The sequence below is a fragment of the Litorimonas cladophorae genome (assembly GCF_014652455.1).
Taxonomy (GTDB): Bacteria; Pseudomonadota; Alphaproteobacteria; order Caulobacterales; family Maricaulaceae; genus Litorimonas; species Litorimonas cladophorae.
The window spans coordinates 228,249-343,591 of the sequence record NZ_BMYV01000002.1 but is presented as its reverse complement, the minus strand read 5'-3'; the positions used below and the strand labels follow the sequence as shown (position 1 = coordinate 343,591).

Sequence of the window (115,343 nt, the reverse complement as noted above, 5' to 3'; positions counted from 1 at the left end):
ATTGATTGTGTTTGAAGAAAGTGAACCTCTTTCTCTATAAAGTTTTGCAAATTTCACCAAATTTGCACTTAGAGCACTTATATCGATAGGTCTGCTTTTTTCTAAGAATATGTAAGACCCGATGAACAACGGATAGAAGTGAACTTGCGATTTAAAAAATTTTACAATATCATCATTCGTAGAAAATATCTTATCTATAAATTCTAGTGTATTGTTGCATTTTTCAATGTCGGAGTTCTTTTGCGAATATTTGTCATTAAACTGATCATATAGTCCATTGATTGCTTTTTGGGTAATTTCTCCTTGAAGGCCCACTCTGAAGAAGGCCAAGAATTGACTGCATATGGTTACGTCTGTCATTCGTCTAATTATTGCGGGAGTAAATACCGACCATTTTTTCCAAAAATCATTGTCTGCTACAGCGATTGCAGCTTGAATGAACTTTCCGTTGAATTTTGCGTTTCTTAATTCTTGAGGATTCAGAGACTTATCTGTCTCATTAAGGCGCAAAAAGAGGCGAATTATTTCGTCTCTTGTGACGGTGTAAGGAATAACTCTAACGTTTAAGCGGTAGTTCCATATTTTATTCTTATCCTCAGATTTCAAGTCAGAAAATAGTTTTCCAACAAACTCTTCACTTTGATTTTGCCTGTCCAACGCGGATTTGGTTAGCTTGAATTCATTGGTAATGTACTCAGTAATTGCTCTGATACGTTGCTGGCCATCGACTATGCTCAATGTAATTTTTCCGGTTGTAGGTTCCGGCTCACCTTGCCAAAAGTAGACTTCCGGCATTGGGTAACCGGTCAACACACTTTCCAATAGTCGAATTTTATTTTTTTCAACCCAAACGCTTCTTCGTTGATAATCATCATCAACGAAAATTTCACCATCAGAAAATTTTGCTGAAATAGCCGAAATAGTCATACGTTCCGGTTGAAGCTCATTGTTTAAAATCATTTTAAATGTCCTTCCTCAAGTCAGTTATCCCCTTGGTGTGATATAACTTTACGGCGGCCCAACTTTGATAAATTCTATAATTTACGCTGTTTGATATGGAAAAGTGAGTAAAAAATTCACTTTGAATTCCACCCAGCTCTTCATTCCAAACTTTTATGTCTTTCGAAAGGTGCTTTGAATTAAATGGTTTGAATGACACAAACTTTCGGAATACATTGGTCATGTGCTGATTACTGACGTGTTTTCCCTCTGCGTGGTAGTCTTGGAGTAAGATTTCCCAAAATACGTCAAATAGTTTTTGGGAGACTACAACTAAGTCAATATCAGATTTTTCGTTGTCGAACTTACGATAGTTTTTATCAGGCGTTAGTGAGAACCCGGTTTTTGAACTTCCAACAATAGCTATTTCATTGGGGTCGGTTTTCAAACTTCTTCCAAAAAATCTCTTCAGTTCGTCGTATTTGTCGAAGCAATGTTCTCCAAAACGTTGTTCCAACAACCAGACTTTGGAATTAAAAATGTGTGTGTCACAGATGTCTTCACTAGGCATCTCGGATCTTAGGTCTCTTTTGAAGACACCTAACAGCTCACTCACTTCTAAGCTTCCAGTCAGAGTAGTCTACACCCCCGTTCCATCGAAATGCGATCTTTCCACAGACCAAACAGTTAAAGCTGCCTCTTTCTCGCACGGGTAGGTTAAATTGAGTTACTGTATGGGTTGCCCCACACTCCATACAATTTCGTTCAACTTGAGATTTGGTCCACGTCGCCATTCGAACCACATAGCAAGTCAACTAGAAATTAATAGCTTTTTTAAATGTAAAGCCACAGGTAGATATTACAGATTATCCGTATACTGATCACTTTGTGTATCATTTAGAATAAGGTCCCTTGAAACTCGACCATGAAAAACTCTCTCCTCGTTTAAAAACATCTGTAGTTCCCATAAAACCACAGTTTCAAAAACACGCTCCCCGCCCCTCCATTTACGCCTATGTTTAAACTCGTTCCTCACATTGGGACAGGTAGGACGTCACCTGCTGTTGTGAGGACGGTGTGCTTATTGATGTGTGCGTGACTGCGCGTGTTGAGGGGCCGAGTAGCGCGTGCCTGACCCTCTGGAACGGGGGCAATCAAGTGAGGCCGTTATTCGAGAAACACCGCCGCGCAGTGTCAATTGCGTAAACATTAGTATTAAATTCTGGCAGCCATCGCGGTTGCCGCTGCGCGGGCTGTCCTTTTTTACAAGGGCTTTGCCCTTGATCTGCGGGTTGCCGCCCGCCAACCCAACCCGCGTGTCGGGTAACAACGGCAGAGCTGACCCCTCGATGGGCGGTGAACAATGCTCTATGTCTTAAACATGGTCGCATCGCCGCTCAGTTGATTTGGCCTCAGGGCCAATTCAACGGCTTCGCGGCAGACCCTATCTATTGATCCTCTCTATGATTCTGGATGGATCAACTAGACCTCGTCGATGACCCGATTCACATGTCCCATTTTTCGGCCTTTTCGGATATCGCTTTTCCCGTAGAGGTGGATGCGGGTTCCGGGTTCGGCGGCGAGTGTGGCCCAAGCGTTGACATCATCGCCAATTAAATTGGTCATAACGACCCGGCGGCTCGGCGTGGCATCGCCCAAGGGCCAACCCGCAACGGCGCGGACATGTTGTTCGAATTGATCGGTACAGCCGCCATCTTGGGTCCAATGTCCCGAATTATGCACGCGGGGGGCAATCTCATTCACGATCAGGCGGCCGTCTGGCATTTGGAAAAACTCAACGCCCATGACGCCGACATAATCCAGATGTTCCAGAATTTGCGCGGCGATCTTGGCGGCGCTTCCATCATCTTGGGCGGCGGGCGCGGTGCTGGTATGAAGGATGTGATTAAGGTGCACATTTTCCGTCAGCGGATAGGCTTTGATCTGACCGTCCAAACCACGCGCGGCGACGACAGAGACTTCGCGCGCAAAGGGGATGAAGGCCTCAAGAATACAAGGCGCAGGGGCGAGCGTGTTCCACGCCGCGTCTATCTCTTCTGCCGCGCGAATAATGACTTGGCCCTTGCCGTCATAGCCCAGTCGGCGTGTTTTCAACACACAGGGCAAGCCTAAACGTTTCACGGCGCGTTTGAGATCATAGACGCTGCCCACGTCTTCGAAACCCGCCACATCTACGCCGACTTGGGCGCGGAGGAAGGATTTCTCGACCAGACGGTCTTGGCTGACATCCAGCGCGCGCGCACCGGGCCGCAGCGGGCTGACAGAGGCCGCGCCTTTAGCCGACATGGCGGGGACGTTTTCAAACTCATAGGTGACCGCGTCACAGGTTTTGGCGAAATCAATAATGGCTTCGACATCGTCAAAGGCACCAATGCTCAGCGTTTCCGCTACAGAGGCGGCCGGGCAATCTGAGCTGGGCGAATAAATATGGACGTGTAGACCCAGGCGCGAGGCGGCAACCGCCAACATGCGGCCCAATTGTCCGCCGCCCAAAATACCAAGCGTTGCGCCGGGGGCTAACACCGTTTGTGCGCCACGCGGAGACTCGGCGTTCATTTTGTCCCTCGCGGATCGGTTCCGACGGAATCGGTCTGGGCAGCGCGCCACGCGCGCAGGCGCTCTGCCAAATCGGGATCGTTCAGCGCCAAAATCGCGGCTGCCATCAGGCCTGCGTTCTTCGCGCCCGCTTTCCCAATCGCCAAAGTGCCGACAGGAATGCCGCCCGGCATTTGCGCAATCGAGAGCAAGCTATCCATGCCCGAAAGCGCTGCGCTCTCGACAGGGACGCCTAAAACTGGGAGCTGGGTCATTGCGGCACACATGCCCGGCAAATGCGCCGCGCCGCCTGCGCCCGCAATAACAACGTGAAAGCCCGCCGCCTCTGCGCCTTTGGAAAATTCGACCAATCGGTCGGGCGTGCGATGGGCGGAAATCACCGTCGCGTCATAGGCCACATCCAGCGCGTCCAAGACGTCAGCAGCATGCTGCATGGTCGGCCAGTCACTGGTCGAACCCATAATAATTGCGATCTTTGGTGCGGTCATCATCGACTCCCCGTCCTTGGCCCATCTGCTGGGGCCACCCCATTGGAAGCGCGTCACTCTACCCACGCCACTGCGTGCGTCAAATGCCCATTGGCGAAATCTTAACATCACGCGGGTTAAGATTGGGGAGAAAATGAAAAATTCTATCCAATGAGTACGCAATCCATGAGTTCTGTCCGCCTGACACGGGTTATGCAAGATGCCGCGACGCCCCTTCACCAGCGGAGTGGGGATGCTGACGCCGCCTTAGTTGAGGCCAATGAGTCCCTCTCCGGCGAAGTCGCGCGGTTAAGATTGCGGATTTTGGAATTGGAACATGCCGCGGATACGGATCCGCTTGTACCGGTCTATAATCGACGTGCGTTCCTGCGCGAAATCTCGCGCGCGCAAACGGTCATGGCGCGCTATGACATGCTTTCGACTGTATTATTCTTCGACCTAAACGGGTTCAAATCCATCAATGACCGCTTTGGCCACGGCGTTGGGGACGATTTGCTCAAAAAGATCGGAGGCGTGCTCCAGAGCGGTGTCCGCGATTGCGACATGGTTGCGCGTTTGGGCGGCGACGAATTTGGCATCCTATTGTTCAAAACCGATGTCAAAGTCGCCAGAGCCAAAGCCCATGCTTTGTCCTGTCGTATTGCCGAACAAAAGGTCCACATGCCAACTGGCGACATTAGCGTCAGCGCCGCGTGGGGTGTCGCGCCTTGCGAACCTGGCGACACGGTCGAACAAGTCCTGGCCCGTGCTGATCGTGCGATGTATATGGCGAAACGCGCGCGTAGCTAGACGCGAAGTCGCCCCTACCCATAAAGAAAACGGCCTTAATCTTACCTTAATTGACTCGGAACCTGCGGGTTAGACAGACGTTGTCTATCTAACAGGAGGTAAGATTATGCATAAGTTTATTCTAACAGCCGCAGTCTTAACAGCGGCTACGCTTGTTCCCACCGTGACGCATAGCGCCAGTGAGGCAGCCCCTTTACCCACTGCGACAATCGCAGTTCAGATTGAAAACCCGACCGCTTCAGATGAAGGGTATAATATTGCCTTGGAGAGGGCTGCCGAAGAAACCCGCGCCGTGAATGGCGATTGGTTCACCGTCACTTACAGAAGCGACGTGACCGAACCCGTTGTCCGAAACGTCAATACCAGCGCTGAAACGCGTTATATCCGAAGTGAGGCAGATCTGATGGAGATAGGTGTACCCTTCACCCAGCGCCTCGTACAAACGCTGACGCTTGAGTTTAATATCGGAACAGGACCGATGCCGGATAGAGATCACACCTATACCGCGCTCGAGATGCCATTCGCTATTGGCTAATCGTTTTTCTGTGACCGACGACAACTTAGTCGGCTCTTGATACTCAACATCTCATGCGGCACTCCCTGCCGCATGACCTACACTTTATACGCTGCACCCGTGAGCCTATTTTCTGGGAAGGCGCGCGCCTATCTTCGATGGAAAGGCGTAGATTTCAACGAAATTTCACCCTCCACTGAGATCATGAAAACGGTCCTGCTACCCAATATCGGATGGCCCGTCATACCTGTCCTACAAACACCCAATAAGGCGTTTGTCCAAGATACGGGTGACATCATCAGCTATATTGAGGCGAACGAGACTGGCACATCGGTTTATCCGGCGGGTCCAGTTCAGCGCTTTATCACCGAACTTCTACACACATTTGCTGATCAATGGCTGACCTTGCCCGCAATGCATTATCGTTGGACCTACAACGAAGCGTGGGTGCTGGAGGAATTCGGAAAATTGGCTGCGCCAGAGGCGGATCGAAACACTCAGATTGAAATCGGTACGAAGCGCGGTGCGATGTTCAAAGGCATGGTTCCTATGCTGGGCATCACCAACGAAACGGCACCAGCTATAGAGGCGAGTTACCTCACCTTTCTGACCGATCTGTCCGCCCATTTTGACGAGCATGACTTCCTGTTTGGCGGGCAACCCAGTCTCGCCGATTTCGCGCTTTACGGACCCCTTTATGCGCATCTTTACCGCGACCCGGTCAGCGGCGATATTATGCGGCACCATGCACCGAATGTGGCTCGCTGGGTCGAACGTCTTCGCGATGGCGATTATGGCGATGGCGCACGTCTGGAAAATCATGTGGTTCCAGAAACGCTTTGGCCGCTTCTGGCGCGACACAATACGGAGCATTTGCCGGTCCTGCAGGCCATAAATGAACGGCTGGCAAAATTTGAGGGTACGGACTTACCTCGCGCCCTCGGCATGGTTCCATTTACTGTTGAGGGCGTAACAGGGCAGACCCTCGCTCGACCCTTCTCGCTATTTCGACTTCAAGCGGCATTGGATGAATATGCCCAACTGAATTCGGAACAAAAAACAGCCGCGGATAAAATATTGGATGGAACCCAAGGCCAGTTGATAAAAGATTTCGTCGTGGCAAAGCGGTTAAGTCGTCATAATTACAAGTTGGGCCTCGCCTAAACCAGACTGTTAGGTCGGTGAATTCTTTGGTCTACAATCGGAAAGTCAGACAATGAAACTCTATACGATGAAGGGCACATGCGCCCTCGCCGCCAATATCGCCATTGCATGGGAAGACGCGCCGATTGAGGTTATCTGTCTGGAGCGAAGCGAACTGAGAGAAGAGGCCTATCTTGCCGTCAATCCGAAGGGCCAAGTTCCAGCGCTTGTCTTCGAGGATGGTGACGTGCTGACGGAGACTGTCGCCATACTGACTTATATTGGTGCGGCCCACAGTGGCGCTGCCCATGAGGCCTATACGCGGGATAAAAAACTGGGTCGCAAGGAGGCCGAAGCCCTCGCCTTCCTCAGCTCGGAAGTCCACGCGGCTTTCAAAGTCCACTTCCATCCGAACCTGTTTGCAAACGCGCCCAAGACCGAAAAAGCGGCCCGACACAAAACATATTGGCGTTTAGATAAATATTTCGAGCAACTAAATGCAAAAATTACTGAGACCAAAGGCCCGTGGCTCCTCAGCCAAAAATCTTATGCAGATGCTTATCTCTACATCATTGGACGTTGGGTAGAGACAACACCTATGGAATTGGAGGATTACCCGAATCTCTTGGCACATCAGCAGATGATGGAAAAAGACGAATCCGTTCTGCTCGCGCTATCAAGACAGAACATGACCCCGCGACTCTATTTTGTTGAAGACGAAGTGCGGGACGAAGAGGAGTAGCCTGCGCGACTTCGGCTTAATCGATTTTTTTGGCTATAAAAAAGGCCGCAAATTCTGAAATTTGCGGCCTTAAAATAGTTAAATAGCGAGAAGCAGCGCTAGAGCGCCTTGATGATTTCTTCGACCATTTTCTTGGCGTCGGAGAGCAACATCATTGTGTTGTCGCGGTAGAACAGATCATTGTCGATCCCAGCGTAACCCGGAGACAGCGAACGCTTGACGAAGAGAACTGTGTTCGCCTTCTCAACATCCAAAATCGGCATGCCCGCAATTGGACTCGTCGGATCGGTCTTGGCCGCTGGGTTGGTCACATCATTCGCACCAATTACAAAGGCGACATCAGCGTTTGAAAATTCGGAGTTGATATCTTCCAGCTCAAAGACTTCGTCATAAGGAACATTCGCTTCGGCAAGCAAGACGTTCATATGCCCCGGCATACGGCCCGCAACGGGATGGATCGCATATACAACTTCGACACCTTCTTCTTTGAGCGCGTCAGCCATTTCGCGGGTCGCGTGTTGAGCCTGCGCCACAGCCAAGCCGTAACCTGGCACGATGATGACTTTGGAAGCGTTTTTCATAATAAAGGCCGCATCGGCAGCAGAGCCGCGTTTGATGGGACGTTGCTCTTTATTGCCTGTGTCGGCGGCCGCAGCGTCCGCGCCAAAGCCACCAAGAATGACGGAGATAAAGCTACGGTTCATCGCTTTACACATAATGTAAGAGAGGATTGCCCCCGACGAGCCAACCAATGCGCCCGTAATAATCAAAGCCAAGTTACCCAGCGTGAAGCCCAAAGCCGCAGCGGCCCAACCTGAGTAAGAGTTCAGCATGGATACAACAACCGGCATGTCTGCACCGCCAATTGGGACGATCAAGAGGAAACCGATAAGGAAGGTCGCAGCCAGCAAAGCCCACATGATCCAAGGTTCAGTCCCGCCAGATTTCATCAACATACCAATAAGGACAGCAATGCCGAGACCCAAGGCCAAGTTAATCAAGTGACGTGCAGGCAGAAGGATCGGAGAACCGCTCATATTTCCGTTCAATTTCGCAAAAGCGATAACCGAGCCAGAGAATGTGATCGCACCAATCGCTGCGCCCAAACCAAGTTCGAGAAGCGACCCTGGCTTAATGCGGCCTTCAGACAGGATACCGAAGTCGCCAGGGCTGAAGAAAGCACCAACCGCCACGAGAACCGCCGCAAGGCCAACCAAAGAGTGAAAGGCCGCCACGAGTTGCGGCATATCGGTCATTGGGATTTTCTTGGCGATAAATGCGCCAATCGCGCCGCCAATTGCCAATCCGCCAGCCGCGAGCAACAAGCCCGTTCCGCCCAGATTGGACACAAACAAGGTCGTGGCAATCGCGATCGCAATACCAATCATGCCAAATGTATTACCACGGCGGGAGGTCTCTGGAGAGGACAAGCCGCGTAGCGCGAGAATAAAGAGAACAGCAGAAACCGTATAGAGGACAGCCGCCATATCAGGGGTGACAAAAGACATTTTACTTCGCCTTCTTCTTATACATCGCGAGCATACGCTGCGTCACAAGGAAACCACCGAAAATGTTCACGGCACAAAGTGCGACTGCGGCAAATCCAGTCCATGTTGTAATTCCAGATCCGCCCTTCAAGCCCGCGGCAACCGCCACAAGCGCGCCAACGATAATCACCGAGGAAATAGCGTTAGTCACGGCCATGAGAGGCGTGTGCAATGCAGGTGTGACGGACCAAACGACGTAATAGCCGACGAAAATCGCCATGATAAAAATCGCGAGTTGAAACACGAGGGGCGAAACAGCTGCGCCGCCCGCCATGATGAGCATGCCTGTCATGATGTCAGCCTTTCATGGACAACTTCGCCGTCTTTTGTCAGGGCGCAGCCTTTGATGATTTCGTCGTCCCAGTCTGGGGCGTATGCGCCGTCCTCTGCTGTGACCAATGGTAGAAAATTTTTGATATTGCGTGCGAACATGTTGGACGCATCTGCCGCCATACGTGAGGGCCAGTTTAAGTGACCCACAATGTGAACACCATTGTCCGTCGTCACGATCTCGCCTGGCTTCGCACCTTCGACGTTTCCGCCGCGTTCGACCGCAAGATCAATGAGAACCGATCCCGGACGCATGTTACCCAACATAGCTTTCGTCACAAGCACAGGTGCCGCGCGACCCGGGATGAGGGCCGTCGTGATAACAATGTCCTGTTTAGCAATATGTTTAGCCGTTAACTCGGCTTGCAGCGCTTGATATTCCGCGCTCATTTGTTTCGCGTAGCCACCGGCTGTTTCTGCAGCTTTAAATTCTTCATTCTCCACGGCGATAAATTTTGCCCCCAGAGACGCGACTTGTTCTTTCGTGGCAGGGCGAACATCTGTTGCTGTTGTGACAGCGCCCAAGCGTCGAGCTGTGGCAATGGCCTGAAGACCCGCAACACCAACGCCCATAATAAAGACTTTCGCTGGCGCAATCGTACCCGCAGCGGTCATCATCATCGGGAAAGCCCGGCCATAAATGCCACCCGCTTCCACGACCGAACGATAGCCCGAAAGGTTAGATTGGCTGGACAGAACATCCATCGCCTGCGCGCGCGAGATGCGAGGGATATAGTCCAGCGCATAGGCTGTGACACCCGCTTTGGCACAAGCCGCCGCATATTTTGGGTTATCTGTCGGAGACAAGACGCCCGTGATGCCCGCGCCTGATTTCAGACTAGCGAGGAGTTTTTCGGTCCCGCCGTTGACGGATAGAACCAAGTCAGCATCCTTAACAGCCGTCAGGTTTGTCGTGGCGATCTTTGCGCCCGCTGCTTTATAGAGGTCGTCGGAATAGTCAGCCCGCGCGCCCGCGCCTTTGGCAACAGTTACGACGTGACCGTCTTTCACATAACCCGCAACGGTTTCCGGGGTTGCAGCGACACGCGCCTCCGCGCCGCCTTTTTTCTGTAAGGCAACGTCATTCAGAACAGAGATTTTCACGTGGGATCAGCCTTTTAAAACGTATCAGACAGGTGGGAATTAAGCGATGAGCGAGATGAGGGCTGAAACGATTGCCGTGAAAATCGCGGCTCCAACAAGACCGACATACCACGCGCCTTTGAATTTCATCGCGGCACCCAGAATAAATCCAAAAATAACGGTAGCCACCAACGCAGGCGGCCAAGCCATGTTCACAGCAAAAACAAGTGTCGGCATTAAAACGATGAGGGCGATAGCTGCACCGCCATATTTTGTTCCACCCATAAATCCAGAAAATGTACCGGATTGCGCCTCTACTTCCATAGAGCCGCGATTGTAGTTTGAGGTTCCGCCTGCCATGTGCTGCCTGCCTTTATTCTTCGTCAATTGAATAAGGCGGCCTGCTATCACGGTAAATCGGTATAGACAAGTGGTAGACCACCTACGAAATCGTCTTATTTGCTATAAAACGCAAAATTATGCCTACAAGACAGGCGCTCAAGACGCCAGAACAATTCATTCTTTCTTCACCATAGTTTCAAACCTGAAATTCACCTCCCTGCGTCATGTTCTGGGAAGCGAGAGTGACGGACCAACCGCCACCGCCGCCAAATGGGTGAATTTTATGGGCAAGACTGTTTTGATCGTCGATGATGATCCAACGCAACGTCGTCTTTTACAGGCCGTTGTCGAAAAATCAGGATTCTCCACCCTTCAAGCTGGTGACGGCGACGCGGCGTTGAACATTGCTCTTGGCCCAGATCAAGACAATGTGCATGTCATGCTGCTTGACCTCGTAATGCCGGGTCGCGACGGGATGGAAACGCTCGTGGAGCTCGCACAAAAGCGTCCAGACCTCCCGGTCATTGTTCTGACCGGGAAAGGCTCCATCGACGCCGTTGTCAAAGCCATGAAGGCGGGCGCCCGTGATTTCGTTGTCAAACCGGCGGCACCCGAACGGATCATTGTTTCGATCCGCAATGCGCTGGATATGAAAACGCTTGTCGGCGAAGTTAAACGTCTGAAGAAAACCACGGAAGGCGGGCTATCCTTTGATGACTTGATCGGCAATGCCTCTTCTATGCGTTCGGTTGTCGCCATGGGCGAGCGCGGCGCAAAAGCCAATATTCCTATCCTGATCACGGGCGAGTCAGGTGTCGGTAAAGAAGTCATTGCGCGCGCCATTCAAAGTGCGTCAGAACGTTCCGATAAACCCTTTATTACCGTAAACTGCGGCGCGATTTCCGAGAACCTTGTCGAGTCTATCTTATTCGGTCACGAAAAAGGCGCTTTCACAGGCGCAAATTCGAAGCATTTAGGTAAATTTCAAGAAGCCCACACAGGCACATTGTTTTTGGATGAGGTCGGCGAGCTGCCCTTAGAAATGCAAGTCAAATTGCTGCGCGTCCTTCAAGAGGGCGAAGTCGATCCGGTTGGCTCCAAACGGACGGTGCCTGTTGATGTGCGCATTATCAGTGCAACGAACCGCGATCTCGCTATGGCCGTCAAAGATGGTCGTTTCCGCGAAGACCTTTATTATCGCCTCAACGTTTTTCCGATAGCGGTTCCACCGCTGCGCGATCGCCGGGAAGATATTCCCGCCCTTGTCGAGCATTTCGTCAAACGCATTAACGCTCAGGAGCGCTTAAACGTTTCAGGGGTCACCTCCGATACGCTCGAATTATTGAAATCCCATGAGTGGAAGGGAAACGTTCGCCAATTAGAGAACACAGTTTTCCGCGCTATGATTTTATCTGATGGGCACAAATTGCGCCCTCAAGATTTTCCACAAATTTCGGGGTTGATGCCGGGCCTATTGCAGGCGCCGTCCGCAGATTCCAACCCGATTGAAAGTCTTGTCCCTGCGGAATTACGCGCAGAGCCGACAACGCCTGAAACAGCGGTTTCAGTCATGGACCGTGAAGGTCACTTACGCACATTGGGCGACATTGAGCGCGATCTCATCGCTTTCGCAATTAATAATTATTCTGGTCACATGTCCGAAGTCGCGCGTCGCCTCGGCATCGGACGGTCTACGCTTTATCGCAAAGTCCGGGAACACGAGCTGGACGTCGACGACGTTCGGTCTGCTTAATTTTAGAAGGTTGTGGGGACTTGATCCAATGAAACATCGTATTCTTTTAGGAAGCGCGGCATCGCTCGCGCTGTTAATCGCCGTACCTGTTGCCGCAACGCACCAAAGCCAAGGCTTGCGCGGGGCCTTCACAGGGCAAAGCCCGAGCGTTCAAAACTATGTCCCAGCGGGTTCCTGGCAACAGCAGCGGCTTCAATCGCAGATCAACGCGGTTCACGGATATGACTCCAGCGCCGCCTACGCCACAGACTATCAAATGGCCCAGTCCGTTCAGGGTTACACATCCGCGCCTCAATATATTCGGGTCGCACATTCAGAGACACAAACCTCAAATTTCGCAGGATTACGTGGTTTATCTGCGCCACGCAGCGTGTCTTATGACCCAAAGGCGGCGTCCAGCTTCACCCGAAGCCACGACATTGGCGGCATTACCGTTCGCACAAACGCTTTACACACGCGGGATATGTTGGACTGGCAAGAAAACACGACGGGAAAAACGCTGACGCTTTTGGCCAATCGCGCCAATGGGACGCTACAGCCAAATTCAGTCTATTTAGGCGCGGGCTTCCAAGGTGGATTGAAATGGCAAAAGACAGAGGTCGACGGACAATTCCCGATCCTCTCCCGCTTTCCTTTCTTCTCGGATCGCACCGACGATAGCGCAGGCGTCTTTGCCATTGATCATGCTGCCCTGTCCTTCACTTCCACATTCGGCGATTGGACCACGCTTTATCTTCAACCTGAATATTCGGAGACAGAGTATGGCCGTGATCAAGACGAATTTCAGCTCCGCAAAGCCTATGTCGTCTTCGGTAATTTAGAGAAGTCACCTTTCTACGCCGCCTTCGGTCGCAAGACGATCGATTTCGGCAACTTCGACAGCTATAACGCCTTCACACATAATGAAGGCGCGCATTATTTCTGGGCTGTCAGTGACCAGCCTGTTTTGGAGGTTGGCCTTTATTCAAATGGGTTCAAGATTACAGGTTCAGCTTTTTCAGCAGGACGCCAACTTCGCGTTGGTTTGGCCGGCGAAGAAAACAATATCGGCAATTATGCCTTCAACGCGGAGAAAGAGTTCAGGTTCGGCGAAGACAAACGCAAGGCCTTCACCGTTGGCGGTGGTTATCTTCACGACTCGATCTATCGAGACAATTGGACGGCACACACTTTCCAAGGGCGTGAAGACGGTACGCCGCCTGCAAATTTGATCGAATACCGCAATAGCCTCGTAAACGGTTTCGCAGAGTATAATTCACCATTCTTTGACGCCATGGTCGAATATACGACAACATTAAAGCCATGGGGCGCGGCCATTCCACAATCAATTGATGGAACGCCTTTACCGCAATTCCTCATCGATCCCGCGGGGTCGACAACGGATATCGACAATATCAATTTTGATGAAAAGCTCTCAACCTTGGTTGCGCAAGCCCGCATCAAGCCGTGGGTCTATGGCCGCCGCATGAACATCGCCGCGGTTGGCAGCTGGGGTAATATTAGTGACGACACGGGCAACATCAGTGCGCGCGGCAACCCGACCAGCTTCCAAAGCAATCAGCAGCACGCCCTGTCGGTTGAGTATCCGGTCAATGACTACCTCGAATTTGGCGCTGAATATGTCTATAATAAAGGCTTCATACCTTTCGTCGCGCCACAGCAAGTGTCCAATGATCAGACCGAAGCCCATGCGATAAATATCGGGTTCAAAGCCCGCTTCTAAGCGCGCTATCTCATAAGGGGCTCCCTTACCCCCTACTCCCGCGTGCAGCTTTATGCTCCCGCAGGATCAAGGCCACACATTCGGGGGAATGTGTGGCCTTGCTTTGTTTGGGGCTGAACTCATCTAAGCGCCAACCTCCCATCAATTTTTGCGGAAATAGATGAGCTGTGATTTGACGTTCCCAAAAATCCCAGTTACCACTTATGACAACGCTGTCATGAAAGTCTCAAAAGAAGACCGGTGACGAGATAAATAAGGGGAATATAATGCGGATGTTTACAGCACGTGACAGGTTAAAACTCTTAGCTGGCGGCGCGGCCCTCTCCCTAACAGGGTGTGGCGGTGGCGGAGGTGGAACAACTACGCCGACAACACCGCCTGTTGTTGTCACACCCCCTGCGCCAACCCCCACTATTTTTACACCAACAGACGGACAATTCCGAAACGCCTTCACAAATAATTTCTTGGTGGGCGCAGCCGCGAAGACTGAACAGCTAAGCTCTGGCTCTCTAGATGCCGCGATCCTCAGTGGGCAATTCAACTCCCTGACAGCCGAGTATCAAATGAAACCCGACATCATTGCGCCCGCTGAAGGTCAATATAACTGGACCGCAGCAGATGAGCTGATGGCGTTTGCGGAAAACAATGGATTACAACTACGCGGACACACTTTGTTATGGCATCGGACAGCCCCGAATTGGATGTTGAGTGGATCCCCTGCCGAAGTCAAAACCAAGCTGCAGACCTATGTCACAGATGTTGTCACGCGTTATAAAGGCCGCATTTATGCGTGGGACGTCGTCAACGAGGTCATCACGGACGATGCGAGCTTGGGAGATTCATACCGGCGCTCTAATTGGTGGACCGCCTCGGGCGGCAATGCTGACTATATCGATTGGGCGTTCGAAGCCGCCCGCGCGGCTGACCCCGACTGCAAGCTCTACATTAACGACTATAGCACGGAATTCGATGACAAGCGCGACCGTCTCATTACAGTCGTCCAAGACCTTCTAGCCCGCAACATCCCTGTCGACGGTATCGGACATCAGATGCATATCAGCGTATCTATGCCCGCCGCTCAAGTTTTTCGAGCCGTTGACGCAATCGATAATCAATTCATGGGACTTGAACAGCATATCACAGAACTTGATATCTCTGTTTATAGCGACCCTGCGAGCTGTTTCGCCGATATGACAGGCTGCCAAACCGACTATGGCGATGCGATCCCCGACACCGTTCTTCGCGATCAGGCGCTTCTCTACCGCGAACTTTTCAACGGTTTTACAGCGCGAAGCAGTCTGAGTTCGGTAACGGTTTGGGGCATTTCCGATGCAGAATCGTGGCTGGCAGACTGGCCTGTGACACGGACCAATGCGCCGCTGCTTTGGGATGGGGACCGCAACGCTAAATCTGCGCTTCAGGCCATTCTGGATTCGAGCTTCACACCTTAATATCAGTGACGTCGACCTGACGGGATTGTAAGGCTTTGCCCGATTTTGGGCATAATCGCGCCGCAATCACATGGTGTCCTTTGGGTTCATATCGAACCAACCCAAAGGAGAATGATATGAAGTCTATTAAAACAACATTGAAAATTGCGGGGTCGACGATCGCCCTATCCGCCCTTGTAAACACCGCTTTCGCCGCTGACTTTGGCGCGCTGGATGCAAATTCCGACGGTCAGGTTACCTTTGCTGAATATAAAGCGGTTGCCTTGACGGAGGGCAAGACTGTCACCCTTCTGGCACAGGAGTTCACTCGCATGACCCAAGGTGACGCGGTGTTGACGGAGGATGAGTTCTGGCTCTCGATCGCAAGTCGCGACGAACCCTACACGTCGGAACAGATGCCATATGAGCCGATCGAAACCGTGACAGAGGTTGAGACCTTTGAAGACAACCCCGACTCCGTGGAACCCATTGACCCGCCTGTCATCCAAGACGTTGTTCCGAACGCTGGCGCTGAGGAAATCAATCCCGTCATCGTGGAGACACCCCTAGAGATCGCGCCTGCCGTTGCGGGCGAAACTGAGCGTTCAAACGAGATAGCGTCTGAAGACTGGCTGTCACAAGATATGATCGAGGAAACCCCGGTCGAAGAAGGTGAGATGGATTCACCCGCAGAGGAAACACCCGAAACCGAAATTGACGAATTAGGCGTTGAAACAAGCGAGATCTATTAGCTCTGTTTCACACGCTTAAACCATACCTTTGAACGGGGCCCGTTACTTAATCGTGACGGGCCTCGCTTTAAGTCTCCTGCCTCATTTAATCTTTCGGGACGATCCGTAAAAAAGGGCGTTTGGCGACTGTTGGCTTAGGCTTAGCCGTCTTAGTCTCGGGCCGCACATATTCTGGAATATAAGGTGCGGGTCGAGTGCCTGAAGGCGCCGATGTGACGATAGGATTCAAAGGTGGCTTAGACCGTCTAACTTGCGGCACCGCGGTGACGCTGGCCAAAACAGGCGGCGCTGGATTGACGGGACGCGGTGCAGGTTCATCTTCGAAAACTTCATCTTCAATATTGCGCACACGCGGCGTGAATTTCGGCTTTCGTTTAGATTTGAAACTGCTTGTTTTGTGGTCGTCTGTTTTCCAGCGGTCCGCCGTGCGGACATAATCTGCATCTGGATCGGGCTCTACGCCTTCTCCTGCTTTCTGTTTCGCTTTTAGCTCTTTGACCTTGCGATTCATGCGAGCGACAACTTGTTTCTGCGCCATCGAAAGCGCGTCACCGGCACGCCCCTTTTCCAAATCATGAAATGCAGAGCCGAATTTATCTAAGCGCTCTAAGACACTTTCGCCAAACTCATCTTCAAAATCGGAAATATGCCCCAGCTCTGTCAGCTTAGCATGAAGGCGCGCAACTTTGCGTTTGGCATTGGCGGCAGAGCGCTCTCGCGCTTTTGCCATTTTATCGCGGTAAGCCGTCTCGACCTGCTCACGCGCGGTCTGCTCAGCTTGCCATTGCTCTCGATCGTAATCCGACATGCGGGTGACTTAGCACGCGAAGAACGAAAAGCGAACAAAATTTCGAAGAGCGGGCTAGACGCCTTCGGTTGCCTCAAGATATAGCTCTAGCAAGGCTTCCATTTCGGCGCGCTCATTTGCGTCCTGCTTGCGAAGCGCGATGACTTTGCGAATAACCTTTGTATCCAGGCCAAAGGTTTTCATTTCACCATAAACATCACGAATATCGGAAGCCAACTCAGCTTTTTCAGCCTCAAGACGCTCGATACGCGCAATGAATTGACGCAATTTCTCGCGTGTCGCTTGGCCCATTTGATCGGCGCGGTCGGAATCACTCATCATGGTCGGAACTCTTTATCGGACTAAAACTGGACTCAGGGACATAGCCCTCCAGAACGGCACAAGACAGTGCGTTGCGCAGGGAAAATTGTGGATGGTCTGGTGTGACAGCTAAAAAGTAGCAGCAAACTTTTGATGATTTACCATCGAACCCGGCCGACAAGCGTATATAAGAGCGCAAACTATAACACGAAAGCCTCTCCATGCTTACTGTCCTTTATATTCTAACTGGCCTCGCCTTCCTCTGTGTCGTCATCACACTTGTCATGGGGACCGTCGCCATGAGCAGGAAGAGCGAAGAGAACCGCAAAAAATCAAATGACTGGATGTGGCGTCGAATCTACGCGCAAGTCGCCGCAATCGGCCTCTTAGCCTTGACCGTCTATATGCGAAACAAAGGCGTCTAGCGCGGACCCACATGGTAAAACTGAACAAAATTTATACGCGCACAGGCGATGACGGATCGACGGGTTTAGTCGACGGATCGCGCCTGTCTAAACATGATTTGCGGGTTCGCGCTTATGGAGATGTTGACGAAACCAATAGTGTCATCGGCCTCGTTCGTCTTCATCTGGAGAACCGTCAGCTGGATGACATGTTGTCCCGCATTCAAAATGATCTCTTCGATTTAGGGGCAGATCTGGCCACACCTCTGCCTGCTACAGGCGAAGCCGATAGCGAATATGCATTGCGCATGGTCGCTGAACAAACCACACGATTGGAAGCTGAACTCGACCGTCTTAATGGAGACCTTGAACCATTAAATTCATTTGTGCTGCCGGGCGGGCATCCGCCTGCGGCCTACCTACACCAGGCGCGCACAGTTTGCCGCCGTGCAGAACGGGTTTGCGTCGCTTTGGCCGCGGAGCAGGACATCAACATCCATGCGCTAAGCTACCTCAATCGCCTGTCTGACTTTTTATTCGTCGCCTCGCGGTGGTGCAATGATCAAGGGGCCGCCGACGTCAAATGGGTACCCGGCGCAAATCGATAGCGCCCATAGCCGCTTACTTCTGAGACTGCATCAGTTCCTGACGGACGCGCACGGCTATGTCTTGGGGCGTTGATCGTGCCGAGAAGAAATCGACGAATTCACCCTCTGCATCCATGAAATAGATAATATCTGAATGATCGACGGTATAGTCCATCGAACCCGCTTGGACGGCATCGCCATCTGTCGAGACTTTCTGCGCGACGACTTTATAAACGGCCTTGGCAGCTTCGACCTGCTCGACCGTGCCTGTGAACCCCCGCAATCCTGTTGGGAACGGTTCAAAAGCCACATATTCAGCGAGTTTTTCAGGGGTGTCGCGTTCAGGGTCCACACTGAACAGCACGTATCCCACATCGTCGCCCGCATCTCCCATGAGCGTTTGCGCGGCTCCGAGCTTCTGCATGGCCGTCGGGCAAACATCGGGACAAAATGCAAAACCGAAATATACCAAATGCGGCTTGCCCAAAAGGTCGGCTTCAGTGACAGTGTTTCCAGTTGTATCCACAAGGGTGAAGGGCCCACCAATATCTGCAGTCCCCGTGCTACGAACTGTTTTACCAGACACACCAGCCCGATTAGGGTCTTCGGCCTGACAAGCGTTGAGAGTGACCGCGGCTAACGCTGCAATCAGAAAATTCGTCACAATTCTCATGCTATAGTGCTCCGTTCAAACGTAGTAGAGATAGCGAACCTATAATTGAAAGGGCAGAATGTGAAAGCGCTTAACGCCGCAGTACCTAATGCGCCTGCCCTGAGGGGGTTCGGCGCCGCAGCCGCAGTCACCGGGGAATCGCCCGTCGCGACCTTGGGTTCTTTGCGCCGACAAACGCTGGTCACCTTGCGATGGGGCGCCGTTGTCGGTCAGGCCCTAGCTTTAATTATCGTCAGTCAGCTGCTGGGCTTTGATTACCCATTAATTGCCTGCGGCTTGGCAATCTTAGCCTCCGCTGCCGTCAATATTGCTGTCACGCTCACCATGCCGTTGGACCGTCGCGTCTCAGACTTTGAAGCCTATATGCAGCTCGGCTTTGATCTCTGGCAGTTGGCGGGTTTGCTCTGGCTTACGGGCGGAATCACCAACCCCTTTGCCATCTTATTCCTGGCGCCTGTTGTCACAGCGGCGACGACATTATCGCGCTGGGTTGTTGTCGCGCTTGGTACAATGGCGATGACGTTGTCATTCTCCCTTGTGTTTTTATATCAACCTTTGCCGTGGTCACCTGCGGGCAGCTTTGATCTGCCAATGGTCTTTAAGCTCGGCATTTGGATGGCCATTTTTGTTGGCTCGACCTTCACATCGCTCTATGCGTGGCGGACCACCAAAGAGAGCCGCAAGATGGCATTTGCCCTCGCCACTACCGAAGCCATGCTCGCCCATGAGCAAAAACTGAGTGCGCTGGGCGGACTGGCAGCCGCCGCCGCGCATGAATTGGGCACACCTTTGGCGACCATTCAAGTCGTCGCCAAAGAAATGAGCCGTGAAGTAGAGGCGGGTTCGCCGTTGGCCGAAGACGCGGCCTTGATCTTGTCGCAATCATTAAGATGTCGGGAAATCCTGGAGCAACTCTCTCAACGGGGTGATGAGGGCGATATGATGCATGATGCCCTTTCGCCCGAAGATTTATTGGAAGAGGCCGCAGAACCCTTCATCGGGCGCGGCAAGGATATTTCGGTTAGCAGCGAAGGCCACGAGGTAGACCCAGTCTTACAACGCCAACCCGAGCTTTTGTATGCGCTTAAAAATTACGTTGATAATGCTGTCGATTTCGCAAAATCGCGCGTCGAACTCTCTGCAGAATGGAACGCTGACACGCTGACAATTAACGTCGATGATGATGGGCCTGGGTTTGAGACCGCGCTTTTAGGTCGTTTGGGCCAACCCTATGCCAGTACACGCGGGCGCACACGAACGGCGGGCGGATTGGGCTTAGGCGTGTTTATTTCTGGAACCCTCATCGAGCGTACAGGCGGTACCGTCAGCTATGCTCGGTCCCCTATGGGAGGCGCGCGCGTTCAGGCCACCTGGCCCCGCGACAGATTGTCCATAACCGCAAACCCCTAAGTGCAGTCCCTTTGACGAGACTAGACCGTATACAGTATAAGAAACAAGGAGTGCGAGAATGACTGAATATACCTTGCCTGCCGATGCCTCATTGATGATCTTGGACGATGATGGTCCATTTCGAATTCGTTTGGGTCGTGCATTAGAACAACGTGGATTTAAAGTAGATGCCGTCGAAACGGTTTCGGAAGCCAAATCCAAGGTGCGCGCCAATCCGCCCGCCTTTGCCGTTTTGGATATGCGTCTAGAAGATGGAAATGGCATGGACGTCATTGATCTTCTGCATGAACAACGACCCGATGCGAAAATGGTAATGCTCACGGGCTACGGCAATCTTGCGACAGCAGTTTCAGCTGTCAAACGTGGAGCTGTTGATTATCTTGCCAAGCCTGCTGACGCGGACGATGTCTGCAAAGCATTACTGGCGGAAAAAGACGAAGCACCAGAGCCGCCAGAAAACCCCATGAGTGCAGATCGGGTGCGTTGGGAACATATCCAACGCGTTTACGAACTCTGCGGGAAAAACGTGTCGGAGACCGCGCGTCGTTTGAACATGCATCGCCGAACGCTTCAAAGAATACTGGCCAAGCGCGCGCCGCGCTAGCGAGTTTGTTCTGGCTCATTGCGCCCCATAAGCCAGAATGAAAACGCCGCCTCAGTTTTGAGGCGGCGTTTTTCGTTCAAATTTTAAGGACTGACTATTCAGCGGCGATGGCGTCCATAAACATGCCATTTAAACGCGCCCCGAAACTATCTGTCGGGTCCAGAGTTTCGCCTTCGATCTCCATCGCAAATACAGCCATATTTTCTGCCAATTCTTCCAACAAACCGACTGGCAATTCTTCATAGGCCATACGCCAGTTATGAAATGCGCGACCTGAAATTTCACCCGAGTGTAAAAGCTCAATTTGACCATGACGCGGATCGGCCTGAATTGTGCCGAACAGGCTCTGCACATTTTCTGGTTTGCCTTCCAAAATCTGAATGTAGCGCGCGCCATCAAACAGCAGCAAGCCTGTCACATTGGTAGCGACATTGTTTCGCTCTGAAGATTGAAGAATGTCCTTCACATCTTTCATGACGCCCGGCTGACGCGCGAGGCTAGTATAAATCAGTTCTTTGAGGGCCATATCGGAGTGTCTCACGTCTTGAATGCTATGTATTCTATGTTGATCACTTTCCTTACGTCACAGGGGCGCGCAAGGATTTTGACATGATTGAGGCGTTACGCCACAAGTACAGTATATTGGGGAGAATATAATGCACAAGAACTTATGGGCCTATAGTGCCCTGGTCATGGTTGTGGCCGCCTGTCAGCCAGCAGAGACAGCAATAGAAACGGCACTCGAAACACCCGCGCTAGCCGAAAAATCTGACGTCCGAACACCAGGCTATAGCGCAAGTCGCAATGTTTATTTCGGCGATCTCCATATCCACACCAAGAACAGCTTTGACGCCTATATTTTCAACGTCCGCAGCACACCCGCCGACGTTTATCGCTTTGCGCTAGGTGAAACACTTGTACATCCCGCGGGCTTTAAAATGGCCTTGCAAGGCCCGCCGCTGGATTTCGTCGCCGCAACTGATCATGGCGCCTACATGGGCATATTGCCTGCTATGGATAATCCAGACAGTCCGCTATCCGACCTCGAGCTCTCTAGAAAAATGTTCGACGCAAAAGATCAAGACGCCATCATTCGGAATTTTCAATCAATCGGCTCATCGGTTCGCAAAGGCGAACCCATTCCGGAAATATATGACCGCGATCTTATTGACCGCACGTGGCAAGACGCTGTCGCAACCGCGGATGAATATTATCGCCCGGGCGAGCTGACGACTTTTGCGGCGTATGAATATACCGCCGTGACCTCGCGGTCTGACAGCGGAGACACATTTGGTGGCGGCAATCTGCACCGCAATGTCGTATTTGAAAGCGCGGCTCCGCAGCGCCTGTTCAGCGTGCTGGACTCCAATAATCCTGAAGACCTTTGGGATTGGATGGATGACGAGCGCAGCGCAGGGCGCGACGTCTTGGCAATCCCTCACAACTCTAACGTTTCCGACGGCCAAATGTTTGACCTTGTCAAATTTGAAGGCGGCAAAATCGATGCGGATTACACGTCACAGCGTTTACGCAATGAACCGATCATCGAAATGTCACAGGTGAAAGGCACATCTGAAACTCATCCTGCCTTATCACCAAATGATGAGTTTGCTGACTTTGAAATCTACGAGCTTCTTCTGGCCTCCACATCGGTCAGTAAAATCAATGGGTCTTACCTGCGTGAAGCTTTAGCCCGAGGTCTTGCCCTTGAAGAGGCCACAGGGACTAATCCGTATGAATTTGGGCTTATTGGCAGTTCAGATTCCCACGTCGCGGGTGGTGCCTATGACGAGAATGACTATTGGAGCAAGGTCGGCATCGTTGATGGCTCCGCTGCGGAACGTGGATCAGTCCCGCCAGGCGGCGCGAAAACATGGGAGGGCATCGACCGCGATCCTAATGCAGAGAATTGGTTCTCAAAATGGGGTGCGGCGGGCTATGCAGCGGTCTGGGCCGAAGAAAATACGCGTGAATCAATCTTCGACGGTATGCGTCGCCGCGAAACCTATGCCACCTCGGGTCCACGCATTCGCCTGCGTTTCTTTGGCGGCGACGTCGCCGCCGATATGCTGGATGCTGCAGATATGGTTGAACAGGGCTATAGCGCTGGGGTTCCCATGGGCGGAAAACTAAGCGTCGATGGCGCACCCAGCTTTATGGCATGGGCGGCCCGCGATCCCCGCGGCGCACCCCTAGAGCGCCTGCAAATCATCAAAAGCTGGAGCACTGCCGAAGGCCCACAAGAAGCCATTTATGACATGGCTTGTTCCGATGGCGCGACACCCGACTCGCAGACCAATCGTTGTCCAGACAATGGTGCCAGCGTCGAGCTGACGACTTGCCAGCCCAGTACAGGTCAAGGCGACCCAGAGCTGAAAGCTGTTTGGACCGACCCTGATTATGAGGCAGGTATCAACGCGGCCTATTATGTGCGGGTATTGGAAAACCCAACCTGCCGTTGGTCCACATATGATGCATTAAGGGCTGGCGTGGAGCGTAATCCTGATCTCCCCGCGACCCTTCGCGAACGCGCTTGGTCATCGCCCATTTGGACGTCGCACTCAAATTAATCTCAAAGGTCGGAAAAAGACCCCGAATTCGCCGAAGCGAATTCGGAAACGGAGCCCAATTTTAAATGCGTAAATTTTTAAGTGAACCTTTCGTTCATTTTGTGATTCTGGGTAGCTTGCTCTTCGCGGGCCATTCGCTTTGGCAACGCCATGTCACGAAAATAGATAGAACGATTTTTGTCAGTCCCGCAGAAATGGAACGACAGGCACAAATCTTTGCCACAGAAAATCGTCGTCAACCCACCGATGAAGATATAGAAGCTTTGCTCTTCTCTCATGTGGAAGAACAGGTTTTGATGCGCGAGGCACAACGTTTGGGGCTTGATGAGGACGATACAATTATCCGTCGACGCTTAGCCCAGAAAATGCGCTTTATGATCGATGATATTGGCGCGCCCCCTCTCCCGTCACGCGACGAATTACGCGCTTGGTACGACGCAAATACGAGCCGATTCGTTCGCCCCGAAACCCGGAGTTTCGAACATATCTATCTTTCCCCAAAAGGTCGCGCCGATACCGTGGTCTCGGAAGCGGAAGCCTTGCTCGCCGCAGGTATTCCATCAGAATGGGAAACGCAAGGCGACGCCTTTATGACGGGGCGTCGTTTTACGACCTTAGCGCCACCCGCCGTACAGCGCGATTTCGGGACCCGCTTTGCGAACGCCCTGTTCGATTTGCCCGATACACGAGACTGGCAAGGTCCCATTAATTCTGCCTTTGGCGTCCATCTTGTGCGTCTCACAAATGTTACGGCGCAAACATTGCCGGCCTTTGAAGACATCTTGCCCGAAGTCGAAGCTGTCTGGTCAGAAGACGCGAAGCGCGCTGAGAATACGGAGGCCCTCAAACGCCTGATCCTTAAATATAAGGTTGAGGTCGGAGAATGAGATCTCAGGTGAGCTTAACCGCTGCCCTCCGCCTATTCATTGCGGGATTGGTGTGGAGCTGGGTCTTTTGGACGACAGCCCCCGCTGCCTACGCTCATGAAGTCCGGCCCGCTTTTCTGCGGATAACCGAGGTTAGCCCTGAAAGTTTCCAAGTGATCTGGAAGCAACCCATTATTTCGGGACGGCGTTTGCGGATCGATCCCAAGTTCCCAGAAAGTTGCACTCAAACCGACCCGACCCTAGATCGTGCAGGCAGCACCATCGCGGAGCGGTTCACCGTCAATTGCGATCTTCAACAGGGCGAAATCTCACTGCCCGGGTTGGAAAACACGCTGACCGATGTGTTTGTTCAAATCAGCTATTTAGAGGCAGAGCCACGTTCTGCCCTTCTTAAACCCGCAGCTCCTGTCCTGCCCCTCAGCGGACCGGCAGCGAGCCCCGCCAAAGACTATCTAGGCATTGGGGTCGAACATATTATTTTTGGTTGGGACCACCTTTTATTTGTTATTGGTTTGGCCCTACTTGTTGGCGGACGCAAAGTTTGGGGCGTGGCGACGGCGTTTACTCTGGCTCACTCTATCACGCTGGCGGCGACAGCTTTGGGCGGCGTTTCCTTGCCCTCCCGTCCGGTCGAAATTTTGATCGCGGGGTCCATTGTTTTGCTCGGCGTTGAGATTTTACGAAAACGCGCAGGACGAGAGACCCTGGGCTCCCGCCGCCCCTATATAATTGCGTTTGCTGTGGGGCTCATTCATGGTTTTGGATTTGCGGGAGCTTTGGCCGAGATCGGCTTGCCCGAAGGCACTGAACTTCTCGCCCTATTCTTATTTAACATCGGTGTTGAGTTGGGACAATTCGCAGTCATTTTCGCCGCTCTTGTGACCCTTTGGGGTCTTTCGAAAATGGGACGTTATTGGCGCAGGAGCGCGGAATGGATGCTGAGTTATGGCATCGCCAGCGTCGCAATGTTTTGGGTCATCCAACGCGTGGTGCCCTATTTCGGCGGCGTATAGGCCGTCGGGCTATCGGTCGAGGTTTATGGAGGAATTGGCACTGGCGCCTTAATCGTCCCAAAACAATCCTGACGACGTAAATATTTTTTCTATTGGCATCAGTCTGTTATGACTTGGTTTGAGAGAATGATCCCCGCTTTCAAAACCTGTGACATACTACACGGGTTCTTTCGGACACGGGACAGGTAGGAGCTCACCTGCCGTATCGAGAGACGGTGGGGTTGAGCGTCCGCGTGTGAGAGCGTGGAGTGTGCCGGACCTTTTGAAGTGAGAGCCGATGCCTGGGGCCAGAGTTGCCCTAACTGGTAGGACAAACGGGCCGCTTGATCAAAAACCGCTGCCGCAGGATTTTCACTTGCGTAAAACAATAATTTTAATTTCGGTGTTCCATCGTGAGTTCCGATCCTGCGGACTGTCCCGCTTATAATTAGATTATGCGGTCACTCGATGGGCCGTGGGCGATGACGGCTGCGCCCGACTTGAACCAGACGTTTCTTAAGAGGGTCAATCGACAGATAACTTTACAGTTGAGATCACATGTTCAGCAACATCTCGACCGAGCTTCAATCCCGCCTGGTTTGAAAATTCGAAATGAATTCCGCCAAAGATACGACTACGCCCGGCTTCTTGTGCGGCGGCTTCAAAACCTTCATAGCAACGTTCGAGGTCAGACAACTCAGGCGCGACGACGCAAAAATCAACATTTCCTAAATAGTGTTGAAGGACGGTTGAAGCCGCACCGCTGAATGCAGAGTGACCCGAAACATATTCGGGATGAAAAGGCGGCTGCATCATTGGCTCCCAATCCGCATATTCGGGGTCACTGGCCGTAATCGCCGTCTGGGGTCGCCAATATTGATAGTGGTATTTTGCATCCCACGCGGCAATGCCAACATCATATAAGGCGATATTTAGCACTAACATGATTTCAGTCCGCGTCTCTGGCGGAAGGTGAGATGTCACATTCAAGCCTATTAAGTTCCACTGTCCTGGTGACGTGCCCGTCCCCGGACCATTCGCCCAAAAAGCAGATATCAAAGACTGGTCGGGCGTCCGAACTTCGCTGTGCAAATCCCCATAGATGAGAACATCATTCAACGCGGCGTCATAACCCGCATCGCCCATCCTCAGCGGTGGGGATGGGCGAAAACGATCAGGGCGGTCAAATGTGAAGGGCGTGTTCAGCCCCCAATTCGGCGACACGATGGGATAGCCATTCGGCTGCCAAGTATAATTGACCTCGGAAGTCCAAGGTTGGATTTCCCCAGGTTCCGATGACTTGGGCCACAATAGCTTCCGGTCAGACAGCACGCTCGCATTATAGCGTGTTATCCAATGTTCGAGATAAAGGCGCGACGCTTCGGGGGCGTTCAACAAATGCGTTTCAACATGTGAAAGGGGCACCTGAAAGGCCGTGTCCAATGGGTCCGTGGTTAGCGGCGAAAACAAGTGGGTACCTTGCGCGAATGCAGGAGAGGCCAGAACTATCGCGCCCAGTACAAAGATATTTCTCAAAAGCCCCCACATGACTGAACGTCCCACAAAAACGACGGAGAGTGAAGCCTCTTGTAAAACAGCGCAAGGCGCGCCGAACAAATTGACTTTGAAAGGCTTGCCCCTCAAACGAGTGGGAAGGAAAGACGTCATGATCATTGCACAGATTACGGATTTGCATATTGGCTTTGGCGGTCCGAACCAAACGTGCGAAAATACGAACCGCCTGAAAGCTGTCATTGCGGAGCTAAATTCCCTGATCGCCCAGCCCGACCTCGTCCTAATCACGGGCGATTTGGTCGAAGGTGGAGAGCTTTGGGCGTATAAAAATTTAAAATCAGAACTCGAGCATTTGAACGCTCCATATTATTTGGCCTTAGGCAATCATGACCAGAGAGCCGCGTTCCAAGCTACATTTGAAGACATTCCCTTCACAGACGGGTTTCTCCAATACACTATCGAAAACTGGCCCCTTCGAATTGTCGTTTTAGATAGTTTGCATGAGGGACGTCATGGCGGCGCGTTTTGTGAGCGGCGCGCAAAATGGCTGAAAGAAACACTTGCACAGGACCGTGATCGCCCGACGCTTATTGCCCTTCATCACCCGCCCATTGAGACAGGCATCGCCTGGATGACTGCGTCTAAAGAAGACACATGGGCTCAGCGCCTTGAGGGGATCATCTCCGAACACAATAATATCGTACAGATTATTAGCGGACATATTCACCGGACGATCTTCAAACGTTTCGCCGGCACCCTAGTCTCCGTCACCCAAGCTGTAGCGCCACAGGTGAAGTTAGAGCTCGCCGACATTGACCCGGACAAACCCGACAATCGCGTGTTACTGAACGACGGACGCGCGGCATATAGTTTGCATCATTGGCAGGACGGGGCGCTGACCACCCATCATGCGGCGGCACCAGAAGGCCGGACGATTGTTCGATATGATGAGGCACATGCCTCTGTCGTTCGGAAGACTTTGGATCTTTCGTAGATTAAAGATTCGACGGTTCTAACGAGCTGGGTGTAGAATATAGAAAATTTAACGGCTTAGGGGCATAGGCGCGTGGTTGTAGATAAGCATATAAAGTTTAGGCGATTAATTCCGATCATTTGGAAACGCATTGCCCTGATGACGATTCTGTCGTCCATCTTCGTTGTTCCGATCGTGTATTTTGGGCTGGACCAATTCACCATCGGCATGACAGCCCCCTCTATTTTGGGTACCGCGATTTCTATTTTCTTGGGCTTCCGAACAAACTCGGCCTATGAACGCTGGTTCCAAGCCAGAGGGTATTGGGGCGAAATCGGCGCAGCCACGCGCAATTTGGCGTTACTCTGCGGACGTTCCGATCAAAAATATAAAAATTACAAAACGAACCGCCTCTCCAAGGCCGCTGCCCCAATTATGCGGCGGATGGCCAAACGGGGGGTCGCGTTAATGTGGGTTCTCAGTCGAGAGCTAAAAGACTTGCCGCCGCTTCAAGATGAAAGTGTGAAAGATTTATTAGAGCCCGCTGAGCTGAAGCAACTAGAAAGCGTTCATAACGCGTCGCTCAAATTATTATTCAATCAAAACCAAGACTTTCGAGCCGCAGTTGATGAAGGGCAATTCCCCGATGGTGAGCATTTCGAATTCATTTTAATTCAGCGTCAGCTGGCCGCCTTAATGACGCAATGTTTTAGCCTGAAAAACACAGGCTTCCCGACGCATTATACCTATTTCACGGATCTCTTTGTTTGGTTACTTGTCGTACTCCTGTCGATGTCTTTGCCAGGACAAGAAAATCTTGGCTATTTTGCGATCCCGATTGCTGTTCTCATCGGGTGGATTTTTTCTATGATCGAAGGCATCGGGAGTTACATGGATTACCCGTGGGCGAATAACCGGAACGTCATTCCCACCGACTTCCTTACACGCTCGCATGAGCGCGATATTCGGGCCTTTGCGCTTGGGGAAACCGAACTACCGCCAATGCTGACGGAAAAGGATGGGGCACTTTATTAAGAGGCTCTATTTATTCTGAGCAACGTAAATGCCTTTCCAGTCGCCTTCAGGGGGCGTTTTGGAAAAACTTGTGATCCGTTCGCTCATCACATCATAATATCGAAATATTTTGTAAGTCTTTGACAGATCATGGAGCGTTTCGCAGAGCGCCTTGGCTCGGCTCCATTCGCTGTTTCGATAAGCCTTCAAAAACTCGTTGTGTGTATCACGGAGATTTTTAAAGTCAGGCTCTCTGGCAACATGCTCATCACCAACTAGCATAAATATGGTTTCGGGTTGGACCCGCCCGACGACCGAAACAATATCAGCCTCCAGAACCGCGAAGCCATTCAGCTCTTTCGCAGTATTGTATCCGATCAGGTTTGAAAGGCCATATTGCTTTGTCAGACCTTCAATACGTGACGCCAAATTTGCCGCGTCTCCGATCATGGAGTAGGAGAACCGTTGTTCTGATCCAAGATTACCGACGCAACAAACGCCCGTGTTAATGCCAATTCCCATCCTTACAGTATCGGGCCAGCGGAACTCATTTTGATTTCTATATTTAGCGTTCAAATCAGCCAGTTTTGCCTGCATTTCCAACACAGCGCGTGCAGCATTCCTCTGATGTAAGGGGTCATCTAATGGGGCATTCCAGAAGGCAACAATGGCGTCCCCAATATATTTATCAATCGTCGCTTCGTGCGATTGCAAAATATTTGTCATGGGCGTCAGGAACCTATTTAGAAACTCCGTGATTTCATTTGGACGCATAGTTTCAGAAATTTTGGAGAAAGCACGAACGTCAAGAAATAGGATAGAGATTTCCCTTTCCTCACCGCCCAAGGTCAGCAATTCGGGGTTTTCACTAACCTGCCTCACCATTTCTGGGGAGAGATAGAGTGAAAAAGCCCCGCGAATACGCGATCGCTCGGACTCCGTCATATAAAAGGCCGTCAGCGTAATCAGAATGTAAGAGACAATGATTGACAGCAATGGATATACAGGGTCCAGCAAATAGGCGTATTTTGTGAAAGCGAAATAAGAAGAGAAATAGATCGCATTCCCCATCACCAAAATAAGGATAATACCGCGAGCCGCTTTTAAATGCGGCAAAAGAAGCGCCAAAATAGCGCCGAAAATCAATATGCTGACCGTCTCCACAGAGTGGGTCCAATACGGTTTGGAAATGTAATCGCCCTGAATAATTTGTTCCGCGATTTGGGCGTGCACGACCACTCCAGGTCTTTCCCCGCCCTTGATGGGGGTTGTCACTAAGTCTTTTAGCCCTTCAGCACCCGTTCCAATGAAAACGATGTGACCAGCGATTTTATCAATCCAATCCAAATCGTTTGGGTCGGACGACATGATTTTCCAAGCGGGAATATATCTGGCCTCTTGCGGTGTTGTATAGTGGACCCGTATCTTCCCATCGCTTGTTGTGGGGACTTCGAAAGACCCAATTCTCATCATAGACATATGCGGTGTTTTATTTTTCGTAATATCCCACTCGCCAGACGCATTAGCGCTTTTGATGGCAAAGGACGGCACGTCTTGGACAACTCGCAAGGCCTCCGCTGAAAGGGATGGAAATAGCCTGCCTCCGACCCGACCAACGAGAGGGGCAGTGCGAACGACCCCATCCCCATCGGGGATAAAGGAAACATGGCCTGCACCGCTCGCGGCATTATATAACTCTGGAATGGCGAAGAGCGCACCCTGATAGCTTTCCAAGTGAGCTGCGGGACTATCGCCGATTAGACTAAAACCTTGCCGAGGCGGGGGGAGGTCTGCGGTGGCATTTCCCAATAGAAAAAAACCGGTTACAACGCGGGTTTCCTTAAAACTTTCGGCCAAAATCGAGTCATGGCTTTTTAAATTTAATATTTCAGGAAATTTGCCTTGGGCATTTGGATTACTTTCCAAGACCTGCAACATATTCTCAGGCGATGTTCTGTCCGCCTCAGAAAAAATAATATCATAAGCAATAACGGCGGCACCCGCGTCGCCCAAACGAGAGTTTAATTTTGCGACTGTATTTCGCGGCCAAGGCCACTGCCCGATGCGCCGGATTGACTCATCGTCAATATCTATAATTCGAACAGGCGTGTCGGGATTATACTCTCTAGGACTTTGGTTTTGGATTTGGTCGAAAAATAGATCGCTCAAACGCTGAATGGACTGCGGTTTGACCATATAGGCCAGCAAAAACAAAATCGTAACGACCACGCCCACAATTGTGGGCGCCAACCATTGCCTTTTTCGCGACATGGCACTGAAATTCAGGGCGGAAAGCTTCATACGGTCAAAGGGATCAGAGTTTTGTCATGCAAAGTAAATTGGAGGGAGCACTGTAGTTGACGGCACTCACTCATTCTTCCGGGCTAAGGAAGTCGCCCTCAAACTCGTTTCCATTTTGAGAAGGCCAATCTTCATCTTCAATGGAGTCCATAGGCGTAAATAACTCTGACTCCTCGGTCACCGGAACAGGAATTGGCGTAAACCAGTCGTCATTTATCTCGAAAGGTTGAAAGTTGCCTTCTCTTTTTGGCTGAGTGCGCAATCGACGACTGAAATAATTAAAGAGAACGTCAGAAACTACAAATGGTTCAGATGGCTTTTGATCGGCATTGGAGACCAAGACGCCCGTCCCGCTTTCGGTCAGCCGAACCTCTTGCCCTCCCGATTCCACCACGACCTCGCCTTTTCGGTTTCTTGAGGTTGTGTTGGGACCAGGTCCTCGTAAAATGATAAGTGTCGCGCCCGCATGATCCATCCGGATATCACCGGCAAGTAGACCTTCTTTCTTGGCGCATAAGAACGCTTCAGGCCCAACAAGAACCTCGACCATCGTTCCGCGAATACCCATCGTCGCTGTCGGAGTTGTTATTTTTATATTATCGGGATTTGTTTTCGACACCTTTCCGGACGTGAAGCGAAACATACCCTTTTTAACTTTTGCAGACAGGGAATTATTATCTGTTTTTGGGTCATATACGAATTCATCGATAACCATGTCGCATTGAGGACCAACAGTGAACGTGCTGTTGTCCTTCAACAGGACCTGCAAACTCGATCCGATCTTCGAGGAAACCTTGTCTCCCAGAAAAACGGGTTCTTTAACAACAGCCTGCCGCGCTTGAAGCTGTTCTTGGCTTAAAATTTGGACGGTGCCTTTTACTGCGGCGTTGCGGCCGACCTCAGAAGCATCGGTCGCAATGACAGAACTCGGCAATAGAATACACACCCCCGCAATTGCGATAAATTTAACAAAATTCAGATGTGTCATAGCGCGCCCTATCCGTTCATTAGAAACTGAACTTTAATTTTACATCGACACCCGAGTTGCCGAAATCATTTGAGTTGAAATTAGAAAGACGTTCGTTGTGATTAAATCCAAACTCTAAATCGACGTTTTCAAGGTTCGCGCTTGGCGCAATCTTGCTCAAAGGTAGTCCAATTGACTGTCGGAAAGATACGCGGGTATCCTTCCGAGCTTCGCCGCTGCTATCTAAATTTCCGCGAAAATTTAATTGGCGGACACGAAGTTGAGTTTTCAAGTAAGTTTTTGACTCAAAACTATGCTCATAGCTCACTGACGCGTGCGGTCCCGAATAAGCAAAGGCCACGATTTCAGCTGTCTTGGTATCATGCCCTGCGGAAACGGTGAGTTTGCGATTATCACTCAGTTTGGTTTGCATGCCCAACTGGAATCGCGTTTTTATGCCATCTCGTTCATCTTCGAGACTGGCGTTTGGTAGAACACTGTAGTTTTGACTATATGCTGAAAGACTGACAACGACGCGCGTGTTGTCCGAAATATTTTCACCATATGTTATGCGTGGGCCGATTTGTTCGAGATATTTCTCGCCACTCACATTGACACGACGTCCATCGATATCAAAAGAAAGACGCCCCTTGCCCGTGGGTCGTGCGCTGACGCCAGCCTGAAGGTCAATCACATCATAGTCGGCTTCGTTGAAAGTCTCATGGCGACGAATTTGTCCCCCTATCGTTGCGCGCGCGGTGATGGTTTCATCAGCAGATATTGGTTTCACGAGCCTTAGGCGACCTTGGGCATGTAAGGAGACATCGCCCCGGTTACTGAATCCGAATCCCTCGTCAGTTAACGCATTCCCAGCATTATTATCCCCTCGAAGTCCGAGGGCAAAGTTTCCAGAGATTGGTTTGACAGGGTTCAACCCACCATTTGTTCCAGCTCCTGCAGCCATGCCAAAGCCTATCGTCTTGACGATCGGCGTCTGAAACTCGCTCAGATAACGTGTATATGTCTCGGTTTGTTGAGGATTGAGATCTCGTCCTTTTAGGAGGGAGAGCTCTCGCATTGCAGCTTTCGGGTCATCTAACCTGTATAAAACCGCGGCATATAAAAGGCGCGATGAGTGCCAGTTCGGATTGGCATAGAGCATGCGTTCCAGAGCGGAGGCTGCGTTCAACATTTCGCCGCGACGTATCTCCTGCTTAGCGTAATTGAGGTTTAGCTCGTGATCATCAGGGTTTTCATAAATGTCCTGGGCTGAAATTCTGCTCGAAGTTTGCGCGAAACTGGGTGTTAATACCGCGAACAGCAGTGAGGTTAGAACTCCAAAAAATAGGAACGCCCTATACACCTTCGGCTTCAATTGTCTAAGATACACGCCCATATTTGCCCCACTTGTGGCAAATATAGCAATAAATTCTCTATACTGGCCCCACAGTATCTAAACAGACGATATTTAAGATATCAATACTGTAATTGATTTTTTGACTCTCCTGTTAGGTGAATCCAATCAAACTGAAGAGGGACGACCAAGCGCACTGGACCTAAACTTATTCGAAATGGGGAGACGCGTTAGTTCCCATGCCTCTCGCATTTGCCAATTTGGACAAAGAGATGATATCGAGAATGGTAGTGGGAGAGAGACTTGAACTCTCGACCTCAGGATTATGAGTCCTGCGCTCTAACCAGCTGAGCTACCCCACCGTTCGTCGAATGAGCGGGCGTATAGGACAGCCACGCCGCACTGCCAAGCGTAAATATCGGTCAATTTCACGCTTAGTGATAAATGACAATGCGACCGCCTAAATTACAAACATACTGGTCGGGTCTTCAATGCGAGCTTTCAGATCTTGCATCATTTTCGCGGCGTCATAGCCATCAATCACGCGATGGTCGCAGGAAACTGAAAAGTTCATCACTTTGCGGGCAATCACGTCTTTGCCGTCCAAGACAAGTTTCTCTCGAATTTTATTTGGACCAAAGATCGCGACTTCAGGACGATTGATCACCGGTGTCGTCACAATGCCGCCCAAAGGCCCAAGTGATGTAAGTGTCGTCGTCGCATTAGAGAGATCCTCCGTCGAAAGCTGGTTGGTTCTCGCGGCCTCGGCCAAACGACCGATTTCCACCGCGAGCGCCCAAACCGACTTATCCTGCGCCGCTTTGAGAACAGGCACGATCAATCCACCGTCTGTTTGTGTGGCAATTCCAAGGTTTAAGTTCGTAAAGCGAGCGACATATCCCCCTTCAAGGCCAGAGGAGCCATCCATATAGCGCGCATTAAATTGCGGCCAATCCACCAGAGTCACGGCGAGCGCCCGAATAATCAAAGGTAAGACGGTCAGCTTCGGCTTGTCTTCGCTGCGACGCGCATTCATCCGCGTTCGCATCTCCTCAAGAGCTGTTACGTCCATTTCTTCAACATAGGTGAAGTGTGGAATATTGCGTTTGGCCTCTGCCATGCGGGTCGCGATCACGCGTCGTAGACCAATGACTTTTTGACGTGTCTCGCCAGGCAATAAAGGTGTCTCCTGCGTTTCACCAGCCTTTGGGGGGAGGGTCGCAGGAGACGGTGTCATCGGGGGGGATGACACAACAGGGATAGCAGAAGCGGAAACACCCTTGATCAGAAACGCATCTAAATCGGCATGGGTCACGCGTTTCCCAGTCGTGGGGACAGACCCTAAATCTATATTCAAGCGCGTCGCGCGTGCGCGAACAGCCGGAGACGCCAGAACTTTTCCACCAGAGACTGACCGGGTGGGTTCAGACAGCTCAGAGCTGTCTTGGGTCACTTTGGCTGGTGGTAAGGTTTTTTCCGCAGATTGATCAACAACTGGGGCGGTTTCGGGAGCCGCTTTAGTCTCTATAGGTTGGCTCCCCTCGCCTTCAATTTCTATTTCAACAAGCACTGCACCAACAGCAAGGATATCGCCTTCTTCGCAGGCAATCGATTTAATCACGCCGTCAACAGGCGCCGTCAATTCGATGGTTGCTTTGTCCGTCATTGCATCAGCGATCGGATCCTCTTCGGAGACCGCATCGCCAACTTGGACATGCCATGCCGTAATTTCGGCCTCAACAACACCTTCGCCAATATCCGGCAACTTATATAGATGAATGCCCATCTTACGCCTCCATCACAGTGCGCAGCGCGTTCCCTACGCGTTTTGGACCCGGGAAATAAGCCCATTCCTGAGCGTGGGGGTAAGGTGTATCCCAACCCGTGACACGTAGAATTGGGGCTTCCAAAGCATAGAAACAACGCTCTTGGACTTGCGCTGCAAGTTCTGCTCCAAATCCTGAGGTGCGTGTGGCTTCATGCAATATAACACAGCGGCCCGTTTTATTGACCGACTTTTCAATCATCTCAATATCCAACGGTAAAAGCGAGCGAAGATCGATAATGTCCGCGTCAATGCCCAAATCCTGAGCAACCTTTTGAGCCACCCAAACCATGGTGCCATAGGCTAGAACGGTCACGTCCACCCCCTTTTGGAGTTTGCGAGCTTCGCCGATCTCGACGCGGTAGTGTCCTGCGGGAACATCGCCCAATTTATGGCCACGCCAGGCTTTAGCTGGCGCATGGGGATCCCCATCAAAGGGGCCATTGTAAAGGCGCTTTGGCTCCAAGAAAAGTACAGGGTCATTGTCTTCAATCGCGGCGATCAAGAGACCCTTGGCGTCATATGGATTGGACGGAATGACAGTTTTTAAACCCGCAATATGGGTGAACAAAGCTTCCGGCGATTGACTATGGGTCGTTCCGCCATAAATGCCGCCACCCACAGGCGTTCGGATCGTTAAGGGGGCAGTGAAGTCACCATTGGACCGATAACGCAAACGCGCGGCCTCAGATGCGATTTGGTCATAGGCCGGGTAGATGTAATCTGCGAATTGGATTTCTGCGACAGGACGCAAGCCATTGGCCGCCATCCCAATTGCGATCCCAACAATACCACCCTCAGAAATTGGCGTGTCGAAACAACGGTGCAAGCCATGCTTCTCCTGCAAGCCAGCTGTCGCGCGAAACACGCCGCCGAAATACCCAACATCTTCGCCAAAGACCAAAACATCAGGGTCTTGGCTCATCTTTACATCCATCGCATCACGAATGGCTTCGATCATATTCATTTCTGGCATGAGCTTAATCCCGCTCTGCGGCGAACATACGTTTTTGCTCATCCAGATGCGGCAAAGACCGCTCATAGACTTGCTCAAACATGGTGAAGTCATTCACCTTTGTCTCACCAGATAAATTACCCATGGCTTCCGCGGATTTATAGATCTCGCGGATTTCCAATTTCACCTCGGCCAGAAGACGAGTGTGCTGCTCTTCGTCCCATTCGCCGATGAAAATCAGATGATTTTTCAGCCGCTCTAGCGGGTCGCCAAAGGGCCAAACATCAGGCTCATTCTCAGGACGATATTTCGTGGGATCATCCGACGTCGAATGGCCAGATTTACGATAGGTGAAATGCTCAATCAGGGTCGCGCCACCCCCGCGCCTTGCGCGCTCGGCCGCCCACTTCGTCGCCGCATAAACAGCGAGAATATCATTGCCATCGACGCGTAAGGTCGCAAGACCATAACCAATCCCACGCGCGGCAAAGGTTTCACCTTCACCCGCTGCAATCCCCTGAAACGAACTAATCGCCCATTGGTTATTGACCACATTAATTAAGCACGGCGCACGGTAGGTAGAGGCAAAGTTAAGTGCGTAATGGAAATCACCTTCGGCCGTTGCGCCTTCGCCCGTAAAGACTGACGCAATACCATCACTGTCTTTATAGGCATTCGCCATCGCCCAACCGACCCCTTGGATGAGTTGGGTTCCTAAATTGCCAGAGATCGAGAAGAACCCATGTTTTTTGAAAGAATATAAAACAGGAATAGATTTGCCGTCCAATGGATCGCCAGAGTTTGACAGGCACTGGCACATCATTTCTTTAATGGACGCGCCGCGATGAATGAGAATGCCTTGCTGACGGTAAGTCGGGAAAACCATATCGGTATCGCGCAGCGCCATTGCATGCCCAATGCTGACAGCCTCTTCCCCCGCCGACTTCATATAGAAGCTCATTTTTCCTTGGCGCTGCATGTTAAACATACGGTCGTCCATGGCCCGCGTCAGCGCCAAGTCTCGCAGGGCCCGCCGCAGTGTGTCAGGTGAAATTTTTGGTATCCAGTCGCCCGCTGCCTCTCCGGAAAAGCGCAAAACACGAATAAGGCGGGTTGCATGCTCAGACGTTTCATGTGCAGGGCACAGCGGGTCGGGACGAGAAGGCGCATGGCCAACAGGCACAGAGATATGGGAGTAGTCTGGTGTATCCCCAGGACGGAATTGCGGTTCAGGCACGTAAAGCCGTGACGTATTCGATTTTTTCTGTTTCGACATATCGGCCTCAATGATCACGCCGTATGAAATGCAGCGTTAGGGGACAGGATTTGCACTCTCGAGACAGCGGGATTGCAAACCCTCAGTCATTTTTACCCCTTTAAAGCAAGTATACGAAATATTCATTGAACAATTTTCCCGTTTCTATAGTAGGAAATTCCAACAAACCTTACTCTGGTGGTAAAAACCGCCACTTAACCAGGAATTTTGACCATGGTCGGCAAAGCCAACGAAAAGCTCGACAATATCGACGCGAAAATTCTGCATTTGATTCAATCGGATGCCAGCCTCTCCGTGTCTGACATCTCTGATCAGGTCGGGCTCTCCTCCTCCCCGTGCTGGCGGCGGATTAAGCGCATGGAAGAGCTGGGAATCATCAAAGGCCGTGTCACACTGCTGGACAGAAAGACATTAGGTTTAGACTTCGAAGTTTTCGTCGCCGTCAAACTAGCCCTTCCCAACCGCACCAATATGGAAAAGTTTGAGCAGTCAGTTTCGCGGATGCCAGAAGTCGTACAGTGCGCCGTCGTCACTGGCGCGGTCGATTTTATGTTGCGGGTCGTGACAACAGATATGCACGCCTATGAAAGTTTTCTGCGCGAAGTCCTGCTGTCCATTGATCTGGTTTCAGACGTCCAAAGCCGCATCGTTATGCGTCAAAGCAAAGATACCACGGCAGTGCCATTGAACCTGATCAGTAACGCAGTTCCGCGTTATTAGAGCGGTGGGCGCTAGAAGTCCTTCTTGAACTTAAGCGCCAAGCTTTGTGAGCTGTCGGCCTGAACTTTGGACCGAAGATAGATGTTTTTTCGGATTTCCCAATCAATAACAGCGCCTGTCGATTCGGGGCCTGCGCCTCGGAAGACTTGCAGGTACACATCTTTTGCCAAATAACGCCCGCCCGAAATTAAGGCTTGGCCGTCTTCGCCAACACCGATGGACAATTGGCCAACACCCAGCGCGTCGCGGAGGCCACCCATCAAGTCAAATCCACCTCCTTTGCCCGAGAACTGCGCCAAAGCCCCCGCAAGTTGAGCGGCTTCAATAGTAGACAGTTCTGTCATGGATCGCCCAAACAATAAGGCCGACAATATTTCATCCTGAGGCCGCTCAGGTTTGGAGCTCAAGGTGATTTCTGGGGCGCCAACCGTACCCGTGATGCTAATAAAGGCGTTGATGTTTTGCGTGTCTGTCTCGGCTTGCAAATCGACTTTAGCTTCTGGAAGCGCGCCGTTAAATGTGACCGTGCCTTCGGTAAAATCCAGTGTTTTCCCAGCGATCTTATACCCGCCACGCACAATACTGGCTGTGCCACTCAAAAGAGGTTCCGCGAGCGTCGCGGTCAATTTAATATCCGTTTCCAACTCAACATCTAAACCGCGCGTACGGACGAAAATACGGCGTGGCGCCCTAATCCGTAAATCGAGGTAAATAGGCACTGCCGGCGCGCGGGCTTCAACCTCAATATCTTCCATTTGGCCATTGATTTCCTCTACCTCGATCTGAACGACCGTTGCACGACCTTGAACAAATTGTTTCAGTTCGGCGCGCTTAATCACCACGTCCCCGCCCAAGGTCGAAGTTTTGGCCTCACTCTTGAAAAAGAGTGTGCCAGAAACGCTCCCTTCAAGGTCTTTTCGATCCAGACCTCGAAAGCTTTTCGCCTTCACATCTAGGCGGCCCAAAGGGCGCCCAAATTCACCAAGTTTGAACTGCCCAGCACCCTCAAGGGTTCCGTCCTTTGAATCTCGAATATAAACGTCACTGACCGCAATTGTATCATTGGTAAAGTCAGCTTTGAATCGGCCGTCTCGGAACTGTGTGCCCAATTCGGGGACCTCCAAACGGAGGGCCGTTCCGCTAATTTGCCCTTCGACTTGGGGGGCGGCTAACGTGCCTGATATATCAAGTTTAGCATTCAGCGTCCCATCGGGTTCCGCATCTTTAACGGTCAAAAGGCCCAATATTGGCTTGGCTGACCCAGATAATGTCAGCTTCCCAATCAACGCTCGCCCCATGTCCGGTCGCAGCGCGGTTAAACGACCTCCGGTTATTAGGGGCACCTGCCCTTCACCTGACAATATGAATGGAGCCTTTTGCGCATTTTCGAGGCGCCAGATCACGTCTCTGGCTCGTAAATCAAGCGTAGCGGTCGTGGTGAACCCATTGCCCGCGTCCACGGCAAGCCCACGCCAATCTGAAACATTTACAACAGCCTGCCCAGATAGCTCCGCAACGTCCGATTGTCGCGCATTTAGATTGATAGATAATTGTCCTTTTGATTCACTCAATCGGCCTGGCAATGGCAGAAGGCCCATCGATAAATTTCGTGCGCGGATGCGGAAACTTTCCGAGGTTTCATCCCGCATGTAGTTCACAGATACGGGCGTCCCATTCAATGTCAAAGGCGCCGCAATTGATATTTGGCCTGCGTTATACTCTATCGTCAAAGGCTCACTATGCCCGATTTTATATCGGCCATAATCCGCTTCTGGACTAAAAGTTAAAAGATAGCCCGCATCAGTCGATCGGGTAAGTTGAAGGGGGGTCTCGAACCCGAACTCACGTGTCAGCGCGCTGTCTGTCCGCCGTCCGTCTACAAAAACCTCACCCGATAATGCGGCTAATGTGCCTGCGACATTTGCGGATACGGATTTAAAAGCAAATGTCTCATAGGCGACGTTTTTCGCTTCAGCACGCAGTTTGATGCCCTGCTCACCAGCCATATTGTCGAGTTCAACGAAGGCGCGAGCAAAACGGTCTCCATCCTGCGGAAGATCAAGCGTCAAACGTCCTGTCGCAATATTCTGTCGATCCAAAGACAGGTCGCCCTGTGCGGTCACCTTTGCCAGCGCAACATTTAGATCGCTGAACGCGTAGCCCGCATCCGTGGAGGTTAAGCGGCCTTCCAGATCTAGTAGCCCGTAGGACGTATCAGCGGTTAAACGCACTGGTCCTTTTGGCGCTGTGATCAAATCTGTGAGTTCTGTGCGGAGACGCAGGTCAGCGAAAGTTTGGTCGGCCAAAGTGGCGGATTGTAATGACCCATCTAATCGTAGGTTTGGATCATTTCGCGGACCTGTGAGGGTGGCCGAAAATTGACTCGGGGCTTCAATTTTCAAAGCAGAAATCTCGACACGGCGGGTGAGCGCAATCTCACTTTCGATATCCAAAGTATCTGTTACCCGACCCGCAATCGCCAATCGGAGCCCGCCACTCTCGATCAGTCCCTCCTGAATTCGAACACCACCCGAAATTGGCACCATTTTTATATCATATGCGACGACGTCCTCTAAGATCCCAGCCAGGGGCGCCGAAAAGGCAGACTTAGCGGTAAAGATGCCATTGGCGGACACGGCTAAATCTGAATTTTTTGATTTGCGGAGACGATATCGGGTCTCAACCGCGCCCTGTGGCAAGGCGCCGATAGAATTTAAATTTAAATTTGCCTGTCCAGACACATCCAAAGTTTGACCATTTAAAGTTAAACTTCCTTTTGCAGTCGTTTGGTTCCCACCCGATTTGAGGGTCGCATCAAGGTTTGTAAGGCGGCGCGTGGTCAAGTTTGCCAAACCTTTGGCAGTTACAGTCGCCTTTGGACCCAGATCAAATGGCAAAGAGGTCATCGTCGTCACAGGCTTTTCCGCGCTCAATTTCGTCTCGAATTGGTAAGAGCCGCCGATTTGTGAAATCGAGATCGGACCTGACAAATTAGCCAGCGTGCCATAGGGCGAAACCACATTGTTTACATCAATCATTGCATTGGCGGAGCGTTCATCGCCAAAAACAAACGTACCTTCCGCGCGACCTTGACCCAATTTATATTCAGCGGGCAGGGGTAAAATTGCCCCGAGTTGCGCGGTTTGAATTTTGAATGCGACCTGTTTGGGTAGACCCAACTCGGCGCCCAACTCGCCGGAAATATTGGCCTCTAAATTCTCGGCGGACGCTGACGCTTTAAATGGACGAGAGGTTTGCTGGCGATCTATTTGTACGGAAATGTCGAGATTATTTCCGATAGCTTGGTGTGCGGAGTCAAATGCGGGCCAGCCGCTGGTGTTTAAACGGGCTTTCAACTCTGCCTGTGCCGCTTGCCAAGTTACTGTCGCATCAACTGCGTCTGTCTCACCAAAGGCAATGATCGCTTGCCCTTCGCCTGCATTGGACGTGCCTTGTATTCTGCCCTCGCCCGTTACGCCGCTGTTTTCGGGCGCGCGAAGTAACGTTGCAACTGTGCCATTCGGCACGCCCATTAGGGCAAAAGTTCCGTCCAAATCGCCACTTGTCGCTCGTTTAAAATCAAGGGAAATTTTATCTCCGGCAGCATCTGTACGGATGATGTCTAGCTTCGCAGATACTGTGCCATTCTCAATAAGCTGCCCGCCACCAGACACTTTAAGTACTGCGGATTGCCCAATAACAGGCTCCCTTAGAACAAGAGCGGCAATGTCGGCCTTATCAATCTGTGCTGTGAAGGGCTTACTGGGTTCTTTATTCGTGCCATCAGTTGCCAAATCTGGGCGGCGGGACAAATCTAATTCTTTGAGGTCAAAGCGTTGAATGTGAAGATGGCGTTTGGGCAACGCCCATGGCGACCAAACCATTCCTAGATCTTTTAAAGTCGCAAAATGCCCCGCTGCATCGTATAATTTGATCTCTCCGACGGTAAAGTCAGACAGAGGATCGCCAGAGAGAGCCTCGATTTCGATTCTTTGAAGGGGACCAAAGCTACGGCTCTCAATTTGCGCTTCGATAAAACGTGCGCCGCCATCCGTCGTGATCCACCATCTTGTGCCGAATCCGAGCAAAGCGAGTCCAACTACAATCAAACCAATTGCGATGAATATGCGACGACGCCAACTTGGTCGCTTACTAGGTTCGACTGTAGTTTCGGACACTAAAACGCCTGCCCAATAGAGATATACAATTGGAAATCGGCATCCCCACTACGCGGGTTCAACGGGATCGCAATATCTGCGCGCAAAGGGGCAAAATTTGTATAGTAGCGAACGCCAACGCCTGCCCCAACGCGAATATCATCAAAACTTGGGTCATAACTTCGGGACACTGAACCTGCATCGACAAAGCCGACATACCCGATCGGACCATCACCTTTGTATCGCACTTCCGCGCTACCTTCGAGTAAAGTGCGCCCGCCAATGCGTTCCTCACTGATCACAGTTTCTCCTGCGTCATTAAGTGAAATTGAATCTCGAAGCGGGGAAACGGATTGATATTCATACCCACGCACGGACCCGCCGCCACCGGCATAGAATCGGCGGTTTTGAGGCACAGTTGCGAAATCATCCGAGATGATCGTTCCGCCTGATAAACGCCCGGCCAAAACAAATTTATCCGAGACCCGACGATAGGTAGATCCACCTATGCTTAGCGTCGCGAACGATCCATCTTCTTCGCCGAAGTTATAGGTAGGCATCACCTTAGCCTCAAGATTGACCCCTTTGACGGGGTTCAACACATTATCTCGCGTATCATAAACAGCGCGACCTAGGCCGTCGACCAAATACGCTGTAACCTCTTCACCGTTTTGATCGAAACGCGAAGCCTCTAGACCAACGCCGAGACCAACTCTGAATTTTGAAGACATTTTCTGCGTGACCAAAGCATTCGCGCGTGCCCGATCTCCGTCCAGAGCTTGAGTGTCTAAACGCGCAATATCTGCGGAAAGATCCAGTTCCCGGTCCTCGCGCCATGCATAGGGAATGTTGTAGCTTAGCCCCGCACTGATCTCATTCGTTCTAGCGGTCGCATTTAACTTTAACGTCTGTGCAAAACCGATGAAGTTTCGACGCTCATAAACCAAATCCACCCCCGAGCCGTCCGACGTCGACACTCCAATTTCGCCAGAAACTGTATTAATCGCGCCTTGTTCAACATCTAAAATAACGTCGCGCGTGACTGTACCGTCAGCATTCTCGACGAAATCATCTGACAGTGTTGCGGTTGTGGCATCAAAAACGCCAGTCCCAATGACACGGGCCGCCAAACGATTAATTTCACCCGCAGAGTACAAATCGCCCCGCTCAAAAGGCGAAATCATCTTGGGCCAGCTCTCACGTAAATAGGCTGTGCCCGTTTGTTTAATATCGCCAAAGCGAGTTCGGCGGCCCGTGAAAATGTTATATGTCACATTCATTTGTCGAGTGGCGTGGTCAACCACCACAGCTCTGGGCTGGGCTTTCGCTTCTGGATACCCTTTAGATTGAAGATATTTTACAAGACGAATTTCGGCGGCAACCACTTTTGCTGAATCGGCAAACACGCCACTTTCAAATCCAATAATTGAATTCAGTTCACCGTCGATGTCTGGCGCAGAATTCGTAAAGCGCACATCAACATCGCCAAATTTAAAACGCTCCCCTGATGTGATCCGCAGGATAGCTTGGGGTGGACGCCGAACCGCTACGCCATCATTCGACGCGGGCCCTGTTTTCGTCTCGACGACTTCGGCTTCAATTACAGCATCATAATAACCCAAACTGCGCAAAACCGTACGGGCCGACTCAGCGGCTTTTTCGACCCGACGACGGGCTTGCGCGAGGCTGCGTGCAGGGGCCTCGACTTCGCCCAATACCGAACGAAGGAGGTCTTCCTCATCAGCTTTCATATTTGTTTCAATGAGAACAATCGGTTCCGCCGCCAGCACTGGTACGGACATCAACGCCATGACCGCGACGGGGCCAAGGATATACGCGCCGAGCATTTCACGTAAATTTTGTCTCATGAGTTTTGATCGCGACCTTAATTATGACTATAACAACGGTCCGGACCGAGCTTGGTTCCCGCTATACAGCTTTGAAATCACCTGACATAACTCTGAACATAAACAAGTGAAGACATCACACCAAGGACATTCCCAGATGCAGATAAATATCGGAGAGACCCTCACCCGCCGCACACGCCGTATGCCGAACCGAGAGGCACTGGTCGAAACCGATAGTGGTCGCCGATTTACCTATAGTGACATAAATGCGCGCACCAATCGTTTGGCAAATGGGCTTCGCGATATGGGCGTCATCGCCGGCGATCGCGTAGGCATATTACTGATGAATTGCTCCGAATTCGTCGAGACATTCTTCGCCGTTGCAAAGTTGGGAGCAACGCTGGTGCCGCTTAATTGGCGACTGACCTCCGATGAGCTGGAATTCATCCTTAAGGACAGCGGCAGCACCACTCTTGTTTTTGGCCCCGAATTTTCGGACCAAGTCGCTGAAATCAAATCGCGAGGGTATAAGACTGACCTGACACGCTATGTCCAACTCGGCGGTGTCCAACTTGATTTTTCTACAGACTTTACGGCACTCACAGCAAACAACCCCGAAACAGAACCGGAAATCAAAGGCGGGAACGATGATTTGCTTTTCATCATGTACACGTCAGGGACAACAGGACTGCCCAAAGGCGTCATGCATAGTCATAATACAGTCTTTGCCGCGATCACGAATATGATGGCGACGAATGAAACTGGCATTGACGAAACAACCTTGCTGTCTCTACCACTTTTCCATGTCGGAGCCTTAACCCCAGCCTTCCAAAGTATTTATTCTGCAGCGCGTTTAGTAATTACCCGTAGCTTCGACCCTCTCAAAAGTTGGGAAATCATCCAGCAAGAGAAGGCGACAAATACGCTTCTTGTCCCCGCCATGCTGCAAGCGATGAAAGCCGTCTTTGACCCCGCAAAACATGACCCATCGTCTATGCGTTCTATGGTTTCAGGCGCGGCGCCTGTACCAGTGTCGATGATCGAAGATTTCGCGAAAATGGGCATTTCAATCAATCAGGTTTACGGCATGACTGAAACTTGCGGACCTGGGTGTTTGATCTTAGGCGAAGATGCCGCCGCGCGACCTGGGTCCACGGGCAAAGGATATTTCTATACGGATATCCGCATCACCGATCCCGAAGGAAATGAATGCCCACCGGGCGTGTCGGGCGAAGTTTGTATGCGCGCGCCGAACAATATGGTCGGCTATTGGAACCGTCCCGAAGCCACTGCGGAAACTTTAATTGATGGCTGGCTACATTCTGGCGATGTCGGTGTGGCAGATGCCGATGGCTTCGTCACAATCGTTGAGCGATTGAAGGATATGCTAATTTCGGGCGGTGAAAACGTCTATCCAGCCGAGATCGAAAACGTGTTGCATACACATGCGGGCGTTGCCGATGTCGCCGTTATTGGCATCCCGAGCGCAAAATGGGGAGAAAGCGCTATGGCTGTTGTCGTCAAAACCCCGGGCAGCGACGTCACAGAAGACGAGCTGATCGCATTGACCAAAGCCAAATTGGCAGGCTTCAAATGTATTCGCGCTGTGCGCTTTACCGATATTATTCCGCGCAATGCCTCTGGCAAAATTCTGAAACGCGCGCTGCGCGAAAGATATGCCGATGTGCATGCGCCTGAATAAGGTCATCTAAATCTGAAACAAAAAAAGCCCGCTTCCAAGTTTGACTTCGAAGGCGGGCTTTTTAATTAAATCTCAAATTAAGTTCAGAGTATACGCTTACGGCTTGTTGGCTGAGGGCCAAGAGCTTTTGTATTAGAGCTGGCACCGCGACGACGTGACGGCTGATACGCCACACGACTGTGAGCGACGCAATATGGCTCCTCTGGGTCTGTCTTACGACCACAGAAACGGAAGTTATCTTGCCCCGGGTCACCAATTGGGAATTTACACATGTGGTCCGTGATCGTCAGGATAGTGGCGTATTCGCCATTCGCCATGAGCTTTGCATCAATAGGTGGTGGTGGCGGAGTCGGCGCCACAGCGATTGTACGGGGCGTACGTGGCGCAGATGGCGCACGCACAGTTTTAGGCTTTGCCTTTGGCGTGGCGGTCGCCGCGGGTCGCGCCCCACGCGCCGCCGCTGTCTTGACCGCTGCAGCTTTGCGCGCTGGTGAAGAAGGCTTCGCACGACCAGAAAGGCCTAGGCGATGGACTTTACCGATGACGGCATTGCGGGTCACGCCACCCAGTTGTTTTGCGATTTGGGACGCTGACAAACCGTCGGCCCAAAGTTTCGTAAGCGTCGCAACGCGATCTTCAGTCCAAGCCATAATGTCACCTTTTTATCTCTGTGGGGTGGCGCAATCCCGATGGAAACGCCAATCCAATGCTATTTTTCGACGGAAGCTAACTCTCGCTTCCCACACCACATATCGTAAGCCGCGCATTTCTTCCCACAAGATGAAGTGTCAGGTTCTCCACAGCAAATGCAGCAAAGTGATTCGATTTGCTGTGGAGAAGTTCAAAATCGGGTACTCGCTTGCCGCTCCACAGACAGTTGCATAAGAAGGCAACATGATATCACGTTGTATTTGGCTCTTCGCTTTTCTGTTCCTCTGTTTCGGAGCGGGGCGAGCGGGCGCACAGAACACACCTGTAGAGAACGCACCAGATATTTCGTTGCGTAGCGATACAGAGCTTGGCGCATTTGAAGCCGGCGCATCATCAAACTCTCTAGTCTTGGAAGAATTACGCGTCGCCGTGGATGTACACGCCGGGGTAGCGCAAGTCTCACTTTGGGCGACCCTACGAAATGAAACCAGTGACGACGTAGAAGCGAGCTTTGCCTACCCTCTTCCAGAAGGCGCCGTCATCAATGGGTACGCTTTAGATATTGAGGGGAATTTGGTTGATGGCGTGCTGATGCCAAAAGAGCGCGCTGAAGCGCTTTACACGGATCGGGTGACGCAATCGATTGACCCGGGCATTGCGGCCCGCACAGCAGACAACCGCTATCGTACGCGCATCTATCCTATTGCAGCAGATGGGGGACGACGCAGCATTCGTTTAGATTTTGCTGCGCCCGTGCCAACGTCAGGTTTGCGCCTTCCGCTCACCCAAACTCAAATCACCGAGCGGGTCAGAATTGAAATTTCCGGTGACGGCGCTGAAATGGCGCGCTCTCCCACAGAGGGAGCGGCTGCTGAGAACGTCACGCTCTCAGGCGACATTTATATACCTGCCGCCCCAAGCGCAGGAAGTTTAACAACTCATGCAGGACAGAAATTTTTGACCCTGCCTTTGGACACGCAAAAATCGGCTCCCGCTGTCAAGATAAATTCTGTTGCAATTATTTGGGACACCTCTTTGTCACGCGACGCCAACACTCTCGTCACCGAACAACGCTTTGTCAGCGATGTCTTGGCCCGCCTGTCACCAAAGACTCAAAGCTTAGTTCATGGCGCGGATCAGGTCGATTTTGCAGCGCCTTATGCAAGCGCATCGGACCTGAACGCGGCCATTAAACGATTGAATTATGACGGGGCAACCAACCTCGCCAAACTTCTAAACGCGGAAAACCTGACGGCATCAGATATCTGCATCGTGGTCACAGACGGAAAATCGACACTCGGCGCAGGGGTTGTTCCGAACCTGCCGTGCCGCGCGTTCACCTTTTCCGCCCAAGAAAATCCCAATGCAGATTGGCTTGCAATTTTCGCCGCCAAAAACGGTGGAGCAAACCTGTCTAACTTGGGCGCGTCTGAGGCGGCTCGACGTATCAGCAATGGCGGCAGCCCACAATTGGCTTTCGGGCAAGTGGGCGAAATCTTCAAAGCAGGTCAACGCCAATGGCTCATACTGCCAGTCGAGAAGACTTCGAAGACAATTGATGTCGTCTTTACCTCAGAAACAAAAACGATAAAATTACGAGATCTAGAAACCCGTGATCATGCCGCCGCGGGGTCCATATGGGCTCAGCGTCGACTCGCCGAATTGCGGACGCAGGGACCGCAAGCCTTTGACGCCCTCGTGAAGACATCTAGACGCTGGCATGTTCAAACCCAGGAAACCGCCTTTCTGGTGCTGGAAGAGGTAAGTGATTATTTAGACGCCAAGATTGATCCTCCTGACAGCTTTCCTGCTGAACAGATGGTCAATTACAAAGAAGCCCTCGCCGAAAGTCGCGCAGAAGAGGCTGAGGCGCGCGCGGAGCACTTTGATGACCTGCGCGAGCTATGGGATGAACAGGTTGCGTGGTGGAATGGGGATTGGGCAAAACTGAGTCCTCCGCAGGTCGCGGTTGAATATAGCGTTGCGCCTGTTGAGGGCGAGGTTGTTCAATCACCACCGCCACCATCTATCGTCCGCCCTGCGGAGGATCAATTGGACGTGGAGCTCGACGTCATTGTAACAACGGGGAGCCGTGTTAGCGATGAAGAAATCATTGTGACGGGTTCGCGCAGAATTAATCCTGCCGGCTCCTTACCCGCCGAAATAAGCGTCACATCCCGCCCGTGGTCACCTGATAGACCTTATTTGACTGCACTCGCAAACCTAGACGGCGCGGCTTTTGAAACCGCTTACCGGCAACAACGTCGAGACTATGGGGATCGCCCATCTTTCTATCTAGAGATCGCAGACCGACTGCACCGCAAGGGGCAATCCGACCGCGCTGCTCGCATGGCGGCAACAGCTTTGGAATTAGACAACGCGACCCTCATCACCCGCACAAATGTAGCGGATCGCTTACTGATGTTTGGACGCACCCCGGACGCGATTGCCCTTTACCGCGATGTGCTTCCTGCCTCACAAGATCGACCCCAGCCCTTTTACAATCTCGCCCTCGCGCTGATCCAAGCCGGCGACAAAGCCACAGGGCCTGAACGGGATGCCCTCTATGGCGAGGCGTTCGAGCATCTCGTCCACGTCATCAATTCCCCCTGGGAAGATGATTATGAGGGCATCCACCTGATCGCGCTGCAAGATCTCAACCGAACCTTAGCGCGTCTGCCCAAACGCAAACGTCGAAAATTCGAAAAAGCCCTCGGGTTGGACAAAGCCTATTACCAAAACCTCCCCGTTGATATTCGCGTGTTGATTGATTGGACGGCTGATGATGCTGATCTTGATATTCATGTTATCGAACGCGTCGGCGCAGAGGACGAGGAAGAAGCCTATTACAGCAATCCCGCCACCGAACGTGGTGGCCGTGTTAGCAATGACATGACGGAAGGGTATGGCCCCGAAGAATATATGATCCGCCGCGCCCCAGATGGGTTGTATCGCGTTGAGTCCGATTACTATGCGCAGGATGATTATGCCGAAGATGGCGCGCTGAAACTACGCGCCCGTTTGTGGCGAAATTTCGGGCGCAAGACCGAAAGCTTTGAGACCGTCATTATAGAAATGCTGGAAAAAAAAGAAGACGCCTATGTGTTAGGGGAAATCCAAGTAGGTCCGAAAGCGGCCCCAGCCATTGCGGCGGAGCCAGAGTCGGAATAAGGCCGCGATATGACTACTGAACCTACATCTAATCCTTCACTCGCTCTGGATGCGGCCGCGCCACAGCGGCGGACCTATGGCCTTCTGAATTGGATGGGGCTGCGCACGCTTTACATTAAAGAAGTGCGACGCTTTATGAAGGTTGCCCCGCAGACAATTCTTGCGCCGATCATTTCAAATCTCTTGTTCATGACCGTATTCGTCCTTGCCTTTGCCCAGACCCGTGGGATTGGCGAAGGCGCCGCGACGGATAGTTTTATTGTCTTCCTTGCGCCGGGTCTGGTGATGCTTGGCATTTTGAACAATGCGTCGGCCAATTCGTCCTCGTCGATTATGACGGGCAAGATGATGGGGTCGATCAATGATGTGTTGATGACGCCGCTGTCCTATATCGAACTCGCGCTCGGCTATATTGGTGGAGCGGCCACGCGCGGGATCTTAGTCGCCGTTGTCACCGCCATTGCCATCTCAGTCTTCTTCACACCACTTTGGCCCGCCCAACTTTGGGCCGTGCTCTATTTCGGGGTCAGCGCTGCGGTCATGCTTGGCATGATTGGTGTTCTCTCTGGCATTTGGGCCGAGAAATTTGACCAGCTCGCCGTGGTAAACCAATTTATCATCCTGCCCCTCTCCTATCTATCAGGCACATTTTATAAGATCGAAATCCTGCCACCGATTTTTCAAAAGATCAGCCTGTGCAATCCGCTCTTCTATCTTATCGATGGGTTCCGCTACGGCTTCTTGGGCGAGGCCGATGGCAATGTCATGATCGGCGTTGGCTTGACGGCCGTTATCAACATTGCACTCTTCATCGCGGTCTTATCCGTGTTGAAACGCGGTTGGCGCATTAAGAGCTAATGAGAATTAGAAGATAGAATTGGAAAGGATTTAATATGTTTAGTCATCTCATGATCGGGGCGAATGATGTCGCCGCCTCCAAGACGTTTTACGACGCAGCCCTTGGGGCTCTGGGCGTCCGCGCCAGTATGGTCGACCCAAAAGGCCGCGCAATATACATTCATGACGACAGTATTTTCATGCTGACGAAGCCCATTAATGGTCAAGAGGCCTGCGGGGCAAATGGCGGGACAATCGGATTTGCGGCCGCCACCCCAGAAGATGCAGACGCGTTCCACAAAGCCGGCGTTGCAGCCGGTGGAACAGCCATTGAAGACGCTCCAGGATGGCGCGAAGGCAATGGCATGCGCCTTTATCTCGCCTATCTGCAGGACCCATCTGGCAATAAAATCTGCGCGATGTGTCGCGGCTAGAGGTCGGGGCCAATTCGAATTCCCTTTACTATTGGCTGATCTTTCAGATTTCCGAAGCAACACCACTCCCGAACATCTTCGGGGGTGTTTTTTATATCTTTAACACGACAATGCGCCCTTTCAGCTTAGGTTAATGATAATTCTCCTTAAAGGCGCTCTCTCGCATTTCTCCTGCCATGTGCTAGGGGCGTAGGAGAGTGCATATCGATTAAGGGGAAACATCATGACCGATAAGAAAACAGACGCAGACAGTCCTGCGCCAGACGCTGACATCACAAATGCCTGGCACGCGTCGCAAGACCAAAAATCCAAAGCCAAGAAACTCCGCCTTTTTGCCTCGGGCTCTTGGATCGTCGCGATCGGTACAGAAATTGCCGCGATTGTTTTGCTCCTGAAGAATACCTTCGATTCTGGCAATTTGGTTCTGCTGATCGCACTCTTAGTCGTCATCGCCGTCTTCGCCATCGCGGGTAGCTTGCTTTGGAAAGCGGCCAATAAACATGACCCGGCCAGCAAGACCGATAAGGTCAAATTTTTCGTCCAGAACCAATTGGGTGTCATCATCACCCTCATCGCTTTTGTTCCACTGCTCGCCTTGATCTTCATGGACAAAGACATGGATCCGAAGAACAAGAAAATCGCGGGCGGCGTGGGCGCGGCCCTGTTGGTCATCGCGGCGATGTTCGGCGTGAGCCTCGACCCACCGTCGACGGAGCAATATTCGCAGGACATGAATGAATGCGCCGCGCAGATCAAAGCCAAGGTTCCAACCACCGCCTGTTCGCCTGCCGTCGCCGCGCAAGCGCAAGAGATTGTTGATGACACGGAAGCCGTTGCCGAAGCCACGAAGAGCGACGCCAATCCAAACGGCCTCGACGTCGTCTATTGGATTGCGCCGAAAGATGGCGCGACCAAATCAGACTCAAAACTCGTCTTCCATCTTTGCGAAGACGTCAGCACCCTACGGGGTAAAGTGGTGAATTCAGGCTCAGTCACAGAAGCCTACGCCCAAAACGCGGTGCGCTTAACCAAGCAAATTGCAATGGAACAACGCCAATGTGGCTTCGCCCCTGCGGAGTAGGTCTCTTTCTGATTAAATTACCGTCTCGCCGAATTGGCGGGATGGATGGGAGGATCTCGAAAGTTGATCCTTGATTTCGGAAAAATAATTTTATTGTTTTCCAAGGCCGTAAATCTATTTCCAAGAGACCGATCCCCGCTCCCGATTTTACCCGTATGTTTAAATGGTTCTTCCGGACGTAGGACAGGTGAGACGTTACTTGCTGGTCTGGAGGACGGTGTGCTTATTTGTGCGGGGTAACGTCTGCACAGGGGAGCCTGATGGTGTGAGTTGAACTGTCTGGAACGACAGGAAATAAATTCCGGCCGCCATCTGAGAGCACCGCCGCAGGATTATCACTTGCGTAAAACATTTTTCTACTTCGGTACTCCGTCGTGAGTGCTGATCCTGCGGGCAGTCCTATTTCTTAGGCATCGCATCTCGACAGCTACTCGATGAGCTGTGAGCGCAAACGCTTGTTATATTTTCATTCGTTGCTACATTTAAACTATAAGTCGCAAATTGATGGGAGGCAAAGAGAGGCGTTCCAATATGAAATATTTTCGTATTTTCTCTTTCTCACTCCTCGGCCTCGCACTCATCGCAATGGTCTTGGTGGCCATTCAACCGCGTTATAGTTTCGACCCATCAAAAAAAGTGAACTATACTGCGGGTATTACGACGACGCCTCCACCTTCATCTATACAAATGATTGATGGGCAAATTCTACTATCGACCTATCATCGGCCTTATTCTGAAAAAGAAACATATACAGGAGAAAACACAAAGACGCTCTGCGAAATCGAGAGATTTGACCCAGAACTCACTGACGCGCCCGCCCATCTGAAAAGTATGAAAACATCAACAAATCTCAGGACCTTCATTTATTATGATGAGCCCAGTTGGGGTGGAAGCTGGGGATCATTTAATGGTGTTCACGGTACGATATTTGGAAAAAGCGAACAGGTTTTTATCAAAACCGAAAACGACGCGCTTCTTGTTTCTGCAAAAACAGACTTCGGAGCTAACCTCTATTACGACAGCGGCGAACTCGCGTGTTACCCGACATCCCAAGCATCAATATCTAAATACTTTGGACCCGTTACAAGTTTTCACCATAGGGCCAGCGATGCAAACTCCGAAATTCTCTTCATCAGGGGACAAATGACTCAAGGGTGCTTCACACTTCTCGATAAACGCGGTGATCTTCACCTCGCTGTTTTTCCATCTCAACTGGATACAGGCATAGCGTATACGCTCCTCGCACATAGCCCCAAAGAATACCTTTCTGAAACAAGCGTCATTTGGCTTAACACCCCACTCTTTTTTGCCGCCGAAGGCACTATCATGGCTCTCTCCGAATCTGTTATAGAATGCGGAGGCGTCTCGAGCGCGATACTTTTGCGAAACAGTCCAAAAAGATTGGACTGGGATGGATATCCTTTCCCCTCACCATAAATCTTAAATTCCTATTGCCACCTGCGCGAACCCTCATATGTTAGCGCTCTACCCGATGTGTTGATGCTTTGCGCAGACCATCGGATCGTCTCGACTCCAAGGACAGTTCAAATGGCTGCCAACAACAACATCTATGATTGCTATCGTCCACCTGCGCAGGAATTTGTGCGTGGTGAAGGCCCCTATCTTTACACCAAAGAGGGCGACAAATATCTCGACTTTATCGCGGGTATCGCCGTGGCTGGATTTGGCCACGCGCATCCGAAACTTGTCGAAGCCCTAACCAGCCAAGCTGCCAACCTTTGGCATTTATCCAACATGTTCAAAAACCCCGGCCAAGCCGAACTGGCCAAGCGGTATTGCGATCAGTTGGAGTGGGCCGACAAAATCTTCTTCACCAATTCTGGCGCGGAGGCCGTCGAGTGCGCGATGAAAACGGCGCGTCGCTATCAATATGACAGCGGCCATCCCGAACGTGTCGACATTATTACCTTCAGCGGCGCGTTCCACGGACGCACTATGTCCACCGTCACCGCAGGCGGAAACCCGAAATATATGGAGGGCTTTGGTCCTGCCATTCCCGGATTTATCAATCTGGAATTTGGCGATCATGAAGCCCTGAAAGCCGCGATCTCCGACACAACGGCGGCGATTCTTGTTGAGCCAGTTCAGGGTGAAGGCGGCCTGCGTCCGCTACCGCCTGAATGCCTACGCGGATTACGCGCAATGTGTGACGAACATGGCTTGATGCTGATCTATGATGAAGTCCAATGCGGCGCGGGTCGCACGGGCAAGCTCTTCGCCCATCAATGGGTTGAAGGGGGGCATCCCGACATTATGGCCGCCGCCAAAGGCATGGGCGGCGGTTATCCTCTGGGCGCCTGTATCGCCAGCGCCGAAGCCGCACAATATATGGTTCCCGGCACGCATGGGTCGACCTATGGCGGCGGCCCCATGGCAATGGCCGTGGGTCACGCGGCGCTCGACCTGATGGAAGAAGACGGCTTCATGGAAAATGTGATTCAGGTTTCAAACTTCCTGAAGCAACAATTCGAAGGTCTGAAGGATGAGTTCCCAGACATGATCGAAGAGCTACGCGGTAAAGGCCTTTTGATGGGGCTGAAGCTGAAAGTGCCGAACGTCGATGTGCGTATGAAAGCTATGGAACACGGGTTGTTGGTCGGGACAGCCGGCGACAATGTGCTGCGCATGGCGCCACCGCTGATCATCACCGAGGACCATGTCCGCGAGGCGATTGAGGCTCTGCGCAAAGCCCTCACCGACGTGAAAAATAAAGCTTAGGACGTCGGCTGTTATGACACTGATCATCAATGCCCATATTCATGCAGTGCCAGAACAGCGTGACGCTCTTAAAGCTGAACTCGAGAAACTGCTTCCGCCCACGCGCGCGGAAGCAGGCTGTCATTTTTATGAGCTACATGTCGATCATGCCGACGAAAATCATTTCATGTTCCATGAGTCTTGGGTCAGCAAAGACGCACTGAATACTCACATGGCCAGTGACCATATCAAGGCGTTTGGCGCGGCAACCAAAGGCATGGTCGCGTCCTTCAAAATGTATGAAATGGAGAAATTAGGGTAGGCTTATTGTGCAGGCAAAAGAAGGTCTGCCATGGTTTCGCCCTGCCACAGAACTTCACTGGGGCCGCACAATTCCGCCCATTTCAACCGAAGCTTCAAAAAGTTTTGCGAGGGCGTAACGTCTTGCGCCGCTTCCATCACCCCATGAGAGGGCCATTGCGCATAAGCATAAAAGGCGCCGTCTTCTCCATAATGCAGGCGAGATCCCAGCGCCCCACATTCATCGCGAAAGAACGCGGTGAACCCAGACCAGACGTCGATGAATTGACGACGAGTCTCGGAATTATTTGAGAGCAGTTCGAAACGGTAAGACACGCAATACATTTAGATCACGCAGACTTTGGCATCGAAGTCATAGCTGCCACCCGCGTCTAAACAGCGGTCAACTTTAGCATTCGAATAAAAATGCTGGAACGATGCACCCGCTACTAAAACGATCATCAAAACCAAATAGAGCAGAAGTTTTTGTTTGCGCGCAGATGTCATGGCTTACTTACGATTGGCGTCAATTTAGGGACGGTAAATACCAATATGGCCAGAGCGATAAAAGCAGAATAATCACCCAGGCGTTGCCAGGCTCCGCGCCAGTCAGACTGTTCGGGTGATAACATCATGACGAACCCAAGCGCCATCGCAGCACCCGCAAAAATTGTGATCGCTTTCAACTTACGATGCGGTAGGGACGATCCGAGGAGGATCAAACCCAGCGACCCTAATGGATAAGCAAAAAGTCCAAACAGGTTATGCATGGCTTGCCGTGCACTCCCCTCAACGGGGCAACCTAAATCACAGGGAAAGAACACCGCGCCGAGATAGCCAACAGGAATGCCAATTCCGATCAAAACTAGAGCCGTAGAGATAAGTGACGTTCGGCCCAAAGCCTGCCACAAAAATTTCAAAACTACGAGACAGGCCAGAGCGACAGGTAGAAACCCGAAATAAGTGGCCAAGGTATGGGTGGACGTTCCGACCGCGCCCAACTCGCTCAAATAATTTGAAACGGGCGAATATCCTGCGCGAAAAAACCCTAAAACTTCCGGTAAGATAATGCCCGAAAGAATTAAATATATGACGCCCAAACCTGCCCAAATCGGAGGCTTCGTTGCCACTAGCCAGCTTCCATTTGCGCAAGTCGTGAGGCCTGATCCTCTGAAATGAGCGCGTTCACAATATCAGACAGCGCGTCTCCCGCGACGATTTTGTCAAGATTATAAAGGGTCAGATTAATACGATGATCGGTCACACGGCCCTGCGGATAGTTATAGGTCCGAATACGTTCCGATCGATCGCCGCTACCAATTTGGCCCGCGCGCTCTTCCGCTCGGTCCGCATCCACGCGCTGCTTCTCCATATCATAGAGTTTCATTTTCAGCAGGCGCTCCGCATTGGCGCGGTTCATATGCTGGGATTTTGCATCACAGACGACGACCACACCCGTCGGGACATGGGTCATACGCACGGCAGAGTCGGTCTTGTTAACATGCTGTCCGCCCGCACCCGATGCCCGCATCGTATCTACACGCACGTCACCCATTGAAAAACCAATATCAATGTCTTCAGGCTCCGGCAGAACTGCAACAGTCGCCGCAGACGTGTGAATGCGGCCTTGGGTTTCGGTCACAGGCACGCGTTGGACACGGTGAACACCAGACTCAAATTTCATCATGCCGTAAGCACCAGCGCCCGAGATTGACGCGACGATTTCCTTATAACCGCCCATATCGGCTTCGTTCTCATTCTCGATTTCGACTTTCCACCCCTGCAGGCTCGCATAACGGGAATACATGGCAAACAAATCACCTGCAAAAATTGCGGCCTCATCGCCACCCGTACCTGCGCGAATTTCGAGCACGATAGACGCGTTGTCATCCTTGTCCTTTGGCAAGAGCAGAAGAGACACTTCCTTCTCAAGTGCAGGCAAAGACTCTTTAAGATTCTGGATTTCCTCTTTGGCCATTGGTCCCATTTCTGGATCGTCCAACATGGCTTCGAGGTCTGCCATTTCAGCGCGGACATCCATCAGCTTTTTAACGCCCTCGGCAACAGGACGAAGCTCAGCATAGTCTTTGCCCAATTGGACAATTTCATCGGTATCGCTGGTCGCGCCCATGCGGGCCGTGATCTGGTCAAAGCGGTCAACGACCTGTGCAAGTTTTATGTCAGGAATATTCATGTGCGCGACCTAGGTTAATCTAGCGAGAGCGTCAAACCCGCAAACAGCGTTCGAGGCCGTCCTGGGAAGAAACGCTCATTGCCAAAGGCGAAATCAGCGCGGTCCGCATAACGCGTATCAAACAGATTATCGACCCGTAACGAGACCGTAATGGCATCCGTCACGTCGACGTGACCGCCTGCCGTGAAAATATCATGTCCCGCATATATGTTGGTGTTGCCAGGGTTCGTAAAATACTCACCGACATGGGTCCACCGCAGGTAAGCGCCGAATTCAGATCCCGCATAGCGCAACACCAGATTTCCTAAAGTGTCAGGCGCGCTGTCTACACGATCACCTTCGGTAATATTATTGGCTGCGCTGCCCACGGTTTCAGTGAAGTCATATGTATGGCGAGCGAGTGTACCTGCGCCCTCAAGAGAAAAACCGCTGCCAAGGGCCACGTTTAAATTGGCCTCAACGCCTGCATGTCGTGTTTTTCCATTGACCACGTTAAAGCCGTTTGCATTGCGGAAGAAGAAGTTGTCTTTCCACATCTGAAACCCCGTAAATTCAAAACTTACGCGGTCTGACAGGTCGCCCCGCAGGCCCGCCTCCACACTATCCAGCGTTTCAACATCGGCCTGCCCCGGAACTTGGTTCTGCTGCGCAGAGTAGAGATCAGACGTTTGGGGCGCACGAGATCCCCGCGCGGCGCGAGCGAACAGCGTGACATCATCGAGAGCATAGGTCAGGCCAAATTTTGGCGTGAGGGTGAAGAAATCATCGGTGCGATCCGCCGCCCGAATAAAACGTCCCGAGACACCCGCATTGGCCTGATTATCATAATCATAGGACGTGTACTCGCCGCGTGCTCCCAAATGCAGCGTTGCCCTGTCACTCAACACGAAATCTTTTGTCGCAAAGCCTGCTAGAACGACTGCTTTCACGTCATAGTCAAAATGAAGACCTTGCACGAAACTAAATCGAGAGGGGTTGGCCTGAAATTCATATTGGAAGCCAGAGGTGTATTCGGCGTCCACACCTGCGCTCCATCCATCACCATAGAGACCCGTTTTGACCCCGAATGACGTATGCCCGTTTTTATCCAAAGCTTGACCCGGGACAAAATGGCGAAGAAACCGTTGTTGGGTACGACGCGCATAAGGCTGGACGATCAATGTTCCCAAGTCCGTTTCCCGCGTCGCTTTAATCTGCCCACGAAGGGCTTGCGTGTCGCGGAAAGCTTCGGGATTAGCGTTAGTTTCGATCAGGTCTCGGTCAAGATAGACGTCATCACCTTGCAAAAAACCAGCCGTTTCCTGATTTAAGTTATTCAGTGCGATGAGCGTTGAAATGTTCCACACACCGATATCCGTAGTGTGTTGGATCGCTAATTTCTGCTGATCAAATCCGCTGGCATCGCGAAACCCGCTATCATGGGATAGGTCAGCAGATAGACGCAAATTATCAGTAAGAGTTGTGACAGCTGTAGCGTTCAAAAAGCCGCGGCTGCTACCCTGCAGGCTAATAATATCATTACTGGCCTGGGGGGCATCCAAAACGACGTTAATCAAACCGTGGACCGCATTGGACCCATAATCCGCTGGACCAGGGCCTTTGAAAACCTCGATACGGTTTGCGAACTCTGTTGGCGCTTCGAGCAAGCCATTCACATTTGCAAAGCCCGCAGCGCGCAAAGGCACGCCATCTAATGTGTAAAGAAAACTCCCTGCGCCGGCGCCGCCTGTCAGGACAGGCGAGCGAATAGCGGTCAAATGTTCTTGCCCCGACCCGCGATGAATATTCACGCTCGCAACCGTATTCAAAATTTCGGCGGGATGCGCAAGCGTCAAGCCTTCTGGGGCGGTCGGCAGAATAATATCGATCGTTTCAGGCTGATCTTCAGCCAAACGCTGAACCCCTTTTGCGACCACAATATCCATTTGATTGGGAGAGCCGCCATAGCATTCAACTTGGCCTTCCTCATTATCAACGCAGATTGTCGCGAATGCATTAAATGGCACAGCCGAAAGCAACGCGGCTACGCTGACAAGTAAAAAACGTTTCATGTGGTCTACCTAGTTTTCGACTTCCGAGCCCTTGGGACCAGCCGATGGCTTTTCCCTTGATTTGGGATTGGCGTTCGACTGAGCTCGCGACAAAATTTCCAGCGGAATTTCTTGACTGACAATATTCAAATCACGCTGTGGGAATGGAATCGAAATACCAGCTTTAGCCAGCGTCTTATTGATTTCCGTATGAAGCGCATGGCGCATTGGAACACGATCTTCAAAATTGCGCAGATATACGCGAATTTCAAAATCAAGAGAAGAATCGCCAAAGCCCATAAACAGGACTTGCGGCGCGGGGGTTTCTAAGACCTTGGCTTGGGCTCTTACAGTTTCAAGCATGAGGTCACGCGCACGATCCGTATCCGACCCGTAAGCGATCCCAACGCGGACGATAAGACGCGTGATAGAGTTAGACAAAGTCCAATTCGTAACCCGTTCGGAAATCAACGCCTCGTTTGGAATTAAGATTTCCAAATTGTCGAGATCATTCAGCGTCGTCGCACGAATTCGAATTTTGGATACGACGCCCGATTGCTCGCCAATTGTAACGTAATCGCCAATACGAATTGGACGCTCAAAGAGGATGATGAGGCCCGAGACGAAGTTCGCAATAATCTTCTGCAAGCCAAAGCCGATGCCAACAGATAGTCCCGTCGCAATCCATCGCAATTGCGACCATTGCAGACCCAACTGATTAAAACCGATGATAATGCCGGCCGCAACGATGATGTAGCCGAGGATGGTTGTCACAGCATAACGGGTTCCGGGGTCGACACCCAGTCGGTTCAGGACAAAAATTTCCAAAAACCCAGGGAGATTTCGCGCCGCGATGAATGTCAATATAATGATCACGAGCGATTGCAAAACATCCCAGAGCGACACGGCCACCGAGATAGGTTTATTATCAATATCAATTTCACCCGTCTTATAAGACCAAACTTCAAAGCCATCAAAGATGGACAGCGCGGGCACAAGAGATGACCAAATCATCCAAAGCAAGACTGCGAAGGCTAGTAATATCGCAGTTTGTAGGAGCTTTGACGTTTGCCGCGTAATGGTCGTGACATCGATTTCGGCCGTATCGACAGGCGGTGGCGGCATCTCTTCGCCCCGTTGCTCAGCGGCTTCTTTTTCACGACGCGCTTTAAGTTCGGATTCGCGTTTTTCTAATGCCTGACGGTATTTAATTTGGCGTTGCGCCACAACGATCGCCCGACGGATAGCGCCATAAATGACATAGGTCAGCAACACCAAAGCCCCCGTCAAGAACATCCGAATGTTCAGCTGGTTCGCGCTTTCATAATAGCCTGCAAATGCCAGCCCTATGGTCACAAGCGGCATGCCTATAACGACGGCGGCAATAGGGCCACGGAAGCGCGAAAGAATTGATTCATCTCGTCCAAATTCCGAAGCCTTGACAAGTTTTGCCCAGATGATGCGAGCCGAAAACACGACTATGGACAGACCTGTCAGTATAAACACGAAGACAGAAAAACCTTCGGCAATATTCGTATCGGTCAAGTCTTTCGTAATCGCGAGAAGTGTCGAGAAGGTTCCCATAACGGGAACGAACCACCGCAAATTCACCCCGATGGTCCGCCGCAATCCAGACGACAATTTGAAATGCGCGTCGAATAGACCCTTTTCTCTGTCCCAACGTATCCATGCGCCAAAAAGCAAAGAGAAGAGGCTTAGGTAGAGGAAACCATCGGCTAAGCCCTCGATCAATCGATCTGGGTTTGGAGACGCCCCATAAAGCAAACCAAGAAGTAAGAAGAACAAAGACAGCGGCAATGAGTTAATGATGCCAATCGCGATGACCGCAGGCGTATGCCATGCGCTATCTTGTTTGACCCGCCCAACTAATTTCGCGCGACGATCTACCTCAGCGCGCAACCGGGGTCTGAGGCGAACGATCAGACCAATGATTACCAGAAATCCGAACACAACAAGGCCAAACGACCGCGACATCAAAATCAGTTCGCTGAGTGCCAACGACAGGTTTTTAGGAGAGAATAATTTTATCGCGCCTAGACCAACTTTTTGAGGGAACGAAAAATCGACGGACGGTACTGAGCGAACCCAGAGCAAGTTTCCATCTAACAATGTCTGAAGGCTTTCCGTTTTCTCTAACAGTGCGCCTTGCGCGACTAGAAGATCTCCAACCTCTCCGATCCGCGCTGTTGATTGCTTGGAAATCTGTTGCAACAGAGAACGGCGAGTATTCAAAATATCCGTAAGAGCCGCCTGTTCGGCTTCGGTCAAATCTGGAACGTTGGGGGCATCGCGTCGTGCCGACGTCAAAGCCGCGGTAAAATCAACGGGACCAACGGGCAAATCACGAAGGTCTTCTTGCGCAATTATCCGTTGACGCGCGGCAGCCGATTGTTTGTCTTGGGCCGAATTAATATCGACACGGATAGAATCAGGCGTTTGTAACTGGTTGCCTAACCGACGAAGTATGGCACCAGCTTCTCTGTCCAATCGGCCTTGTTTGACGAGACTCGTTGCCGCGGTGAGATCATTTTCCACTTCGACAACACGTCCGCGCACAGAGGCCGTCGCCTGAGAGATTTCAGGGGCTCCCGATGCTAGTTTAGCAATTTGATCAGCAAGGCCCAGATTATCGCTGGCAAAACTTGCCAACAATGGATGCCCATCTTCAAGCGCCGCCGTCTCAGCCGCAATAGAATCGCGTAAGGCCCGCGCTTCGTTCACGCGCTTTTGCCCCGTGCGAGAACTCAATCGCGCCACGTCTTTGCGTAATATTTGAGCTCTAATATCTGCCACTGCGCGACGGGCGGTAAGTAACTCCTGGCGTTCCGGCAGTGTCTCTATTTCCTGCTCCAACGCACGGATCTGATTGCGTCGGTACCAGACACGGGCTCGGGCTTCTATGCGACGCGCGTCAGAAACATCTTCTAGACCACTGCCGCCCAACGCGTTTAAGCGTGTTTGTAAATCGCTGAGGGCAACGCGCGCCTCGGCGAGTTCTTTTGGCGCATTTATCTGCCGAGCAGCCAATACATTTAGCGTATCCTGCAACCCCTGCAGCCGTGTCTCGATTTCGCCTAAGTCTGACTGTTTTGCATTGAGGTCCTGTTCTAATTCGAAAAGGGCATCATCGCCGATCATCTCGGCCATTGGCTTTGCCTCGGCGGCCAGAGTCTCTTGCGCCGCCTTCAGCTCTAGATCTAATTCCGCTTGGAACGCATCTGCATTTTCGACCGCTGTGACAAATTGAAGACGCCGTTCAGATTGCCGGGTTGCGTCCGCAAGGCGGTCAACAGCCGCTTGCAAAGAGGTTCGAATTTGATCTTTTTGCTCATCCGATAAGTCAGCATTTCCATCCAACGCTTTAATACGAGCCTCTAACGTTTGCGCCGTGAAGTCTGGCGCAACGTCAGAATTGGGTTCTTGAGCTTGCGCCACTGTAAAGGTGAAGACACAAAGAAGAAAAACGAAAGTGAACCGTAAAAAAGTCATAGGCGCGTTGAACGCGAAAGGGGGCAAAAAGTAAAGCGCAGCGGACTTCAAACGCAGCGGGTCGGCATTAAAAAACCGCCAGATTATTCAATCTGGCGGTTTGCTATTTCAGTAATTTTAAATTGCCCTATTTTCCGTCTTTAAGTTTCTGCATCAAATACACATGTTGCAGCGCCAGACGGTTGGCGGTTTCCTTCAAATTCGCAGCGGCTGAATGCCCCCCATCAATATTTTCATAGTAGAAGAAATCATGTCCTTGATCTTCCATACGCTTGGCAAATTTACGCGCATGGGCGGGATGTACGCGGTCATCCTTGGTTGAAGTAATCAAGAATACTTCAGGGTAATCTCCATTTGGATCAAGATTATGATAGGGCGAAATTTGGCGCAGGAATTTCCCTTCGACAGCATCCTCTGGGTTTCCATATTCACCCATCCATGACGCACCCGCCAGTAGCACGTGGAATCGCTGCATATCCAAAAGCGGGACAGCAATAATAGCCGCGTTAAACAGGTCTGGACGTTGGGTTGTCATAACACCGGTTAGCAAACCGCCATTTGATCCGCCTTCGACACCCAAATGCGCAGGTGATGTAATTTTCTTGGCGATTAAGCTTTCGGCCACGGCGATGAAATCATCGTAAATGCGTTGACGATCAGTCTTCAATCCCGACTGATGCCAGCTTGGGCCATATTCTCCACCCCCACGAATATTGGCCAGCACATAAACGCCGCCATTCTCCAACCAAAGTTTCCCGCGCGTTGCGGAGTAAGATGGATTGAGCGAAATTTCAAAACCGCCATAGCCATAGAGCAAGGTCGGATTCGTACCGTCCATTTGCGTGTCTTTGGCGCGAACGACGAAATATGGAACTTTTGTGCCATCCTTCGACGTGGCGAAAAATTGCTCGCTGACCATGTTTGAGGCATCGAACCAATCTGGCAAAGACTTTGCTTTTGCCTTTTTCTCCGTGGCTGTGTTGTAGGTCCAGAGCGTGTCTGGGGTCAGGAAACTTTCAGTGCTGACAAAGGCCACATCCTCTTTGTCATTGGTTGCGCCGATCGCGACCGTACCATTAGCGGGGAAATCAAGTTTTTTCGACGTCCACGCCTTTCCGTCCCAATCAAAAGCGTAAGCCGCGCTTTTGACATCGGTAGAGATGGACATCAGCAGTTTTGATTTGGTCGTACCATATCCATTCATGGAGGATTTAGCGTCGGGACGGTAAACAAGATTTACGGTTTCAATTTCACCATTTTCTGCGAAATCATCAAATGCGAAACTAACGAGATCGCCTGATTTAAACTCACGCCAATCTTCGTTCAGCGACAGCAGAACCTGCCCCTTAAACTCAGAGCCCAAATTAGATTTCATCGGAATAGGGAATTTACGTTTGGTTGCCACAGATCCATCGGCATTGCGCGGGAAATGAAAAACCTCTGAGTTATAGAAATCAACAGAGCGAGACACGACGATTTCGCGGCGCCCGTCCGACAGCTCAAACGTGCCGCCCCAATACCCGACATCTGTCTTCTCGCCACGGCCGATTTCGACAGCCGATGACAAAGGAGTTCCCCGCTTCCAAATTTTGGACAACATGGGGTAACCCGAATCCGTCATTGTACCGTCGCCAAAATCGACTCCGATTACGACAGTATTTTCATCGACCCAATCCATCGTGCCTTTGGATTCGGGCGTGATGAAACCGTCTTCAACAAATGTCTTGGTTTTCGTGTTAAACTCACGACGGACAACGGCGTCTTTACCGCCGTCGGACAAATTCACCATGCAGTGCTCATATGTCGGGGCTAGGCAGGTGTTACCTTTATAGACCCAGTTTTTTTCCTCATCTTTAGCAAGCTTATCAATGTCGAGAACGGTCTCCCAGACAGGCGCATCAGAGAGATAAGAATCTAGCGTTGATTTTCGCCAAATCCCGCGAACATGGGTTTCGTCCTGCCAGAAATTATGAACCTCATTATTGCGATAGGACACATATGGAATTTTATCTTTGGATTGTAGAATCTCCAGCGCATCCGCATAAAAAGTCGCGTAGCGCGGATCGGCCTTTAAGGTGTCCAGCGAACGCTTATTCCAAGTCTTAACTTGGTTCAGCGCTTTTTCGCTTTCGACCTCTTCTAGCCAGAGATGGTCAGCATCTGTTTCACCCGCGGTGTCATAAGAAATCATTTTATAGGAGCCTGTTTGTGCCAGTTCCGCTGTTTCAGTACTTGGCTTTGATGTGTTTGAATCTGCGCATGCCATTAAGAATGCAGATGCACTCCAGAACAGGGCAGCTTTGGAAAATCGTGTAAAGGTCATAAGTCTCGTCCCTTATATTACGGCCTTAGGAAAGGCTTTGGCTTGATAAAGCGGAATTTGCGCCACAGGGCAAGGCGACTTAAGAGGTCTGCCAGATGTTCAACAGACGCGAAACATTATTAGGCGCTCTTGCCATTGGGATGGGAATTGGCCTGACAGCCTGCGCCAAATCCAGACCCCCCGCGCATCCCCAGCCGGGACGAGGTTGGGCCGTGTCAAAGTCGGGCAAAATCATCGCGTCCGACGTCACGGGCCAGTCAGTTATTGGAGCGACGGACGATTTTACCGTAAACGCTCCGTTTCGGATCGCCTCTATCACCAAATTGATAGTCGCCATGGCAATTCAGGATTGGGCGGATGCGGGGCGTTTAAATTTAACCGCAACCGTCGATGACATCCTGACCAACACACCGAACGGGTTAACGCTAAAACACCTATTATTACACGTTTCGGGACTAAGAGATCCGGATGTCTATTGGGCGGATATTCAGACAAATATTCAATCGCTTTACACAATTGCCGATTTCACCCACCCCGTTGGGACATATTTTCGATATTCAAACCTCAATTACGGTCTCGCAGCGACAATTGTCGAAACCCAGTTAGGAGAAAGATTTGATCGTTTGATTTGGAATTGGGTAACGCGGCATGGATTGGACGCAGGTTTGAACTGGTCGGGTGTCTCGCCGCGAAAACGCGAACTGGCCGCCGCCCTTTACCGACAGGATGAAATCGGAGAGTGGGGGGCCACAGTTGACTTACCTGCTGAAATTCCCTTGGCGAGCCCCATTTACCTAGGGCGTGGCATACAAGGCTTAGGAAACTACAAAATTGGAACAAATGGCACACTTTTCTCACCCCAAGGGGGAATGCGAATGAGCTTGTCTGATTTACTACGCATTGCGGATTTGCTGCAGTCGCGGACAAATTTTCATTCGCCGTCTTGGATATTCGACGGCAGGAACGGGGCGACCGAGAACAATCATTTCCTTAGCTTTGGGCCTGGCAGCTATGTCTATTCTGCCGATCAATCGCCAATTAAAGGCGTTCAACTCGCGGGGCATCTTGGCGAAGCCTATGGCGCATATACAGGTGCGTTTTGCGTCCCGGGAACAGAGTTGAGCTTTGCTTTTGCTCAGCTTGGAACTGCGCACGAGGGTTTTACCCTGACGGGAACGACACCTAATCACTCTGTCGAGCACCAAGCCTTGTTCGACGCGCTTGCGCCCGTGGTCCGCGCACATATATGAGCCCCATATGAAGTTCCTGATTATGAATGGCGCGGGTAACCGTTTTGGCGTCTTTGACGCGCGGCAAACGCCGGGTTTTACCTTGTCTGATGCACAAACGATTGAGATTGCAAAACCGGGTGGCAAGATGATGGGCGAGAAAGGCGCGGATCAAATTGTGATCCTACGCGCGCCAAAGTCGCCAGACGCCGATATTTTTATGGAAATCCGCAATCAAAAGGGCTTCGAGGTTGATGCCTGCGGAAATGCGACCCGAACAACAGCTTGGCTGCATATGCGCGACGCAAAGACCGACACCTGCGTTGTCGAGACCAACGACGGATTGCTCTATTGCACCCGCGCAGGCGAATTTGAAATCTCGGTCGACATGGGCCCGCCAAAACTTGACTGGGCACAAATCCCCCTTGAGGAGCCGATGCACACCCATCACATTGATGTAAAACTTGGCCCGATCGATAATCCCGTCCTGTCCAACCCAGGCGCGGTTAGCATGGGCAACCCGCATTGCGTCTTTTTCGTAGAGGACTTTGAGCAGGTCAAACCCCATCTGGCAGGACCAATGATCGAGTTTCACCCGCTTTTCCCTGAGCAAGTCAATGTTGGTTTTGCGCGGGTCGACGCGGATGATCGCATCCGTTTGAAGGTCTGGGAACGTGGCGTTGGCATGACGCTGGCTTGCGGCACGGGCGCTTGCGCCGCGGTCGTGGCAGCCCATCGTCAGAAACGCACAGGCCGTGACGTCACCGTTGAGGTCGACGGCGGCACCCTCCACATCTATTGGCGCGAAAGTGATGACCATGTCATCATGACAGGCCCGGTCGAGTTGGAAAGCGAAGGGTCCGTTTAACTGGCGCCTGCCTGCCTGACTTGACCCTTCACGCTATCTCCACCACATGCTCGCTATGGCTGATGCCCCTGACATAACTTCCGCGAAAAGCGCCACGAAGGTGATCACCTTGGGCTGTCGCTTGAACGCCTATGAGTCTGACGTCATGGCACAAAATGCGCGGGATGTTGGCGATCAGGGCGCCGTTGTTATAAATACTTGTGCCGTCACAAATGACGCCGTCGCCGAAAGCCGTCGCCAAGTGCGCAAGGCCAAGCGCGATAATCCCGATGCCCGTATCATCGTCACGGGCTGCGCGGCGCAAATCAACCCGACTATGTTCGCCGATATGACCGAGGTCGATCAGGTGTTAGGCAACCATGAAAAAATGAGCCCGCTCTCATTTGGGCCTGATGCACCCACCGAACGTATTCGCGTAAATGACATAATGAGCGTGCGCGAAACCGCGCCGCAATTTATGGGCAGTGATAATGCGCCGGCCATTAAATCGCAAAATCGAAGCCGCGCTTTTCTACAGGTTCAGAATGGCTGCGACCACCGCTGCACATTTTGTATCATCCCCTATGGTCGAGGTAATTCACGGTCCGTTCCGGCGGGTGAAATCGTCGGGTCTATTAAATCCCTCGTCAAACAAGGTTATAACGAAGTCGTTCTCACGGGTGTGGACCTGTCAAGCTGGGGCACAGACTTACCGGGCACGCCGCCGCTGGGCGATCTGGTGCGCCGCATTTTGAAGCTCGTGCCTGATCTACCTCGCCTGCGGATGTCGTCTATTGACCCTGCGGAAGTCGACGACGTTCTATTTAATCTGCTGGTCAGCGAACCACGCATGAGCCCCTATCTGCATCTATCCCTGCAAGCAGGGGATGATATGATTTTAAAACGGATGAAGCGCCGTCACCTGCGTGCCGATGCCGTTGATTTGTGCGAACGCTTGCGCGCAGCCCGGCCTGAATTTACATTTGGCGCTGACATCATCGCGGGTTTCCCAACCGAAAACGACGCGATGTTTGAAAATTCTTTGAGCGTTGTTTCAGAGATCGGCATTCCGTGGCTGCATGTCTTTCCGTTTTCGCCTCGTGAAGGTACCCCAGCTGCCAAAATACCACCCGTAAATGGCAATATTGTCAAAGCTCGCGCCAAGCGTCTGCGCGACGCAGGTGACGTTGTAAAAGCCACACACTTGCAGACCCGTATTGGCGATGAGGACGAAGCTTTGTTCGAAGAAACAGGCTTAGGACGTCTCCCCGATTTTTCACTCATAGCCGTAGACAATCCCGCCGCAGCAGGTAGCTTGGCGCGTGTTCGGATTACGGGCGCAACAGATACACAATTAATTGGAACCTTGATTTAAATATGGCTGAGAAGAAAAAAGGGTTCCTGTCGAAATTAGGCTTTAAGTCCAAAGCGGATAAGCTAGCAGAAGAGGCGGCAGCCAAAGCCGCGGCCCAGCAGCGCGTCGATGAAAAAATGGCCGCGCGTATGGCGGCGATTAACGCGGCCGCCCTCGCCTCTGCGCGAAAACAAGACGAAGCTTCGCAGGGTATGTCGGCAGAAGAAACGGCCGCACGGGAACTGGAAGAAAAACGCCTCGCTGAAATCCAAGCGGCACGCGATGTGGCACGTGCCAAACAGCTTGCCGAAGAAAACGCCCGTAAAGCCCAAGACGAATTAGATGAGAAAGCCCGCCTTGAGGCCGAATCTCAGAAACGTGCCGAAGTCGAGGCTGCGCGCAAAGCTGCAGAACAACGGCTTGCCGCTGAGGCCAAAAACAAACGCGCCGCAGAGGAGAAAGCTCGACAAGAGGCTGAAGCGCTTGAGGCTGCGCGTATCAAGGCCGAAGCGGAAGCCGCGCTCGCCAAAGCAAAATCCGAGGCCGAGGCGGCCGCGCTAAAAGCGACGCAAGCGTTCGAAGCCAAAGCGCGCGAAGAGGCTCGCATTAAAGCCGAAGTCCAACGCCAAGCTGAGGAATCCGCCCGCCTGGAGGCTGAACGCGCTGAACGCGAACGCATTGAGGCGGCGCGCATTGAGGCCGAGCGCCTTGCCGAAGAAAAGATCAAAGCGGCCCGCCTTAAGAAAGAAGCCGAGGAAGCCGATCGCCGCGCTCGTGTCGCAGAAGAACGCGCAGCCCGCGAAATCGCGGAACGCGAAGCGGCAGACGCCGCAAACGCCAAACGCGCAGCCGACCGCGCTGCGGCTGGACTGCCCGAGATTAAACCCGAAGCTGAACCGCTTGCCGAAGGCGGCTTCATGGGCCGCATTAGTGCAGGCTTGCGCAAATCCACCACGCGCATGTCAGACCAAGTCGGCGCAGCTTTCACGAAGCGCAAGCTGGATGATGAAGCGATAGAGGAATTAGAAGATATCCTCGTGATGTCTGACTTGGGTTATGGTGTTGCGTCGAAAGTGACGGACCGCCTGCGAGAAGATAAATTTGATAAACAGGTCACCGATCTCGAAATCAAAATCGCGCTCGCAGATGTTATTTCAGACATTCTGACCCCGCTGGAGCGGCCCATTGTGTTTGGCATGGCCAAGCCGCAAATCATGCTATTTGTCGGTGTGAATGGGTCGGGCAAAACGACGACTTTAGGCAAAATTGCCAATCAATATACGAAGCAAGGCAAGAAAGTTCTGATCGTCGCTGGCGACACATTCCGCGCCGCAGCCGTTGAACAATTAACTGTTTGGGGCGACCGTGCAGGGGCACCTGTCATGAGCGGGTCGCAAAATTCAGACGCGGCAGGACTCGTTTTTGATGCCATCAAACGGGCGCAAGCCGAAGATGTTGACATTCTGATGATCGACACGGCCGGCCGTTTACAAAACCGCACAGAGCTCATGGAGGAGCTCTCCAAAATCATTCGCGTCATTCGTAAGCAAGACCCAACAGCGCCACATCACTCCATCTTGGTGCTGGACGCAACCGTCGGTCAAAATGCGTTGATGCAAACCGAAGCCTTTAAGGATACGGCGGATGTGACAGGCCTGATTATGACGAAATTGGACGGCACAGCCAAAGGTGGCGTGCTGGTCGCATTATCGGATAAATACGGATTGCCGATCCATCATATCGGAATTGGCGAAGGCATTGAAGATTTAGAAAACTTCAGCGCTCCCGTCTTCGCGGCAGCCCTGTCCGGTGTTGCCGATAGTTTGGGTGAGTAACGGCGGACGGCCTGTGCGCGTTCAATATCCGGTGGCACAAACATCACACCCGCGCCCATGGACGATGATCTCGCCCGAAAGAGCTCTCTGCCCAACTCGGGAGGCCCAACGTCAACGGAGCGTGCCAACCCAAATGCGTGTTGACCCTTTGTGTGCTGCAAATTTCCTAACGGCGTTTGCGTTGCGGGACACGTCTTTGTGGTTCAGACCGTTCGGAATTCGACTGATTGTGATAGGCAGGATAATCTTCTGTACCGTAGTAGCCAGTGCGAGGTTGAGGCGTCTCAGTCTCTGATGTGACAATAGGCTCAGCCATTCTGCCCGAACCGTAATATCCCAAGCTATCGCTGTAACTCTGGCCTGCGGTATAGCCATTCCTGTACGTCGTGGGCGAAACATAGGCGCCTGACGAAACCGTATGGGTGCCAGAATAGTCATCTGTGTTAGACCCACTGTTTTGGGAACCACTATACTGAGAGCCTGCGCCACTATAGGTCGTCCCTGCGACGGAGCCTCCTTCGGTCAGGGTTCCAGAAACAGTGCCCGACCCAGATCCAGGTCGGCATAAAACACGACGCCATTCATAGCGCTCAGGACTGACGAGTTCCTTGGTCGTAACGTCGCCGAATTCTGCGGGAACTGTGACTTCATAAGCTTCTGCGGGACGCACCAAATCATCGATAGCGATAGTGCTATATTCGGCGGGAATAGGCACTTCTTTTACAAACCCTGGCTCGGCCACGACCTGCCGCGTAACTGTACGATATTGCGGCGAAACCGGCGTGCGGATTACACGGGAAGGCGCGCTCATGACACGGCGTGTTGTGGTGACTGACGTGCCTGGTTCTTCGACCAAGCACCAAATTTCACAACCCGGTCCACAGCTATCACCGCCGCTTTGGGTCGAGGCATAGCTGCCTCCGGTATAACCTGAAGAACTGCGCAGTCGTCCGTCGGCGGTAGAATGAATAACATATCCTTGGCGGCGTAGCTCGCCGGGGTTGCCGCGTTTCCAAACCAAATGTGGAGCGCTCGTTTGCAGGCGCTCTGTCACCGTTGAAAATTGAGGGGCAGACACAGACAGGCGGTCGTGTCCTGGGCGGGTCAAAACACGCTCGCTCACACTCCGATAAGTCGGCTGGCGCACTTCATATCTGACACTTGGTTCCTTGATCATAACCGTTTCATCTCGGCGCTGAAATTCTGGCTCTGTGACTTTAAGTTTTGCATAGGAGTCGGCAGTTTGGACCCGCTGGGATCCGCTTGCATATTGCGCAGGAATTTTGACCTGCGCGTAACACTCACCCGGATTCGAAACCGGTGGCAGCGCCGATGGAAATTGCGACGGCCCCGCCGCAAAGGCGGATCCCGCTACACCAAGGAGTAATGCAGCCGTTAAGGGGAAAGTCAGTTGGCGCATAATGGCCTCCGTCTTAGCGTTGATAACGTGTCCATAAGAAATGGAAAATAAGAAGAGCGCAGGCCGCGCCACCGAGATTGGCGACCGTGTCGGCGATCGATCCGGTTCGGCCCAGCGCCATTGTGTGTTGTGCAATTTCTATCGCAATTCCGAAAACCGCCAATCCGAGAAAAATCCAGCCGCCCCAAATTCGTAACCAGCCGAGCCGCGCGAGACCCGCCAGAAAGCCATAGGCCCCAAAGTGCAGAACTTTGTCCATGTTCGGAACGCCCCCCACCGCGAGCGAAGGACGTAGGCTCATATATGCCACTGTCAGGAGGGCTGCTGCCGTCAGCAATCGGAAAATCCATTTCATATGTCCGCCTATAGGATAGGGGATGAGGCAAGGCGACGACCAAGATAAGGTCTTTTCGCGGCAAATGCGTTATAGATGTTATCCCAAGTTCAGCCATTTATGGTAAACAGACCCTTAATTGTGGCACGAATGTGGCCGATCACATATTTTGCCTGAATGGGGCCTTAATATGAAATAGGATTGCCAGACTTTTGAGTTTCTCTCAAAGACAGCCCTTGGCAAAAGGCGCTCAAGCGGTCAGAAGCCCATCATCCGGGCGGGTGGACAGAGTGAATAGGATTTCTCATGACAGTTATGAACCCAAAAGATGTTGCAAAAGATTTGGACGGATGGACAGGCGGCGATGACTTTATCACGAAGGTTTTCAAATTTGACGATTTCGTCGAGGCCTTTTCTTTCATGACTCATATCGCAATTATCGCGGAAAAAATGGACCATCACCCCGAGTGGTTCAACGTCTATAACCGTGTCGATGTAACGTTGACGACGCATGATGCGGGTGGGGTCACGGAAAAAGATGTCGCGCTTGCCAAAGCTATGGAAAAGGCGGCTTCATAATGCGGCGCCTCCTCCCTATTCTACTCCTGAGCGCGGCCCTGCCGTTTCAAGCGCATGGACAACAAACTCAAAGCCAAATTCTACCGATCTGCCCTGGTGGTGAGGTCATAGAACTAGATGGAGAGTTTGCTTGTAAACAGGACGACACGCTGGCGCTTCTCATTGCGGATTTTGAAGCCGCCGAACTTGATGGCGATATTTACCGACGCGGGCAAGAAGGCGACCGCGAAGCCCTGAAACAGCTTCCTGATATTTCTCCTGAAGCCGACGCCGCCGCGAATGAAAAAACGATGGGCTTTTTGGCCCGCCATGCGGCGCTTTCCAAACTGCCCATGACCGATGATGATCGTTTGAACCACACATTGCTCGGTTTTGTACTTACGCAGCGTCAACGTCTTGCGCCATTTGATTCAGCGCGAGTCCCGTTCACCAATGATAGTGGGTTTTTCAACGAACTTGGCTTTATCGTGCGGCGCACCGATTTTGACACAATCGCGGATTACGAAGCCTATGCGGCGCGCCTGACCCGACTGCCGCGCTATTTCGCGCAAGCGAAAGAAAATATGCGCCGTGGAATCCGCACCAAATTCACCGCGAGCGCAGAAATTCTTCCTGGTATTCAAGAGATGATTGATGCCATGGCCGAAACATCTGCGACTGCACATCCCTTATTTGCGCCATTTAAAGACTTCCCAGAGAGCATTTCCGTCGAGGATCAAACGCGTCTACGGGGCTTAGGAAAAGCCGCGCTCGAATCTGCCGCTATTCCTGCCTATCGCGATCTTTCGAAATTCATGCGTGACGAATATGCGTCTGCGGCGCGTCAAACGGCTGGCCTGGGAAATAGTGAAGAGGAGCGTGAATATTACCGCGCCTTGACCCGCTATTTCACGACATTGGATATGGGACCCGATGAAGTTCACGCCTTAGGCTTGTCCGAGGTCGTACGCATCCGCCGCGAAATGGACGCTGTTATCGCCGAAGTCGAATTTAAGGGTAGCTTTGCGGAGTTTTTAGAGTTTTTGCGCACGGACCCGCAATTTTACGCGACAACCCGCGAAGAACTTCTGATGCATGCAAGCTTTATTGCGAAGAAGCTTGATGGCAAAATGCCCGAATATTTCGAAACCCTGCCGCGTTTGTCCTATGGCGTCATTCCCGTGCCGCGGGAAATCGAAAAATCATATACAACGGGGCGTTATTTTTCAGGGGACCCTGATCGTGGACAGGCCGGGAATTATGTCGTCAATACGTATAATCTGCCCAATCGTCCGCTCTACAATTTGCCCGCCTTGACCGCACATGAAGGTGTTCCAGGTCACCATATGCAGATCGCAATCGGACAAGAATTAAAAGGTCTGCCGAAATTTAGAAAAAGCCTTTATCCAAACGCATTCGGCGAAGGCTGGGGACTCTATGCGGAAAAATTAGCGGGCGAGATGGGAATTTACACAACGCCCTATGAGCGCTTTGGTCAACTGTCCTATGAAATGTGGCGCGCCTGCCGTTTGGTTGTCGATACGGGTTTGCACTGGAAAGGCTGGACCCGCGAAGAAGCTGAAGCCTGTTTCTTAGAAAATTCAGCCCTTGCCCCGCACAATATTAAAACAGAGGTGCAGCGTTACATCTCTTGGCCGGGTCAAGCTCTCGCCTATAAAGTTGGAGAGCTGAAAATTCTCGAACTTCGGGCGAAAACGGAAGATGCCTTGGGCGATGATTTTGACATTCGTCGTTTTCATGATGCCGTCTTGTCGGGTGGTGGAATACCGCTCGACATCCTCGAAACCCGTATTGATCGCTTTATTTTTGACGAACGCCGCCGGTTAAATCAGCTCGAAATTGAAGCCGCGCGTGAAGCCCAGCGCCAAGACGCACCTGCATCAGCGCAACAAACCTCGGGTAAATAGGCAACGCCCTCGATTGGCAGTTCGACATGAAAAACCCGCCGAGACCAAGCCGCAAAAATGCAACTGGTTCGGCGGGCTTGTGCCCCTACCCTAAGGTACGGTGATTAGAAGCGGTAACGACCACGCAATGTGACGGGGATCGAAACGCGACCAGAATTGTTGTTCAAACCGCTCAATGTTGAGCCTGGCGTGATCACGCTATTGTCTGATTTCAGTCCACCTTGATAACGCACGCCTGTTTCCAAACCGATGGTTGAGTAGCGTGTTAGAGGTGTTTCAACACCTACAAGACCAGCGGCCGTCCCGACCCAGCTATCTTTGTAGAGCGGAACTTCAGCGGCGCTAAAGACGGCTCCACCCAATTGTGTGCCAACGACGCCGATGTCGTCAACTTTAGAGACACCTGCACGACCTTCGACGTAAGGGCGAATGCTGTTGAAGATGATGCCATTTGTTGGCTTGAAATATTGACGAAGGCCGAGCTCCCCGCCGAACGCTTTATAATCTGTCAATCCGCCTGTCAGTTGCTGACCGCCGATTGTGCCCCAGTTGCGGTCTTGATTAGCTTCGGCTTTCTCGTAATGGCCGAGCAAAGACACTTTTGTGTTGGGTGCCAAAGCATAGGACCCGCCAAGCTCGACACGAACGCCTGGATCGTAAGCTTTTTCAAAAGAGATAGAGTTGAAGTCTTGGCCTGCAATATCGTGCGCTTTACTAGCCGTGATGATATTCTTGCCACCTTCAAGTACAGTGCCAACGCCGCCTTCAAGGTTCCAACGGGCAAGGCAGTTGCCGGAGTGACAGCTTTTGTTCGAAACGGGTGTCGCGGCATGTTGGCCGTAATATCCAGTTTGCTGATTGTAATGTGTATTTGTTTTCTTGTCGCCGAGGCCAAGAAAGGAGCAGCCGGAAAGTGCTATTGCGGCGGTGCCGAGCATGATTAATCGCATGGTTTTCACCCTTAGTGTTCCGGATTGGCACAATCGCCGTTTCTATCCGTCATCGTGGGTGAAGACCTTGCAATGCAGAGGCCAATTCAATCAGTCTTAAACGAGAAAACCCGACCCCAGAGGTGAATCTGAGATCGGGTTTTGATTTTTTCTAGTGAGTTACCGCGCCTTAGAAAGCGAGGCGACCGCGCAATTTTACAGGGATAGAGATGCGATCTTCACCGCCTGAATTCGCTTTCAAGTTATCGCGCCAGCGAACCCCTGTCTCGACACCAATCGCACCGCGTGGGCCGACAGCCATTTCGGCACCAACAACACCAGAGGCAGTTGGACGCCAGCCGCTATCGATGAATTGTTGCTGATTAAAGAGTGTGCCATCGTCACCATATGTCTGTGTGAGATCGACGCTCTTGTTGTAACCCATACCTGCCGTCGCACCGACATATGGGCGCAGACCAACATTGTGTCCGACATATTGGCGAACGCCGCCTTCAATCGTATATTGTTCCAAGTCGCCAAATTTACCTTCAAGTCCGCGCTCGCTAGATCCCGCATCTGCAATAAAGGCCCCTGTGACTGGGTCATGCACACCTGGTTGGAAAGACCCAGTCGAAACCGTACGGCCCTCGTGTTTGGAATAAGCTGCCGAAGCCAACAAAGTCGTGTTGCGGGACAGGTCATATGTCGTTGCGCCGCCGATCGTGTAGCCTTCTGCGAATGCATCGGAGTAATCGAAAGCATCAATTGCGCCCGCTTGTCCGCCACCGCCATCAGATGGACCAGCACCTTTGCCGCCAAATAATTCCCCGCCTACGCCGATTTCAGTTCCGCCAAAGACTTCAAAGCCAAATGGCATCGCCGCGCCAACGCCGCGCAATTGTGGTACACCGTAAGGTGCCGCATAAGGCTGTGGCACATAGATCGGCGCACCGACAACATTTTGAACGTAAGCGCCATTTACATATTGTCCGTTCGTCATTTGCGTACCGACAACATTTGTACCGTAAGCAGCTGCACCATAAGGGGCTGCAGCGCCGAGCGTTGTTACGCCAGAACCATATGTTGTTGATCCATATCCATAGGATTCGCCGCCAACGCCTTGAGCTGCGAGGCCAGCACCAACAACGGGACCACCTGTGACGCCACCGCCATATCCGCCGCCTGTGAAGGATGCGCTGTTAAACTGCTGACCCTGAGCGCCTTGTCCGTATGCGCCTTGCCCATAAGCACCTTGGCCGTATGCGCCTTGTCCATAAGCAGCTTGGCCATATCCGCCTTGGCCGTAACCTTGTGCATGAGCGAAACCGCCATTCGCACCGTGACCAACGCCATATGCGCCGCCACCACATGCCGCCTGTGCGCCATAGGCGCCGGCTTGATATCCCTGAGCCTGATATCCTTGAGCTTGCTGACCGTAATAGGCTTGTTGACCGTATTCAGCTCCTTGGGACACGGCACAATTCGAGCCATATACCCCAGAGGATGTTCCGTAGCTATGATTGTTCCCGCCGAGACCCAACCAAGAGCAACCCGACAATAATACCGCTGATAGTGCGCAAGCTGCAAGCCGCATATCGGCCTCCTTTAAATCGAACATTTCGTCTTCTGTTCTATCTTAGAACAGAAGATACTTAAAAAACTGTTCCCAAAGCGGAAACAAAACCTTAACGAATCCAGCGCTTTGGCTGGTTAACGCCACTCACCTAGAAATTAAACGACCCACGTAATGTGACAGGAATTGAGATATCCGTATCTGAACGTTCGCCATTTGAATATTTACGGCCACCTTGGACCCGTACACCCGTTTCAAACGCCAATGCGGTTTTGGGTGTCACTTGCCATTCAGCACCAACATTGACCTGACCAGCAGGAACCCACTGATCCTCGAAAATAGTCACCGTGGTTGCGGGATCGGTAATGTCATAAAATTGCTGGGAATCCGTATCCGTTGCTTGCGCACCGTTCAGGTCAAATCCACGCTCGTAAAACCGCTGACGCTGGGTGACTTTAACGTCCACCTTTTGATGATGAGAGGCCCCAGCCGATGCGCCCACGAATGGGGTGACAGTGCGGTAGCCTTCAGATTTCACAATCGGCTTGAAGTAATGTCTGGCACCCGCTTCGAGATCGATCCGGCGCATATCTGAGAAATCATAGATGAATTGCGCGATTTCTTGGTTTGGAACAAATGACGCCGATGAGATTGTATCCGTGCGAATATATTGTTCTGGTACGGCAGCAACAGCGGGCGTGTCATTCGTCCCGGCTGTCGCGGGGACCCCTGGAGTTATAAGTTCGCCCGTAAGTGGATTTACGAGAGCCGGGATTTCGGGTGTGCCGGGCGTACCCGCGATAAAGGGTTGAGCCGCGACGGCTGGAATATAATCATATGTTCCTGCCTGTGTGACTCGATACAGGGTCGCATCAACACTGGCTGATACCCCATCATTGCCCTCTGAGTGCGTATAACCTGCGTTCGCGAATACGGTCGTGCGCCCGCCGACCATATATTCCAACCCGCCCTTAATGCCCGCGGGCGTTGCCCAAGCGTCATCAAAGGAAACGTTAGGTCTGGAAATGGCTTCATATTCGCCATCTACGAAATACGCACCTTCCGTTGGTCGATTTGCAAAGACTGAAGGGCGGATCAAATTCGAAAGATTTCCTGGTAGATCATTCGCTGTATAAGTCGTGCGGACTTCATCACCCGTTGCATCGGAACCCACTTGGGTGCCTTCATTATAAAGCTGCGGGTTATAAGCACCGACCGCATCGATTGAGAATCTGTCATAATCTATCAGATCACCCGAAACGCTACGTTCCAGACCTAAAGAGAGAGCCCCCCGGAGTTTCGGCTTACGCTTACTGGATCGAGACGTGTGGTGGGCTAACGCGGCCGTTTGGCCGACGGCTGATCCATATGCGCCGCTTGTATATTCTGGTTGAGAGTAGTCTGGCGAACCGTAATTCGGCTCTTGCGGAAAACCGCCATATCCAGCTCGTCCCCCTTGGGGGCCGCGCAGTTGTCCGTGTGCAGGACCAACAGATAATGTCACCTGTTCAGGCCGGCAACCCCGCGGAATAGGTTGATTGGGTGAGGATATCTGGCAGCGTTGCGCCCCATAACCCTGCTGTCCTTGCGTATGACGGTCTGCGCCATATTGTCCGTGCTGTGCCGATTTCTGTTTGGCAAACGGGTTCTTATACGTCCCGGGTTGCCCGCCAATAAAGGAGCAGCCTGAAAGTAAAGCGGCCGACAAAGTCGCCGATAATGTTAAAGTCCCCAGACGCATATCGTCCCCCGCAATCAAGACATGGGAGACGCGTGTCATCCCATCATGGTTAACTCAGGAATGAAGGAGTTTGCTTAACAAGGGGTTTAGGCGATGCGCTTTCGCTGGGAAAAAGCGTCAAAGAAGCGGTTTTACAGCCTCTGGTGGGCGCCCAATGATCGCCCGTCGCCCATCTGTAACGATGGGGCGTTCGATCAAAATGGGAAATCTCGCCATCATTTCGATCAATTTTTTCGGATCGGTCACACCTTTAAGGCCCTCGTCTTTGTAAATCGCCTCACCCTTGCGCATAAATGCGCGCGGGTCATCAAAGCCCAATAGATCCATCATATCCTTGATATCATATTCAGAGGGTGTGTCCTTTAGATACAGGCGAACGTCGACCTCTTTCCCTGACTCTTCGAGAAGCGCCAAAGTCTGGCGGGATTTTGTACAGCGAGGATTGTGCCAAATTGTGAGCATGGGAGCCTTCCGATTTTTTGACGCTTTTATTGCGTTACAGGCAACTTAGCGCCAAAGCAGAGGCGTGACCACGCCCATCCCAAAAACACTTGTTATCAGCTCCACCGTTGCCAGCTCACGGGTGGGGGCAAGCGCCGCCAGCTTTTGCCTGCAACGGTTGGGCATCGAAACTGTTGTCCTCCCGACAACTCTTATGGGACGGCATCCTGGATGGGGCGCTCCCGGTGGCGGAGCCGTAGATGCGGCGCGTCTGCGCGATGTCTGGGAGGGCGTAAAAGCCCAAGACCTGCATTTTGATGCGGTGCTCACAGGATATATGGGCGACACTGAGCATGTGGCTCTCTGCGAAGAGATCATCGGGCATGTGTTTGCAAAGAACCCAGACGCCATCATCGCCGTCGATCCTGTCATGGGCGATCATGGCCGTCTCTATATTCCAGAAGCCCGCGCAGCCGCCATTATTGAACGCCTTGTGCCGCTTGCAAATTTCATCACGCCAAACCTGTGGGAACGCGATTACATTCAAAATCACCGCGACGTCCTGCCCGCGCGCTTGATCACCTCCTATCCGAATGGTGAGGATATTGGCGCGCGCTGGGAAGAGCCCGTTGGCGATGGGATAACTGCTTTCCAAGTTAGCCACCCCAAGTTCACCTCCGTCCCGCATGGTGGTGGCGACAGTCTCGCGGCGCTGTTTCTGGGCCGTCGCCTTCTTGGGCAATCGCCTCGGCAAGCTCTGGCAGCTTCTGTGTCGTCAGTTTATGAAATCATGCGCGCCGCAGATGCGCTCGACGCAGGTGAATTGCCGCTGATCAGAATGCAGGCCTTTATTACTGACGCACTTCCCTTACATGTGACCTCATGACCGATTTTCCATTCTACGGCCTTTTGCCCACGCGATTTGCTTCCCTCAAAGATGTGATCGCTGAAAATTTCGCCTCTCATGAGGAGTTGGGATTTCAATTCTGCGTCCAGCAACATGGCGAAACCCTGATCGATATTCGCGCGGGCTGGGCTGATCGAAAGAAAGCAGCCGAAGTCGCAGATGACTCGCTGTTTGCAGTGTTTTCCTCTGGCAAAGCCATGGCCGCACTGGTCATCGCTTGGCTCGTTGAGGAAGATCACATTGGATATAACCAGCCCATCGACACGATCTGGCCTGAATTTGCGCAAGCGGGTAAATCCGGCTTGACTGTCGCCCAAATCATGAGCCACCAAGCGGGTCTGTCAGGGATAACCAATCCCGACTGGACCGCCCAAGACTGGTTCGATTGGGACAAGACCATCCACCAGCTGGAACAACAGACGCCGATTTTTGAGCCGGGCAGCGCCAGTGGCTATCACCCCGTGACCTATGGATTTCTAGCCGGCGAAATCGCGCGCCGCGCCGATCCCGAAGGCCGAACATTAGGCACAATTCTGCGCGAAGAGCTCTGCATTCACAAGAATGCCGATGTTTGGATTGGCCTGCCGCCATCAGAGCATGATCGCTGCGCACAGATGCAAAAGCCCAAAGCTTTGGCCAATATGGGTGAGATTACGGAGGCGACACGCTGGGCCTTTATGAAACCGTGGTCGTCCCCAGGCGGCAAGGGCACGGCGGCGTGGCGCGAAGCCGAATTGGCGGGTTCAAATTGCCACGCCACGGCACGCGGGTTGGCGACATTAATGCAAATCGGCGTCGATGGCGGAGTTGGCGACAGCGCAATTCTGTCCGAGGACAGCCTCGCCGGATTATCGCAATCTCGTATCAAGGGTCAGAACCTTGTTCTGCCGTTCAACATTGATTTTGCCGCGGGCATCATGCGCAATGATCCAAATTATTTCTACGGCCCGAATGCCGCGACACTCGGCCATAGCGGCTGGGGTGGGTCCTGCGTTTTTGCAGATCCTGTAACAGGGCTACACGGCGCCTATACCATGAACCGCCAGCGCAATACGCTGCTGGGGGATGTGCGTCCACGCGCCCTCATTGATGCCGTTTACGCGGCTTTGTGAAGGAACCGACAGCATGAGCGCCTTTATTGAAAAATTATGGGAAATGGGTCCCGTCATGGTCGGCGGCGTTCCGCACGCCAATGAAATCGGCATGAAATTTGTCGCTATCGACAAAGGCCGTGGGACGCTCTCCTTACCCTATAATACGGCCCTAATTGGCGATCCGCGCTCTCGGGTGATTTCTGGTGGCGCGGTCACGACATTGCTGGATCAAGCCTGTGGCATGGCAGCGATGGCGGCCTTTGACGAACTTATGCCTATCGCGACATTATCCCTACGGATTGATTATCAACGCGCTGCAACCCCGGGCGAAACCGTCATTGCGGAAGCGATTTGTTACAAAACCACGCGTCACGTCGCCTTTATTCGCGCCGTCGCGCATGATGGCGATCCCGATAATCCCGTCGCCACGGCGCAAGCCTGCTTTATGATCACGGGTCCCGCATATGGCACATCAAAAGCCAAAGAAACTGATGCCAAAAAGTCGGGAGAGAACTCATGACTCAACGCCTGGCCGAAGACCTGATCGCCTCTATTCCCTATGCGAAAACCTTAGGGATTGAAGCGCGCCTGATGGGAGAGGATTTCTTCCTCGTCCTACCCTATTTGCGGTCCAATATTGGCAATCCGTCATTGCCCGCGCTGCATGGCGGCGCGGTGGGCGGATTCATGGAAGTCTGCGCCATGGCGGAATTACGCCGTCATAATCCAGACTTGCCCTTTTCCAAGCCGATTGGAATCAATATTGATTATTTGCGACGCGGAAAACCCGTCGAAACTTTTGCACGGGCCGAGATCATTAAAGAAGGTCGCCGCGTCGCCAATGTGCGCGTTCGGGCTTGGCAGGAAAGCGTAGATAAACCCATTGCGGCGCTATCGGGACATTTTCTCCTCCCCACCCCAACGTGAGCAACCCTAAAGACACCTGCAGCTTTGAACGCTGGACCGCGCTGTGTGATCGAATGGACCTGAACGTTGACGGGAAAACCTATAACACCTTGATCCGGGCCCACGCCGAACCCCATCGTTTCTATCATACCTTAGACCACATTGCCGCGTGCCTCCGCCGTTTGGACAGCGTGCGCGACATCACCGAACGTCCCGATGAAATAGAAATGGCGCTTTGGTTCCACGATGCGGTTTACGCGCCCTTCTCGGCCACCAATGAGGAAGACAGCGCCGAATGGGCCGCCGACTGGCTGCAAGCGTGCGGCGCAGAGAAACCCGTCTTCTCACGCATTGCCGATCTGATCTTAGCCACGAAAAGTCACAAGGCCCCAGAGGGAACAGACGGGCAATTCATGCTCGATATCGACCTCTCAATCCTCGGCACGCCATCCGATATTTATGATGAATTTGAACTCAATATCCGCCGCGAATATAAACGCGTGCCGGGGTTCATATTTCGCAAAAAACGCAAAGCCATTCTCCAAGGCTTCCTCGATCGCGACCGCCTTTACAATACGGGTTATTTCTTCGACAAATTAGAATCCAACGCGCGAATTAATTTAATCCGCACGATTTCAAATTTGGGGTGAGAGAATTTTCGCGCATGCGATCATCAAAGTAGCTGTTTACTGAGTGTCTTACTTGAGGCGATTTTAAGCCGCTCAATTTCTCATCCCCTCGAGACAAATTTTAAAATGAAACCTATCTACTCTACAGTTTCTTTCCCATTTAAGAGCACTCTAGATCCTCAAGATTAGGGTAATAAACATTTCCAGTCATAATTTTAAAGGTCTCAATCTCCGCGCCACCCTTACGACAAGCTTCTCTTAAATCATTAAAAATACTGGAATGCCCACCTGAAAGATGAAAATAGCTCACAAGTTCAGGGCTGTTTTGGTCTAAAAACTTAGCAAATAAATCGTGTGATAATTTTCTGTCCTTCTGGACACCAATGCCATTCTCATAAAAGAAACCTAAATTAAATTGAGCGTCTTCTTCGCCAAGGTCAGCGGCTTTCTGATATTGATGAATAGCTTTTGATAGCCATTCATTAGACAGCGCTTCATCCTTTGTAGGCGGCACTACCTCTTTATAGGCATTCCCTATTCTTTGGGATTGATATCGTCCTGAATATATGGCCGCAAGATTATACATTGCCTTTTCATTATCTTGGGCAGCTTGTTTCTCATATCCGGCAATGGCGACGCTTTCCCATTTTTCGATGCATTTCAAATCAGCCTTACATTCATAGGCTAATGCGTCAGCATAATCTGGGTCGCCCTCTATCGCACTTCTCTTCATACGACTTGAAACGGTTTGAAACCAATCTTCAGCATGCCTGTCGTTATAAAAGGCTTCACGTGCAAATACCTTCACATGCCTAAGACTCAAACTGTGATTAAACCTTAGCTGTTTTTTAGGATAATATCTGGGGAGGTTTTGACAATATCTGAATTCGCTTACAATGTGATCGCGAAGTTCAAGGGCAACGTCACACATTAGAGCATCGTCCTCCAAATACCCCTTAAGACCGACATCCTTAAGGCGATCTTTGATCTTCCCATCCGACAACCGATTATTTTTTTTAATTTTTTCTTCGCCGCGCAATTGCTGAACAAATCTGATAGGGTTAGTGTGCATAGGATCATATGAGCCAAGTCCCAGTTCAATAGATTTTTCATACCAAAACAGAGCTTTTTTTCGATCACGTTGTCGGTTGTCTGCAAAATTAAACCAGTGCCCCAGAGACCATGCGGCGCGAGAATGCCCAGCCTCAGCAGCTTGTATGATCCAATAAAGGTACGCATCGTCACTTTGTTCTACCCCGTAGCCATTGTAATATTTATTTGCGACAAACATCATCGCAGCGGTATCCCCACCTTGAGCCCTTTTAGTGATTTCAAAAAGAGCCGGTTTGTAGGACTCTATTTTTCGACGTACGGACTTTTCGCCTGTTTTGGTTTCCCAGAAGCCACCCCAAAGCTCTTCAAAACCTTTAACTCGACGATTTAGGTCTTCGAAATTCTCTTTATCCAGTGCAGCCCTCTCCAGCCACTCATAGGCTTTGGACGGATTAGGTTCTCCAAAGGAGCCCAACTCATAACTTTCGGCCAAAAAGTTTGAAGCATCAGGATAAGATTGTTCTGCTGCTGCGACGCACCAATCTTCTGCGAAAGGTTTCCAATCCACCGGTACTCTATCATTCAAGGCCTCTTGGCATAAGCCAAATAGTCCCTGCCCATCGCCCTCCAATGCTGCATAGGCGTTCTGGCGATTTGAAAATGAAAATTCATTGTCCTCGTTAAAGTTGGTTGTTTCGAGTGACTGCCTTACCGTTTTTTCCCAAATAGGTTCATTTGAAGGGGAAACGGGTGACTGGGTTTGGGGATCACCACAGCTCCACAGAGGAGTTAGACAAAGTCCAAAAATGGCAGCTCTTCCAAAATTTTTAGGACTTTTAACCATCTTAGAACGATAGGTTAGGTTACCAAGCAAGGTCAATATTGGAAACTTGCTGAGCGTCCTTCTTTGGGCGGTCTAAATCACTGAGTTCATGCCTACTTTGCGCCTGAATACACATCCCTCCCGTCTTTGAAGCCACGCAATCCGCCATAAAACTGTAGTTTCAAAGAGAATGATCCCCGCCCCCCATTTTACCCCTATGTTTAAATGGTTCTTTCGGACACGGGACAGGCAAGTGATCATTGACTGTGTAGTGTTTGTAAAAACATCGCACTGGTGCATTTTACCTTCGGTAAATTGCACTAGCTCGTCCGAAAGACGGTGTGCCTAGCTGCATTTGGTAATGCATGTGCAGAGGGGCCGAGTAGCGCGTGCCTGACCCCCTGGAACGGGGGCAATCCAGTGAGGCCGCTACCCGAGAAACACTGCCGCGTGGTCCTGCAATTAAGCGTCAGCTTGAATGCAGTGTGTGTTCGCCTAGCAAGCGCATACACATCGATACTTGCGTAAAACATTTTTCCATTTCGGTACTCCGTCGCGAGTATTGGCCACGCGGACGTCCCACCTTATCGGGTAACGCATTTGGGCAGCCACCAATATTGAAACAGAAGTTTCAATGGGGTCTGTAAGCGATAGCCCATGCCTAATTATATGGGCCTGATTATAAGTGCCCAATTCTAAGGGCCTAACTCGCTTTCACAATCCTTGGCTTCCACCTGCGTCTAGGCGGGACTTTGCGGTCATATGGGATGACAAGGGGGTCATGCGGACCTAAGCCATTTGCCATGACACCTTCAAAACCAATCCTCTCACGCGGGCAGGTCTTTCGCCAATCTTGGCCGATCATGTTGGCCAATGGCGCAGCGCCAATTGTCGGGCTTGTCGACACCCTCATGGTCGGGCGATTTGTCGGGACGCAAGCTCTGGCGGGGATCGGGTTGGGCGCCGTTGTCTACAGCATCGCTTATTGGGGATTTGGATTCTTGCGCATGTCAACGGCGGGCCTTGCCGCGCAAAGTGACGGGGCGGGCGCAGAGCACGAAGTTCAAGCCCATATCATGCGGGCGATTCCCTTGGGCGTCTTAATTGGGTTGTTGATTTTCATATTCCAAGTCCCCTTGCTCGCAGGGGCGTTTACGGTTTTCACGGCCAGCGCGGAGATCGAAAACAGCGCCCGTGATTATATTGGCGCGCGACTCTGGGGCTTGCCCGCAACGCTCGGGACGATCGCCCTCATGGGCTGGTTCGTCGGCATCAGTCGCGCAGGATTAGCGCTGGGTTTGCAGATCGTCTTAAACATTGTGAACATCATCCTCTCGCCAATCTTCGTGATCGTCTTGGGCGGTGGGTTGATCGGTGTCGGCCTGGCGAGCGCCGCCGCAGAATGGGCCGGGTTCGCGACAGGTATGTTCCTCATGATCCGCGAGGTCAAACGACGCGGCGGTTGGCGGCCCGGGGCGTTTACGCGCAAAGTTCTACTGGCGCGCGATGCGCTGTCAAAACTCGGCGTCGCAAATGGCAATATCTTTATCCGAACGATGGCACTGACCCTCGGCTTTAGCTTTTTTGGCAATGCCGCCGCCAGCGAAGGCGAAACATTTTTGGCCGGCTATCACGTCCTGATGCAATTTATCACCATGTCGGCGCTCGTCCTCGACGGCTTCGCCCATACCGCCGAGGCCGTTACGGGCGCCGCTTATGGCGCAAAAGATCGAAAGCGATTTGATCGTGCCGTCAGATTAACGAGTGAATTCTCGGTGGGGTTTGCGCTCTTAATCAGCGGGTGTATTTATTTTGGCGGACCGCTGCTGATCCCCGTTCTGACAACAGATCCCGCTGTGATCGAAAGCGCACTGACCTATCTGCCCTATTGCGCTCTGGTTCCTATTGCGGGCTTTGCGGCGTTTCAAATGGACGGCATTTTTATTGGAACGACGCGAACGGCCGCGATGCGCAACGCCGGGATCGCCGCCGTGATTATCTATATTGGCGCGCATTATATGATCTATCCCATCATAGGCGCGGCTGGTATTTGGGTGGCGTTTTTGGTCTATTACGTCATGCGAGCCGCAACCCTCGCGGTTGCCTATCCGGCAATCCGAAAAGCGATGGAGGTCGTTGATGCAGATTAGCTTAGCCGATTTCGAAGCGGAAGACGTTCAGGACTTAATCCAAACCTATTTGGCCTTTGCCTCACAGGACGCCTGTTCGCACGCGCTCGGCCTTTCAGCGTTACAAGCCCCTGACGTTCAGATGTTTGTGGCTCGCAATTCTGCAGGTGAATTGATGGGATGCGCCGCATTGAAAACGCTCGACAAGGGAAGTGGCGAAATCAAATCGGTCTGCACGCATGATCAACACCTCCGAAAAGGGGTGAGTCGGGCATTGATAACATATCTGGAGACCGTCGCAGACCGATCCGGGCTGAAATATCTTTATCTAGAGACGCACAACACGCCGCCTTATGCAGCGGCATGCCGTCTCTATGAAAATTTGGGTTTCGCATATTGCGGGCCATTTGGGGACTATGTCCAAAATCCCCGCAATGTTTTTATGATGAAAGACATCAGATCATGACGCCTATACCCGACGATTATGCACCGCATTTCAGGAAATCGGCGTTCACCGACCCTTGGGAACCGCTTTATTCGCGCGTATCGCAAGACGAAATCAGCCTGGGGACGCTATTACGAGTGGCGCATTGTAACTCACGCGGACTTGTCCACGGCGGCTTCATCAGCGCAATCGCCGACAACGCGATGGGCTTGTCCTGCGTTCAGATCATGAAAGCCAAAGGCCGCGAGGTCAAAAGCCTTGTGACCGTCAATCTCAGCGTCGATTTCACTGGCATGGCCAAAGTCGGAGACTGGATCGCAACCCATAGCGAAGTCGTGAAACTGGGTGGCAGTCTCGGCTTTGTGCAATGCCAATTGCGAACGCCCAGCGCCATCGTTGCGCGAGCGAATGCGACTTTTAAATTGGGCTAAGTCAGATCTGCCCCGACGGCCTGACCAATCGTCTTAAATCCGTCAGCCTTGGCACGGGCCTCAAGATCGGCACAAATTTGCGCGACGAGTTGCGGGCCATGATAAACGAGTGCGGAATAGAGCTGAACGGCTTTCGCACCAGCGCGAATTTTCGCATAGGCCTGCGCACCGCTGCCAATCCCGCCAACCCCGATGAGGTCAATGCTGCCGTCCGCTGCATCTGCAAATTCAGACAAAACCCGCGTCGATTTCTCAAAAAGCGGTTGCCCGGACAAACCGCCGCCTTCGCCGTGATGCGCGCTTTGCAAACTTTCAGGTCGGTCAAGCGTCGTATTAGACACAATGATTGCGTTCATTCCATATGTTCGCGCCTGTTCAACAATACGTCCGATTTGTCCGCTATCCACATCGGGGGCGACTTTGAGGAAAATCGGAACACTTGGCTCATTCCCCGTGAGGGCGGCGCGGGTTTCCGCGATACGACCCAATAAATCTTCCATTTCATCTGCGCCTTGAAGCTGGCGGAGACCGGGCGTGTTTGGCGAACTAATATTTATCGTGAAATAATCGGCGTGACCCCATAGGCGGCTCAGCCCCGCAACATAATCGGCAGGCCGATCATCACTGTCTTTATTGGCGCCAAGATTTGCACCAACGATGCCTGCATTGCCCTTGCGGGCCCGCAGGCGTTCAGAGAAATGATCGAGCCCACGGTTGTTAAACCCCATGCGATTGATGACCGCTTCGTCCTCAACCAACCGAAACAAGCGTGGCTGCGGATTTCCAATTTGCGGGCGCGGGGTGACCGTTCCGCATTCAACAAAACCAAACCCCGCGTTGAGCATCGCATCGGGCACGTCACAATCTTTATCAAAACCAGCGGCCAGGCCCACGGGGTTGGGTAAATTCAGCCCACCTACAGTGGTTTTCAAAATGTCAGATGTGATCTCACCCGTTTTCGGACCCAAACCAGCGCGTAATAGCTTCACCGTCGTCACATGCGCACGTTCAGCAGGGAGGCGACGCAGCAGCGCTGTGCCGGATTTATATAAAAGGCTCATGATATTGGCTCAGGTCGCTTCGGATAGAATTTAGTTAGCTGTCACGTCTATGGGTAGGCTATAGACCCCATCTTCGGGCGAGACCAGCCAGACATGTTTTACGGCCTCAATCGGCATGTCGGCAAAAAGGTGAGGAAATTCCGCCCCGCCGCGCGAGATTTCATATTTTAGATTCGCCTCTATTGCAGCCGCTTCGACTTTCAACAGCGCGACTTCGTCTTGGTCCGCATAATATTTGTCCATCGTTTCCTTCAACTCCGGCACACAAGACATGTGAATATATCCATCGGACAGGTCGACTGGCGACCCTTTGAAATTGAACTCGGTTTGGAAGGCTTCCCACTGATCGAGGGTGAGGATTTTATAGATGAAAGCGTCGCGGGTGGCTTTGGTCATATCTGGCTCCTGATTCTTGCGCGCACATCCATAGGGCATTCTTTATGGGAAGGCGCACAGAAAATGCGCGTCGACGCAGACTCCCGCACACATGTCGGTCCCAGACTCCCCCGCCCCTGAGGTGCCGTGCAAAGCGGTCTCACGAAATTTTATCGGAGGGAACATCCAAATGCGCAAGTTTGCAAAAATCATAGGGGGTGCCGCTTTATTGGCCGCTGTCCCTACACTGGGTTGGGCGCAAGACGCACCAACACTTGAAAGCCTGGCGGCTAATGACGCCTTCGTCTTCAATACGCTGCTATTTTTGATCGGTGGCTTCCTGGTTATGTGGATGGCGGCAGGCTTTGCCATGCTGGAAGCGGGCTTTGTTCGCACCAAAAACGTCTCTATGCAGTGTTTGAAAAACATCACGCTCTATTCTGTTGCGGGCCTTATGTTCTGGGTCGTCGGATACCAACTTATGTATGGCGGCGGCGACTATTTTGGTAAGTTCGCGCTCATGAGTTTTACCCCTGAAGATGTGGACACAGGCTACTCGTCCTATTCTGACTGGTTCTTCCAGATGGTATTCTGCGCCACGACCGCGTCAATTGTGTCCGGCACAGTCGCTGAACGGATCAAATTTTGGCCCTTCGTTATTTTCGTCGTTTTCCTGACAGGTTTCATTTACCCGATCGTTGGTAGCTGGGAATGGGGCGGTGGTTTCTTAAACACTGACTCTTTCATCGCGACATTCGGATCCGAGTTCTCTGACTTCGCTGGATCAACTCTTGTTCACTCAACAGGCGGTTGGGCCGCTTTGACAGGCGCCCTGATCTTGGGTGCACGTAAAGGCAAATATGTTGATGGAAAGGTCAATCCAATTCCAGGTTCAAACATGACATTGGCGACTTTGGGTGTGTTTATCCTTTGGTTGGGTTGGTTTGGCTTTAACGGCGCATCACAGCTCGCAATGGGCACAATCAATGATGCGGACTCGATTGCCAAAGTCTTCGTGAACACGAATATGGCTGCCGCTGCAGGCGTGATCGCTGCCGTGATCTACACACAACTGCGCTATGGCAAAATTGACCTAACACTCGCGTTGAATGGTGCCTTGGCTGGCTTAGTCGCCATCACCGCAGGTCCACTAGACCCGAGCGTTCCCGCTGCCTTGTTGATTGGCGCAATTGGCTCACTGCTCGCCTGTCTGACAGTGCCGCTTTTAGACAAGTTGAAAATCGATGATGTTGTTGGCGCCATCCCTGTTCACTTGGTTGCCGGTATTTTCGGGACTTTGGTTGTCTGCCTGACAACGCCCGAAATTACCTTCATGGCGCAACTCATGGGCGTCTTAGCGGTAGCTATCTTCGTCTCAGTCGTCTCCTCCATCATCTGGTTTGTGATGAAGGTCACTATCGGCATTCGGGTTAGTGAAGAGGACGAGTATCTTGGTCTTGACCAAGCTGAGATCGGGGTTCCGGCCTATCCGGAATTTGTCTCCAACTAAAGCGAGGTTAGGCCAAATGACCAGAAATGCGAATTTGGCCTAATCCATAAACCCTCATCGCGATCGTATTTGATACGGGGCGCGCGCGACATAAGACCAGCCTTCGCACCAAAACTGTGCGTAGCTGGTCTTTTTTTGTCTAAAAATTGAGCGCACTCTGTTTACACACATCGATTCATAGGTGGCGCGCAGGCACGGCGCATCTGACCGCCTAATTATCCGCGAAATAAAAAATGAGGGAAAACACGTGTTACCTAGACTAAAAACTGCCGGTTTAATATTCGCGGCATCGCTAACGCCGTCACTTGCTATGGCGCAAGACAGCGCCATGAGCTCGGGCGATACGGCGTGGATTCTCACAGCCACTGCCCTCGTGCTCTTTATGAGCCTTCCCGGTTTGGCACTTTTCTATGGCGGACTTGTTCGCGCGAAAAACTATCTGTCAGTCCTGATGAAGGTTTACGCGATCGCCGCTGTCGCCTCTATTGTCTGGGTCATCGCAGGATATTCTATCGCTTTCGGAGATGCGAACGGAATTTGGGGTGGATTAGATAACCTTTTCCTCAAAAACCTTACGGTGGACGGCTTAAGAGACGGTCTAACCATCCCTGAAAACACGTTCTTAGCCTTCCAAATGACCTTCGCCATTATTACCCCTGCTTTGATTGTGGGTGCCTTTGTTGAGCGCGTGAAGTTCCTACCCGTCTTGATCTTCACCGCGCTTTGGTTGCTCGTCGTGTACTCGCCTGTCGCTCATTGGATCTGGGGCGGGGGCTGGTTGTCAACTTATGGCGGCGGTGTTTTTGACTTCGCGGGCGGGCTTGTCGTCCACGCGACGGCAGGTATCTCCGCGCTTGTGTATGTCTTCATGTTGGGGGCTCGAAAAGGCTTTCCAACTGAAGCCGCAATCCCGCATCGCCCCGGCATCGTCATGATTGGTGCGTCAATGCTTTGGGTTGGATGGTTTGGCTTTAATGGCGGATCACAACTCGCAGCAGATGGCGGCGCCGGTATGGCGCTCTTGGTGACACATATCTCAGCCTCCGTTGCGACCCTTGTTTGGGTTGGCATCGAAGCGATGACAAATAAGAAACCTACTTTGGTGGGCGCCGCTACGGGTACAATTGCGGGTCTTGCAACTGTTACGCCGGCCGCAGGTGTGATTGGTCCGGGTGGCGCATTATTGATTGGCCTCGCAGGCGGTCTGGTATGTTACTTTGCGGTCCACCTCATTCGCGTGAAGCTAAAAGTTGACGATAGTTTGGACGTCTTTGCCGTTCATGGCGTCGGCGGTATTTTGGGCATTCTTATTTTGCCATTTTTATCGTCCACAGCCCTTGGTGGAACAGGCGACGGAATCTTCATGACCCAGCTGGTGGGGACTTTAGTCGTAATCGGATGGTCGGCATTGGTGAGCTTCATTATCCTCTTGGGATTGAAACTTACCATCGGACTGCGCGTCACCGAGGAGCAAGAGTTTGAAGGCCTTGATGTCAGTTTGCATGGCGAGAGTGCATACAACTCTTAGGCAGGTCTACCCGTAAGGAACCGATCTGAAATTCACCCGCAGCTTCATCATATTTTGATGGGGGTGCGGGCTTTCTATTTGACCCTATAGGGATTTAGTCCTATTCCAGACTATGCTTTCACATGCCGAAATCTGGGGCGCTCTTGACCGCCTCGCGACAAAACAGTCCATTTCGCCATCACGCCTAGCGCGTGATGCTGGATTGGATGCGACAAGCTTTAATAAATCCAAACGTATCACATCTTCGGGAAAGCCGCGATGGCCTTCGACCGAGTCGATTTCCAAGGTCCTACGAACCGTGGGAATGGATTTTGAAGATTTCGCCTCTATGGCCAAGAATAAAGGCGCCACTGGCCCCGCAATTCCCGTGATCGGGCTGGCTCAAGCTGGTGATGAGGGATATTTTGATGATGCTGGGTTTCCCTGTGGGGGATCATGGGAAGATGTGCGTATTCCGGGCGAACTAGACGACAATGTCTACGCCCTGGAAATCGCAGGAGATTCGATGGACCCCGTTTTTCGCGCTGGTGACAAGGTGCTGGTTGCGCCGAATGCGACAGTCCGCCGAGGCGACCGTGTCGTCGTCAAAACCAATGCAGGCGAAGTCATGGCGAAAGAATTGCGCAAATTGACTGAGGCTGTCGTTGAACTTGTTTCCCTCAATACTGAATATGAGGATCGTACGCTGGCCCGTCAGGACATCCAATGGATTGGCCGCATCATTTGGGTGTCACAATAGAGGCAGCGCTTCGATTTACATCGGAACTTCACCGTCCAAAAACAGACCAACATAATCTCGCGCCGCATCGCGGTCATCTAAACGCAATAGCGCTTCGCGCGCATATCCCAATATCTCAGCGGTCAGGTAATCAGTTGGGTTCAAACCTATTATGTGTTCAAGAATTGCCCTCGCCTCCTCCGTATTATCTAAGTCCTTGTCTTTAAGGGCAATTAGAGCAAATGCATAACTCACGCCGATAACAAGATCGTTCGGCTCACGAGCACGCGACTTTAGAAATAGCGCACGACCATCCTCAATATTGGCGTCGAACCAAGACTGCCCGTCCTTGCTTCCTGTTTTGCGAATAATGGCTAAGTGCCAAGCGCCCAATAGGGCGTCGCCGCGTGGATCCTCTGGATAGTCTGAACGATAGGCTTGGATGATGTCATAGGTTTTTTGAGGCAGTTTTTTAAGCCAAGCTGAGACATCGCCTGTCTCGCGCGTGATGAAGCCGTCTGCGATCGCGTATTGTAACCGAGCGTTTTGGTTCGTCGGATCCAACTCAAGCGCCGCTTCCGCATAGGCTCGCGCGCGTTTAGATTGCTTCTTATTTTTTTCGGCGCGACCTAATATAACTTCGGACAGTAGGGCCTCAGCCGCCAAACCATAACCTTCGGCCGTCTCCAGAGCTTTGGCCTCTTCATAGGCGACAGAATATTCTCCGCCAGAGAGTTGGGATCTGATCGTCAGCGCGTCGGCGGCAAAAGCCTCCGAACTCATGCCGAAAACGATACCGAGCGTCAAAAGAAGCTGAACACACCTGATCATGCGACTACCATTCCACATATTGTGGAATAACGTAAATGAATTACGTCAGGTGAGGTGATCGCAGATTGTCTGGCTGGTAATCAGGCTCTTGCGCCAGAGAGGGCCATATCAATCAAATCAGCCGTCTCAGCGGGGCCGTAAATCGCAACGAATGATCCAAAACGCGGACCTTGGCTTTGCCCTAAACACACTTCGTAAATGGCTTTGAACCAATCACGTAAATTTTCGAAATTATGGTCCTTGCCGACCGAAAAAATCATAGTTTGAAGAGCTTCTCCGTCAGTAGCCTCCTCTGTAGAAACGCTTCGAAAACGGGTGACAAGATCACTCAATGCTGCACGCTCTTGGTCTGTGGGTGCGCGGTAGGCCTTATTCGGTTTTACGAAATCCTCGTAATACCTAACAGCATATTCCGTCATCCGATCCAGCCCAGGATTGCTTTCTGGCGTTGCATCTGGGGCATATTTGCGAATGAAGCCCCATAGGGTTTCTTTGTCAGACGCATTGGCAGCGCTGACCAAGTTCAGCAGGAGTGCAAATGTTAGCGGCGGGTCTTCCGCTGGCGGTTGTCCATTGTGGATATGCCAAACTGGATTAGCTGCGCGCTGCGCCTCATCTTGACGCCCATAGGCAGAGAGATGCTGGTAATATTCATCGACAGTCTTTGGTATAACGTCGAAATAGAGCTTCTTCGCCGCACGTGGTTTCGCGAAATTAAAGAGCGACAGGCTTTCTGGCGGCGCATATTTCAACCAATCCTCGACAGAAATTCCGTTCCCTTTGGTTTTAGAAATTTTCTCGCCTTTTTCGTCGAGAAATAGCTCATAAACGAATTGGACCGGAGGTTCGCCACCGAGAATTTTACAAATCCGAGAGTAGAGCGGCGCATTATCCTGATGATCTTTGCCGAACATCTCAAAGTCGACGCCGAGTGCCGCCCACCGCATGCCGAAGTCAGGCTTCCATTGCAGTTTCACGTTTCCGCCCGTGACGGGGAGCGTGACTTCTGTTCCATCCTCATCGTCAAAAGTGATTGTACCCGCTTCGGCATCTATAGACTTCATCGGCACATAGAGAACGCGACCCGTCGACGGACTGATCGGTAAGAATGGAGAATACGTCGCGCGCCGCTCTTCGCCGAGCGTTGGCAACATGACTTTCATAATATCGTCAAATTTCGCCAGTGCCTTCAGCAGATACGCGTCATAGGCCCCAGTTCGGTATAGCTCCGTTGCCGACATAAATTCATATTCGAATCCAAAACCATCTAAGAAAGCCCGCAGGCGCGCGTTCATATGCGCTCCATAACTATCATGCGTCCCGAATGGGTCCGGTACATCGGTCAGGGGCTTTTGCATAAATTGCTCAAGATCTTCGGGATTCGGGACCGTACTCGGAACTTTCCGCATGCCATCCATATCATCGGAAACGCAGATGAGACGGGTTTCGATTTTGCCTTCGGTCAACGCTATGAATGCGTTTCTGACCATTGTTGTCCGAACGACCTCTCCGAATGTCCCAATATGCGGTAAGCCCGACGGGCCATATCCCGTTTCGAACACTACGGGACGGCCCGCCCGATCAATCCCGCGTTTCTTTTCGATATCCAACCGACGTAAAATCGCGCGTGCCTGATCGAAGGGCCAAGCTTTGGAGGTCATATATACTTCATGTGTCATAGCGCGCGGATAAGCCTTGGGTGGGACAGCGTCAACATAGGACGGAAGAAGCAGCCCTGTTTACGAATATTAAATTATACCACCTATGATAGCGTCATGAGTATTGCTCGACAAATCATCTGGCTTTTTTGCCTTTCAATTTTCGGTTTACCGACGCTGACCGCGGCCCAAACCAACGTCATGGTACTTGATACATTCATTGAGACACATCGAGTTCCGTCTGTAGGTGTGAGCTGGAAGACGGTTACATTGGCAAATGATTATGTCGCACCCGTTGTCAGCTGTACCTATGTCCTTGCCTCCAGCAGCAATAATGAAGCCCATACGCGTGTCCGAAATGTAGGGCCCTTAAGTTTTGAAGTACGTGCCCAGAGATTTGAAGACCCCGCAAGTCTCTCCGCATCCGATGTGCACTGCCTTGTAGTTGAAACTGGGGCTCATACTTTAGCCGATGGACGAAAGATTGAGGCGAGAACGGTTCAATCTACGAATGTGAGCGGCAAAAATGTAGGTTGGTCCAACACAACAACCGAAAATGTCACGACCTCTTTGACTTCTGGTTTCAGCGCCATGGCCATTTTCGGGCAGGTTATGACCTTCGCTGATTCGCGCGCGAGCGTTTTTTGGACCAATAATTGTTCCAACCGAGGCGCACCGCCAACGCTTACAAATTTTTGCGTCGGCAAACATATTGGCCAACTGAGCGGCACGCGAGGAACCGAGACCTTAGGCTATATTGTCGCCCAACCTGGATCTGGAACGGTGAATGGCGTCAGCTATGTATTCGCCTTGGGTGGAAATTCCATTCGGGGGGTCGGGAATTCACCTGCGTACAACTACACGGTGTCTGGTGATTTTGACACCGCCGTCGCAACACAAGCAGCTGAGAATGGCGGCGATGGCGGGTGGGCCGTGCTATATGGCAGTGATCCCTTGCCCAATAATGCCATCCAGCTCGCGATCGAAGAAGAAACTCTGGTAGGTGACTCGAGTCGCACCCATACAGCAGAACAAGTCTACTATGCCGCATTCGACTCAAATCAGTCGGCGCTTTTTGAAGCGTCAAAATCATTGGCCATGGCGGCCGACAATCCTACCGTCTACGCGGTTCCGGGTAGTGATGTGGTATACACAATTGATATACAAAACACGGGCAATGGCCCAGCCGATCTGAATAGTATTTTCCTGGTCGACAGCCTGCCAGAGGAAGTCGAATTTTTTAATGGTGACATGGATGGTGCTGGCCCCGCTTCCGGACCTGTGTTGTTTGACGCGGGGACAAGTGGCCTTACTTTTACGGCCGCGACCGACTTGCGCTATTCCAACCTGGTCGCTCGCCCATCCAATGTTGGAGAGTGCCTATACACGCCCACGTCTGGATATGATTCAAATGTAAAACATGTTTGCTTTTCGCCGAAGGGTTATGCTCGTCCCGAAACGCTCTATGCTGGAAATACGGCTAGTTTGAGTTTTAGAGTGCAGATCCCCTGATCTGAACTGTCGTTCAGTCAGCGTCTAGAAGAGTCCAGCCTAACGTTTCCAAGTAAAGGAAAGGGCAGCGGCGTCTTCTTTATAGGTAAATTCCTCAGTTGAGGCCTCACGTCTCATATAAGACAACGAAACATCTGCGTCACCAATTCGGTATCCGAGGCCTGCCTGCGCATCACCAACGATAATTCGGTCCTGCAAATGGAACTCACCAGAGGTGATACGCCCGACGGAACTGGGTGAATATGTTAAAGCCTCGGCATCTGCACCTGCAAAGAAATACCATGTATTGCTTTTGAATTCAGAGCCTGTTCTTAGATCTTCGCCAATTTCAATCACGGCACCCACGGCGGTAGAGCTTATCTCGTCGTCAAAACGCAGAGAAGCCCGCGGGGTAAGAGAAAGATCCAATCCTTTTTCCGAGCGACGGCGAAATGTATCTGTTAAACCTAAGTCCATTTGGTCCGAGCGGCGTAAACAGGCTCCCGATCCATTGGCGCAACCAGGGTCGGTGAGGTCCAATTTAAAAAGAGTCGATCCAACCGCACTCGGAGGCAATTCAAGCAAAGGTCCCGTTTGGGATGTAAAATCTGGGCTCGCAGGTAAGTTGAAACTCAATCCCTCGCTCGGCTGAACGGTCGTTTTGGAGTTCTCTAGCGATTCCGCAGGCATGCTAGATTGAGCGAAGACTGTCGAGGAAAGCGAAAAGCCCACAATAATAGCGACTATCGCCGATGAACCGCGATATTTACTATCCAGAAATGTCTGTCCCTTCAGGGCCATAGGTTGCGCCACGTCTCTCAATCAGCCCCAAAATATATCGGACTGATTTTATTTCTTACCAGTTATACGGGAAATTTGCCACATAAATATGACAGTCTTAAAATTTTTTAGGCATTCGCCAAAAAAATCACCATCTCTCGTACGTGAAGGAAACCTACTGGGCGCAACCTGAACCCATTGTGAAAAGGGCCGCCATGGTAATGGCAGCCCCTTATTTTGGTGTTTCGGGACGATATTAACCGAAACGATATCTGCGCTGAATGCCTATTGGCAGGCCAAGCATTCGTCGTAATCCGTAGGCGCCGCAGCTTCCATAGACTTCTCAATCTCGGTTTTGGCCTCTGAGCCCGCAAAACCAGCGCGCTGAATTGACTTTGAACGGCAATAATAAAGCGATTTCACGCCCTTTTCCCAAGCAGTCCAATGCAGCATATGCAGGTCCCATTTATCGACATCACCTGGCAGGAAGATGTTGAGCGACTGCGCCTGACAAATCAGCGGCGCACGATCGGCCGCATGCTCAATCACCCAGCGCTGATCGATTTCAAAAGCGGTACGGAACGTCGCTTTTTCATGCTCATCCAAACAACCAAGATGCTGAACTGAGCCTTCATTTTCTAAGATTGTCGCCCAAATACCTTCGGTGTTCTTACCTTTGGCCTCTAGGACAGCCTCAAGATGCTTATTCCGGACCGTAAAGGAGCCCGACAACGTTTTATGCGTGTAAATATTGGCCGGGATTGGCTCAATGCCTGCAGATGTCCCGCCGCAAATGATGGAAATGGATGCCGTCGGAGCAACCGCCATTTTATGCGAAAAACGCTCCATGACGCCCATATCAGCAGCATCAGGGCACGGCCCGCGCTCTTCGGCTAATTTCACGGATGCTTTGTCGGCATCACCACGAATTTTTGCGAAAAGACGCATATTCCAAGACTTCGCCATCGCGCTTTCGAATGGAATCTCTTTGCTTTGCAACATGGAGTGAAAGCCCATGAGGCCAAGACCAACAGAACGCTCACGCATCGCTGAATATTTCGCATCATTCATCGGTGTCGGCGCGTCTTCAATGAAGCTCTGCAAAACATTATCTAAGAACCGCATAATGTCTTCGATGAAGCCCGGGACGTCTTTCCATTCTTCATATGTCTCGGCATTTACAGAGGAGAGACAACACACAGCCGTACGTTGGCGGTCATATTTGTCACGACCTGTCGCGAGCATGATTTCCGCGCAAAGGTTGGATTGCTGAACTTTCAACCCGGCATCGCGCTGATGTTTCGCGAGAGATTTATTCACGGTGTCGGAGAACACCATATATGGTTCACCCGTCGCGAGACGCATCTCGAGAATTTTCTGCCAAACCTTTCGCGCATCGACGTGTTTAATCGTTTCGCCTGTATGTGGACTTCTCAGCGGATATTCTTCGCCCGCAGCTACGGCTTCCATGAAATCATCTGTGATGTTCAAGCCATGGTGCAAGTTTAGAGACTTGCGGTTGAAGTCGCCTGAAGGCTTACGAATTTCGAGGAATTCTTCAATTTCGGGATGGTGAATATCCAGATAAACTGCGGCAGACCCTCGACGCAGGGAGCCCTGAGAGATCGCCAGGGTCAAGCTGTCCATAACGCGGATGAACGGGATAATACCGGATGTTTTTCCAGCGCGGCCAATCTTCTCGCCGATAGAGCGTACATTGCCCCAATAAGTTCCGATTCCGCCGCCATTTGACGCCAACCAGACGTTCTCGTTCCAAACATCAACGATCGAATCAAGACTGTCATCTACTGCGTTTAGAAAACAGGAGATCGGTAATCCGCGCTTCGCACCGCCGTTAGAGAGTACGGGCGTGGCTGGCATGAACCAGAGCTGGCTCATGTAGTCATATAGACGCTGCGCATGTTCCGTGTCATCGGCATAGGCCTGAGCGACACGCCCAAACATATCCTGAAAGCTTTCTTCAGGAAGGAGATAGCGGTCTAGCAACGTCCGCTTGCCGAAGTCTGTGAGGAGAGCATTGCGGGATTTGTCTTGTTTTGGGCGGTCTGGGCGAGGCTTGAACTCAAGCTCAGGCTCTCGCACTGCAATCGTGTCGCTCATTGGAATACCAGACGGGGCATTCACATCGTCCAAATCAGCGGCAAGTACGTCCATATTCTGCGTTTCCAATTGGTTCATCTCCGCGGTTGCTTCAGCCGTGCGGAAGTCTTCGTTTGATTCTATCATTTTACTCTTCCTTGTCCCCAAACGGCTCGAACAAATCCATCCCTCCCACGCAGTTTTACGTAAGTTCCCAGTGGGACGCTATGTTGGGTAAACCGTATTCCTCTACTACATATAGTGTTGATTTGGGCTAAAGCGTCAACAGCTAGTGTGTTACTTAGAGACGAAAAAAGGTTTCCAAAGTCTTAACCCCTTGGATTTTCGGCGTATTTTTTGTCCCGAAGCGTTCTGTCCACATTGTGTCCACACCCAAGACGACAGATCGCCACACCCTTGAAAAATATGTACTTTACGCCGAAAATTCCTAGTGATTTCGGGGGCGAAACGAAGTGATGAACCAAGGCTCTCGGGCGTTTCGATTCGCGGCGCGATGGCCGCCTATAGACATGCTCCTGCGTTTACGTCCTAAGCACGCTGACGGGCCTCTAATCAGTTACATTCGTCGACAGACCCGCTATGGAATAACTGTGGATGACCAATTCGCAGCTTGAGGACTTTTACCAACTCATGAAAATCTTGCTCGTCACAGATGCTTGGCACCCACAGGTCAATGGTGTCGTCCGAACTTTGGATAAAACAGTGGCCAGATTACGTGAGCGGGGTCATGTCGTTGAGGTCATTGCGCCGTCCGACGGCTATTTCACGCTTCCGCTTCCAACCTATCCCGATATCCGCCTCGCACCCTTCGCTTATCGCGACGTGAAACGCCGCATGATCGCATTTGCGCCTGAAGCCATACATATTGCGACGGAGGGGCCACTCGGCCAAATGGCAAAGGCACTTTGCGTGAAGTGGGCCATGCCGTTTACGACAAGTTACCACACAAAATTTCCCGAATATGTGAAGGCGCGTTTCCCCTTCATTCCGATAAGTTGGACCTACCGATATGTGAGAGGGTTCCATAACGCTGGCGGACGGACCATGGTCACGACACCGTCAATGGTCGAGTTCTTAGGCGCACGCGGATTTACGAATCTCTCGCCTTGGGCGCGCGGTGTCGATACCACTTTGTTCAATCCCGATAAGAAATCAGCGCCAGATGATGTATATGACGGGCTAGAGCGGCCAATCTGGATCAATGTTGGGCGCGTCGCGGTGGAGAAGAACCTCAAAGCCTTCCTCGATCTCGACCTTCCTGGCTCCAAAGTCGTTGTGGGCGATGGGCCTCAGCTCGAAGAACTGAAGAAGGCTTATCCAAATGTCACCTTCACGGGTCCAAAATTTGAAACCGATTTGGCCCGGCATTTTGCGGATGCAGATGTCTTTGTCTTTCCATCACGGACCGACACATTCGGCCTGGTCATCATAGAGGCCATGGCCTCAGGTCTGCCAGTAGCCGCCTTTCCTGTCTCCGGTCCTGTAGACATTATACCTGGCTCCAACAGCGGGGTGGTGGATGAGGACCTGCGGACAGCTTGCCTGTCGGCTCTAGAACTGGACCCGAAAGATGCGGTCGCCCACGCTAAAACATATAGTTGGGAGGCGGTGAGCGATGTATTTTTCACGCTACTAACACCGCAATATAAACCGCGCAAAAGGTGGCGAAAAATTAGACGCATGACGCGGATCGCCTCGAGCCCATATCACTTTGCGAGAAAGACGATTCGCAGCATTCATCAAAAAACCCGAGGGCCGAACCGCTAACCTGACTTTTGAGCGCGCGAGAAAGACTTAGATCTTTTGTGCTTCAAAAAATGCATCCATCTGTGCCAGCGCATCATCTCTGTACACGTCTCGTTCCAAGAATAATTCATGCAGCGCACCAGGAATAACAGAATACTCGCAGCCAGCAGACAGCGCGAAACGCTCAATACTTGCAGGATCAACGATAGGGTCGGCCCCAGCCCCCAGCATTAAACCCGGAATTTTCAAATTCGGTGCGTTCCGGTTCACATAAGCCATCGACGCAACAGCAGCCCGGATCCAGCCATATGTGGGTTGTCCAACCCGTAACCTTGGGGTTGTCTGAAAGTAAGCCGCCCAACTTTTATATCGTTCTTTATCCGACGTCAGTTTGTTTCCTTGAAATGGAATCGGCAAACCCGAACGCTGTCTTTGAAAAGGAAGATTGCGTTTATCAAAACCTAGACGGGATAGCGCGACAATCGCGACGCGCATCAGGGACGTTTCGAGATCGAACAACCCCAACATCGGTGCGCTGCAAACCACAACATCGGCCTTCAGGACACCCGACAAAACAGCTTGGAGAACAACAGTTCCGCCCATCGAGTGTCCCATCGCCACATGCGGGCGCGGCAAAAGCGGCGCGAATTGCTCTGCGACATAAGCCATATCATCAGCGTAGTCTTGGAAATCCCCAATATAGGACTTTAGGCGATCATCAATGAGGCGGTCAGATAAGCCTTGGCCTCGCGGGTCGATCATCAGGACATTGAATCCACGCTGAATCAGATCTGCCGTTGTCTCAAAGTATTTTTCGATAAATTCGGTCCGGCCGGGAGAAAAGATAATCGAACCGCGCGGATTATCCGTTGCAGCGCTCGCAAACATCACCCGAAGACGTACCCCATCGCGTTCCACAAAATAGGTCTTGAGCCGCGGCTCTAAGATCGCAGGAACAGCTCGCCCCCCAGGTAGGACGATCTCAGCTTCTTCAAAATTTGGGAGGATAGTAGACATTAAAAAGGCGCGACCAGACTCTTTAGAGAGGACGCGCCGATCTTCAATTTACATGTTCGAGAACAGGCTTTGTAAGCCCATCGCAACAGACATATCGCCAGCAACTTTCAGTTTGCCGGACATAAACGCCATCATCGGATCAAGCGAACCAGAGGCCAATGCAATAAAGTCCGCCTTGTCGACGCTGATCGTGCAATCAGCTTCTTTATCAGCGACTTCAGCCGTGGTGCCAGAGGCATAAACCTGACCATCATCACCGAAATCAAATTTTACTGATTTATCTAGACCGCCCGCTTTCGCGAGGGCTTCGTTCATCTTGGCTGCGATTTCAGCATTTTCCATGGGTTTCTCCATAACATCAGAGGTTAGTTTTTTGGTGAGACATATATGGGGACGCGACGCCCCCATGACTAGTGCTATTTTGGTTTCCGGAATTTCAAAGTTGCACGGTCAGACTCGCCAATATTCTTAAATGCTTCTGCATTGAAGTCTGAGGCCTCTTCGCTGTCTGGTTTGGGCAAACGCGAACTTGGTGGCAGAGTCCAGACGCCATAGGGGTGATCCGCTGTGTCGCGAGGATTTGCATTAATCTCACTCGACCCAACAAACTCAAAACCCGCTTTGATTGCCAAATCTTTGATATAGCTTTCTTGCACATAACCTGTGCCGCCTTTTGGGTTTTGAACCGCTGTTTCAGGCAAGCGGTGCTCGACCACACCTAGAGTGCCACCTGGCTTTAGCGCGTCGTAGAAACGATTGAATGCGTCCTGTGCGTAATCGCTACCCATCCAATTGTGGACATTCCGGAACGTCAATAATACGTCAAGTTGCTCCTGACCCTCAGCTAGAATAGGGCCTGTATCTTTCAAAAACGCCGCATATTCAATTTCGCCATAGACGTCTTTGTCAGCATAGGTTTCTTTATATTTCGCGATGCGCTCATCCAGACCCGTGTTTACACCAGCTGGATATAGAACGGCAACATATTGCCCATTATTCGCGGCCAAATATGGGGCGGTTACATTCGTATACCAGCCCGGCCAGATTTCGCCGACGCGCTTTCCCGGGCCAACATCGAAAAACGCTAACGTCCCTTTCGGGTTACGAAATTGATCGCGGGCTGCGTCTTTTGCACGGCGAGGATGCGCCAAAACATCGTCCATGGTGACGACTTTAACTTCGGGTTGAGCTTCAGACTCAGGCGCCGGTGCGGTCTCTCCATCTGAACATGCGGACAAGGCAGTTGCGGCCAAAGTAGTCAAAAGAGGGGTATAAAAGCGCATGAAAATCTCCCGTTTCTACGCATTGAATTGAACTCGGGATAGGGTTCGCCGCACAAAAGTCGAGTCAATTCCGCGAGTAAAAATTGCAGTTGAAGGCCTTGAACAGCAGGACTGTATTCCTATTTCGTTTCAGCAAACGCCAAATATTGGGTTTGTTTTATCTGGATTGCCCAATTTTGGGGGTCCGCACAACACATCGCTTTTGAAAGGATGATACAATGAGACAATATGACTTCTCTCCCGTTTACCGCAGCTTGGTCGGTTTCGACCGTATGGCAAATATGATTGATGCTGCCGCATCTCAAGCCGCCAAATCGAGCGCGGGCTATCCGCCTTATAACGTCGCCCGACTGTCTGAAGACAAGTTTCAGATTGAACTGGCTGTCGCGGGTTTCAGCACAGACATGATTGACATCGAAACCCATGATGGTGTTTTGACCGTGTCGGGCAACCAATCCCCGTCTGCTGAAAATGACACCGTTGAGTATCTTCATCGCGGTATCGCAGAGCGCGGATTTGAGCGTCGCTTCCAATTGGCAGACCACGTACGCGTGAGCTCCGCAGCCCTTACGAACGGGCTGTTGACGATCAATCTTGTACGTGAAGTGCCCGAAGCTTTGAAACCACAAAAAATCGCTATCGGCACTGATCTAATTGAACCTGACGGAAAGTTAATTGATGCCAAGTCTGGCAAAATCAAAAAGGCTGCCTAGGTTTAAAGGATGCCGCTTTATCAGGACAGGATGCTTTCCCCCTTAGCTTCCAGCCTAACCTGAGAGCGCATCAAAAAGCGTCGCCCAACCAATCCCTCCCAACGTTGGGCGACGCACTTTTCACAGAGTTTGTGCGGCCGTTGATTTAACTAACGCCAGAATTTCCGATCCCGTTATTTTTGGACTAATGCCCTTTTCAAACGCCTCCGATACGGCGGCGAATATGGCGGCATTTTTAGGTGCAGAGACACCCGCCTTTTCAGCTTGGCGAACGATCTCACCTTGCAAAAAATCGATTTCGGATGGGCGCCCTGCCTCTAAGTCATCCAACATAGAGGACCGCGCCTTGGCATCGATTTTGACGATCAGCTGCATAACAAGCCCATAAGCCCAATTTGGCAATCGGAGTGTTTTCACCAAAGCAGATGGTGTGCGGCCATTAAACGTACCCACTTTCACCCCTGCCGCGTCTGCAACACACAGGGCCTCCTCAACACACAGCGCCAAGGCTCGCCGGTAGTCGCGCTGCATTAGGCCCTCTCGCAACGTGCCACCAGTTAGCGTGTTCAGGCCATTGTTCAGATTGACGATCATCTTTGCCCATTGATCACCCACAATGTTACCAGAGACAGACACACCTTGTCCGCTGTTTTGGAAAGCCGATAACAAAGGCAAAGGTGCGGAGCCCAGAACAAGGTCACCCGCAGTCCCGCTATGAAAACAACCCGGGCCTGTCGGCGTCACATTAAAAGGTACAATCGCGGGTATGATCCCCATATGGTCAGGTAGTATATCCTTCAGTATTTCGACATTTCGAATTCCGTTTTGAAAGCTAATAACCGTCACGCCTCGTTTTCCGAATTTTGCGATTTGTTGAGCCGCGGCGGCTGTATCTTGACTTTTTGTGCAAACCCCAATGATGTCAGCATCAGCCAAAACGGCAGCGTCAGTCGTGCAATTCAGGTTCGGCAGATAGACTTCGTCTCGCTCGAAATGCGTCAACTTCAACCCATTTTCCGCAATTTGTTTGGCATATCGCTTGCGACCAATGAGAGTCACATCTGCACCACCCGCCACCAGCTGCCCCCCCAACCAGCATCCGATAGAACCAGCACCTAAAATCGCGATCTTTGTCATAACCCCACCATCGCGCGGCGCGACACGATGTCAAACTTAATGCGCGTAAGCTGTCTAGTTGTATCAGATTTCGGGTAGATAATTCTAAGATCAGTGTTGCGATAGACGCGAATAGCCCATCATCGACATTGCAGCCTTCCCTTCTCTGCCAAGGCAAAGCAGTATTCCAAAGTGATCCAGCGTGTCGAAAGCTAAAAGCACGTCGACATAAGACAAACAGGTAAAGCAAATGACAGACAAGAGACGACCGCTTTCTGGGCAACATATGGCGGGATGGTCAGAGATTCGCAGCACTCTAACCGCACAGAATGGAACTTATAGCGCGGATATTCCTCCGCATTGGAAACAAGGCCGAACAGCCTATGGCGGTTTAACCGCCGCTTTAATGCTTGCCACCGCGCATGAGGAGATTGAGGACCTGCCGCCTCTCAGGTCCGCGCTCGTCAACTTTGTTGGGCCTGTGAAAGAAAACCCGACACTTACCGCTAATCTCGAAAGACGCGGCAGGAACGTCACGAATGTCAGTGCCGTGGCTCGCAATGGCGATCAGGCTGTCGGGCGCGCTGATTTTCTTTTCGGCGCAGCCCGAAGCTCAACAATCCATGTGGGTATGGATGCACCCGAGGCGCCGGCGCCTGAAGACTGCGATTCGTTCACCCCGGAATCCGCGCGAAATGCAGTTCCCTCATTTTTCCATAACTTCGACACGCGCCTGATAGCAGGTGCGCGGCCCATGATGGGCGATGAGGGCTATATTCGGGCTTGGTCTCGACATTTAGATTCAAAGTCGCGGTCTGGCGTGGAAGCATTACTCTGCTTGGCTGACGTCTTACCCCCCGCTGCCATGCCTCTGTTTCGGAAATTTGCGCCTGTTAGTTCCATGAGCTGGATCGTCAATTTTTTGACAGACAGCCCAGAAACCCGCGACGGGTGGTGGCATGTCGAGTCAAAACTTACCGCCGCGCGTGGCGGATATTCCAGTCAAGTTATGCGTATTTGGAATACGGATGGCGAATTGATCGTCGAAGGCCTGCAATCCATCGCGATCTTTGACGGTTAAACGTCTTTTCGATTTCCAACCAACGGGTTTGCCCACGCTGTCATTATCATTCACGACAGAGGCACGACCGCCTGATAAAACCGAGAGCGCCTCAAGAATATTTGATGTCAAACCCGCACCTGCGGCAAAATCTCTGGACGCCAACATATCTTTCACAAGAGTTTTCGACGCGGTTCCATTCGCCGCGACGAATGTAAGATCGGCAGCATAAATGCGTTTCCCGCTACAATCCAATTTGTCACGATGAGTGACGCGTGGCGCCCCGGAGCTTAACCCGACTTTCGTAGGGTCCATGTGGATGCGGGGGTTTTGTTTTTCGTGAACTAAGACTTAAGGTGAGCCAACACTTTGAGGCTTATGATGCGATCTTATATTTCTACTTTTTCCATTCTTATCGGGCTGGTGGCGATCAGCCCCGGGACAGCAACGGCGGGGGAAATTTTGAAGACCTCGCCAGGGGCTGACTTTACGTGGAGCAGCACGACCTGCTTCAAACCAAGAACACCAACATTTAACTCACAAACTCAGAATCCCGCAGGTCTGATGAGCCAATATACCGTCAAGGTGGATGCTTATCTCGCTTGCATGAAGAAGGAAGCCCAAGATGATTTTGACCGCGCACAATTCGAAATGCAGCAAGCTATCGAGCGCGAATTAGAAAAAACAGTCACCCAAATCAATGAAGACGTGAAGCGCGCAGCCAGCAAACGCTAGCTGTCGACTTCTGCGTCCAACGCATTTGCAATGATGAAATCACGGCGGGGTTCAACCACGTCTCCCATGAGCTTCGTGAACAATTCATCCGTCGCATCAGCGGCTTCGACCCGCACTTGCAGAAGAGAACGTGCATTTGAATCCAGCGTCGTTTCCCAAAGCTGGTCAGGGTTCATCTCGCCCAATCCCTTATAGCGTTGAATTTTGAAGCCCTTACGGCCGGCCTCGAAAATCGTTTCGAGAAGTTGAGCAGGACCAGAAACGTAAATAGGTTCATTTTCACCGCGACGCAGCGTCGCCGTGCCAGAATAGGTTTCCTTCAAAGATGGCGCGAGCTTTTGCAAACGACGCGCATCGGAACTATCGCGGAAACTTGGACGCATAGTGATACGGTCCATCACGCCCCGCACATCACGTTCAAAGACAAGCGCGCCGTTATCATCATAGCGCCCAGACCAGCCGTCTTCACCTTCATCAGCAATCATATCGAGACGCTCAACCGCGAGTGGAATGAGGTCAGGCATTTCCTCAACTGTCAAAATACCCGAAATCGCAATCTGCGAAATCGCACTGTCAGGTGCGCGATGCTTCATGCGGTTAAGAATTTGCTGCACTGCTAATGCTTCACGCGCGACACGCTTGAGGTCTTCGCCGGCAATTACCTGTCCATCATCAAGCGACAATGAGGCATCTTTTGAGCCCGCATCGATGAGATATTCATCAAGTTCTTCTTGGTCTTTAATATATTGCGTATTTTTGCCGCGTTCGACTTTATAAAGCGGTGGCTGCGCGATGTAGAGATAACCCCGTTCGATCAACTCTGGCATCTGACGATAGAAGAACGTCAGCAACAGCGTCCGAATATGGGCACCATCGACATCCGCATCGGTCATGATGACGATCTTGTGGTAACGCGCTTTGTCAGCGTCAAAATCATCACGGCCAATGCCCGTGCCCAGCGCCGTAATCAAAGTCCCGATTTCCTGCGAAGACAACATGCGGTCAAAGCGCGCGCGCTCGACGTTTAGGATTTTACCCTTCAGTGGCAAGATCGCTTGGTTATGACGATCACGCGCCTGCTTCGCGGAGCCGCCCGCAGAGTCCCCTTCCACAATGAAGATTTCGGACAAGGCCGGATCGCGCTCTTGGCAATCGGCAAGTTTCCCTGGCAGTGACGCCACATCCAAGGAGCTTTTCTTTCGCGTCAAATCACGGGCTTTCCGCGCCGCTTCACGTGCCATCGCCGCTTCAGCGATCTTCATTACGATCTGTTTGGCCTCGGTTGGATGCTCTTCGAACCATTCGGCCAAGGCTTCGTTCATCGCAGACTCGACAACGGGTCGAACTTCGGAACTGACGAGTTTGTCCTTGGTCTGTGAACTAAATTTTGGGTCGGGGACTTTGACCGAAAGAACACAAGTCAAACCTTCACGCGCATCATCACCTGAGAGTTTTACCTTGTCATTTTTCTTGGACATGCCTTGGGCATAGGTATTGATCGTTCGCGTTAGCGCGCCACGGAAGCCTGCCAAATGGGTTCCGCCATCGCGTTGCGGGATGTTATTCGTAAAGCACTTCACGTTCTCATGGTAGCTGTCATTCCACCACAGTGCGGCGTCGACGGTGATCCCATCTTTTTCCGCATGCACCTTAATTGGCGTATCCAGGACAGGCACTTTATTGGCATCCAAATGACGAACAAAAGCTTCGATGCCACCTTCGTAGTATAGCTCTGTTACATTCCGCTCTTCGGTGCGTTCATCCGTCAGAATGATCATCACACCCGAGTTCAGAAACGCCAATTCACGTAGGCGGCGTTCCAACGTGTTGCGGTCAAATTCAACCATTGTGAACGTTTCTTCCGAGGGTAAGAAACGCACCATTGTACCGGTCAGCGTGCGCGATGTGCCATCACGGCGATTATCAACGGGCGCGTCGCCGACGATTTTGAGCGGCGCAACCGAATCCCCATGAGAGAACTCCATGAAATGCTCTTTGCCGTCGCGCCAAATCGTTAGCTTCAACGACACGGACAAAGCGTTCACAACTGAAACACCCACACCGTGGAGGCCGCCAGAGACCTTATAAGAGTTCTGATCGAACTTTCCGCCCGCATGAAGCTGGGTCATGATCACTTCAGCCGCAGAGATGCCCTCTTCCGTGTGAATCGCGACGGGGATACCCCGCCCGTTATCGCTGACGGAGACGCTGCCATCGGCATTCAAGACGACCTCAACACGATCCGCATGCCCAGCCAGGCTTTCATCGATGGAGTTATCGACGACCTCATAGACCATATGATGAAGGCCGGACCCGTCGTCCGTATCCCCGATATACATGCCAGGGCGCTTGCGCACGGCATCCAAGCCCTTGAGGACTTTGATAGAATCGGCGCCATATTCAGGGCCAGCGATGGGCCCAGCTTCGGGAGTGGTCGGGACGGGTTCGGCCATTGAGTGAATCCTGCTTGAATCTTCCGTGATTCGTACAAGATTCGGCGCACCAATGTAAGGGACTTACACGGTACGCCTGAAGCTATCTTATGCGCCCTTGAAGGTGCGAGAGACGGGCCTTAACAGCCCGCCTAAGCTTTTTCTTATTTCATCGTGTAAACGACGCCGAAACGGCTAATTGTGTCTGTCTTTTCTAGGCCAGAAGCGACATCGGTATTGTGATCGATACGGAAAGACGCACGCGCGGCCAAATTGCCCATCAAATTCGCTGTCAAACCTGTCTCGTTCCAAAGATATGTGTTGCTGTCACCATAGATAACTTCGCTGTTGTTGTAAGCGGAGACATTATCATTCAGCGCATATTTGAGCTTTGACGCACCGCGTAGCGCCAACTCTTCATCCGTGACTGAAAACGGGCTTTGCGACGTTTGTGAACGGTAGCCAAGACCAGCTTCCAAATCCCAACCGAGCGGCCCAGGTAAGACAGCCTTGTAACCCAAACCAGCGCCGAGGAAGTAGCCTTCCTCATAGGAGCCGAATTTATCGCTGAAATAGTCACCATTGCCGTAGACATAGAGGCGGTCGGAGAGATCGCGGTCAATTTGATAGCCCAAGACGAAACGCTCACGGCTTGTTGTGCCTGAGACGCGGCCAAAGTCAGCAGAAGCCTTGAAAGTATGACGCCACACATCTGTCGTTTTCTGAAGGTTTAAGCCTAAGCCGACGTCGGTTGTTTCGGTGTTACCCGTTGTACGCGACCCCGTTAGGGACGCTTCACCAGACCAGCCGTCATCCGAGGCGTCTTGCGCTGTCGCAGCCGTTGCAAAGGCAAGAGAGGACGTCGCCAGAGTGGCGATAAGTGTTTTCGAGAAAAATGTCATGACCTGGGTCTCCGTTTGTGAGGGTCTTCAATTCTGAGAACGGGGCCATATTTCCACAAAGCTGTATAAGTGATGAACAGAGTTAGTTTTTAATGAATTGGAAAACAACAAAGCGCCCACACTCAACCAAGCAGAGGGTTTCATTTCCGCATTAGAAAGAAAGGAAGCGAAGACGTTGAGAGCTTCTTCACTGCAAACTAACTCTGCGACGTCTGTCCCGCAACGCTAGGCAAACGAACCCCGAGGATTGGTATGAATAAGGTATGTCCATCCTCCTCCGCACTGAGACGCAGAGAAATAGTTTTGCCAAGCGGCCAAATGTCAGCCGTTTTTCGCGGACCACTTTCATAGCTCACAATCCACGGAGCGTCCCGCTCTTGCACAACGTTGATAATGATATCGCTGGAGATATTGTCTGGCCTATGCAGGCGAAGTTCAGACTCACCGCACGCTCCCAGAGCCATCATTAAGCCGATAATCAAGCCAAGTTGCATCGGCGACAAATGCCATTCGGTCAGGGAGCTGGTCTCCCTGGGTCGGCTTCCGACCAGCAAGTTGCACTTGATACATGACATGGACACCAGTGGTAAATTTTGGGGCGGCGTCGCCGCGATTAACTGTGAACCTCAAACCCAGTTGTTGAACAGCATCTTGTCTACTCTTAGCAAGGAACGGCATACCGCATTCCCTACGTGCGTCTTCCTTTGCTCCGTGATAGGCGCAGCGACATATGACCGATGCGCCCCAAACTGAATTTGAAATCTTCCTCGTGACCCTGCCGGGGCTGGAGGATTTACTGTTTGCTGAAGTCTGCGAGCAAGGCTTTCGAAAACCGAAAGTTATTAGCGGCGGCGTTTTGATCCAAGGTGGATGGAAAGATGTCTGGCGGGCCAATCTCGTCTTGCGCGGCGCATCAAAAGTTCTGGCGCGAATTGGCGAATTTCGCGCGATGCATTTGGCGCAGTTAGATAAACGGGCGCGGGCGTTCCCATGGGGCGACTTCATTGCGCCCGGCCACCGCATCAAGGTCGAAGTCAGCACAAATAAGAAAAGCGAAATTTACCACGGCGGCGCAGCCGAGCAGCGGATCGAAACCGCTATCCACGAAGAATTTGGCGCGCGTATCGCGAGTTCCATCGAGACAACAGACGTCCTGATCAAGGTCCGCATTGCGCGAAACCTCGTGATCCTTTCGCTCGAGACATCAGGCACGGCGCTGCATAAACGTGGTCATAAATTGGCATTGGGCAAAGCACCCTTGCGCGAAACAATCGCGGCCATGACTTTGCGCGCTTGCGGTTATAAACGCACCGAGCCCTTGCTGGACCCGATGTGCGGCTCAGGAACCTTTCCGATTGAAGCGGCAGAAATCGCGGCCAATAAGATGGCAGGTCGCGACCGCAGCTTCGCCTTTGAACATCTCGTCAGCTATGACGCTGACGCCGTCCAAGCCATGAAAGACGGCTGGTTCACCCGCGAACCTACCCCGCATTTTTATGGGTCTGATCGCGAGAAGCAGGTCATCGCCCATGCGAAAGATAATGCGAAACGCGCGGGCGTCGAGGCAGCCTGTCATTTTGAAATGAAGCCCGTATCGCAAATTGCGCCGCCCGAAGGTCCGCCGGGGTTGGTCATGGTCAATCCGCCCTATGGCACCCGCATCGGCAATAAGAACGAACTTTTTTCGCTTTATCAAAACTTCGGAGAAGTGATGCGGGCGCGGTTTAGCGGCTGGCGCGTGGGAATGGTCACCACAGAACAATCGCTTGCCGAAGCCACAAAATTGCCATGGAAAACGCCAAGTGCGCCAATTCCGCATGGCGGATTGAAGATCAAAATCTATCAGACGGATGCGCTTTAGGCGCCTACGCCAAAGCCTGCTCCAAATCTGCCAAAATATCTTCGACACCTTCCAAACCGACAGACAATCGCACAAGCCCGTCACTGATGCCGTGACGGTGACGCTCTTCAGGCGTATAAGTCGAATGCGTCATGCTAGCCGGATGCTGGATCAGCGTTTCCGTATCCCCCAGCGAGACTGCGCAATGGATCATCTGGGTCTTGTTGATCATGGCGCGTCCCGCCGCGATACCGCCATTTAATTCGAACGCAATCATCCCGCCGAAATCTGACATTTGCCGCAGCGAGAGGTCCCGTTGTTCGAAACTCATGAGGCCCGGATACCAGACGCGGTCAACATTGGCGGAGGCCTCTAACATCTTCGCGACCACCATCGCGCTCTGACAATGACGGTCCATGCGCAGCTCTAGCGTCTTGATCCCGCGCAGGACCAGACTGGCATTAAAAGGGCTCATCACGGCGCCCGTCATGTCTTTCATCCCGAACAGACGAATGCGCGTGACAGTTTCATGATCGCCCACAAGTAAACCTGCGATCACGTCCCCATGACCGCCCAGATATTTCGTCGCGGAATGCACAACGACATCTGCGCCCAACGTAATCGGTTGCGTCAGGTACGGCGTGGAATAAGTATTATCGACCATGACAATCGCGCCCGCCGCGTGGGCAATGTCGGACACGGCCGCAATATCAACAAGGCGCATATTCGGATTTGCTGGCGTTTCAAAATAGACCATGCGCGTTTTTGCCGATATTGCCTTTATGAGGTTTTCAGGATCGGTCAAATCGACATGGGTCACAGTAATGCCGAATTTCGCCAAGCCGTGATGCAGGAATGAGAACGTACATCCGTAAAGCGTCTCGTCGACAATTAGCTCATCTCCCGGCTCCAGCAATGTCCACATCGCCGCCGTTATCGCCCCTATACCGGACGCCAGCGCAAGACCCGCTTCTGCCCCTTCCAACACCGCAATTCTGCGCTCCAAGAGATCCAGCGTTGGGTTTGAAATGCGCGAATAGACATGGCCCTCGGCCTCGCCTGCAAAACGTGCGCCGCCTTGCTCGGCGGTTTCGAACACAAAGGTGGAGGTCATATGCAACGGTGGCGTTAAGGCCCCTTCATTTTGGGCGGGGTCATATCCGTGATGTATCGCACGCGTGGCAAAACTCTTCGTGGTGCGCATCTGTCTACCCTCCCGATACTTTTATGAAGAATATATCAGGTTGGAAGCCAATATCGTGTTATTTCATCTGTCTGGATTGCAGTATTGGCAGATTCTGCCAATACTAAGTCTTATGGATAGTAAAGACCGTCAAATCATTCGCGCCCTTCAAATGAATGGCCGGATGACGAATCATGATTTAGCCGAGGCCGTTAGCCTATCCCCGTCGCCTTGCTTGCGACGTCTACGCGCGCTCGAAAAATCGGGCGTCATTCTAGGCTATAATGTGCAAGTCGATGCGAAAGCCTACGGCCTACCGGTGACGGTTTTTGTACGCGTGCGATTGGAAAAACATACACAGGACGTCATCAAACGTTTTGAGGACCATATCCGCAAAACCGAACACGTTCTGGAATGTCACGTGATGACGGGACTATCCGACTACCTATTGAAAGTCGTGGTCGAGGATCTCGCGAGCTATGAAACCTTTGTGCGGCAACACCTTCACCCCATTGGCAGTATCGCGTCCATCGACACAAGCTTTGCTTATGGAGTGATTAAAAAAACCGCCGTCTTCCCGCCACTAAACGCGGCGGAATAGATACACTTTTCTGCACACAGGTTTATTTAGGTCATACCCCGCATCGGGGGTCCAACCGCGACGTCAGCGATTTGCCCGGCTTGTGGCCAAGCACAATAATCGGCAGCGTAATAGGCCGCGGGGCGATGATTGCCAGACAGACCTGGTCCGCCAAATGGCAGTGTCGAAGCGGCTCCCGTTGTGGGCTTATTCCAATTGACGATACCGGCTCGCAAACGAGGACACGCGTGGTCCCACACTGCGCCGTCGTCGCAGATCAATCCTGACGCCAAACCAAACCGCGTGGCGTTAGCTTGAGTAATGGCGGCGTCTAAATTCGGCACACGAATGACCTGTAGGAATGGCGCGAAGAGCTCTTCATCAGGAACCGAGATACCTGTGACATCAATCAATCCCGGACGCAAAAATGCGCCGTCACGGTCAAGCGCTGACAATGACTTTGCCCCTTTTGAAAGAAGTTCCGCTTCAAATGCACTGGCCGCTTCGGCGGCGCCGACACTAACCACGGGCCCCATGAAGATATCATCGATATCCCAGCGCCCGATGTTCACTTTTGAGATTTTGGCCAATAACACCTCTATGACGGCATCGCCAAAAGCACCTTCAGGCAAGATCAAACGGCGGGCGCAAGTGCACCGTTGTCCTGCCGTGATATATCCGCTCATAAAGGCAAGGTCAGCCGCCGCGTCAACATCGACGGGGTCTTGAATGATGAGCGGATTATTGCCGCCCATTTCCAGCGCCAATAAAACTTCGGGACGGCCCGCGAAATGTTTATGGAAAAATGTGCCTGT

At 51.8% G+C, this 115,343-nt stretch carries 101 protein-coding genes and 1 tRNA gene (2 of these 102 cut by a window edge); 50 read left to right on the top strand and 52 right to left on the bottom strand.

Translation table 11 applies throughout. From position 1 onward, the window contains the following. The 4 genes from IE073_RS09415 to purE form a co-directional block, all read right to left on the bottom strand. On the bottom strand, nucleotides 1–960 hold the 5' portion of the coding sequence (locus IE073_RS09415) for a DUF262 domain-containing protein (protein ID WP_189584782.1). 96 nt of this gene lie to the left of the window's left edge; 960 of the gene's 1,056 nt are visible here — the first part of the coding sequence; it begins with the start codon at nucleotides 958–960; its stop codon lies beyond the left edge, outside the window. A gap of 1 nt (nucleotide 961) precedes the next feature. Next, a complete protein-coding gene (locus IE073_RS09410; RefSeq protein ID WP_189584779.1) occupies nucleotides 962–1,510 on the bottom strand; it encodes a hypothetical protein in 549 nt (182 codons plus the stop codon). Nucleotides 1,511–2,421: 911 nt separating this feature from the next. Beyond that, a complete protein-coding gene (locus IE073_RS09405; protein ID WP_189584776.1) occupies nucleotides 2,422–3,516 on the bottom strand; it encodes a 5-(carboxyamino)imidazole ribonucleotide synthase in 1,095 nt (364 codons plus the stop codon). After that, complete coding sequence (gene purE, locus IE073_RS09400) at nucleotides 3,513–4,004, bottom strand: 5-(carboxyamino)imidazole ribonucleotide mutase (protein ID WP_189586238.1); 492 nt, start codon at nucleotides 4,002–4,004, stop codon at nucleotides 3,513–3,515. The genes IE073_RS09405 and purE overlap by 4 nt, the downstream gene beginning before the upstream one ends. A gap of 150 nt (nucleotides 4,005–4,154) precedes the next feature. Here purE and IE073_RS09395 point away from each other — a divergent pair, with 150 nt between their 5' ends. The 4 genes from IE073_RS09395 to IE073_RS09380 all read left to right on the top strand — a co-directional run bounded on the left by IE073_RS09395 (nucleotide 4,155) and on the right by IE073_RS09380 (nucleotide 7,192). Then, nucleotides 4,155–4,793 (top strand): GGDEF domain-containing protein, encoded by a 639-nt coding sequence (locus IE073_RS09395; protein WP_189584773.1) that lies wholly within the window; start codon nucleotides 4,155–4,157, stop codon nucleotides 4,791–4,793. 106 nt (nucleotides 4,794–4,899) lie between these two features. Further along, nucleotides 4,900–5,328 carry a hypothetical protein gene (locus IE073_RS09390; protein WP_189584770.1) on the top strand — a complete coding sequence of 143 codons (429 nt, stop codon included), beginning with the start codon at nucleotides 4,900–4,902 and terminating at the stop codon, nucleotides 5,326–5,328. Between the two features lie 72 nt (nucleotides 5,329–5,400). Further along, nucleotides 5,401–6,471: a glutathione S-transferase family protein gene (locus tag IE073_RS09385; RefSeq protein ID WP_189584767.1), complete on the top strand. Its 1,071-nt coding sequence runs from the start codon at nucleotides 5,401–5,403 to the stop codon at nucleotides 6,469–6,471. A gap of 52 nt (nucleotides 6,472–6,523) precedes the next feature. Then, a complete protein-coding gene (locus tag IE073_RS09380) occupies nucleotides 6,524–7,192 on the top strand; it encodes a glutathione S-transferase N-terminal domain-containing protein (protein WP_189584763.1) in 669 nt (222 codons plus the stop codon). Nucleotides 7,193–7,290: 98 nt separating this feature from the next. Here the strand turns inward: IE073_RS09380 and IE073_RS09375 are convergent, their stop codons facing one another. From IE073_RS09375 to IE073_RS09360, 4 genes are read right to left on the bottom strand one after another with little or no spacing between them, the layout of a single operon-like run. Then, a complete protein-coding gene (locus tag IE073_RS09375; RefSeq protein ID WP_233349964.1) occupies nucleotides 7,291–8,700 on the bottom strand; it encodes an NAD(P)(+) transhydrogenase (Re/Si-specific) subunit beta in 1,410 nt (469 codons plus the stop codon). Between the two features lies 1 nt (nucleotide 8,701). Next, nucleotides 8,702–9,031 (bottom strand): proton-translocating transhydrogenase family protein, encoded by a 330-nt coding sequence (locus tag IE073_RS09370; RefSeq protein WP_189584761.1) that lies wholly within the window; start codon nucleotides 9,029–9,031, stop codon nucleotides 8,702–8,704. After that, the gene (locus IE073_RS09365; protein ID WP_373298706.1) at nucleotides 9,028–10,158 is read right to left on the bottom strand and encodes a Re/Si-specific NAD(P)(+) transhydrogenase subunit alpha; all 1,131 of its coding nucleotides are present in this window, start codon (nucleotides 10,156–10,158) and stop codon (nucleotides 9,028–9,030) included. The genes IE073_RS09370 and IE073_RS09365 overlap by 4 nt, the downstream gene beginning before the upstream one ends. 54 nt (nucleotides 10,159–10,212) lie before the next feature. After that, the gene (locus tag IE073_RS09360) at nucleotides 10,213–10,512 is read right to left on the bottom strand and encodes an aa3-type cytochrome c oxidase subunit IV (RefSeq protein WP_189584753.1); all 300 of its coding nucleotides are present in this window, start codon (nucleotides 10,510–10,512) and stop codon (nucleotides 10,213–10,215) included. 265 nt (nucleotides 10,513–10,777) lie between these two features. On the opposite strand from IE073_RS09360, the gene IE073_RS09355 reads away from it, so the two are divergent. The 4 genes from IE073_RS09355 to IE073_RS09340 all read left to right on the top strand — a co-directional run bounded on the left by IE073_RS09355 (nucleotide 10,778) and on the right by IE073_RS09340 (nucleotide 16,152). Further along, complete coding sequence (locus IE073_RS09355) at nucleotides 10,778–12,247, top strand: sigma-54-dependent transcriptional regulator (RefSeq protein WP_189584750.1); 1,470 nt, start codon at nucleotides 10,778–10,780, stop codon at nucleotides 12,245–12,247. A gap of 28 nt (nucleotides 12,248–12,275) precedes the next feature. After that, nucleotides 12,276–13,970: a hypothetical protein gene (locus tag IE073_RS09350; RefSeq protein WP_189584747.1), complete on the top strand. Its 1,695-nt coding sequence runs from the start codon at nucleotides 12,276–12,278 to the stop codon at nucleotides 13,968–13,970. Nucleotides 13,971–14,236: 266 nt separating this feature from the next. Continuing rightward, the gene (locus tag IE073_RS09345) at nucleotides 14,237–15,421 is read left to right on the top strand and encodes an endo-1,4-beta-xylanase (RefSeq protein WP_189584744.1); all 1,185 of its coding nucleotides are present in this window, start codon (nucleotides 14,237–14,239) and stop codon (nucleotides 15,419–15,421) included. Nucleotides 15,422–15,537: 116 nt separating this feature from the next. Further along, the gene (locus IE073_RS09340; RefSeq protein WP_189584742.1) at nucleotides 15,538–16,152 is read left to right on the top strand and encodes an EF-hand domain-containing protein; all 615 of its coding nucleotides are present in this window, start codon (nucleotides 15,538–15,540) and stop codon (nucleotides 16,150–16,152) included. A gap of 85 nt (nucleotides 16,153–16,237) precedes the next feature. On the opposite strand, the gene IE073_RS09335 is transcribed toward IE073_RS09340, so the two are convergent. Both IE073_RS09335 and IE073_RS09330 read right to left on the bottom strand, forming a co-directional pair. Then, the gene (locus IE073_RS09335) at nucleotides 16,238–16,960 is read right to left on the bottom strand and encodes a hypothetical protein (protein WP_189584739.1); all 723 of its coding nucleotides are present in this window, start codon (nucleotides 16,958–16,960) and stop codon (nucleotides 16,238–16,240) included. 54 nt (nucleotides 16,961–17,014) lie between these two features. After that, a complete protein-coding gene (locus IE073_RS09330; protein ID WP_189584736.1) occupies nucleotides 17,015–17,281 on the bottom strand; it encodes a DUF2312 domain-containing protein in 267 nt (88 codons plus the stop codon). A 200-nt stretch (nucleotides 17,282–17,481) separates the two neighbouring features. Here IE073_RS09330 and IE073_RS09325 point away from each other — a divergent pair, with 200 nt between their 5' ends. Further along, nucleotides 17,482–17,685: a twin transmembrane helix small protein gene (locus tag IE073_RS09325; protein ID WP_189584733.1), complete on the top strand. Its 204-nt coding sequence runs from the start codon at nucleotides 17,482–17,484 to the stop codon at nucleotides 17,683–17,685. Nucleotides 17,686–17,696: 11 nt separating this feature from the next. Further along, nucleotides 17,697–18,272 carry a cob(I)yrinic acid a,c-diamide adenosyltransferase gene (locus tag IE073_RS09320; RefSeq protein ID WP_189584730.1) on the top strand — a complete coding sequence of 192 codons (576 nt, stop codon included), beginning with the start codon at nucleotides 17,697–17,699 and terminating at the stop codon, nucleotides 18,270–18,272. 13 nt (nucleotides 18,273–18,285) lie between these two features. Here IE073_RS09320 and IE073_RS09315 read toward each other — a convergent pair whose 3' ends face one another. Beyond that, nucleotides 18,286–18,924 carry an SCO family protein gene (locus IE073_RS09315; RefSeq protein ID WP_189584727.1) on the bottom strand — a complete coding sequence of 213 codons (639 nt, stop codon included), beginning with the start codon at nucleotides 18,922–18,924 and terminating at the stop codon, nucleotides 18,286–18,288. 60 nt (nucleotides 18,925–18,984) lie between these two features. On the opposite strand from IE073_RS09315, the gene IE073_RS09310 reads away from it, so the two are divergent. Further along, complete coding sequence (locus IE073_RS09310; RefSeq protein ID WP_233349963.1) at nucleotides 18,985–20,334, top strand: ActS/PrrB/RegB family redox-sensitive histidine kinase; 1,350 nt, start codon at nucleotides 18,985–18,987, stop codon at nucleotides 20,332–20,334. Between the two features lie 58 nt (nucleotides 20,335–20,392). Next, nucleotides 20,393–20,938: an ActR/PrrA/RegA family redox response regulator transcription factor gene (locus tag IE073_RS09305; RefSeq protein ID WP_189584724.1), complete on the top strand. Its 546-nt coding sequence runs from the start codon at nucleotides 20,393–20,395 to the stop codon at nucleotides 20,936–20,938. Between the two features lie 94 nt (nucleotides 20,939–21,032). Here IE073_RS09305 and IE073_RS09300 read toward each other — a convergent pair whose 3' ends face one another. Then, nucleotides 21,033–21,464 (bottom strand): BLUF domain-containing protein, encoded by a 432-nt coding sequence (locus IE073_RS09300; protein ID WP_189584719.1) that lies wholly within the window; start codon nucleotides 21,462–21,464, stop codon nucleotides 21,033–21,035. 130 nt (nucleotides 21,465–21,594) lie between these two features. Between IE073_RS09300 and IE073_RS09295 the strand changes: the two genes are divergently transcribed. The 3 genes from IE073_RS09295 to IE073_RS09285 all read left to right on the top strand — a co-directional run bounded on the left by IE073_RS09295 (nucleotide 21,595) and on the right by IE073_RS09285 (nucleotide 25,408). After that, nucleotides 21,595–23,508, top strand: coding sequence for a DUF3604 domain-containing protein (locus IE073_RS09295; RefSeq protein WP_189584716.1), 1,914 nt, complete (start codon nucleotides 21,595–21,597; stop codon nucleotides 23,506–23,508). Between the two features lie 65 nt (nucleotides 23,509–23,573). Further along, nucleotides 23,574–24,395 (top strand): peptidylprolyl isomerase, encoded by an 822-nt coding sequence (locus IE073_RS09290; protein ID WP_189584713.1) that lies wholly within the window; start codon nucleotides 23,574–23,576, stop codon nucleotides 24,393–24,395. An 8-nt stretch (nucleotides 24,396–24,403) separates the two neighbouring features. Continuing rightward, the gene (locus tag IE073_RS09285; protein ID WP_189584710.1) at nucleotides 24,404–25,408 is read left to right on the top strand and encodes a HupE/UreJ family protein; all 1,005 of its coding nucleotides are present in this window, start codon (nucleotides 24,404–24,406) and stop codon (nucleotides 25,406–25,408) included. A gap of 504 nt (nucleotides 25,409–25,912) precedes the next feature. Here IE073_RS09285 and IE073_RS09280 read toward each other — a convergent pair. Further along, the gene (locus IE073_RS09280) at nucleotides 25,913–26,857 is read right to left on the bottom strand and encodes a vanadium-dependent haloperoxidase (protein ID WP_189584707.1); all 945 of its coding nucleotides are present in this window, start codon (nucleotides 26,855–26,857) and stop codon (nucleotides 25,913–25,915) included. A 76-nt stretch (nucleotides 26,858–26,933) separates the two neighbouring features. On the opposite strand from IE073_RS09280, the gene IE073_RS09275 reads away from it, so the two are divergent. After that, on the top strand, nucleotides 26,934–27,896 hold the full coding sequence (locus tag IE073_RS09275) for a phosphodiesterase (protein ID WP_189584704.1): 963 nt from the start codon (nucleotides 26,934–26,936) through the stop codon (nucleotides 27,894–27,896). A 72-nt stretch (nucleotides 27,897–27,968) separates the two neighbouring features. Continuing rightward, entirely contained in the window at nucleotides 27,969–28,910 is a 942-nt protein-coding gene (locus IE073_RS09270) for a bestrophin family protein (RefSeq protein WP_189584701.1), read from the top strand. A gap of 6 nt (nucleotides 28,911–28,916) precedes the next feature. Here IE073_RS09270 and IE073_RS09265 read toward each other — a convergent pair whose 3' ends face one another. The 7 genes from IE073_RS09265 to IE073_RS09235 all read right to left on the bottom strand — a co-directional run bounded on the left by IE073_RS09265 (nucleotide 28,917) and on the right by IE073_RS09235 (nucleotide 37,567). After that, on the bottom strand, nucleotides 28,917–31,139 hold the full coding sequence (locus tag IE073_RS09265; protein ID WP_189584698.1) for a CHASE2 domain-containing protein: 2,223 nt from the start codon (nucleotides 31,137–31,139) through the stop codon (nucleotides 28,917–28,919). A gap of 121 nt (nucleotides 31,140–31,260) precedes the next feature. Further along, the gene (locus tag IE073_RS09260) at nucleotides 31,261–32,178 is read right to left on the bottom strand and encodes a FecR family protein (protein ID WP_189584695.1); all 918 of its coding nucleotides are present in this window, start codon (nucleotides 32,176–32,178) and stop codon (nucleotides 31,261–31,263) included. A gap of 19 nt (nucleotides 32,179–32,197) precedes the next feature. Next, the gene (locus IE073_RS09255; RefSeq protein WP_189584692.1) at nucleotides 32,198–33,349 is read right to left on the bottom strand and encodes a hypothetical protein; all 1,152 of its coding nucleotides are present in this window, start codon (nucleotides 33,347–33,349) and stop codon (nucleotides 32,198–32,200) included. A 447-nt stretch (nucleotides 33,350–33,796) separates the two neighbouring features. Further along, nucleotides 33,797–33,873, bottom strand: a tRNA-Met gene (locus IE073_RS09250). 98 nt (nucleotides 33,874–33,971) lie between these two features. Further along, nucleotides 33,972–35,297 carry a dihydrolipoamide acetyltransferase family protein gene (locus IE073_RS09245; RefSeq protein WP_189584689.1) on the bottom strand — a complete coding sequence of 442 codons (1,326 nt, stop codon included), beginning with the start codon at nucleotides 35,295–35,297 and terminating at the stop codon, nucleotides 33,972–33,974. Between the two features lies 1 nt (nucleotide 35,298). Beyond that, nucleotides 35,299–36,312, bottom strand: coding sequence for an alpha-ketoacid dehydrogenase subunit beta (locus IE073_RS09240; RefSeq protein ID WP_189584686.1), 1,014 nt, complete (start codon nucleotides 36,310–36,312; stop codon nucleotides 35,299–35,301). 4 nt (nucleotides 36,313–36,316) lie between these two features. After that, nucleotides 36,317–37,567 (bottom strand): thiamine pyrophosphate-dependent enzyme, encoded by a 1,251-nt coding sequence (locus IE073_RS09235; RefSeq protein ID WP_189584683.1) that lies wholly within the window; start codon nucleotides 37,565–37,567, stop codon nucleotides 36,317–36,319. A 213-nt stretch (nucleotides 37,568–37,780) separates the two neighbouring features. Between IE073_RS09235 and IE073_RS09230 the strand changes: the two genes are divergently transcribed. After that, nucleotides 37,781–38,287, top strand: a complete 507-nt coding sequence (locus tag IE073_RS09230; protein WP_189584680.1) for an Lrp/AsnC family transcriptional regulator — start codon at nucleotides 37,781–37,783, stop codon at nucleotides 38,285–38,287. Nucleotides 38,288–38,298: 11 nt separating this feature from the next. On the opposite strand, the gene IE073_RS09225 is transcribed toward IE073_RS09230, so the two are convergent. Together IE073_RS09225 and IE073_RS09220 are read right to left on the bottom strand one after the other, a co-directional pair. After that, nucleotides 38,299–42,465 carry a translocation/assembly module TamB domain-containing protein gene (locus IE073_RS09225; RefSeq protein WP_189584677.1) on the bottom strand — a complete coding sequence of 1,389 codons (4,167 nt, stop codon included), beginning with the start codon at nucleotides 42,463–42,465 and terminating at the stop codon, nucleotides 38,299–38,301. Then, complete coding sequence (locus IE073_RS09220; protein ID WP_189584673.1) at nucleotides 42,465–44,312, bottom strand: autotransporter assembly complex protein TamA; 1,848 nt, start codon at nucleotides 44,310–44,312, stop codon at nucleotides 42,465–42,467. The genes IE073_RS09225 and IE073_RS09220 overlap by 1 nt, the downstream gene beginning before the upstream one ends. Nucleotides 44,313–44,448: 136 nt before the next feature. Between IE073_RS09220 and IE073_RS09215 the strand changes: the two genes are divergently transcribed. After that, the gene (locus tag IE073_RS09215) at nucleotides 44,449–45,993 is read left to right on the top strand and encodes a long-chain-fatty-acid--CoA ligase (protein ID WP_189584671.1); all 1,545 of its coding nucleotides are present in this window, start codon (nucleotides 44,449–44,451) and stop codon (nucleotides 45,991–45,993) included. A gap of 83 nt (nucleotides 45,994–46,076) precedes the next feature. Here the strand turns inward: IE073_RS09215 and IE073_RS09210 are convergent, their stop codons facing one another. Beyond that, nucleotides 46,077–46,643, bottom strand: coding sequence for a GcrA family cell cycle regulator (locus IE073_RS09210; RefSeq protein ID WP_189584669.1), 567 nt, complete (start codon nucleotides 46,641–46,643; stop codon nucleotides 46,077–46,079). 244 nt (nucleotides 46,644–46,887) lie between these two features. On the opposite strand from IE073_RS09210, the gene IE073_RS09205 reads away from it, so the two are divergent. From IE073_RS09205 to IE073_RS09175, 7 genes are all read left to right on the top strand, one after another. Continuing rightward, complete coding sequence (locus IE073_RS09205; RefSeq protein ID WP_189584667.1) at nucleotides 46,888–49,815, top strand: DUF2135 domain-containing protein; 2,928 nt, start codon at nucleotides 46,888–46,890, stop codon at nucleotides 49,813–49,815. A gap of 9 nt (nucleotides 49,816–49,824) precedes the next feature. After that, complete coding sequence (locus tag IE073_RS09200) at nucleotides 49,825–50,673, top strand: ABC transporter permease (protein ID WP_189584665.1); 849 nt, start codon at nucleotides 49,825–49,827, stop codon at nucleotides 50,671–50,673. A 35-nt stretch (nucleotides 50,674–50,708) separates the two neighbouring features. After that, nucleotides 50,709–51,086 (top strand): VOC family protein, encoded by a 378-nt coding sequence (locus IE073_RS09195; protein ID WP_189584663.1) that lies wholly within the window; start codon nucleotides 50,709–50,711, stop codon nucleotides 51,084–51,086. A gap of 223 nt (nucleotides 51,087–51,309) precedes the next feature. Beyond that, nucleotides 51,310–52,167: a hypothetical protein gene (locus tag IE073_RS09190; RefSeq protein ID WP_189584661.1), complete on the top strand. Its 858-nt coding sequence runs from the start codon at nucleotides 51,310–51,312 to the stop codon at nucleotides 52,165–52,167. 531 nt (nucleotides 52,168–52,698) lie between these two features. After that, the gene (locus IE073_RS09185; RefSeq protein ID WP_189584659.1) at nucleotides 52,699–53,604 is read left to right on the top strand and encodes a hypothetical protein; all 906 of its coding nucleotides are present in this window, start codon (nucleotides 52,699–52,701) and stop codon (nucleotides 53,602–53,604) included. A gap of 111 nt (nucleotides 53,605–53,715) precedes the next feature. Further along, nucleotides 53,716–54,906 (top strand): aspartate aminotransferase family protein, encoded by a 1,191-nt coding sequence (locus IE073_RS09180; RefSeq protein WP_189584657.1) that lies wholly within the window; start codon nucleotides 53,716–53,718, stop codon nucleotides 54,904–54,906. A 13-nt stretch (nucleotides 54,907–54,919) separates the two neighbouring features. After that, complete coding sequence (locus IE073_RS09175; protein ID WP_189584654.1) at nucleotides 54,920–55,207, top strand: putative quinol monooxygenase; 288 nt, start codon at nucleotides 54,920–54,922, stop codon at nucleotides 55,205–55,207. A 2-nt stretch (nucleotides 55,208–55,209) separates the two neighbouring features. On the opposite strand, the gene IE073_RS09170 is transcribed toward IE073_RS09175, so the two are convergent. From IE073_RS09170 to IE073_RS09140, 7 genes are all read right to left on the bottom strand, one after another. Then, nucleotides 55,210–55,521 (bottom strand): hypothetical protein, encoded by a 312-nt coding sequence (locus IE073_RS09170; protein WP_189584651.1) that lies wholly within the window; start codon nucleotides 55,519–55,521, stop codon nucleotides 55,210–55,212. 9 nt (nucleotides 55,522–55,530) lie between these two features. Next, the gene (locus IE073_RS09165) at nucleotides 55,531–55,692 is read right to left on the bottom strand and encodes a hypothetical protein (protein ID WP_189584648.1); all 162 of its coding nucleotides are present in this window, start codon (nucleotides 55,690–55,692) and stop codon (nucleotides 55,531–55,533) included. Then, nucleotides 55,689–56,315 carry a DUF998 domain-containing protein gene (locus IE073_RS09160; protein ID WP_189584646.1) on the bottom strand — a complete coding sequence of 209 codons (627 nt, stop codon included), beginning with the start codon at nucleotides 56,313–56,315 and terminating at the stop codon, nucleotides 55,689–55,691. Before IE073_RS09160 ends, IE073_RS09165 begins: the two co-directional genes overlap by 4 nt. Further along, nucleotides 56,315–57,379 carry a peptide chain release factor 1 gene (prfA, locus tag IE073_RS09155; protein WP_189584644.1) on the bottom strand — a complete coding sequence of 355 codons (1,065 nt, stop codon included), beginning with the start codon at nucleotides 57,377–57,379 and terminating at the stop codon, nucleotides 56,315–56,317. Before prfA ends, IE073_RS09160 begins: the two co-directional genes overlap by 1 nt. 14 nt (nucleotides 57,380–57,393) lie before the next feature. After that, nucleotides 57,394–59,430 carry a TonB-dependent receptor gene (locus IE073_RS09150; RefSeq protein ID WP_189584641.1) on the bottom strand — a complete coding sequence of 679 codons (2,037 nt, stop codon included), beginning with the start codon at nucleotides 59,428–59,430 and terminating at the stop codon, nucleotides 57,394–57,396. A gap of 9 nt (nucleotides 59,431–59,439) precedes the next feature. After that, nucleotides 59,440–62,919, bottom strand: a complete 3,480-nt coding sequence (locus IE073_RS09145) for a mechanosensitive ion channel domain-containing protein (RefSeq protein ID WP_189584638.1) — start codon at nucleotides 62,917–62,919, stop codon at nucleotides 59,440–59,442. 127 nt (nucleotides 62,920–63,046) lie between these two features. After that, the gene (locus IE073_RS09140; RefSeq protein ID WP_189584635.1) at nucleotides 63,047–65,242 is read right to left on the bottom strand and encodes a prolyl oligopeptidase family serine peptidase; all 2,196 of its coding nucleotides are present in this window, start codon (nucleotides 65,240–65,242) and stop codon (nucleotides 63,047–63,049) included. Between the two features lie 95 nt (nucleotides 65,243–65,337). Here IE073_RS09140 and IE073_RS09135 point away from each other — a divergent pair, with 95 nt between their 5' ends. The 4 genes from IE073_RS09135 to ftsY are packed head-to-tail and all read left to right on the top strand — an operon-like array spanning nucleotide 65,338 to nucleotide 70,507. Beyond that, complete coding sequence (locus IE073_RS09135) at nucleotides 65,338–66,492, top strand: serine hydrolase domain-containing protein (RefSeq protein WP_189584632.1); 1,155 nt, start codon at nucleotides 65,338–65,340, stop codon at nucleotides 66,490–66,492. Nucleotides 66,493–66,499: 7 nt separating this feature from the next. Next, a complete protein-coding gene (gene dapF, locus IE073_RS09130) occupies nucleotides 66,500–67,339 on the top strand; it encodes a diaminopimelate epimerase (RefSeq protein WP_189584629.1) in 840 nt (279 codons plus the stop codon). 55 nt (nucleotides 67,340–67,394) lie between these two features. Beyond that, nucleotides 67,395–68,693 (top strand): tRNA (N(6)-L-threonylcarbamoyladenosine(37)-C(2))-methylthiotransferase MtaB, encoded by a 1,299-nt coding sequence (gene mtaB, locus IE073_RS09125; protein WP_189584626.1) that lies wholly within the window; start codon nucleotides 67,395–67,397, stop codon nucleotides 68,691–68,693. 2 nt (nucleotides 68,694–68,695) lie between these two features. Next, nucleotides 68,696–70,507: a signal recognition particle-docking protein FtsY gene (gene ftsY / locus IE073_RS09120; protein WP_189584623.1), complete on the top strand. Its 1,812-nt coding sequence runs from the start codon at nucleotides 68,696–68,698 to the stop codon at nucleotides 70,505–70,507. A 166-nt stretch (nucleotides 70,508–70,673) separates the two neighbouring features. On the opposite strand, the gene IE073_RS09115 is transcribed toward ftsY, so the two are convergent. Beyond that, complete coding sequence (locus tag IE073_RS09115; RefSeq protein WP_189584620.1) at nucleotides 70,674–71,927, bottom strand: hypothetical protein; 1,254 nt, start codon at nucleotides 71,925–71,927, stop codon at nucleotides 70,674–70,676. A gap of 13 nt (nucleotides 71,928–71,940) precedes the next feature. After that, on the bottom strand, nucleotides 71,941–72,282 hold the full coding sequence (locus IE073_RS09110; RefSeq protein WP_189584616.1) for a VanZ family protein: 342 nt from the start codon (nucleotides 72,280–72,282) through the stop codon (nucleotides 71,941–71,943). Between the two features lie 285 nt (nucleotides 72,283–72,567). Here IE073_RS09110 and IE073_RS09105 point away from each other — a divergent pair, with 285 nt between their 5' ends. Continuing rightward, nucleotides 72,568–72,840, top strand: coding sequence for a 4a-hydroxytetrahydrobiopterin dehydratase (locus tag IE073_RS09105; RefSeq protein ID WP_189584613.1), 273 nt, complete (start codon nucleotides 72,568–72,570; stop codon nucleotides 72,838–72,840). Next, nucleotides 72,840–74,747 (top strand): DUF885 domain-containing protein, encoded by a 1,908-nt coding sequence (locus tag IE073_RS09100; protein WP_189584610.1) that lies wholly within the window; start codon nucleotides 72,840–72,842, stop codon nucleotides 74,745–74,747. Before IE073_RS09105 ends, IE073_RS09100 begins: the two co-directional genes overlap by 1 nt. Nucleotides 74,748–74,851: 104 nt before the next feature. Here IE073_RS09100 and IE073_RS09095 read toward each other — a convergent pair whose 3' ends face one another. The 4 genes from IE073_RS09095 to arsC all read right to left on the bottom strand — a co-directional run bounded on the left by IE073_RS09095 (nucleotide 74,852) and on the right by arsC (nucleotide 79,452). Then, entirely contained in the window at nucleotides 74,852–75,697 is an 846-nt protein-coding gene (locus tag IE073_RS09095) for a hypothetical protein (protein WP_189584608.1), read from the bottom strand. 169 nt (nucleotides 75,698–75,866) lie between these two features. Further along, a complete protein-coding gene (locus IE073_RS09090) occupies nucleotides 75,867–77,294 on the bottom strand; it encodes a hypothetical protein (protein ID WP_189584605.1) in 1,428 nt (475 codons plus the stop codon). Nucleotides 77,295–77,400: 106 nt separating this feature from the next. Beyond that, nucleotides 77,401–79,029, bottom strand: a complete 1,629-nt coding sequence (locus IE073_RS09085; protein WP_189584602.1) for a hypothetical protein — start codon at nucleotides 79,027–79,029, stop codon at nucleotides 77,401–77,403. 78 nt (nucleotides 79,030–79,107) lie between these two features. Beyond that, on the bottom strand, nucleotides 79,108–79,452 hold the full coding sequence (gene arsC / locus IE073_RS09080) for an arsenate reductase (glutaredoxin) (protein WP_189584599.1): 345 nt from the start codon (nucleotides 79,450–79,452) through the stop codon (nucleotides 79,108–79,110). A gap of 64 nt (nucleotides 79,453–79,516) precedes the next feature. Between arsC and IE073_RS09075 the strand changes: the two genes are divergently transcribed. The 5 genes from IE073_RS09075 to IE073_RS09055 are packed head-to-tail and all read left to right on the top strand — an operon-like array spanning nucleotide 79,517 to nucleotide 82,988. Then, nucleotides 79,517–80,317: a bifunctional hydroxymethylpyrimidine kinase/phosphomethylpyrimidine kinase gene (locus tag IE073_RS09075; protein ID WP_189584596.1), complete on the top strand. Its 801-nt coding sequence runs from the start codon at nucleotides 79,517–79,519 to the stop codon at nucleotides 80,315–80,317. Then, nucleotides 80,314–81,450, top strand: a complete 1,137-nt coding sequence (locus IE073_RS09070) for a serine hydrolase domain-containing protein (RefSeq protein ID WP_189584592.1) — start codon at nucleotides 80,314–80,316, stop codon at nucleotides 81,448–81,450. Before IE073_RS09075 ends, IE073_RS09070 begins: the two co-directional genes overlap by 4 nt. Nucleotides 81,451–81,463: 13 nt before the next feature. Then, complete coding sequence (locus tag IE073_RS09065) at nucleotides 81,464–81,952, top strand: PaaI family thioesterase (protein ID WP_189584589.1); 489 nt, start codon at nucleotides 81,464–81,466, stop codon at nucleotides 81,950–81,952. After that, nucleotides 81,949–82,359 carry a PaaI family thioesterase gene (locus tag IE073_RS09060; RefSeq protein WP_189584587.1) on the top strand — a complete coding sequence of 137 codons (411 nt, stop codon included), beginning with the start codon at nucleotides 81,949–81,951 and terminating at the stop codon, nucleotides 82,357–82,359. Before IE073_RS09065 ends, IE073_RS09060 begins: the two co-directional genes overlap by 4 nt. Further along, on the top strand, nucleotides 82,356–82,988 hold the full coding sequence (locus tag IE073_RS09055; RefSeq protein WP_189584585.1) for an HD domain-containing protein: 633 nt from the start codon (nucleotides 82,356–82,358) through the stop codon (nucleotides 82,986–82,988). Before IE073_RS09060 ends, IE073_RS09055 begins: the two co-directional genes overlap by 4 nt. Nucleotides 82,989–83,127: 139 nt before the next feature. Here IE073_RS09055 and IE073_RS09050 read toward each other — a convergent pair whose 3' ends face one another. Further along, nucleotides 83,128–84,864, bottom strand: a complete 1,737-nt coding sequence (locus IE073_RS09050) for a tetratricopeptide repeat protein (RefSeq protein ID WP_233349961.1) — start codon at nucleotides 84,862–84,864, stop codon at nucleotides 83,128–83,130. A 782-nt stretch (nucleotides 84,865–85,646) separates the two neighbouring features. Here IE073_RS09050 and IE073_RS09045 point away from each other — a divergent pair. From IE073_RS09045 to IE073_RS09035, 3 genes are read left to right on the top strand one after another with little or no spacing between them, the layout of a single operon-like run. After that, a complete protein-coding gene (locus tag IE073_RS09045) occupies nucleotides 85,647–86,993 on the top strand; it encodes an MATE family efflux transporter (RefSeq protein WP_189584581.1) in 1,347 nt (448 codons plus the stop codon). Continuing rightward, the gene (locus IE073_RS09040; protein WP_189584579.1) at nucleotides 86,983–87,438 is read left to right on the top strand and encodes a GNAT family N-acetyltransferase; all 456 of its coding nucleotides are present in this window, start codon (nucleotides 86,983–86,985) and stop codon (nucleotides 87,436–87,438) included. Before IE073_RS09045 ends, IE073_RS09040 begins: the two co-directional genes overlap by 11 nt. Then, entirely contained in the window at nucleotides 87,435–87,848 is a 414-nt protein-coding gene (locus IE073_RS09035) for a PaaI family thioesterase (RefSeq protein ID WP_189584577.1), read from the top strand. Before IE073_RS09040 ends, IE073_RS09035 begins: the two co-directional genes overlap by 4 nt. Here IE073_RS09035 and IE073_RS09030 read toward each other — a convergent pair. Next, on the bottom strand, nucleotides 87,845–88,909 hold the full coding sequence (locus tag IE073_RS09030; RefSeq protein ID WP_189584574.1) for a quinone-dependent dihydroorotate dehydrogenase: 1,065 nt from the start codon (nucleotides 88,907–88,909) through the stop codon (nucleotides 87,845–87,847). The two genes, IE073_RS09035 and IE073_RS09030, sit on opposite strands and share 4 nt — an antisense overlap. A gap of 30 nt (nucleotides 88,910–88,939) precedes the next feature. Continuing rightward, nucleotides 88,940–89,305: a DUF952 domain-containing protein gene (locus tag IE073_RS09025; RefSeq protein WP_189584571.1), complete on the bottom strand. Its 366-nt coding sequence runs from the start codon at nucleotides 89,303–89,305 to the stop codon at nucleotides 88,940–88,942. A gap of 169 nt (nucleotides 89,306–89,474) precedes the next feature. Between IE073_RS09025 and amtB the strand changes: the two genes are divergently transcribed. The 3 genes from amtB to IE073_RS09010 all read left to right on the top strand — a co-directional run bounded on the left by amtB (nucleotide 89,475) and on the right by IE073_RS09010 (nucleotide 93,061). Then, nucleotides 89,475–90,794: an ammonium transporter AmtB gene (gene amtB / locus IE073_RS09020; protein WP_189584566.1), complete on the top strand. Its 1,320-nt coding sequence runs from the start codon at nucleotides 89,475–89,477 to the stop codon at nucleotides 90,792–90,794. 310 nt (nucleotides 90,795–91,104) lie between these two features. Continuing rightward, nucleotides 91,105–92,322, top strand: a complete 1,218-nt coding sequence (locus IE073_RS09015; RefSeq protein ID WP_189586227.1) for an ammonium transporter — start codon at nucleotides 91,105–91,107, stop codon at nucleotides 92,320–92,322. A 112-nt stretch (nucleotides 92,323–92,434) separates the two neighbouring features. After that, a complete protein-coding gene (locus IE073_RS09010) occupies nucleotides 92,435–93,061 on the top strand; it encodes a S24 family peptidase (RefSeq protein WP_189584562.1) in 627 nt (208 codons plus the stop codon). 15 nt (nucleotides 93,062–93,076) lie between these two features. Here IE073_RS09010 and IE073_RS09005 read toward each other — a convergent pair whose 3' ends face one another. Both IE073_RS09005 and IE073_RS09000 read right to left on the bottom strand, forming a co-directional pair. Continuing rightward, nucleotides 93,077–93,871 carry a hypothetical protein gene (locus IE073_RS09005; protein ID WP_189584559.1) on the bottom strand — a complete coding sequence of 265 codons (795 nt, stop codon included), beginning with the start codon at nucleotides 93,869–93,871 and terminating at the stop codon, nucleotides 93,077–93,079. An 80-nt stretch (nucleotides 93,872–93,951) separates the two neighbouring features. Next, nucleotides 93,952–95,550, bottom strand: a complete 1,599-nt coding sequence (locus IE073_RS09000; protein ID WP_189584555.1) for a lysine--tRNA ligase — start codon at nucleotides 95,548–95,550, stop codon at nucleotides 93,952–93,954. 96 nt (nucleotides 95,551–95,646) lie between these two features. Between IE073_RS09000 and IE073_RS08995 the strand changes: the two genes are divergently transcribed. Then, nucleotides 95,647–97,041 (top strand): hypothetical protein, encoded by a 1,395-nt coding sequence (locus tag IE073_RS08995; protein ID WP_189584552.1) that lies wholly within the window; start codon nucleotides 95,647–95,649, stop codon nucleotides 97,039–97,041. Between the two features lie 39 nt (nucleotides 97,042–97,080). Here the strand turns inward: IE073_RS08995 and IE073_RS08990 are convergent, their stop codons facing one another. Beyond that, nucleotides 97,081–97,821: a lipid A-modifier LpxR family protein gene (locus tag IE073_RS08990; RefSeq protein ID WP_189584549.1), complete on the bottom strand. Its 741-nt coding sequence runs from the start codon at nucleotides 97,819–97,821 to the stop codon at nucleotides 97,081–97,083. A 264-nt stretch (nucleotides 97,822–98,085) separates the two neighbouring features. Then, complete coding sequence (locus IE073_RS08985; RefSeq protein ID WP_233349957.1) at nucleotides 98,086–100,047, bottom strand: ribonucleoside-diphosphate reductase subunit alpha; 1,962 nt, start codon at nucleotides 100,045–100,047, stop codon at nucleotides 98,086–98,088. Nucleotides 100,048–100,551: 504 nt separating this feature from the next. On the opposite strand from IE073_RS08985, the gene IE073_RS08980 reads away from it, so the two are divergent. Next, a complete protein-coding gene (locus IE073_RS08980) occupies nucleotides 100,552–101,688 on the top strand; it encodes a glycosyltransferase family 4 protein (protein ID WP_189586221.1) in 1,137 nt (378 codons plus the stop codon). A gap of 27 nt (nucleotides 101,689–101,715) precedes the next feature. Here IE073_RS08980 and IE073_RS08975 read toward each other — a convergent pair whose 3' ends face one another. The 3 genes from IE073_RS08975 to IE073_RS08965 all read right to left on the bottom strand — a co-directional run bounded on the left by IE073_RS08975 (nucleotide 101,716) and on the right by IE073_RS08965 (nucleotide 103,967). Beyond that, nucleotides 101,716–102,684, bottom strand: a complete 969-nt coding sequence (locus IE073_RS08975; RefSeq protein WP_189584546.1) for an alpha/beta fold hydrolase — start codon at nucleotides 102,682–102,684, stop codon at nucleotides 101,716–101,718. Nucleotides 102,685–102,732: 48 nt separating this feature from the next. After that, entirely contained in the window at nucleotides 102,733–103,026 is a 294-nt protein-coding gene (locus tag IE073_RS08970; protein WP_189584543.1) for an SCP2 sterol-binding domain-containing protein, read from the bottom strand. Between the two features lie 74 nt (nucleotides 103,027–103,100). Beyond that, nucleotides 103,101–103,967 (bottom strand): class I SAM-dependent methyltransferase, encoded by an 867-nt coding sequence (locus tag IE073_RS08965; protein WP_189584540.1) that lies wholly within the window; start codon nucleotides 103,965–103,967, stop codon nucleotides 103,101–103,103. A gap of 218 nt (nucleotides 103,968–104,185) precedes the next feature. Between IE073_RS08965 and IE073_RS08960 the strand changes: the two genes are divergently transcribed. Further along, entirely contained in the window at nucleotides 104,186–104,680 is a 495-nt protein-coding gene (locus IE073_RS08960; protein ID WP_189584537.1) for an Hsp20 family protein, read from the top strand. 120 nt (nucleotides 104,681–104,800) lie between these two features. Here IE073_RS08960 and IE073_RS08955 read toward each other — a convergent pair whose 3' ends face one another. Next, entirely contained in the window at nucleotides 104,801–105,817 is a 1,017-nt protein-coding gene (locus IE073_RS08955) for a 2-dehydropantoate 2-reductase (RefSeq protein WP_189584534.1), read from the bottom strand. Nucleotides 105,818–106,046: 229 nt separating this feature from the next. On the opposite strand from IE073_RS08955, the gene IE073_RS08950 reads away from it, so the two are divergent. Together IE073_RS08950 and IE073_RS08945 are read left to right on the top strand one after the other, a co-directional pair. Next, nucleotides 106,047–106,877: an acyl-CoA thioesterase gene (locus IE073_RS08950; protein ID WP_189584531.1), complete on the top strand. Its 831-nt coding sequence runs from the start codon at nucleotides 106,047–106,049 to the stop codon at nucleotides 106,875–106,877. A gap of 357 nt (nucleotides 106,878–107,234) precedes the next feature. Further along, nucleotides 107,235–107,591: a hypothetical protein gene (locus IE073_RS08945; RefSeq protein ID WP_189584529.1), complete on the top strand. Its 357-nt coding sequence runs from the start codon at nucleotides 107,235–107,237 to the stop codon at nucleotides 107,589–107,591. Here IE073_RS08945 and gyrB read toward each other — a convergent pair. From gyrB to IE073_RS14165, 3 genes are all read right to left on the bottom strand, one after another. Beyond that, entirely contained in the window at nucleotides 107,588–110,044 is a 2,457-nt protein-coding gene (gene gyrB / locus IE073_RS08940) for a DNA topoisomerase (ATP-hydrolyzing) subunit B (protein WP_189584527.1), read from the bottom strand. The two genes, IE073_RS08945 and gyrB, sit on opposite strands and share 4 nt — an antisense overlap. Nucleotides 110,045–110,187: 143 nt before the next feature. After that, entirely contained in the window at nucleotides 110,188–110,925 is a 738-nt protein-coding gene (locus IE073_RS08935) for a DUF481 domain-containing protein (RefSeq protein WP_189584525.1), read from the bottom strand. Nucleotides 110,926–111,122: 197 nt separating this feature from the next. After that, a complete protein-coding gene (locus IE073_RS14165) occupies nucleotides 111,123–111,500 on the bottom strand; it encodes a hypothetical protein (RefSeq protein ID WP_233349953.1) in 378 nt (125 codons plus the stop codon). Between the two features lie 155 nt (nucleotides 111,501–111,655). Between IE073_RS14165 and IE073_RS08930 the strand changes: the two genes are divergently transcribed. Then, the gene (locus IE073_RS08930) at nucleotides 111,656–112,786 is read left to right on the top strand and encodes a THUMP domain-containing class I SAM-dependent RNA methyltransferase (RefSeq protein WP_189584523.1); all 1,131 of its coding nucleotides are present in this window, start codon (nucleotides 111,656–111,658) and stop codon (nucleotides 112,784–112,786) included. 4 nt (nucleotides 112,787–112,790) lie between these two features. On the opposite strand, the gene IE073_RS08925 is transcribed toward IE073_RS08930, so the two are convergent. Continuing rightward, entirely contained in the window at nucleotides 112,791–113,969 is a 1,179-nt protein-coding gene (locus IE073_RS08925; protein WP_189584521.1) for a methionine gamma-lyase, read from the bottom strand. A gap of 112 nt (nucleotides 113,970–114,081) precedes the next feature. Here IE073_RS08925 and IE073_RS08920 point away from each other — a divergent pair, with 112 nt between their 5' ends. Beyond that, nucleotides 114,082–114,549, top strand: coding sequence for an Lrp/AsnC family transcriptional regulator (locus tag IE073_RS08920; RefSeq protein WP_189586218.1), 468 nt, complete (start codon nucleotides 114,082–114,084; stop codon nucleotides 114,547–114,549). A 26-nt stretch (nucleotides 114,550–114,575) separates the two neighbouring features. On the opposite strand, the gene astD is transcribed toward IE073_RS08920, so the two are convergent. Continuing rightward, on the bottom strand, nucleotides 114,576–115,343 hold the 3' portion of the coding sequence (gene astD / locus IE073_RS08915) for a succinylglutamate-semialdehyde dehydrogenase (protein ID WP_189584519.1). It continues 618 nt past the right edge of the window; only the last 768 of its 1,386 coding nucleotides appear in the window; its start codon lies beyond the right edge, outside the window; the stop codon is at nucleotides 114,576–114,578.

What these genes read in the sequence shown, in the direction of transcription:
- IE073_RS09410 (WP_189584779.1), bottom strand. Translation starts at nt 1,510, where the DNA reads ATGCCTAGTGAAGACATCTGTGACACACACATTTTTAATTCCAAAGTC.
- IE073_RS09405 (WP_189584776.1), bottom strand. Translation starts at nt 3,516, where the DNA reads ATGAACGCCGAGTCTCCGCGTGGCGCACAAACGGTGTTAGCCCCCGGC.
- purE (WP_189586238.1), bottom strand. Translation starts at nt 4,004, where the DNA reads ATGACCGCACCAAAGATCGCAATTATTATGGGTTCGACCAGTGACTGG.
- IE073_RS09395 (WP_189584773.1), top strand. Translation starts at nt 4,155, where the DNA reads ATGAGTACGCAATCCATGAGTTCTGTCCGCCTGACACGGGTTATGCAA.
- IE073_RS09390 (WP_189584770.1), top strand. Translation starts at nt 4,900, where the DNA reads ATGCATAAGTTTATTCTAACAGCCGCAGTCTTAACAGCGGCTACGCTT.
- IE073_RS09385 (WP_189584767.1), top strand. Translation starts at nt 5,401, where the DNA reads ATGACCTACACTTTATACGCTGCACCCGTGAGCCTATTTTCTGGGAAG.
- IE073_RS09380 (WP_189584763.1), top strand. Translation starts at nt 6,524, where the DNA reads ATGAAACTCTATACGATGAAGGGCACATGCGCCCTCGCCGCCAATATC.
- IE073_RS09375 (WP_233349964.1), bottom strand. Translation starts at nt 8,700, where the DNA reads ATGTCTTTTGTCACCCCTGATATGGCGGCTGTCCTCTATACGGTTTCT.
- IE073_RS09370 (WP_189584761.1), bottom strand. Translation starts at nt 9,031, where the DNA reads ATGACAGGCATGCTCATCATGGCGGGCGGCGCAGCTGTTTCGCCCCTC.
- IE073_RS09360 (WP_189584753.1), bottom strand. Translation starts at nt 10,512, where the DNA reads ATGGCAGGCGGAACCTCAAACTACAATCGCGGCTCTATGGAAGTAGAG.
- IE073_RS09355 (WP_189584750.1), top strand. Translation starts at nt 10,778, where the DNA reads ATGGGCAAGACTGTTTTGATCGTCGATGATGATCCAACGCAACGTCGT.
- IE073_RS09350 (WP_189584747.1), top strand. Translation starts at nt 12,276, where the DNA reads ATGAAACATCGTATTCTTTTAGGAAGCGCGGCATCGCTCGCGCTGTTA.
- IE073_RS09345 (WP_189584744.1), top strand. Translation starts at nt 14,237, where the DNA reads ATGCGGATGTTTACAGCACGTGACAGGTTAAAACTCTTAGCTGGCGGC.
- IE073_RS09340 (WP_189584742.1), top strand. Translation starts at nt 15,538, where the DNA reads ATGAAGTCTATTAAAACAACATTGAAAATTGCGGGGTCGACGATCGCC.
- IE073_RS09335 (WP_189584739.1), bottom strand. Translation starts at nt 16,960, where the DNA reads ATGTCGGATTACGATCGAGAGCAATGGCAAGCTGAGCAGACCGCGCGT.
- IE073_RS09330 (WP_189584736.1), bottom strand. Translation starts at nt 17,281, where the DNA reads ATGATGAGTGATTCCGACCGCGCCGATCAAATGGGCCAAGCGACACGC.
- IE073_RS09325 (WP_189584733.1), top strand. Translation starts at nt 17,482, where the DNA reads ATGCTTACTGTCCTTTATATTCTAACTGGCCTCGCCTTCCTCTGTGTC.
- IE073_RS09320 (WP_189584730.1), top strand. Translation starts at nt 17,697, where the DNA reads ATGGTAAAACTGAACAAAATTTATACGCGCACAGGCGATGACGGATCG.
- IE073_RS09315 (WP_189584727.1), bottom strand. Translation starts at nt 18,924, where the DNA reads ATGAGAATTGTGACGAATTTTCTGATTGCAGCGTTAGCCGCGGTCACT.
- IE073_RS09305 (WP_189584724.1), top strand. Translation starts at nt 20,393, where the DNA reads ATGACTGAATATACCTTGCCTGCCGATGCCTCATTGATGATCTTGGAC.
- IE073_RS09300 (WP_189584719.1), bottom strand. Translation starts at nt 21,464, where the DNA reads ATGGCCCTCAAAGAACTGATTTATACTAGCCTCGCGCGTCAGCCGGGC.
- IE073_RS09295 (WP_189584716.1), top strand. Translation starts at nt 21,595, where the DNA reads ATGCACAAGAACTTATGGGCCTATAGTGCCCTGGTCATGGTTGTGGCC.
- IE073_RS09290 (WP_189584713.1), top strand. Translation starts at nt 23,574, where the DNA reads ATGCGTAAATTTTTAAGTGAACCTTTCGTTCATTTTGTGATTCTGGGT.
- IE073_RS09275 (WP_189584704.1), top strand. Translation starts at nt 26,934, where the DNA reads ATGACTGAACGTCCCACAAAAACGACGGAGAGTGAAGCCTCTTGTAAA.
- IE073_RS09260 (WP_189584695.1), bottom strand. Translation starts at nt 32,178, where the DNA reads ATGACACATCTGAATTTTGTTAAATTTATCGCAATTGCGGGGGTGTGT.
- IE073_RS09255 (WP_189584692.1), bottom strand. Translation starts at nt 33,349, where the DNA reads ATGTTGAACGCAGCCTCCGCTCTGGAACGCATGCTCTATGCCAATCCG.
- IE073_RS09245 (WP_189584689.1), bottom strand. Translation starts at nt 35,297, where the DNA reads ATGGGCATTCATCTATATAAGTTGCCGGATATTGGCGAAGGTGTTGTT.
- IE073_RS09240 (WP_189584686.1), bottom strand. Translation starts at nt 36,312, where the DNA reads ATGCCAGAAATGAATATGATCGAAGCCATTCGTGATGCGATGGATGTA.
- IE073_RS09235 (WP_189584683.1), bottom strand. Translation starts at nt 37,567, where the DNA reads ATGTCGAAACAGAAAAAATCGAATACGTCACGGCTTTACGTGCCTGAA.
- IE073_RS09230 (WP_189584680.1), top strand. Translation starts at nt 37,781, where the DNA reads ATGGTCGGCAAAGCCAACGAAAAGCTCGACAATATCGACGCGAAAATT.
- IE073_RS09220 (WP_189584673.1), bottom strand. Translation starts at nt 44,312, where the DNA reads ATGAGACAAAATTTACGTGAAATGCTCGGCGCGTATATCCTTGGCCCC.
- IE073_RS09215 (WP_189584671.1), top strand. Translation starts at nt 44,449, where the DNA reads ATGCAGATAAATATCGGAGAGACCCTCACCCGCCGCACACGCCGTATG.
- IE073_RS09210 (WP_189584669.1), bottom strand. Translation starts at nt 46,643, where the DNA reads ATGGCTTGGACTGAAGATCGCGTTGCGACGCTTACGAAACTTTGGGCC.
- IE073_RS09205 (WP_189584667.1), top strand. Translation starts at nt 46,888, where the DNA reads ATGATATCACGTTGTATTTGGCTCTTCGCTTTTCTGTTCCTCTGTTTC.
- IE073_RS09200 (WP_189584665.1), top strand. Translation starts at nt 49,825, where the DNA reads ATGACTACTGAACCTACATCTAATCCTTCACTCGCTCTGGATGCGGCC.
- IE073_RS09195 (WP_189584663.1), top strand. Translation starts at nt 50,709, where the DNA reads ATGTTTAGTCATCTCATGATCGGGGCGAATGATGTCGCCGCCTCCAAG.
- IE073_RS09190 (WP_189584661.1), top strand. Translation starts at nt 51,310, where the DNA reads ATGACCGATAAGAAAACAGACGCAGACAGTCCTGCGCCAGACGCTGAC.
- IE073_RS09185 (WP_189584659.1), top strand. Translation starts at nt 52,699, where the DNA reads ATGAAATATTTTCGTATTTTCTCTTTCTCACTCCTCGGCCTCGCACTC.
- IE073_RS09180 (WP_189584657.1), top strand. Translation starts at nt 53,716, where the DNA reads ATGGCTGCCAACAACAACATCTATGATTGCTATCGTCCACCTGCGCAG.
- IE073_RS09175 (WP_189584654.1), top strand. Translation starts at nt 54,920, where the DNA reads ATGACACTGATCATCAATGCCCATATTCATGCAGTGCCAGAACAGCGT.
- IE073_RS09165 (WP_189584648.1), bottom strand. Translation starts at nt 55,692, where the DNA reads ATGACATCTGCGCGCAAACAAAAACTTCTGCTCTATTTGGTTTTGATG.
- prfA (WP_189584644.1), bottom strand. Translation starts at nt 57,379, where the DNA reads ATGAATATTCCTGACATAAAACTTGCACAGGTCGTTGACCGCTTTGAC.
- IE073_RS09150 (WP_189584641.1), bottom strand. Translation starts at nt 59,430, where the DNA reads ATGAAACGTTTTTTACTTGTCAGCGTAGCCGCGTTGCTTTCGGCTGTG.
- IE073_RS09145 (WP_189584638.1), bottom strand. Translation starts at nt 62,919, where the DNA reads ATGACTTTTTTACGGTTCACTTTCGTTTTTCTTCTTTGTGTCTTCACC.
- IE073_RS09140 (WP_189584635.1), bottom strand. Translation starts at nt 65,242, where the DNA reads ATGACCTTTACACGATTTTCCAAAGCTGCCCTGTTCTGGAGTGCATCT.
- IE073_RS09135 (WP_189584632.1), top strand. Translation starts at nt 65,338, where the DNA reads ATGTTCAACAGACGCGAAACATTATTAGGCGCTCTTGCCATTGGGATG.
- dapF (WP_189584629.1), top strand. Translation starts at nt 66,500, where the DNA reads ATGAAGTTCCTGATTATGAATGGCGCGGGTAACCGTTTTGGCGTCTTT.
- mtaB (WP_189584626.1), top strand. Translation starts at nt 67,395, where the DNA reads ATGGCTGATGCCCCTGACATAACTTCCGCGAAAAGCGCCACGAAGGTG.
- ftsY (WP_189584623.1), top strand. Translation starts at nt 68,696, where the DNA reads ATGGCTGAGAAGAAAAAAGGGTTCCTGTCGAAATTAGGCTTTAAGTCC.
- IE073_RS09115 (WP_189584620.1), bottom strand. Translation starts at nt 71,927, where the DNA reads ATGCGCCAACTGACTTTCCCCTTAACGGCTGCATTACTCCTTGGTGTA.
- IE073_RS09110 (WP_189584616.1), bottom strand. Translation starts at nt 72,282, where the DNA reads ATGAAATGGATTTTCCGATTGCTGACGGCAGCAGCCCTCCTGACAGTG.
- IE073_RS09105 (WP_189584613.1), top strand. Translation starts at nt 72,568, where the DNA reads ATGACAGTTATGAACCCAAAAGATGTTGCAAAAGATTTGGACGGATGG.
- IE073_RS09100 (WP_189584610.1), top strand. Translation starts at nt 72,840, where the DNA reads ATGCGGCGCCTCCTCCCTATTCTACTCCTGAGCGCGGCCCTGCCGTTT.
- IE073_RS09095 (WP_189584608.1), bottom strand. Translation starts at nt 75,697, where the DNA reads ATGCGATTAATCATGCTCGGCACCGCCGCAATAGCACTTTCCGGCTGC.
- IE073_RS09090 (WP_189584605.1), bottom strand. Translation starts at nt 77,294, where the DNA reads ATGTTCGATTTAAAGGAGGCCGATATGCGGCTTGCAGCTTGCGCACTA.
- IE073_RS09085 (WP_189584602.1), bottom strand. Translation starts at nt 79,029, where the DNA reads ATGACACGCGTCTCCCATGTCTTGATTGCGGGGGACGATATGCGTCTG.
- arsC (WP_189584599.1), bottom strand. Translation starts at nt 79,452, where the DNA reads ATGCTCACAATTTGGCACAATCCTCGCTGTACAAAATCCCGCCAGACT.
- IE073_RS09070 (WP_189584592.1), top strand. Translation starts at nt 80,314, where the DNA reads ATGACCGATTTTCCATTCTACGGCCTTTTGCCCACGCGATTTGCTTCC.
- IE073_RS09065 (WP_189584589.1), top strand. Translation starts at nt 81,464, where the DNA reads ATGAGCGCCTTTATTGAAAAATTATGGGAAATGGGTCCCGTCATGGTC.
- IE073_RS09060 (WP_189584587.1), top strand. Translation starts at nt 81,949, where the DNA reads ATGACTCAACGCCTGGCCGAAGACCTGATCGCCTCTATTCCCTATGCG.
- IE073_RS09050 (WP_233349961.1), bottom strand. Translation starts at nt 84,864, where the DNA reads ATGGTTAAAAGTCCTAAAAATTTTGGAAGAGCTGCCATTTTTGGACTT.
- IE073_RS09045 (WP_189584581.1), top strand. Translation starts at nt 85,647, where the DNA reads ATGACACCTTCAAAACCAATCCTCTCACGCGGGCAGGTCTTTCGCCAA.
- IE073_RS09040 (WP_189584579.1), top strand. Translation starts at nt 86,983, where the DNA reads ATGCAGATTAGCTTAGCCGATTTCGAAGCGGAAGACGTTCAGGACTTA.
- IE073_RS09035 (WP_189584577.1), top strand. Translation starts at nt 87,435, where the DNA reads ATGACGCCTATACCCGACGATTATGCACCGCATTTCAGGAAATCGGCG.
- IE073_RS09030 (WP_189584574.1), bottom strand. Translation starts at nt 88,909, where the DNA reads ATGAGCCTTTTATATAAATCCGGCACAGCGCTGCTGCGTCGCCTCCCT.
- IE073_RS09025 (WP_189584571.1), bottom strand. Translation starts at nt 89,305, where the DNA reads ATGACCAAAGCCACCCGCGACGCTTTCATCTATAAAATCCTCACCCTC.
- amtB (WP_189584566.1), top strand. Translation starts at nt 89,475, where the DNA reads ATGCGCAAGTTTGCAAAAATCATAGGGGGTGCCGCTTTATTGGCCGCT.
- IE073_RS09015 (WP_189586227.1), top strand. Translation starts at nt 91,105, where the DNA reads ATGGCGCAAGACAGCGCCATGAGCTCGGGCGATACGGCGTGGATTCTC.
- IE073_RS09010 (WP_189584562.1), top strand. Translation starts at nt 92,435, where the DNA reads ATGCTTTCACATGCCGAAATCTGGGGCGCTCTTGACCGCCTCGCGACA.
- IE073_RS09005 (WP_189584559.1), bottom strand. Translation starts at nt 93,871, where the DNA reads ATGATCAGGTGTGTTCAGCTTCTTTTGACGCTCGGTATCGTTTTCGGC.
- IE073_RS09000 (WP_189584555.1), bottom strand. Translation starts at nt 95,550, where the DNA reads ATGACACATGAAGTATATATGACCTCCAAAGCTTGGCCCTTCGATCAG.
- IE073_RS08995 (WP_189584552.1), top strand. Translation starts at nt 95,647, where the DNA reads ATGAGTATTGCTCGACAAATCATCTGGCTTTTTTGCCTTTCAATTTTC.
- IE073_RS08990 (WP_189584549.1), bottom strand. Translation starts at nt 97,821, where the DNA reads ATGGCCCTGAAGGGACAGACATTTCTGGATAGTAAATATCGCGGTTCA.
- IE073_RS08985 (WP_233349957.1), bottom strand. Translation starts at nt 100,047, where the DNA reads ATGATAGAATCAAACGAAGACTTCCGCACGGCTGAAGCAACCGCGGAG.
- IE073_RS08980 (WP_189586221.1), top strand. Translation starts at nt 100,552, where the DNA reads ATGAAAATCTTGCTCGTCACAGATGCTTGGCACCCACAGGTCAATGGT.
- IE073_RS08975 (WP_189584546.1), bottom strand. Translation starts at nt 102,684, where the DNA reads ATGTCTACTATCCTCCCAAATTTTGAAGAAGCTGAGATCGTCCTACCT.
- IE073_RS08970 (WP_189584543.1), bottom strand. Translation starts at nt 103,026, where the DNA reads ATGGAAAATGCTGAAATCGCAGCCAAGATGAACGAAGCCCTCGCGAAA.
- IE073_RS08965 (WP_189584540.1), bottom strand. Translation starts at nt 103,967, where the DNA reads ATGCGCTTTTATACCCCTCTTTTGACTACTTTGGCCGCAACTGCCTTG.
- IE073_RS08960 (WP_189584537.1), top strand. Translation starts at nt 104,186, where the DNA reads ATGAGACAATATGACTTCTCTCCCGTTTACCGCAGCTTGGTCGGTTTC.
- IE073_RS08955 (WP_189584534.1), bottom strand. Translation starts at nt 105,817, where the DNA reads ATGACAAAGATCGCGATTTTAGGTGCTGGTTCTATCGGATGCTGGTTG.
- IE073_RS08950 (WP_189584531.1), top strand. Translation starts at nt 106,047, where the DNA reads ATGACAGACAAGAGACGACCGCTTTCTGGGCAACATATGGCGGGATGG.
- IE073_RS08945 (WP_189584529.1), top strand. Translation starts at nt 107,235, where the DNA reads ATGATGCGATCTTATATTTCTACTTTTTCCATTCTTATCGGGCTGGTG.
- gyrB (WP_189584527.1), bottom strand. Translation starts at nt 110,044, where the DNA reads ATGGCCGAACCCGTCCCGACCACTCCCGAAGCTGGGCCCATCGCTGGC.
- IE073_RS08935 (WP_189584525.1), bottom strand. Translation starts at nt 110,925, where the DNA reads ATGACATTTTTCTCGAAAACACTTATCGCCACTCTGGCGACGTCCTCT.
- IE073_RS14165 (WP_233349953.1), bottom strand. Translation starts at nt 111,500, where the DNA reads ATGTCATGTATCAAGTGCAACTTGCTGGTCGGAAGCCGACCCAGGGAG.
- IE073_RS08930 (WP_189584523.1), top strand. Translation starts at nt 111,656, where the DNA reads ATGACCGATGCGCCCCAAACTGAATTTGAAATCTTCCTCGTGACCCTG.
- IE073_RS08925 (WP_189584521.1), bottom strand. Translation starts at nt 113,969, where the DNA reads ATGCGCACCACGAAGAGTTTTGCCACGCGTGCGATACATCACGGATAT.
- IE073_RS08920 (WP_189586218.1), top strand. Translation starts at nt 114,082, where the DNA reads ATGGATAGTAAAGACCGTCAAATCATTCGCGCCCTTCAAATGAATGGC.